Here is a 100,138-nt window from a genome sequence, read left to right as displayed (position 1 = left end):
GCTCCTGTAGCAATGGCTGCTCCTGGAGCAGGTGGAGCTGCTGGTGGGGCTGAAGAGCAGACAGAATTTGATGTTGTATTAACTTCTGCTGGAAGTAGCAAGATTAAAGTAATTAAAGCTGTTAGAGAAGTTACAGACTTAGGACTAAAAGATGCTAAAGCATTAGTTGATGACGCTCCAAATGCAGTTAAGGAAGGTCTAGAGAAAGAAGAAGCAGAGGAAATTAAAGATCAGTTAGAAGAAGCTGGAGCTGAAGTAGAGCTTAAGTAATTTTTTAAATTTTTTAAACTTGAATAAGTTGTCAAAAAAGCACTCTGCTGAATTAAATAAGTAGAGTGTTTTTTTATTTATCTACCTTATGGATCATAAGATGTGTTTGTCAATTAAGAAAAGTATATGAGAATTATCTTATACAATAGAGATGTAATGTGATATTGGAATAGGTGAGCTGGAGAAATAAACTTCATCTTGAGTTAAATTATATAAAAATAATAGGTGCATGATAAGCATTCTCACTATAAAGTGGATTTTATTAATAGTGCGAAGTTATAAAAATTTTATTTTGAATTCAGAATAAAATGAAATCTGATTTAAATTTTTTATATAATAGATAATTTAGTTTTGAAAATTAAAATTTGAATTAAAGAGTTGTTTTTTCAAGTTGGGTATATTATAATAATAGTGAAAATCAAATAAAAAATAGGAGTGTAATGTAATATGAGTAAAAATAATTGGGGAGGAAAAAGGAAAGGGGCAGGTAGAAAACCATTAGATGAGGATAAAAAAAAGAAGAGGGCTCAAATTTATTTGAAACCTGAAACTAAAGAACTTATAGAAAAATACGGAAAAGGGAATAATTTTTCACAAAAGGTTGTTGAATTAATAAAAAGTGAAATAAAATTTAGAATGGAAGAAAACAGCTAAAATTTATTATTGATTATATATTATAGGAGGCAAATTGAAATGAAAGATAAAAAAATAATGGATATAGATAAAATTGCTAGTAAATTTTATAGTTCATATAAAAAAATACATGATAAATTTATAGAATCCATAAATGGGATAAAAGATGATAATGATAAAAATTGGTATACTTCTTTAATGCTAAATAGATTAATGATTACATATTTTGTTCAGAAAAAAGGGTTATTAAATAACGATAGTAATTATTTAAAAAACAAATATAAAAAAATTGAGAAACTTGGTTATGATTTTTATAAAAATTTTTTATTGGTTTTATTTTATAATGGTTTCAATAATAAATTTGAAGATAGAAGTTCTCAAGTAGAAAAAATAATAGGACAAGTTCCTTATTTAAATGGTGGAATGTTTGATGTTCATTATTTAGAAGAAGAATATAATAATATAGAAATTGATAATAGGGTTTTTAAAATTATTCTTGATTTTTTTGATAACTATAATTGGCACTTAAATGAAAAAAATTTGAATTCTAAGAATCAAATAACCCCTAAAATTATTGGATACGTATTTGAAAATTATATCAATCAAAAAGAAAAAGGTGCTTACTACACTAAACGAGATACTACTGATTATATTACTCAATATACACTAATCCCTTTTATATTATATAAGTTAAAAGCAAGATGTCCTCAGGAGTTTGAAAGAGGAGGATTAGTATGGGAAACTATAATTAAGGATATTGATAAATATATTTATTCCACAGTAAAAAAAGGAATAAATGAAAAGTTACCTACAGAAATAGTAGAAGGGCTTAATGATTTTAATAATAGATTAAAATGGGATAAAACTTTAGAAAAGAGTTCAAAAGAATTAAAAGAAGAAGTTGCAGTAAATGATATTATGCTGACTAAAAAGGAGACTTGGCGTGAAGTTATAAATAGAAGAAAAAGATATGAAACTATTCATGATTGGATTGAAGATATTAAAGAAAACAAAAAAGAACTAGATATAAAAGATTTTATAATGTATAATTTGAACTTAAAAAAGTTTATTAAAAATTTAATAAAAAATTCTAATGAGAAATTTATTAAAGAACTTTATTATATTCTTAGTGGAAAAAATACAAAAAAAGATTCTCTTAAAATATTAGATCCAGCGTGTGGGTCAGGTGCCTTTTTATTCTCTGCTTTAGATTTATTAGAAACTATTTATTTAGAGTGCATAAATAAAATAGAAAAACTTATAAACCAAAGTTCAGTAAAACTTAAAAGTTTTGAGGAATTACTTAATCAGATGAATCAATATTCAAGTAAAAATTATTTTATTTGCAAAAAAATTATAACTGATAATTTATATGGTGTAGATATAATGGAAGAAGCAGTAGAAATTACAAAAATGAGATTGATTTTAAGATTAGTGTCCTTTCTAAAAGAAAATGATGAAATAAAAATGTTACCTAATATTGATTCTAATATTGTTTGTGGAAATAGTTTAATGGGTTTTTCAAGGTTAAATAATATAAAGAAGGAGCATAGACAAGAAATAGAGAAAGAATATAATGAACTATTAAGTTCAGAAAAGGATTATAATGATAAGAAAAGCAGTTTGAAATCAAAATTAGATGTTCTTCTTTTTGAGTATTATAAAAAAGGAGCAGAATCCATTAATAATATAGAATGTGATATAAATAAGGAAGAATTTGAAAAGTATAAATTATTTCATTGGTTTTTAGAGTTCCCTAGTATTGTAGATAAAAGTAATGGATTTGATTGTATAATAGGTAATCCACCGTATGTAAGACATTATAAAGTTGAATATGAGAAGACTGCATATAGATGTAGATATAAAACTAAAAAATGTTATGATTTAGCTGCTTTTATTACAGAGAGAAGTTATGAATTATTAAAGAATAAAGGCCATATAGGTATAATCAATCCACTTTCTATGGTATCAACTCCAGCTATGTCAAGTTTGAGAAATTTAATATTAGATAATAGTCAATATGTATACTTTTCTAATTTTGATGATAGACCTGGAACTTTATTTAAAGGAGTTCATAAAAAATTAGCAATATTATTGAGTAGAAAAGGAGTTAAGTTTGGAGGAGGAGAACTATTTACAACTGGTTATTATCATTGGTACTCTGGAAATGATAAAGATGAAAGAAAATTTTTATTTGAAAATCTAGAATATGTTCCTAATAATATTTCTAAAGGTTATATTGAAAAATGTATTTTTAAAGTTGGAGCAAAATTAGGAAAAGGCATTTTAAAAAAAGTTATTACTATTCAGCAAATCAAAAATAATTTGAATAATATACTTGATACTAATAAGGAAAGTTTATATTATGTTTATTTAAATGACAGAATGACTTTTTGGACAAAATGTTTTTTAGGATTAAGAGAAAGAGGGTTGGATAATGGACTAGATCCTAAACAGTTTTCTAATGCTTTCGAGAAGTATTATATTGATACTGATGATTTTAAGGATGCAAAAGTAATAATGGCAGTTCTAAATTCTAATCTTTTCTTTTATTATTGGCAGGTTGTATCTGATTGTTGGCATATAACTAAAGGAAAAGACTTAAAATTATTTGCAATTGATTTAGATAACATGGATGATAAATTAAAAGAAAAATTAGCTCAAAAAGCAGTAGAATTAGAAAAAGATATAAATAAATATAAAAAAGTTGTTAATACAGCTCAAACAAAGATTGAATATAAACATAAAAAATCTAAGAATATAATCGATGAAATTGACAAGCTTTTAGCTGTTTATTATAATCTTACTGACGAAGAATTAGATTACTTGAGGAGTTATAATTTGAAATATAGATTAAGTAATAGTTTGGAAGAGTATATAGATAAAATTTCTAATGCAGATAACAAAGAAAGGTTGGAGGAGGTCTAAAGTGATGAATATAATTGATTTATTTGCAGGAGCAGGAGGTTTTTCAGAGGGGTTTAAAAAAGTTGGATTTAATGTTCTAGCTGCTGTAGAAAAAGATGAACAAATAGCTAAAACTTATAAGTCTAATCATCTAACAACAAAGGTCATAATAGAGGATATGACAAATAGAGCTAAGGTTGTTGATAAATTAAAAGAAGAGATAGGTAATAAAACAGTAGATATTGTAATTGGTGGGCCTCCTTGTCAAGGATTTAGCATGGCTGGAGCAAGGATAAGAGAAGAGAGTTTTTTAGAAGATGAGAGAAATTATTTGTTTAGAGATTATTTTAACATATTAACTGAAATTTCTCCAGATTATTTTGTGATGGAAAATGTTCAAGGACTTCTAAGTTCTAATGATGGAAAAATTATAGATGAAATAATAAGGTTATTTAGTAGAGAGGGTTATAAAGTAGATAAAACAGTTTTAAATGCAGCCGACTTTGGAGTTCCACAGTCTAGAAGAAGACTTTTTATAATAGGTTCAAAATACGAAAAGATAAATTTAGCAGAGGAAACTACTAAAGAATGTGCAAAAAAAGAAGAAGTTGCTCTAAAAGAAGCAATATCAGATTTGAATTATCTTGAAGCGGGAGAAGGAAAGAAAGAATTAGGTTATAAAAATGACTATTTAAATGAAATAGTTGATGAGAATTTAAGTGATTATCAAAGAGAAAGAAGAAAAAATTCTAAAAAACTTTATAATCATAAGGCAACAAGACATAGTAAGTCTACTATAGAAAAAATAAAATTAATTAATCCAGGTGAAAACTGGGAAAAATTAACTGATAAATATAATATTAATTCTAAGCATAGTGGTGCTTATGGCAGATTAGAATGGGACAAACTTGCTATTACAATTACTACTAGATTTGATACTCCATCTGGAGGAAGGTTTATTCATCCAGAAAGGGATAGAACATTAACAGCAAGAGAGGCTGCTAGAATACAATCATTTGATGATAATTATAGGTTTTTAGGAACAAAATCTTCTGTAAGAACACAAATTGGAAATGCTGTTCCACCTTTAATGGCTAAAGTAATTGCAGAGATTATAAAAAAAGATATTAAAAAAAGAAGGTAGAAATACCTTCTCTTTTTAATAAAACATATTAAATATTTCTTCTATATTATGAAGTGTATTTAATCTTTTGGGTTTACAAGGTCCTTCACCAAAAGATCTTGTTCTCATTTGGCCTAGTTCTTCATAGGTACAATAACCATGTATAGTTGTTTCTGTTATAGAATTAGTTAAAATTGCACCATTATTATTTAATTGAGAGTTAAGTTTAAGTCCTACATAATAATCTTTTTTCTGATTATCAAACTGGTCTATAGGATAGTATGAAATGGTTTTGATGCAGATTTTGTATCTACTGTTCTTCCATTATTGGTTTTAAAATCATAATCATCTGCATTTTCTGGACCTTCATGTATTGTAAACATATCACCCTCAGGATAATTTATCCCTCTTCCTCTTAAATAGTGTAAGAAAGCATATTCAGCTAATTTTCCTACAAAAGTTCTTTCTATTCTTGTTTTTATGGTTGCAGGGAGTCGATCATGTTGATTATCTCCCTCAATTATATTAACTGCAAAATTATAACATCTTTCTCGCATTTCAGAAGTGATTTCAACAGTTGGCATTTTATCATCCTCCTAAAGAATTATAGATTTTTTTTCTAATTTCTTTTTTTAGTCTTAAATAATTAACTTTATTCCAAGGATAGATTGGAATATGATGAACTTGATAAAGATTATTTATTTTATCAATGGTAGAATCTAGATTTTTTCCTGGATAAAGTATGCCACCAATATTTTGAAAATAATTATTTAAGTAAGCTTGGAGTTTTTGAACATCTTCTCCTTTTACGTTACCATTTCTAATTTTAAATTTGCTATCTAAAATAATTACATTACCATTAGTATGTTTTAAGATGATATCTGGAGTATCATTCAGAGCCCAACCTTCCATACTAGTAGGCTTACTTTGATAATATAAAGTGATTTTATCATTCTTAAAAGCTTTTCCAGAAATCAAGAAATTTTCTTTAATGAACTTTAATTCTAATATATCAGCTAATAAATAACAACAGAAAGATTCATATATTTTATCAATATTTTTAATGTGTTGAGAGAAATTTTGATTTTTTCCTTCTATAAACTCATAGTAGTCATTTATAAAGTCTTTATATAATTTATATATTTCTCCATACATATGATTAGATATTTGTAATTGACTTATAGGATGTCTTTTAATGTGTTTTAGATCTAGTACAGAAATATTATTTAAAAAAGTGTTATTCTTAAGATATTTTAATCTTTTCATCCATTTATTTTTTAATATTTTTTCTTTACATTGTTCACGAATACTATTATATCTAGAATGTGAAAAAATATCTTTAAAATCATTTAAAAAATTATAAATAGATAATAATAACTCTAAAATTTGTAAATGTTCATTTATTTTTATATTATTAATAATTTTTTCTTCAATAGTAGTTTGAGGGTTAAAAGTTTTATTTCCAACTTTTATAATTCCATTACCAAAGGTATCTTCTATAAGTAATTCCGGATTATTTCTTAAATGATTTATTGTTCTTTTTTTATTATATTTATTAGAATTTGAAAAACTACGTTTATATTTAGTTGTTTTATCTTTATTAGCTTTTTTATTTATCTTTAAAATTAATTCTTCAATATAAGCAAAATGAGTATTGATCCAATTAAAAAGGAATAAGGGATCTATTATTTTATGAGTAATGTTTGTCTTATCATAATAAACAAATTGCTTATCATTCCAGAAATTATTATTTGCTACAAAATCTAACATCCTATAAAAATCTCTTTTAGCTAGTTTAGAAGTTTTACTAAAAAGTTGGAAAGTAAATAAAGAGTTATTTTTATCATCTAAAATTTCATATTTAAAGTAACCTATATTATTAATTAAATCTATAGACAGAGAATAACTAGAATTATTTAATATATCATAATATTCATTGTTAATCTTTAATTTACATTTCTCTTTTATAGGGATATTTGTAAAAAGTAATGAATATCTACCTTCCTTAACTTCCACATTATCTTTTGATTCAATTTTATATTCTGTTTTGTTTTCATTTCTAAGTATACACTTAATATTCATTTTATTCACAACCTAGCATAAAGGAATTATTTGTCCCATATTATTTGTAGCATCTTGTTTCATTTGAGAAAAGATTTTTTTACTTTTTTCAAGTGAATATTCATCTAGGAATGATTCAAAGTCTTCAAGTTTTTTAATAGATCCTGATAATTGTGGTAGTATTTTTTGAGTTATTTGAACATCTAACGTTTCAAGTTCATCAAAGTTTGAAAAAAATATATATTCAATAATATCTTGCAAAACTCCAAAAGTTAATTGATTTTCTTTATTAGTATTTAAGGAAGTTGTTAAGTTAAATAGTGGTTTAGAAAAATTTTCATCATTAAAATTAGACTGCTCAAAGTTTAAATGTCTAAAATGATTAAGAAAATCTTCATTGATATTAAACTTGTTTTTAGATTGAGAAATGATTTTATTAATCCATTTTACGAATTTTTTATATCTTTTATCTTCAGATTCTATTTCAAGAATTTCATTTAAAGGATTCTTAACATTAATTATATTAGCTCTTCGTTTAACACTACCACTAACAGGGTTTCTTGAACTTTCATAGGTGAAAGAATTTATAGTTCCCAAAAAGAATGTATTATCAGGTAATGAAACAACTTGTCCATTGGGTAATTCAATATTCTCGTTATTCTCTATAGAAGCTAGAATTTCACTGAAATAAAAATCAATTTGACTAAGGTTCATTTCATCTAAGATGATAAAATAAATTTTAAAATCATCTTTAGGTTCAGGGATTCCATTTTCATTTAACTCAAATAATTCTCTTGCAAATTTAGATGGATAGTATTTTTCATCAAGTCCTTGATATCCTAATAAATCAGCTCTGTCAAAATCCTTTTTGATAGGGATGAATATTTTTTTTATAGTTTCTGGTTTTAAAAGATTTTCAAATGCTTCTACATAAGATTTACATAATTCTGTCTTTCCCATTCCAGGCTTAGAATTTAAAACAACTAACCTTTGAGTTTTAAGTGAAAAATATAAGTTTTTAATATCGTTTTTAGAAAAAATCATATTTTTAGTATTAGTTATATATTCATATAAGTAATTAATTAAGTCTGTCTCATTGCGTAATCTTTCATAGTAATTATTCATTTTTATCACCTCAATTTAGGAATTAATGATATATTTTTGGTTAGAAAATCTTTATATTTATCTTTATTTATAGTTCCATTGGGAATAGAGCCAATATAATCTTTTTGGATACTTTTGATAAATTCAAACATTAATACTTTGCTTTTAACTTTAGAAAGATAATCACTTTTTAAAGCATAATATTCTGGTCTTCCACTACCTGAACCTAAATCAAATTGCGGTAAGACCTCAATAATTCTATCATATCTTGTATCTATTTTATCTAATTGTTGTAAATTATTATGTTTTCTACTATGTAAAATTGAGTGAACAACATTTTTATAATCGTTATAATTAGTACTTGTGCATATCCAATAGTAAAATTCCTTATCAGATATTTTATACTCACCTGTTAGCTTGCCAATTTCCAATAAAACTTTGTATAAGAAAAATAGTGGATATAGTTGAAATTGATTTTTACCTCTCATTATAGGACCAGAAAAATAAAATTTTTCAATTTGTTGTTCAATTATATGTAAATATAATTCCATGTTATTAAAATCACCGTTAGTTATTTCTTTTATTTTGCAAAATACTGGAGATGGTTTATATCCATTAATACTTTCCATTAATAAGCCATAAATCCTTGCATATACATGTCTGCGTTTATATTCAAATGACTTATTTTTTTCCCATTGTTCATTTACTATGGAGCATAATTTATTAAATTCAAAGATTTGCTTTGTGAGAGACCAAAAGTTATTTTCTTCAATATTTTTAATCGCTTCATTAAGATCTTTTTTAGAGATACTATCACCCCCTTTATAAAAATAATTTAAAATTCAATATTATTAAAAAACAAATAATTGTGATTTCCAAAATACCAATTTTTTCAAATTTAATTTCTTCAATAATTTGGTCTATTTGTTTAATCATACTGTAAAACCTCCTATTGTAAATGTAATAGATATAATTAACTATTATTATACCATAAACAACAGCATTAGGAAAGTAATGGAATTATTTATGGTTTAACTTACTTTCATAGGAGGTGTTTTTAATTATTAGTAGAAATTAATGTTATAGTTAAATACACTATCGTTGCATTGTTAAAAAATATAAATTTACTAACTCAATCAAATCAAATTAGCAATCAAAAATTTATAGCTCAGCAGACTTTTCAAAGCAATAATTACTTTGACAGTAGCTCTTTTTCTATATTAAAAGTAAAATATAGAATATATTTCTAGATAAAAGTCTATCAACCTAGGTTTTAGGTAGTAAAATTTTATCAACTACTGTTAATCCATCTATTCCAATTGAAATCATTTGTTGTAACTGAACAAATGGAATACTTTATCTTTCTAGTGAGCTTAAGTAAACTTCCTTTGAATTCAGATTCTTTTTCAAGTAATTTTAAAGTTAAAAATAAGATTACAGCACTATAAATCTGTGTTAAGACAGCATTTTTATTTTGTCCAAAGAAGCTCTTTATTTTTAAATGCTGCTTGATCCACTTAAAAAACAGCTCTATTTGCCATCGTTTTTTATACAGATAAGCTATTACATGAGCATCCAAATCAAAGCGATTAGTTAAAATATCAATGGTTTTTTCATTGCCATTTCGATCAGTTGTTTTTACTCTAACTAATCTTGTTTCCTGTTTCATTCTAGTTTTTGAAGTATGATCACCTAGCATTATATCAGCATCTAATATAACATTTGCTTCTTTATCTTTAGAATTTAAATCTAAAAATCTAATGATTTCAATTTTAGTATTAGATTTTGCTCTAGTCACAAAATAGATATCATTATCTATAAACTCATCAAACTTTTGATACTTTATATAAGCTCTATCAAAGAGATAAGTATAGCTAGGGTTAAAGATTAGATTATCAAATATTTCTTTGTCATGAATTATAGCATCGCTTATTATTATATTTTCTGGGGCATTAGTATTCAAATCATATAAAGTGTGAAGTTTAATTCCACCTTTAGTGCTTCTAAATTTAGCCCAAGGAAATAATGACAAACATAAACTTATAGTTGAAGAATCTAAGATTTTCACAAATCCAATTTCTTTTAAGGCTTCTTGAAGCCCTTTATTAGCATTAAGCTTATCAAATAAGTGTTGAAAAATTTCAAAGAATATCTCATGAGGTCTACTTTCATTTTTACGAGATAACTGAGATTTGCTTATTTTAGGTAACGTTTTAGTTAGTTGATTATTATTTTCTAAATCACAAATAAAATCTTCTAAGCTTTCTTTTTTAGTAAGATGAAAATAAAGTAGATATAATAGGTGAACTTCTGTTGTTAGGTTTATGAACCTTATAATCTGAATTGTATTTGTCAATTAGGCCTTTCAAAAAGTTTTTATCAATAACATCTAGAAGTTTAGTCAAAAGTATGGTACAATTATTCATGATTTCATCTCCTTTGATTTCATGGATTTTGTACTGGCGGGTACGTATCCATTTAATCAAAGGAGTTTTATTTTTTCAAGAACTTTTTATAAAAAACGATGCAACGCTAGTGAAAAATTTTATAAGTTTAAGAAAATTTATTCAAGTAATTTAATTATTAACGGGCCAACACCAGCATGAAATGGGACGTCGTGAACTACGAGGATATCCGACATTAAAGAGCTAACGTCAGGGATATCCTAAAGTTCACGACATCCAGATCATAGTGCTTAAATGGAAAACTATGGCGTTTAAAAGGAAGATGTAGTTCAGGAGGAGGGCACTCCTGAATCACATCTTCTAATAAAAGCATCATGACCAGTATTTAAAAAGAGAATAATTGATTTAACCAGACTATCATCTTTTATGGTGATAGTTTTCTTATTCCAAGGTTGGTCATCACGCTAAAACAATTAATGTTAAGAGCCTACTGAGCATATATAAACTAATATATTTTTACCATAAACTCACATAAGTTTCCCAAGTGTGTGTTTTAACTTTTTCATTGTCTTACTATCTGGATTCGTAACTTTATCTTGTTCGATTCTGCTAATAGTAGTCGGATCAAGAGCTGCTCTTTGAGCTAACTCCGATTGAGTCCATCCTTTTAATAATCTACATTTTTTAACCTTTTGTCCTAGAGTCTTTTTAGGCAGGGTATCATAATCTGATAGCCAATCTATTTTCACATCTAATGCTTCAGCTAATTTAACATAATTTTTAACACTAGGAGTATATCTTTCCTTTTCATAGTCAATAATAGTATTATCACACATTCCTGCTTTTTTAGCTAACTGCTTCTTATTCAACTCCTTTATTAACCTAGCTTTTTTAATCCGTTGCCCCACAGTATCCTCTGGTAGTTCCTGTGGTGGAGGGGGTTTGGGCAATTCTGTATATAGGATAATTTTATTTGTATTATTGTTGCTTACGGATGTCCCTGTGGCTTTTACGGTGATACTAGTAAAAACTGTAGTTGTAATTCTTATGAAATAAAGAGGTATCTAAATAAAATCTCAGGACCTTTGTTAGATAGAATTGATATTCATTTAGAAGTACCACGTTTACAGGTCGATGAATTGACCACTTATGAGTCAGGAGAGAGTTCTGCCGAAATTAGAGCAAGGGTCAAAAAGGCAAGAAAGATTCAGTTGAAAAGATTTGACAAAGAAAACATAATGTATAATGCTAGAATGAATAATCCCTTGATCAAAAAATATTGTACTATAAATGAGCAGGGGCAGGAATTATTAAAACAAGCTATTTCAAGACTTGATTTAAGTGCCAGAGCATATGATCGAATTTTAAAGTTGGCCCGAACAATTGCTGATCTTGCAGGTGAAGAAGTAATAAATTCTGACCATATAGCAGAAGCAATTCAATATCGTAGCCTTGATCGGAGTTATATATAGTCATTCAATTTTAAAATTAAATTTATTTATATTAAGGTTAAATTTGATAACGGTAACTAGTAATTAGTAAAGCTTAAAAACAAAAAAATTTGAGTTGTTTAGTTATAGATTAAGTAATGACAGAGTAAAACTTTAAAAGATATTTTCTATTCTTATTTTTTCATTAGTTGGAATTTGTCTAGCTAACTCTTTAGCAAGTTTTAGTTCGGTTAAAGCTTTTTCTTTTTTCTCCAACTTTATTAGAGAGGTAATTTTGGAAATAGAGAGTGCTAGTTTATCAATTTCATTATGATCCATAAAAATGCTCCAAGTAAAACTTGCTTTTTCCCAAGTTTGATTTAAGGAGTCAGTATTATTTTCGATAGTGTCCCAGTTGTTATTAGTTAAATCATCTTCTAAAGTATCTAGCTTTAAAATTAGTTGTTCAGCTCTATTATTTGTTATTATATATACGTAGCTGACGAGACTCAAAGTAATAATTAATAAAATAGTAGTATAAATTATAATGTTTTTCATTGTTTGATCAACTCCCCTAAAAAATATTTTACTTATTTTTTTGGCGATAAACTTGATAAAATAGATTGCCAGTTGAATCAAGATTAGCAAAGAAGATATCAGATGTATTATTAATTCCTAGAGAAATTAATTCTTCTTTTAACCATTCTTCAGAAAGCCCTACTTTCTCTAAGTTTTTAGTATGAATTTGACCGTCTATAATTATAGGATGTGGAATTCCTTCATAGTCAGTATCAATATTTAGATCTTCAGGAGTAACTGGTCTTTTTTGAGATTTAGGAATTATGCTAAGAGCTCCATTAGTTTCAATAAAAGCAAATTCTACCTCAGAAATGTCGGGGTAGCCTTTAATTCTAAGTTCTTCTAGTAATTCATTAATATTAATTCTACTTTTATTGAGTTCTCCTTCAACAATTTGGCCATTTTCAATTAAAATTGTAGGTTTTCCACAAATAAGTCTTCTTCCTGTTGTACTTTTAGTAGTGATAGCAGACATATAAATTTGAGTAGAAAAGATTAGAATAATAGGTGTTAAGCTATTAATTAAAGGGATATCAGTATCTTGCATAGGAATAGCGGCTAAGGCAGAGATCATAATTGTAATTGCCAGTTCGTATGGCTGTAATTCGCCAATCTGTCTTTTACCCATAACTCTAAAAGTTAAAAATACAATAGTATATAAAATGATTGTACGAATTATTACGATAAACATCAAGTAACCTCCTTAAATAGATGACTTTTAAATTATTATTGAATAGATTATATATTTTTATGTATCGGAAAAAATATTGTTGAATTAAAATTAGTAAGTTATGTTTGAAAAGAGAAAAATTTATTAAATTAAGGAGGATAATTATATTTATTAAAGAATAAGATATTAGGAAAATAAAATTAGTGGGGGGATTTAAAATGATTAGAAAGCAGGAAATTGGTCAGTTCATGGATGATTTTGCTTCTGATAAGCCAGCACCTGGTGGAGGAAGTGCTGCAGCATTGAGTGGCACTTTAGCTGCTGTTGCTACTTGTATGGTAGGTTCATTGACTGTAGGTAAGGAAGATTATGCTGATGTTCAAGGGGAAATGGAAGAGTTGATTGAGATCACCAATGGTTTAAAAGATGATTATCTTGATTTGGTAAATCAAGATATAGAAGTATTTAATTCTTATATGGATGCTTTAAAGATGCCCAAGAAGACTAGTGAAGAAAAAGAAAAGAGAACTAAGGCTTTAAAGAAAGCTTCTAAAAAAGCAACTGAGGTTCCTTTTACGATGGCTAAAAAGAGTATTGAAGTTTTAGAACAAGCTTTAATTGCTGCTGAGAAAGGAAATACACATGCGGTAAGTGATGCAGGTGTGGGTGCTATTGAGGCTTGGGCTGCATTAGAAGCTGCAGAGTTGAATGTAAATATTAATTTAGCTGCTATAAAGGATGAAGATTATGTAGCCGACAAAAGGGCTGAAATGAAAGAGTTAAAAGAAAAAGCTCAAGAATTAAAAGCAGAAGTTTTAGAAATTACTAATCAAAAGATAGGATAAAGAAAAGAATCGGAATTTTTCCGATTCTTTTCTTTATTTTAGCTTGTCTGTTTCTTTAATTAAAAATTACTAAAATTTAGATTGAATCAATGTGAATTAATTAGTTTTAAGTGAGTTGAAGTATAAAAATTAATAATTCAGGAAAAAATATAATGAGTTTCAAGAAACCATAAAAGGGTGTGAATGAATGTTTCGTTTGTGGAGGGGAGTATTTTTATTATTTATAATTACTATTATTTATTTTAATCTTTTCTTTTTAGGTAATAAGAAGGTGATAATTGCTTATTATCCTTATTTACTGGGGGTTAGTGGTTTATTAGGATTAAGCTTAGTAGGAATGTACTTTACTGATAATCTTAGCTTTATTTTTAAACTTTTATTTATATTGTTTTTTTTATTTGGAATTTTTTCTTTTGTTCAAACCTGGAGAAACAAGGGGTTATTAAATAATTATTATATAGAACGTGAGCAATATTTGAAGCAACTAACTGAAGTTGCTAAAACTGATACTGAAGATTCATTAGCAGATGATAGAGAAGATGGGATTTCAAAGTTAATTGAGAGAACTAGTGGATTAGCTTTAACTACTAACAATAAAGCTAAAGCAATCTTTAAGGAAGAAGATATTTTTGCGGAGATGTTGGCCCAATTAAAAGAAGCAAAAGATCATATTCATATCTGTTTTTATATTATTAGGGATGATCGGATCGGGGAAAAACTCAAAAAGTTATTGATTGAAAAAGCACGGGATGGTGTCGAAGTAAGGGTTATCTATGACAAATTAGGGAGTCTTCAATTAGGTCAAAATTATAAAGAAGAATTAGAAGAAGTAGGGATAGAAATTAAGGCTTATAATAGTTTAGTTACTTCTCTGTTAAGAGGAAAACTTAATCATCGTAATCACCGCAAAAATTTAATTGTAGATGGTAAAGTTGCTTTTATTGGGGATGTTAATTTAGGAGATGAATATGTAACAGGAAATAAAAGAGAAAGTATTCAAGTTAAAATTAAAGGTGAAGCAGTTAGTTGGATGCAGAAAGTTTTTTTGATCGATTGGCATTATATTACTGGCAAGAAAATTTTAAGTGATAGATATTTTTCTCAATATGATGAAAAAGAAGGAGTAGCAATTCAATTAATTACTACTGGATTTGATACCCCTTGGTCTGGAATGAATAAACATTATTTTGCTTTAATTACCGCAGCACAAAAAGAAATTTATTTAGTTACGCCTTATTTGATTTTAAATGATAATATTCTAACTGCTTTACAAACAGCAGCTTTAAAGGGAGTAGATGTTAATGTAGTCGTTTCTAAAGAGACTGACAACTTATTACTTAGCTGGGCCAATATGTCCTTTTTTGAAGAGTTATTGAAAGTAGGTGTAACTATATATCATTATCAAGATGAATTTTTACATTCTAAAATGTTGGTAGTGGATGAGCAGATTTTATCGCTTGGTTCTGCTAATTTTAATATGAGAAGTCTCTATCTTGACTATGAACTGAATGTAGTATTCTTTAATCAAGACTTTTCTAAGAAAATAATGGAAGAAATAGCCTTGAATTTAGAGCAGAGTAAGAGATATGAATTAGAAGATTATCAGCAATTAGAAAATTGGGATAGGGTGAAGTTATTAATTGGAAGGTTATTGGCACCAATTATTTAACAGGAGGGGCATCATGGAAGATAAAGGTTATTGGATCTGGTTAAATAAGATTGATGGTTTTGGAGCGCAGCGAATAAAAAAGTTGCTAGATTATTTTGGTGATGCAGAAGGGATTTGGAAAGCAGATAAAGAATTACTTGTTGATGTAAGTGGGATCGGTCATTCATTGAGTCAAAGAATTATTGATTCTAAGAAGAATTTTGATTTTAAAGCAGAATTAAAAAGATTACATGAATTTGAGATTAAGGTTGTAACTTTATCAGATAAATGTTATCCTAAATTATTAAAGGAGATTTACGATCCGCCCCCTATTTTATATTATAAAGGAAGTATTGCAGAGATTAATAAACCTTGTATTGCTGTAGTTGGTTCTAGAAAATGTACTCACTATGGAAGGAAGATAGCAACTAAATTAAGTCAAAGATTGGCTGAAAAAGGGCTGAATGTTGTCAGTGGTTTGGCCTATGGAATAGATACGGCTGCTCATCAAGGTGCTTTAAAATCTGGTTTGACATATGCTATATTAGGTTCTGGAATAGATGTTATCTATCCTAAAGAGAATGAAGGATTAGCTCAGAAAATAATGAAACAAGGAGCGGTTATTAGTTCTTATCCATTAACTACCAAACCAGAAGGAAAAAACTTTCCTGCTAGAAATAGAATTATTAGCGGGCTTTGTTTAGGGACAATAGTTGTTGAGGCAACTAAGAAAAGTGGGTCGTTAATTACTGCTAATTTAGCTTTAAATCAAGGTAGAGAAGTTTTTGCAATTCCTGGTGATATAACTAAAAAGCAGAGTGTAGGTACCAATCAATTGATTCAAGTTGGAGCTAAATTGGTGCAAGACTTAGACGATGTTTTAGATGAGTTACAACTATCAAATGTTAATAACAATGATATTAAATCGAATTCAGAGGATAAATTTGACACAGAAATATTTGAATCTTTATCCCAATACCAACAGAAAATTTATAGATTACTAACAGTTAATTCTCAGCAGTTTGAACATTTACTTAGTGCTGTTGAATTGAATTCAGCTCAATTAAATTCAATTTTATTAGAATTAGAAGTAAAAGGTCTTGTAAAACAATTACCAGGAAGAAAATTTAAATTAAGAGGTGATGTTAAGTTGTGAAAGGAGGTTCTAAAATTAATAATGATGTATTTAAAATAATTAGTTATTTAGTTAAGACTTTATTATATGATGAAGAGTTAATTGAAGATGAAAAAAAGTTAATTAATTTTTTACAAGATGAAGGTTATGGTTTAAAAGAGATTAATCAAGCTTTTGAATTTATTTTTGCTTCTTCGGAAAGAATAGATGCAACAGATAATTTATTAAATCAAAAATATATCAAGCAAGAAGATGATCATAAATATCGTGTTTTTAGTTTTAGAGAAAGATTTAAATTTAATGTTAAAATTCAAGGAGTTATCTTAAGATTAAGTTATTTAAACTTGATTGCAGATGATGAATTAGAGGACTTGATTAGTGAATTATTTAAGGCACCTAATAATTATATTAATACTGAGTATTTGTGGAAAATACTACAGCAGGTACTTGATGATGAATTGAGGTTAGCTTTTATAGGTCAGCATATTTCTGAATTTGAAGTTATAAATAATGTAACAGCAGAATACATTAACTAATGTAGGGATATGGAGGTGAAAATGTGGCTAAGAAAAAAGATAAATTAGTAATTGTAGAATCTCCTGCTAAAGCTAAAACAATTAGTAAATTTTTAGGTCCAGGTTTTAAAGTACAGGCTTCAATGGGGCATGTAATCGATTTACCCAAGAGTCAATTAGGGGTTGAGCCTGAAGAAAATTTCAAACCTAAATACATAACGATTAGAGGGAAAGGGAAGATACTTCAGAAGTTAAAAAGGGGTGCTAAAAAGAGTGAAGAGGTATTATTAGCAACTGACCCTGATCGAGAAGGTGAAGCAATTTCTTGGCATTTGGCCCGTGCTTTTGATATAGATGAATCAAAAGAATGTAGAATTGAATTTAATGAAATCACTAAAAAAGCAGTACAGAATGCCTTAAAAGAGCCACGTTTGATTGATGAAAATAGAGTTGATGCTCAACAGGCAAGAAGAGTGCTTGATCGATTAGTAGGCTATAAATTAAGCCCATTACTATGGAAAAAAGTAAGAAGAGGATTGAGTGCAGGACGAGTTCAATCGGTGGCTGTTAAGTTGGTTTGCCAAAAGGAAGAAGAAATTAAGGCTTTTGAACCTGAAGAATATTGGACAGTTGATGTTGAAGTTAAGAATGAAAATAAAGATGAGTTTAAAGCAAAATTATATAGAATTGACAACAAAAAATTTAAGTTAAATAATAAAGCAGAGACTGAGCAAGTCGTAGAAGGATTAAAAAATGAAGATTTAAAGATCAATAAAATTAAAGAAAGTAAAAGGAGAAGATATCCTTCGGCCCCTTTTACAACAAGTAGCTTACAACAAAAGGCATCTACTAACCTTTATTTTAGTACTAAAAAGACGATGTATCTAGCTCAACAATTATATGAGGGAGTTGATCTAGGTTCTGAAGGGGCAGTAGGTTTAATTACTTATATGAGAACGGATTCTACTAGAATTTCTAAAGAAGCTCAGAATGAATTAAGAGGATATATAGCTGAGCAAATTGGAGAAAAGTATTTATCCAATAAACCTAAAGAATATAAAGCTAAAAATAAAGCTCAAGATGCTCATGAAGCAATTAGACCAACGTCAGTTTATAGAACCCCTAATAAAATGAGAAAATATTTAAGTAAGGAAGAATATAAGTTATATAAATTGATTTGGGAAAGGTTTGTAGCTAGTCAGATGAGTGCTACTGTCTATAAAACTCTAACTGTTGACATAAAAGGTAGAAAGTATTGGTTAAGGGCCAAGGGTTCTCAAGAGTTATTTCCTGGGTTTTTAAAGGTTGATACTACTAGACAGAGTAAAAAAGATGAGCTTTTACCTGAGTTAGCAGAGAAAGAGAAGGTGGAGTTAAGTGAAGTGATTCCTGATCAACATTTCACTAAACCACCACCTCGTTATACTGAAGCTAAGTTAGTTAAGACCTTAGAAGAAAAGGGAATTGGACGTCCAAGTACTTATGCCCCAGTAGTTAGTACAATTCAAAAAAGAAATTATGTTGAAAAAGAAAATGGGAAATTTAAACCAACTGAACTAGGGGAATTGGTTAATAAATTATTAGTTGAACATTTTCCTAATGTGACCGATGTAGAATTTACAGCTCAGTTAGAAGAGAATTTAGATAAAGTTGAAGGCGGAGAAAGAAAATGGGTTGAAGTGTTAGGAGAATTTTATGAGCCGTTTGCGGAAAGATTAGAATCTGCTTGGGAGAACATGGAGAAAGTTGAACTAGAAGAGGAAGTAACTGATGAAGTATGTGCAAAGTGTGGAAAGAATATGGTCGTTAAGCATGGAAGGTATGGTAAATTTTTAGCTTGCCCAGGCTTTCCTGATTGTAAAAATACAAAGCCTATTTTAGTGAAAATGGGTGTTAAGTGTCCTGAATGTAAGGATGGAGATGTTATCCAACGAAAAAGTAAGAAAGGAAGAGTCTTTTATGGATGTAGCAATTATCCGGATTGTGAATTTATGACATGGCACAAGCCTACTAAAGAAAAATGCCCGGATTGTGAGCAGTTTTTAGTTGAAAAGAAGACTAAAAAAGAAACCAAGCATTACTGTATTGGTTCGGAATGTGATTATGAAAAAATATTATAAATTGTAAACTTAACCAACCTAAATTTTTTATTATAAGGGTTTAACTGAAAAAAGTATATAGGTAGGGGGATAAAATGTTTGAGGCGACAACGGTTATAGCGGTAAAAAGAGAAAAAAATGTTGCTATCGGTGGAGATGGTCAGGTAACGATGAAACATACTGTAATGAAACATGGAGCTAATAAGGTTAGACGAATTAATGATGATGTATTAGCTGGATTTGCAGGAACTGCAGCTGATGCTTTCACATTATTTGAAAAATTTGAAGGGAAGTTAGAAGAATTTCATGGTAATTTGGAAAGAGCAGCAGTAGAATTAGCTAAAGAGTGGAGAACGGATAAGATGTTAAGGAAGTTGGAAGCTTTATTGGTTGTAGCTAATCAAAGTAGTTTGTTAGTTATATCAGGAACGGGAGATGTTATTGAACCGGATGATGGAATAACCGCTATTGGTTCTGGGGGTTCTTATGCGTTAGCTGCAGCTCGTTCTTTGGCTGAATTTACTGATTTAACTGCTGCAGAAATAGCTGAAAAATCTTTAGAAATAGCAGCAGATATTTGTATTTATACAAATGATCAAATTACAGTAGAAGAGATATAGGGGGGAGCAGAATGGAGGAGTTTACTCCACAGCAGGTAGTTGAAAGTTTAGATGAGTATATAGTTGGTCAAAGTGATGCTAAAAAAGCAGTAGCAATAGCCATTAGAAATAGGTATAGAAGAAAAAAGTTACCAGATGAATTGAGAGAAGAAGTTGTTCCCAAAAACATTTTAATGATTGGACCAACTGGTGTAGGAAAAACAGAGATAGCAAGGAGATTGGCTAAATTAACTAAAGCACCGTTTATTAAAATTGAAGTAACTAAATTTACTGAAGTTGGCTATGTAGGGCGTGATGTAGAGTCAATGATTAGGGATTTAGTACAAACGGCAATTAGAATGGTCAAGCAAGAAAGAATGAAAGATGTAGAGGGTAAAGCAGAGGAGTTAGCTAAAGAAAGAATTTTGGATGTTTTATTTCCTCGTCCTAAAAAGAAAAATAATAATCTTTTTAGCAATATGTTTAATAATTTTGCTGAAGAAGAAGAGGCTACAGAAGATACTGAACGGGAAGAGCGTTTTGAGCGGCATAGAGAAAAATTACGTCATCAATTAGAGTTAGGAAAGTTAGAAGATAGAATAATAGAAATAGAGGTTGAGGATAATAATTCACAAATGGTTGAGATTTTTTCTGGAGCTGGAATAGAAGAGATGGGTGTTAATTTTCAAGATGTTTTTGGAAATATGTTTTCTAATCAGAAGAAAAAAAGGAAAGTGACAGTTAAAGAAGCAAGGAAGATATTGAAAGAGGATGAAGCACAAAAGTTAATCGATATAGATGAAGTAAGTCGAGAGGCTATTAAGCGAGTAGAAGAATCAGGCATTATCTTTTTAGATGAGATTGATAAGATAGCTAAAGGTAAATCAAATTCCAATCCTGATGTTTCTAGAGAAGGAGTACAACGTGATATTTTGCCAATTATAGAAGGTTCGACGGTGATGACAAAGTATGGTCCAGTTAAGACAGATCATATATTATTTATTGCTGCTGGAGCATTTCATGTCAGTCAGCCTACTGATTTAATTCCAGAATTACAAGGGAGAATTCCAATTAGAGTAAGGTTAAATAGTCTATCTAAGGATAATTTTAAAGAGATACTAACAGAGCCCCAAAATGCTTTAACTAAACAGTATAAAGCTTTATTAGAAACTGAAGGGTTAGAGGTTGAGTTTGTTGCTGAGGCAATTGATGAATTAGCAGAAATAGCTTTTAGAGTTAATGAACAGACTGAAAATATAGGAGCAAGAAGGCTTCATACTATTTTAGAAAATTTATTAGAGGAAATCTCATTTAAAGCTCCAGAGATTTCAGAATCTAAAATAGTGATTGATAGAGGTTATGTTAAAGATAAATTAGAAAATGTTGTTGCAGATAAGGATTTAAGTAAATATATCTTATAATATTTGAAATAACATAAAAATTAATGTATAATTTAACTGGTCTGATAGATAATTAAGAAATAGTAATAAATCAAGGGGGAAACTTTATGGAAGAATTACTAGAAAAGACTCGGAAAATAAATAGATTGTTGCAGCGTTCTGCAGGACAAGCAGTTGATTTTAATGAAGTATCTAATGTATTGAGCAGAAGTGTAGGGTCTAATATTTATTTAGTTGATGAAGAAGGAAAGATTTTAGGCTATAGTTTAATTAATAGATTTGAGTGTGATCTGATGATGGAGAAGGTTCTTGATAAAGGAGAATTTCCTACAGATTACAATGAATGGCTATTAGAACATTATGATACTCAGTCAAATTATGAACAAGCAAGTGGAATGTGTGTCTTTAAGGATGAAGATTGTATTTTCATGGATAAGTTAACTACAGTTGTACCAATTAATGGTGGTGGAGAACGATTAGGGACTTTGATTTTAGCTCGATTTGGAGAAAAATTTAATAATGACGATTTGATTTTAGCAGAATATGGTGCTACTGCAGTAGGGATGGAAATTTTAAGGTTGCGAAGTGAAAAAATGGAGAAGGAAGCTAGAAAGAGGGCTGCTATCCACATTGCTTTAGATACTCTATCCTATTCTGAATTAGAAGCTATTGAACATATATTTGCTGAATTAGATGGAACTGAAGGATTATTAGTTGCTAGTAAAATTGCTGATAAAGTAGGGATTACTCGTTCAGTAATTGTAAATGCATTACGTAAATTTGAGAGTGCTGGTGTAATTGAATCTAAATCATTAGGAATGAAAGGAACTTATATTAAGATTTTAAATGATCATTTATTAAAAGAGCTAGAAAAAATGAATTAAGGTATAGATTAATAGTTAGAGAAGTTTAAACTAGAATAGATGAGACTAGATCATAAATAGCGTTGAGATTAATCTCAACGCTATTTATGATCTAGAGGAATAATATTTGAAGCTTTTGTAAAACAAAGGAGCTTTTAAGTGTGGTAGATGATTAAATTTGCTATTTTATTAAGATATTATATAATTGTATGTAGGGTTTAAATAGAAGTTCTATAGCTGAGATTTTAAGGTTTGATTGATATAGTGAACCTCTCCACCTAAATAAATATTTATTTAGGTGGAGTTTTCTTTGAATGTTTTCGCTGAAATCATGTGTTTTCTTGCAGGATTTTTGATTAAAAAGCTGAAAATAGTAAATATACGTGTTGTTTCACTGCTTGGTATAATAGAACAAAGGAGGAATAAAATAACAATGTTTAGTGATAAAAGTTTTGGAGTTTTAGAAAAGTCCTTAGATGGCTTGAATAAGAGACATCAAACTATTTCTAATAATATAGCTAATGTTGATACGCCAGGATATAAAAGGCGGGATGTGTTATTTAAAGATGAAATAGCAAAAGCTTTAGCTGGTGAAAGCAAGTTAAATGTAACTAACAAAAGACATATTCCTTTAGGGAGGGCTGATCTTAATTCAGTTAAACCTCAAGTTCATACTATGGAACAAACTAATGTAAGAAATGATGATAATAATGTCAATATAGATGCAGAAATGTCTAAGTTGGCCCAAAATACCTTAGAATATCAAGCTGTGTCACAAAAGATTGCGAGTCAATTTCAAAGGTTAGATTCAGTAATTCAAAAAGGAGGTAGATAAAATTGGGTGTGTTTAATGGAATGAATGTTAGTAGCTCGGGATTGACAGCACAAAGAGTGCGAATGGATTTGATTTCTAATAATATAGCTAATGTTAATACGACTAGAACAGAAGATGGAGGACCATATCGTCGCCAAGTACCTGTGTTTGCAACTAGATTACAAGATGAGTTGGACAAATTTAATAATAACAGTCAAACGGGAGAAGGGGTTAAAATAACAAAAATTGCTGAGAGTGATGAGCCAGCTAGACTGGAGTATAGACCAGAGCATCCTGATGCTAATCAAGATGGTTATGTAGAGAAGCCAAATGTTAATATTGTTTCAGAGATGACAGATATGATTTCTGCTACTAGGGCTTATGAAGCTAATGTTACTGCTTTAGATTCAGCTAAGAGTATGTTTGAAAGTGCTTTACGGATAGGCTAATAGAAGAAGGAGGAGACTAATGGAAGTCAATAATATAGGCAAACAACAATTATTAACTGGATTGAAGCAAGGAGAAAATAATAAAAACAATCAACCTGGTAATTCTTTTGGAGATATTTTAAAGAGTTCATTACATAAAGTTAATAACCTACAACATCAAGCAGATCAAGCAGGAGAAGACTTGGCTTTAGGAAAAGCAGATAATGTTCATCAGGTTATGGCATCTGCTCAAAAAGCTAAGCTTTCTTTAGACTTAGCTTCATCGGTTACCAATAAAGCTGTTGAAGCTTATAAGGAAGTAATGAGGATCCAAGTGTGAGATATTTAAGCAGTAAGATTGGGGTGTGAATATGGTTGAAAATATTTCAGAAATAAAAGAACAGATTCAGCAACTATTAAATAACCTTGATAAAAAAGCTAAGCTCCTAATTATTGCTTCTGCTTTAATTACAATTGTAGGTTTGTTAATTTTAGTCAATTGGGCTAGCAGACCAGAATATACAGTCCTATTTAGTGAGTTAACTACTCAAGATGCAGCAACTATTGTTGATAGCTTAGATGAAAGAGGAATCTCATATCAGTTAGAGGAACAAGGCAGAACTATTTTAGTTTCAGAGGAAGAAGTTCATAGGTTGCGTTTGGATTTGGCTGGAGAAGAATTACCAACCGGTGGAGTTGCTGGGTTTGAATTATTTGATCAAAGCCAATTAGGTAGTACAGATTTTGATCAACAGGTTAATTATATTCGAGCTTTATCAGGAGAATTAAGTAGAACTATTAAGCAGATAAATAATGTAAATTTTGCTAGGGTTCAAATTACTCCTAGTGAAAGTAGTATTTATCGAGCAGAGGAGAAACCAGCTAAGGCTTCTGTATTAGTAGGGGTTGATGCTGGACAGAAGTTATCTTCAGGAAATATTAAGTCAATTGCTAATTTAGTAGCCAGTAGTGTAGAAGACTTAAGTTCTGATAATGTTACTATTGTAGATAATGCAGGTAATTTATTATCCGCACAATTAGAAGAAGAAGGTCAGTTTGAGTCGAATTATAGACAATTTGAAATACAGGATAGTTTAGAGCGTAGGATTGAAAGAGATTTGGATGTAATGTTGACTAAGGTTTTAGGGATGGACAACTTTGTGGTTAGAGTTAATGCTGATTTAGATTTTGATGAGCATGAAATTGAAAGCAAAAGTTATGAGCCGGTTGTTGATGATAGTGGAATTGCTCGTAGTGAACAGGTAAAAGAAGAGCGAGAAAGTGGAAGAAGTGCTGATCCAGAGGGGGTTCCAGGGACAACCTCAAATTTACCAGAGTATGAGGCAACGAGTGAACATGAAAGTGAAAGAGAAAACATAGAGAGAATTACTAATTATGAAATTAATGAAACAATAGAACGACATGTTAGATCACCAGGAGCAGTAGAGAGGATGTCAGTTTCAGTAATTGTAAATCAAGAAATGGATCCTCAATTTGAAGAAAGTATTAGTCAAGCTGTAGCAGCAGCTGTAGGTTATGATACTGATCGAGGAGACCAGATTTCGGTTACAGGTATGGAATTTGATGATAGTTTAGAGCAGATGAGGCAAGAAGAATTAGCTGCAGAAGAATCAAGAAGGCAGAGAATATTATTATATCTACTTATAGGTGTAGGAATTTTAATTATTAGTTTATTAATTATTTTGTATAAGAGAAGAGAGCAACCAGATGATTCTACAACTACAGAAGAAGTAGAAGCAGGACAAGAGATCGATTATTTAATTGATGAAGCACAAGATGAATTTGCTGCTGCAAATTTGAGTGAGGGGGAAAAGGAAAGACAGCGCTTACAGCGAAACATTCGTAATTTAGTTAATGATCAACCAGAAGAAATAGCTGATTTAATTAGAAGTTGGTTAGCTGAAGAATAAAGGAGGTGAAATAGTGCCTGAATTAACTGGAAGTGAAAAAGCAGCTATTTTACTTGTTTCCTTAGGACCAGACACATCTGCTAAGGTTTTTGAACATTTAAAGGATGATGAAATTGAAGATTTGACTTTGGAAATAGCCAATTTAGATAAAGTGCCGACTGAAATTAAAGAAGATGTATTAGATGAATTTCACCAAATGTGTGTAGCTTATGACTATATTAGCCATGGTGGAATGGATTATGCTCAAGAAGTATTAGAGAAAGCTTTAGGAGAATCTAAAGCAAATAGTATTATTGATCGGTTAACTGCTTCATTACAGGTGAGACCTTTTGATGAATTAAGAAAGACCGATCCTAGTCAAATTTTAAATTTTATTCAAAATGAACACCCTCAAACGATTGCTTTAATTTTGGCTTATCTGGATTCTGAACAATCTGCTAGCATTATATCTGCGTTGCCTCCTGCTAAACAGGCTGAAGTAGCTAAAAGAATAGCTAAGATGGAAAGAATTTCACCAGATGTGATTAAAGAGGTTGAACGAGTATTAGAGCAGAAATTGTCTTCTTTAATGACCAATGAGTATTCAACTGCTGGTGGAATAGATTCGATTGTTGATATTTTGAATTTGGCTGATCGTTCTACTGAAAAGACTATTTTGGATGATCTGGATAAAGAAAACCCAGAATTAGCTGAAGATATTAGACAGAAGATGTTTGTATTTGAAGATATCATTTTATTAACTGATCGAGCTATTCAGTTAATATTGAGACAGATAGATACGGATAATGATCTACCATTAGCTTTAAAAACTGCCAGTGAGGAAGTTGCAGATAAGATCTATAATAACTTATCAAAGCGGGCATCCCAAATGTTACGGGAAGATATAGAGCATTTAGGACCAGTTAGAATTAGTGATGTTGAAGAGGCACAGCAAAATATTGTTAATGAAATTAGAAGGCTAGAAGAAGAAGGAGAAATAGTTATTAATCGTGGTGGAAAGGATGAGGTAATTGTCTAATATTATCAAATCTTCTCAGGTTAAGTCTGATAAAAAAAACTAGAGTATTAGATGCTTTTGCTAAGAAAGAAAAAAGAGAGCAAGAGGTTGAAAAAAGAAGAGAAGAAATTAGTGCAGTTGAGGCTGAAGTTATTAAAGAAAAAGATAATATTTTAGAAGGTGCTGAAATGAAGGCTGAACAGATACTACAGCAAGCTCAGCAAGAAGCGAAAAAATTAAAAAAAGAAGCCCAACAAGAAGCTGAAGCAAAGATTGAGCAGAAATTTGAGCAAGCTAAGGAGAAAGGCTATCAGCAAGGTCTTGAATTGGGCAAGCAAGAAGGGATTAAATTAGGACAACAGCAGATAAGTGGAGAGTTGAAAAGTTTAGTAGAGGATTTAGAAAAAGAGGTAGAGTTATATCAGCAAGATTTAGCTAAACGATTACCACAATTAAAAGAGAAACTGTTTAAGTTAGTAATTAAAATTAGTGAAAAGGTGATTGGTAAGCAGTTAGAAGATAGTTCTAAATTAATTGAAAAGTTTGTTGAAACTGGATTGGATTATTTAGATTATGAAGAGCAAATTAAAATTAAGGTTAATCCTCAGGATTTAGAAAGGTTAAATCAGCATCAAAAAGAGTTATTGACGGCTAATAATGGTTTAGAAGAGGTCAAAGTTATTACTGATAAAAGTATTGAAATTGGTGGCTGTATTATTGAAACTGATTTTGGTGGGGTTGATTTGACTGTTTCTTCTCAGGTGAAGGAGATAGAAGCAAAACTATTGGAAGTGAGTAGTAATGAGTAAAGAACTACTTAAGTTAGATTCCTTAGTTAATGCAATAGAGAATTCAACTCCGATTAAGCATTTTGGTAAAGTTAAGCGGGTAATAGGTTTAATTATTGAATCGGAAGGGCCAAATGTAAGGTTAGGAGAGGTCTGTTTGATCCAATCTATTGTTGCTGATAGGGAAGTCAAGGCTGAAGTTGTAGGCTTTAAGGAGAATAATGTCTTGTTGATGCCACTGGGAGATATGAGTGGGATTGGCCCGGACTGTAAAGTATTTGCTACTGGAGAGTCACTGAAGGTTAAAGTAGGTAATTTTTTATTAGGAAAAGTAGTGGACGGTTTAGGTAATCCAATGTCCAATTTTAAATTTCCTGATGCAGCAGCAAAATATTCAATTAATAATACACCGCCTAACCCATTAACTAGAGCCCGAATTACAGAAAGTCTGTCAGTAGGACTGAGAAGTATAGATGGCCTATTGACCTGTGGAAAAGGGCAGAGGATGGGAATTTTTGCAGGAAGTGGTGTGGGAAAGAGTACTTTGCTAGGAATGATTGCTCGTAATACATCAGCTGATATTAATGTGATTGCTTTAATTGGTGAGCGTGGTAGAGAGGTCAGAGACTTTATTGAGCGTGACTTAGGAGAAGAAGGATTGAAGAATTCTGTGGTAGTTGTAGCTACTTCTGACCAGCCAGCTTTGGTGAGGTTAAAAGGGGCATTAGTAGCTACTACAATTGCTGAATACTTTCGGGATCAAGGTCAAGATGTAATGCTGATGATGGATTCTGTAACGAGATTTGCTATGGCACAACGAGAAGTAGGACTAGCAGTAGGAGAACCTCCAGCAACGAAGGGATATACTCCTTCTGTATTTGCTTTATTGCCTAAATTAATGGAGCGGGCTGGGACCAATGATCGAGGAACAATTACTGGTTTATATACTGTTTTGGTTGAAGGTGATGATATGAATGAGCCAATAGCAGATGCGGTAAGAGGAATTTTAGATGGTCATATCGTTTTATCTCGTGATTTGGCAGCCCAAAATCATTATCCAGCAATCGATATTTTAGAGAGTGTGAGTAGGGTTATGAATGAAATTGTTAGTCAGGAGCATAGAGAAGCTGCTCAAAAATTAAGAGAAGTATTGGCCACTTATGAAGAATCAAAGGATTTGGTTAATATTGGTGCTTATCAAGAAGGTAGTGATCCTGAACTTGATTATGCATTGTCTAAATTAAAGCAGGTCAATAATTTTTTACGGCAAGGTATTAAGGAAGATAGTGATTATCACAAGACAGTACAACAGCTAATTGATATCTTTGCTGAGGGGTGATTGATTAGATGAAGAAATTTTCTTTTGGCTTACAATCTGTTTTGAATTTAAAGGAACAAGAAGAAGCTTTAGTTCAAAAGGAGTTGGCCAAGTTACAGCATAAATATAATCAAGTTAAAACTAATTTGGACAGGTATAAAATAAAGAAGCAGAATTGTCAGCAACAATTGGAAAGAAATGAGGTACAAGAAGTTGAGTTATCTTCTGCCCTTAGATCTCGGAATTATATCAAATATTTAACTGAAGAGATTGAAGAGTTATTGTTACAATTAGAATACTGGGAAGAAAAGATTGAGCAGTGTCGGGTCCGGTTGTTAGATAAGGTTAAAGAGAAGAAGACATTAGTTAAATTAAAGGAGCAACAATACGAAGAGCATGCAGAAGAAGTTTTGCAAGAAGAACAGAAGATTAATGATGAATTAGCAATTAATTTATTTAATCATCAGGGGAATAAAGGTTCTATTTATTAGATTAGGAGGAAGAGTTGATGAAGAAAAAGATGCTCCTAGCGTTAGTTATACTGGTTGTTTTAGCAGGGTTTACTGTCTTTTTGTTGGATATGTTTGAAGTTTATACTTTCGATCAAGTCAAAGCTGGAGGAATAGATTTATTGAGTAATCTACCTGTGGTAGGAGGTTATTTGACTGCCGAAGAAGAGATTGAACGATTAGAAGAGGAATTAGCTGTTGCCAATTCACAATTGGCTGAAGTAGAAGAGCAAAATCAACGTTTATACTTTGAGTTAGAAGGAACTGAAGAAAAAGTTGTACAATTAAATGAGATAATTGATGATTTAGAAGAAGAACTAGAAAGAATGGGAGTAGAGCGGGAAGATTATGAAACTAAGTTGAATCGCTTAGCAGAGATTTATAGTCAGATGAATTCGCAGCGAGCTGCTGATCTATTACCGGATTTGGAGGTTAGGTTAGCAACAGATATATTAAGTCAGATGGATGAAGAGATAGTAGCTGAGATTTTGGAGTTTATGCCTAATGAGGAAGCAGCTGAGTTTTCGACACTATTATCACAGTAAAGCAGATAAAATAAATTTACAGTTTACAATTTACAATGTACAGTTAAAAACAAAAACTCAATGAATAGTGAAGAGCCACTAGTAAAAAATTTAAATTTTAAAGTAGTGATTCACCAACGATTCACGAGGAGTTTTTTTGGTTTATAAAACTCAGAGGTAATGAATACTCGAGATTAAGAATTTTAATTAAGATTTTAGATTTTGAATTCAATTGTAAATTATGCATTGTAAATTGTCAATTGCTTTTGAAAGGGGGTGAGAAGAAGATGCCGATGAATTTGCTAGATATAATAAGTAGTGGAAATTATCAGCCTCAAGCTAGGCAACCACAAAACTCCACTGCGAACAGAGATGATTTCTTATCAGCTTTACAGGATAATTCGGATAGATTATCAAATCAGAATGTTGAATCCAACAAACAATCTGAATCTAAAGTTGATGATGATACTAAACTTGCTAAAAATAAATTATCTAATAAACAATCTAAATTTAAAGTTGATGAAGAGAAGAAGCTTGATAGATTGCAAGAGTTATTAGCAGGGGATTTAGAGGAGATTAGTCAAGAAGAGTTAGAAGAAATTTTGGCATTACTCAGTGATCTAACTAACCTTTTTAAAAGTGAGTTGTTAAATAACTTAGAGATTGAAGAGTTAGAAGTTGAAGAGCAACAAATCCAAGAAATACTTAAGCAACTGGAGACAGAGCTGGATAATCAGTCACTACAAGAGCTTGAACAATTGATGGCTGCTGATGATAATCAGAAGCTACTGGATCTAATTAAGCAGTTAGAACTTGTTCAAGAGAAGTTGATTAAGCAACAGCAAGCTGCAAAAGAGGGTAACCTTTTAAAATTATCTCAGCAAGAACAGGAAGAGATGTTAAAATTGAAAGAGTTAGCAGCTCAGATGGATGGAGAAGTTTTAATGACAGAAGAATCAACTACTGATGCTGAACAATCACTCTTTGCTCAGGATATGCTACATAAAGCTGATTTAGCTCAAGCAAGTAAGAGGACTCAAGAAGGAAAGAGGGTTAAAAATGATGGAACTGTGCAACTCAATAATGAAGACCAATTAAATATGGAGTTGCTAGAGCAATTTGCTGGAAATGAAGAAAAATTGGATAAGTTGCTTCAGGATGGATCGTCAGATTTTAACTTTTCTGAACAAGAAATGCAAGAATTTGATTTGGCTGAGCTTAATAATTTATTAGCTAATAATCAGCAGATTGAAGGAAAACAGCAGGTAAATAATGTTGATTTTGGTCAACAGCTTAACTTAGAAAGTATATTAGGGCAGATCAGTGAGGAAATTAAGTTGTTAGGAGCCAATAAGAATCAAAATCAAGTTACTATTCAATTATACCCAGAGTCTTTAGGGAAGTTGAATTTACGGATAGGTCTGAATGATGGGGTTGTTTCTGCAAGGATACTTTCTGAGAATGGTGAGGTAAAGGAGTTATTAGAAAATAACTTATCTAAATTACGTTCTATCTTGGTACAGCGAGATTTAGAGGTAGGGCAGATTGATGTTTTATCTGCTCAAGCAGGAGAGAATTATGCTGGAAGCTTTGCGGAGCAAGAACAGGATGGATTCTTATTTAATCAGCAACAGGAACAAAAGAGCAAGCGAGAGTTTAGTCTAGATCTGGAAGAGTTGACTGCAGAAGAAATACTGGAAGAAATGCAACAACAGACAAATGTTGAGTTAGATGGTGTTGATTATGTAGTTTAAAGGGGGGAGAAGATGAGTTCAGTTGAAGGAGCTTCTGCTAGTGGTAATGTTGATTTGACTGGTAAGACAGAACCTGGGTCACAGGATTTAGGGAAGGATGAATTTTTGGAATTGTTGGTTACTCAGCTTAAGCATCAAGATCCTCTAGATCCAATGGATGATAAAGAATTTATCGCTCAAACGGCTCAATTTAGTGCTTTAGAGCAGATGCAGAATCTGAATAATACAATGTCTAGTTTTGTTGAAAGTCAGAGTAGAAAGCAAGAGTTGACTTATGCTAGTAGTTTTATAGATAAACAGGTTGAGATTGTTCAGACTGTTGAAGGTGAAGATGGAGAGAAAGAAGAGTTGGCCCCGATTACTGGTAAGGTAGAAAAGGTAATCATCAGTCAAGATAGAGCTAGCCAGATTGTTGTTGATGGTAAAGAATATTCAATTGAAGATGTTCAGAAGGTATTAAGCGAAGGTAGTGCTGGAGAAGAAACAGCCTAAATCTGGTTTTATCTTTTGAATTTAATTATCAATTATCAATTACAAATTGTTAATTGATGTAATTAGGGGAGGTGGTTGATCATGACCAGAATCTATTCTAATCAGCCTTTAGTCCCACCTCAAAATAAGAAGTCTATTAAAGTAGATAAAAAGGAAAGTGATTTTAAGCAACTCCTACAGGATAAGCTGAAAAATAGTAAGAAGTTGAAGTTTTCTAAGCATGCAGCTCAAAGATTAAAGTCAAGAGAGATTGACTTTGATGGTCAAGAACTGCAGAAATTAGAAGAGGCAGTTGCTAAAGCCAAAGCAAAAGGGGCTCAAGAATCGCTGGTCTTGACTGATAATAATGCTTATATTGTCAGTGTTAAAAATGAGACGGTGATTACGGCGATGGATGAAGAGAGTAGTGAGGAGAATCTATTTACTGATATTGATAGTGCGATTGTGATGAAGTAGCTGGACCCGCTAAAGAGTAGGAAAATAATAAGTTTAATTGGAATTTATTATTTGGATGCTCTCAGGGAGGCTATTGGCCGCTAACCGACAGAGGTGGCTGGATTTAGTGATAAGTTATGAGTGACGAGTGATTAGTGAGATATGTGTCTGTGTCAGTAGTCTGTGTCTGTGGTAGTAAGAGCTCAAATTCAAAAGCAAGGTTGAATTTAAAGGCAGATTCAGACTAGTAGGCCAATCTGTGTGTTGATTTACCAAGAAAAATGTAAGGGTCGGTCTCTGTGTCGACCCAGGCTGTCAGACTGGTTGATTGATACACGACAGATGATAAAAGTAATTTTACGGTTGATAGTTATACGCGATAAATCAAGTTGAATCTTGATAAATTATAGATGGAATTGTAATTATAGTGTAATTAAGTGTCAGTAAAAAAATTATGTTGAAAGTGTTTAATTATCAATTGTAAATTATCAATTATTAATTAATAAAACGGAGGGGTTTTAGAGATGTTACGATCAATGTTTGCAGGTGTTTCAGGGTTAGGAGCCCATATGGATAAAATGGATGTTATCAGTAATAATATCTCTAATGTGAATACGACCGGCTTTAAGTCGAGTCGGGCAACATTTCAGAGTATGCTAAGCCAGACGATGGAGGGGGCATCTGCACCGCAGGATGGTCGCGGAGGTACTAACCCGCAACAGGTTGGTCTTGGTGTTAGTTTGGGTAGTATCGATAAGAGTATGGAACAGGGTAGTCTTGAGTCAACAGGTCGAAATACTGACCTAGCTATCGAGGGTGATGGATTCTTCGTCGTCAATGATGGGACGTCCGATCTCTATACGAGAGCAGGAAATACTAACTTTGATAGAGACGGCTATCTCGTTAATTCGAGTAATGGCTATCGGATGCAGGGTTGGATGGCTGATGCGGATGAGAATATAGATAGCAATCAGCCGTTAGAAGATATCAGTCTGCGCCAGTCGATGGATGCTAATGCGACTAGTGAGATTGCCTATGATGGAAACTTGAGTGCTGATGTACCTGGAATTAGTGATGAAGATGATTATGAATCTGCACATGGTTTTGATCTTGAGAATAAAACACCAAGAGATGAAATATTAGAATACTTAGTAACAGATGACATTCCAGGTGATGATGATGAAAATTTTGAAGCAGATTTTGCTCAATTTGAAGATTCTACCCGCTATACTTCAATCCAATCTTACGATTCACAAGGTAGAACGTATGATGTGAATTTAGCATTTACGAGAGTAGGAGAAGGCAATGGTGATGGTGGAGAGTGGGAATGGAATATAGTCGATATCAAGGATGAGTTAGGGAATGTTTGGGTTCAAGAGTTAGATGGTGTTGAGGATACTGATATAGCAACTGCTTTAGATATAGATGAAGATAATGTTACTCAGTTAAATATAGGTGATGATGGAGCAGATGAATTTGTTGATGAGAATAGAGTGATTACTTTTGATGAAGATGGTAATTATGAGTCAGGAAATAGTGGGATTCAACTAGATCCTGAGGGAGTAAATCCTTTACCAATTGATTTAAACTTTGAAGATATGAATCAATATGCAGGGGATTTTAGTGCTGATGTCGATACTGTCAATGGTTATCAGGCTGGTGACTTAGATAGTTTCGATATCGATGGTTCAGGGACTATCACTGGTTATTATGATAATGGCCAACGGCAGACCTTGGCTCAAATAGCCACTGCTACCTTCAATAATCCATCTGGTCTTTCTGAAGAGGGAGATACGACCTTTAGAGAGTCTAATAACTCTGGGGTAGCTAATATCGGTGCTCCAGGTGCTGGTGGTCGAGGAACTATCAGTGGTGGAACGATCGAGATGTCAAATGTAGATATGTCCCGCGAGTTTACTGAGATGATTACGACTCAGCGTGGTTTCCAAGGTAATTCAAGAAGTATTACGACTGCTGATGAATTATTACAAGAGATTGTCAATATGAAACGATAATAAGAGTTAAAATATAGTTTGAGTTTAAGGTTTAAGTAGTGGCAGGTCCCCGTGTCTGCCCGTAAAATTAGATTAAACCCAGGGCGACTACGGGGAGTCGCCCCTACAAAAACATACGTTAATTGTCAATAAAAATAAAGTGCAGAAAGATTTAGATATCTGCTAAAGGCTGTTATAGCAAGACTGAATTTTTAGCAAAGGGATTATTACATAAGTAAGGGGTGATAATGATCATAAAATTAAGGAGATTAAATGATTCAGAGATAGTTGTTAATGCCGAATTGATTGAAACAATTGAAGCAACCCCTGATACTGTAATTACATTGACAACTAATCACCGTTTGATTGTTAAAGAGGATGTAGATGATATAATCGAGATGATAATTGATTACAAGAGGAGGATTAGACTTAAACCAGAATGGGAATGAGGTGATAATGTTGGATTTAGCAACGATAGTAGGTTTAGTTTTAGGGATTTCTTTAGTAGCTTTTGGAATGATATTGGAAGGGAATATTGTTATTTATTTAAATCTCGTTTCTGCTTTTATCGTCTTTGGAGGTACACTGGGTGGGGTAATTCTTGCTTACTCTTTTAGACAATTAAAGGATGCAGTTGGGGCATTGAAGATAGCCTTTTCAAGGCAAAATGAGGAACCAGGTGATATAATTTCTGTTTTGGTCAGTTTTGCTGAAAAAGCAAGAAGAGAGGGGTTACTTGCTTTAGAGGATGAGGCTTATCAATTAGATGATGAGTTTTTGAAGAAAGGAATTCAATTGGTAGTAGATGGAACAGATCCTCAATTAGTCAGAAATATACTAGAGACTGAATTAGATTTTTTAGAACAACGCCATGCAATTAATCGAGGAGTTTTTGACAAAGCTGGTGAATTAGCACCTGCCTTTGGGATGATTGGAACATTGATTGGTTTGATTGGTATGTTAAGCCATTTAGATGATCCTGATGCAATTGGCCCGGGGATGGCTACAGCTCTAATTACGACTTTATATGGTGCTTTGCTAGCTAATTTAGTCTTTATTCCGTTGGCTGAAAAGTTAAGAGTTAAGAGTGAAGAAGAGATTTTAGTTAGAGAGGTAATGATTGAAGGGATCTTATCAATTCAGGCAGGGGAAAACCCTCGCATTGTAGAAGAGAAACTAAAGGCCTTTTTAGCCCCTAAATCTCGTAATCAACTTAATGAAGAACCAGAAACTGAAGGAGGGGCGGTGGGAAGAAATGCCGCGACGTAAACGGGATGAAGATAAAAAAGGCGATAGCTGGTTGACCACCTATGGAGATATGATGACTTTGCTATTAGCTTTTTTTGTGTTATTATATTCTTACTCCAGTATTGATACAGAGAGGTTTAAAATGGTAATAGAAGGACTTCAAGGAAGATTAGGGATTATGGATGGTGGTCGGACAATTTCTAGAAATGAGTTAATAGATGCGGGGTTGACTACTGAGGAATTAGGAGTTGATCAGCTTAGTGAATATTATGAAATGCTCTCAGGTTTTGTAGCAGAGGAAGAGTTAGAAGATGATGTTAGATTGGAGATGACAGATAGAGGTTTGACCATTCATTTTACGGGGAAGGTTTTATTTCCTTTAGGAGAAGCAACAATCAGAGAGAGTGCTTATGATATTTTAGACAGGATAGCTGGGTTTATAAAGACAATTCCTAATGATGTGGCTGTAGAAGGTCATACAGATAATCTTCCGATTAGTAATCCTAAATTTCCTTCTAATTGGGAACTATCGACAACGAGAGCAACTAATGTAGTCAGATACTTTATTGAGCAGCAGGAGATAAATCCGGAAAGATTGTTCGCTGCAGGATATTCTAAATATAAACCCATTGAGCCTAATGATACACCAAAAAATAGAGAGTTGAATCGCAGAGTAGATATTATTATTTTGAGGGCTGACGATGGTGAGATTAATGGGGGGATATAAGTAATGAGCGAAGAGAAAAGTGGTTTGAATTATAGTCTGATTGTAGGAATATTGATCGCAGTAGTATTGGCTACTGGAATCTCTTATTTTATGATGGTTAATTTAGCTGGGATTGATCAGAGTGAAGAGAGTGAAGTAAGTACTACAGCTCGAGAATTAGGGCCAATTACTGAGATAGGTGAGTTTTTAGTTAATCTTGCTGGGGGAAGAAGGTTTATTAGGTTAAATATTACTGTTGAGGTTGATGATGCAGATGTTGCCGAAGAAATAGATAGACGGAGACCACAAATTAGAGATACAATTATCTCTATCTTAAGAAGTAAAGAACAAGAAGAAATAAGTTCTGAACAAGGAGCTATGGAATTGAGAAGTGAGATTATGGAAAAAACAAATGAAAAATTGTTAGAAGGAACAGTGACTAATGTCTTCTTTACCGAATTTGTAATTCAATAAAGGAGGGATAAGGATGTCTGATGAGGTTCTATCTCAAGAGGAGATAGACGAGTTGATCAAAGCTAAGACAGAAGAATGATAATGATTTCAACTATAGATTTTAGTGATTGTTAATTCTGTTTTTTAATTAAGTAGGGGGTAGATTCATGTCATCAAATAGAGTTTTATCCCAAAATGAAATTGATTCGTTATTGGACGCTGTATCATCTGGAAAAGTAGAAGCAGATGAATTAAAACAAGAAGCAGAAGAGGTAATAGAGGTTTATGATTTTAAACATCCCAACAAATTGTCTAAAGATCAGCTAAGAACTTTAAGGATGATTTATGAAGGTTTTTGTCGGTTGTTAACTACTTCAATCTCTACGCAATTAAGGACTATGGTTAAGTCTGAATTGACATCGATTGAGCAGTTATCTTATGATGAATTTATTCGTTCTTTACCACAACCTACAATCATGTCGGTTTGTGATTTTTATCCTCTTCATGGAGAGTTTATTATTGAGATGAATCCTAAGATAGCATATACTATTGTTGAGAGGCTCTTTGGGGGAGAAGGTGGTTCTTTAGACAGGAGTAGAGAATTTACTGATATTGAAGAAGTAGTATTAAAGAAGATCAATAAACGGATCTTAAATAATTTTAGTGAAGCATGGGAAAATGTGGTTGATTTGAGACCACGCCTTAAGGAGTTGGAATCTAATCCACAATTTACTCAAATTGTTCCCAGTAATGACATGGTGATTTTAGCTACTATAGAAACAGTAATTGGGGAAGTTGAAGGCTTAATTAATATTTGTATTCCTTACATAGTGTTAGAACCAATTGTCTCTAAGTTGAGTGCTCAATATTGGTTTTCAACATCAAGGAAAGGTTCTACTACTGAAACGCTAGAAAAACTAAAGAAGAGATTAGGAAAAGCTAAATTACCAGTAATAGCTGAACTAGGAAGAGCAAGTATTACTGTTGGTCAGTTGTTGGAATTAAATCAAGGGGATGTTATTAAATTAGATACTAAAGTAGAAGATAATTTGAAGGTGCATGTTAGCAAACGTAGAAAATTTGAAGCTAAGCCAGGTAGAAAGGGTAGTAATTTAGCTGTTGAAATTATTTCGACAATAGATGATCAAGATGAGTGGGAGGAGGAAGATGATGAGTGATGAAATGTTATCTCAAGATGAAATTAGTGCTTTATTAGAAGAAAATAATATAAATGATGTACCAGGAGATCAAATAGATGAAAGCAAAGAGCTATTAAGTCCGTTAGAAAAGGATGCAATTGGGGAAGTTGCTAATATCTCGATGGGGTCTGCTGCTACAGCTTTATATGGACTATTAGATCAAAAAGTAGAAATTACAGCTCCAGAAGTATCATTAAGTACAATTAATCGATTGGTGGAGGGTTATGTTAGACCGTGTATTTTAGTTGATGTCCAATATGTAGAAGGATTGCAAGGAAGTAATCAATTAATCGTTGAAACAGAAGATGCTGCTATTATTGCTGACTTAATGATGGGCGGAGATGGAACGGAGCCTCCAAGTGAATTGAGTGAGTTACATATCAGTGCTGTAGGTGAAGCAATGAATCAGATGATGGGGTCTGCTGCTACATCGATGTCAGACTTTTTTGAGGGTAATAAGATTAATATCTCTCCTCCAAATGCTGAACTATTGGAATTAAGTAGCGATCATGTTGATTTGGAAGGTATTTCAGGGGATGATGATATTGTTCAGGTAGCATTTAATATGCATATTGGAGATTTGATAGATAGTCAAATCATACAGATAATGACTATGGCTTTTGCTAAACAGCTAGTAGAGGGCTTAATGGGTGATAATCAAGAGGAAGAGCCAGAAGTTGAAGAAGTTCAACCACAACAATCCCAACAGCAACAAACTCAGGTTAATTCCCAACAACAGCAACCTCAAACCCAAATGAGAAGTCAGCCCCAACAGGGCCAACCTCAGCAACCTTCAGCAATGAGTCCTCAGCCAGATGTTGAAGTCGAAGGTGTTGAGTTTGAGCAATTAGGAGGACAATTGGCTAGTGATTTAAATAATGATATTAGCTTGATTTATGATGTACCATTGGAATTGACTGTTAGATTAGGTAAGACCAGAATGTCGATTAAAGAAATTCTTGATTTAGGTCCTGGTTCTGTGATTGAGTTAGATAGGTTAGCAGGGGAAGCAGTTGATCTATTGGTTAATGGAAAATTGATTGCTAAAGGTGAGGTAGTTGTGATTGATGAGAACTTTGGGTTCAGGGTTACAGATATTGTCAGTGCTGAAGAGCGATTGAAGAAATTATAAATTAAGGATTGATATTATGTCCTATGGGTTGGAAATTATCAAAGTATTGATTACATTAGGAGCTATTTTAGGATTATTTTATTTAATAATTAAATTTTTACAAGGAAAGCAAGGTCTATTAAATCAGACCGACCAGATTAAGGTGTTAGAGCGTTGTTATCTGAATAGTAATCAGACGTTATACTTAATTAAGGTAGTTGACCAAGTTTGGCTAGTCTCTGGTACTAAAGAGAAATTAGAGTTTATTAAAGAGGTTGATCTAGCTGTTGATTCTTTAGTAATTGAGAAAGAGGTCGGATTATTAAATCTTTTCAAAAAGGGTAAGGATGGATTTAATGAGGAGTAAGTATCTAATAATTATTACATTAGTTTTGCTGGGATTAGTCTTAGTCCAGAGTAGTGCTTTAGCAGTTACCGAATTTAATCTACCGAACTTAGATATTCAGATTGGGGAAGGTACAGAAGAACCACAAGATCTGGCGAATTCATTACAGATTTTAATATTACTAACGGTACTAACTTTAGCACCGGCAATTTTGATCCTGTTGACATCATTTACTAGAATTATTGTAGTTTTATCTTTGTTGCGGAGAGGATTAGCAACACAGACTATGCCTCCCAATCAGGTTTTAATTGGTTTAGCAATCTTTTTGACAATTTATGTGATGTCACCTGTCTGGGGTCAAATTAATCAAGAAGCTGTACAACCTTATTTGGCAGAAGAGATTGAACAGAGCGTAGCTTTAGAGAATACTTTAGATCCATTAAGGGAGTTTATGTTTAGCAATACTCGAGAGAAGGATATTGCTTTATTTATTAATATGTCAGAATTAGAACGACCTAATAATCAAGAGGATGTACCAACTTTTACTTTAATACCAGCATTTATAACCAGTGAATTGAGGACCGCTTTTCAAATCGGATTTATTATTTATATTCCGTTTATAGTAATCGATATGATTGTAGCTAGTGTTTTGATGTCAATGGGGATGATGATGTTGCCACCAGTTATGATTTCTCTCCCCTTTAAAGTACTATTATTTGTATTAGTCGATGGGTGGTATTTAGTAATTAGGTCTTTAGTTGAGACTTTTTAATTAAGGAGCGGAGAGTAGATGAGTCAAACTTTAGTAATTGAAATTGGACGTAAAGCACTGCTGGTAACTATTCAAGTAGCAGCACCGATGTTATTACTAGGAATGTTAGCAGGTTTAATAGTCAGTATTTTTCAAGCAACGACTCAGATTCAGGAGCAGACTTTAAGTTTTATCCCCAAAATTTTGGCTGTTTTAGTGGCTTTGATGGTCTTTGGTCCCTGGATGTTAAATGTTCTATTGGATTTTGTTAGTGAGTTGTTTATTAATATTCCCAGTTATGTCGGATAGTAAGGTGGAGTAAGTATGGAAGAAGTAGAATTGTTGACTCAAGTATATCAGTTTAGTTTAGTATTAGCCCGGATAATAGGATTTTTTGCAGTTGCTCCTATCTTTGGCAGTGAGGTTTTGCCACGCAGGTTACGGGTTGGATTTGCAGTCTTGATCGTCTTTGTCTTATTTCCGACTCTGTCGTGGGAAGGAATTGGAGTCCCGGAACAACTATTAGTGGTCGGATTTCAACTGGTAATTGAGTTATTTATCGGATTACTAGTTGGATTTCTTTTGCAATTAACATTTATTACTGTTCAGTTAGCCGGAATATTTATTGATCGGAAGATGGGATTTATGATGGCCAGTGTTATGGATCCATTACATGGGATTCAAGCTCCTTTGATAGGGCAATTTAAGAATGTATTAGCTACCTTGCTTTTTTTGTCAATTGATGCTCATCATTATCAATTGAGATTATTGTCCGATAGTTTTAAACTGGTTCAAGTGACTAATTTTCAGTCATCACCACAGTTTTTAAGGGCAGTATTAAGAATTATTGGTGATCTATTTCCGCTAGCTTTCCAGATTGCTTTACCAATCATGGCGATTGTGTTTATTGTTGATCTTGCTTTTGGTCTGGTTGCTCGAACTGTTCCGCAGATGAATGTCTTTATGCTGGGTTTACCGACTAAGGTCTTTGTTGGCTTGGTTATTTTGGGTTTTATTTTGCCAAATTATCTTGGGTTTATGCAAAATTTATTTATGGAGCGGTTTGATGAGTTATATCAAATTTTAAATTTAATGATAGAAAGAGGATGAACTGATGCCTGAAGAAGAAAAAACGGAAGATCCCACCCCCAAACGGAGACAAGAAGCTAGAGAAGAAGGTCAAGTAGCAAGTAGTAAGGAGCTAAATAGTGCGTTTACTTTATTATTCAGTTTTATAGTTTTATATTTTTTAATGAGATATTTAATAGAGCAGATTATAGAGTTTACTTATAAATCATTTGCAAGTTATCTTACAATGGAGATAACTGCCAATAACTTTTATAATTTATTATTAGAAATAGGGTTTTTAGGATTTAGATTAATAGCACCAATTTTGCTGATAGTTACTGCAGTAGGGGTAACTATTACCTATTTACAGATCGGTTTTTTGTTTACTCCTAAGGTTTTAGTCCCTAAATTAAATAAATTGAACCCGATTGAAGGGGCCAAGCAGCTCTTTTCTAAGCGGACTTTTGTAGAATTGATTAAATCTTTAGCAAAAGTAGGAATTATTACTTATATATCATACTTAACTATTAGAGATGTCTTAAGCCAGTACCTATTATTAACTACAGTTGGCTTAAATCATGCTTTAGAATTAATCGGTGATACGGCCTTTTCTTTAGCAATGAGAGTCAGTGCTTTTATGATTGTGATAGGGATTATTGATTTGATTTATCAAAAGTGGGAGCATGAGCAACAATTGAAGATGACTAAACAAGAGGTTAAAGAAGAGAGAAAACAGATGGAAGGTAGTCCAGAGGTCAAATCGAAGCGTAAACAGAAACAACAAGAGATGGCTATGAGTAGGATGATGCAAGAGGTACCGGAAGCGGATGTAGTTATTACTAACCCAACTCATATTGCTGTAGCTGTTAAATTTGATTTGGAAACAATGGAAGTTCCAATCTTGATAGCTAAGGGTCAAGGAGAGATTGCACAAAGAATTAAGGAAGTAGCTACAGAGAATGAGATCGAGATTGTAGAGGAGAAGCCTTTAGCAAGAGCATTATATAAGTTGGTCGAGATTGGTGACGAGATACCATATGAATTATATCAAGCTGTAGCAGAAATCTTAGCTTATGTGTATCAATTGGATGAGGAAAGGAGGTCGTAAGAGTGGCGACACCCTTAGAAAGAATTCAACAGAGTAATTTGGCCCAATATAATGATGTTATCTTTGCAGTGGCAGTAATTATGGTAGTAATAATGTTTATTATTCCTTTACCGACAGCTTTATTGGATCTTTTATTAACGCTAAATATCAGTTTAGGGCTAACTATTCTGTTAGTTTCGATGTATTTAGTAAATCCTTTAGAGTTGTCTGTTTTTCCATCATTATTATTAATAGCTACACTGTTTAGATTAGCATTGAATGTCTCTACTACCCGATTGATTTTGGGCCAAGCAGATGCTGGAAATGTAATAGAGGCCTTTGGAGACTTTGTTGTTGGTGGGAATTATGTAGTAGGGTTTGTTATTTTTATTATTTTAGTTGCAATTCAATTTATTGTAATTACTAAAGGGGCTGAAAGGGTAGCAGAAGTTTCAGCCCGTTTTACTTTAGATGCTATGCCTGGTAAGCAGATGAGTATTGATGCTGATCTGAATTCAGGATTGATTACCGAAGCTGAAGCAAGGCAGAAAAGAGAAGAGATTCGCCAGGAAGCAGACTTTTATGGAGCAATGGATGGTGCCAGTAAGTTTGTAAAAGGTGATGCAATAGCAGGGATTATAATTACTTTAATCAATGTTTTAGGTGGATTAGTTATTGGGGTTATTCAGCTAGGAATGCCAATCACAGATGCATTACAGACATATACATTATTGACTGTTGGTGATGGTTTGGTCAGTCAGGTTCCTGCTTTATTGATCTCTACAGCAACCGGTATTGTTGTAACTAGAGCAGCTTCAGAAGGAAATTTAGGTCAAGACTTTACTAAGCAGTTATTGGCCCAGCCTAAAAGTTTAGTATTGGTTGCAGTAGTTTTATTTGTCTTAGGGGCTTTTAGTCCGTTACCGACATTCCCTTTTTTGTTATTGGCTATTTTAGCAGGGGGATTAGGTTACCTTTTACATAATGCTTCTGTTCAAGAGGTACAAGAAGAGGTAGCTGCTGTGGAAGAGGAAGAGGTTGAAGAGTATCGAGAACAAGAGAATATAACTCAATTATTGCAGGTTGATCCAATGGAGGTAGAGGTAGGATATAATCTAATTCCTCTCGTAGTACCTGAACAGGGAGGAGATTTATTAGATCGAGTCTCCATGATCAGAAGGCAGTGTGCTCTAGAGTTAGGAATTGTGATTCCTCCAATTAGAATTAGAGATAATATGCAGTTAGAGCCGACCTATTATCGGGTTAATCTACGTGGGATTGAGATAGCAGAGCATGAAATTTTAGTTGATAAATATTTAGCAATGGACTCTGGAATGGCTACAGAAGAGATTGAAGGGATAGAGACGACAGAGCCAGCATTTGGTCTGCCTGCTTTATGGATTGATGAGGATGAGAAAGAAAAGGCAGAAATGGCAGGTTATACAATAGTTGATCCTCCTTCTGTGGTAGCAACTCATTTGACTGAATTGGTTAAGTCACATGCTTATGAGTTGCTAGGAAGACAAGAGGTTAAAGAGCTAATCGATAATGTTAAAGAGGATCATTCAGCAGTTGTTGAGGAGTTGATTCCTGATTTATTATCGGTAGGGCAGGTACAGAAGGTCTTACAGAATTTATTAAAAGAAAGTATTTCAATTAGAGATTTAGTTTCAATTCTAGAGGTGCTTGCTGATCAGGCAAGAAATACACAAGATACGAAGATCTTAACTGAATATGTTAGACAGGATGCGTTGGCTCGGCATATTTCTAAAGAGTATAAGGATGATAATGGCAATATTTACGTAATTACATTGGCACCACAGCTAGAAGAAAAACTTTCTGAAGCAATGGAGCATACTGAACAAGGTTCTTATTTAGCACTCGAACCTAATACAACCCAGCAGATCTTAAATAATTTGGCCCAGGAAGTAGAAAAAGTAACTAATCAAGGTTATGAGCCAATTGTATTGACTGCTCCGATTATTAGGTATCATTTCAAAGAATTGACGCAACAGATAGCACCTAATTTAGTTGTATTATCGTTTAATGAACTAGAACCTTATCTTAATGTCCAGACAGTAGGGATGGTGAGGTTATAAAATGAAGATCAAAAAATATCGTGGAGAGAATATGCAAGAAATAGTTGCTAAAGTTAAGTCTGACTTAGGTTCTGATGCTGTTATTCTTCATACTCGTAAGTTTAAACAAGGAGGGGTTTTTGGATTATTTGCAAAGGAGATGGTTGAAGTTTTAGCCAGTACTGAAGGAAAAAGAAGTAAACAGAGAGAAGATAATCAATTAGAGCGTGAATTGAAAGAGATGAAGGGTATGATGAATAATTTAATGGGAGAGATGGAGAATAATCGTCAACAAAATTTATCTTTAATGTCTAAGCAAAGTTTTCAAGAATTAATTGAAGCATTATTGGAGATTGGAGTCAGTCATGATACAGCCCATGAATTAGCTGGTAAGATTGTAAGAAGATTAGAAGCTCCTACCTTAGAAGATCAAGAAGGGGTCAAAGAAATCTTACAAGAAGAGCTGACAGGACAACTGGATAATATAGAACCTATTCAACTAGAAGATGGAGAAACAAAAGTAGTAGCATTGGTTGGGTCAACTGGTGTCGGCAAGACTACTACGTTGGCAAAATTAGCTGCTAATTTTGCTTTATTTGAAGATAAAAAGGTAGGTTTGATTACAGCTGATACTTATCGTATTTCAGCAGTTGATCAGTTAAAAACTTATAGTGAAATTATCGATCTACCTTTAGAAGTTGTATTTACCCCTCAAGAGTTAGTAACAGCAATTGAAAACTATCAAGGATATGATCTAATACTAATTGATACTGCTGGGAGAAGTCAAAATAACCAAGTTCATATGTCAGAATTAAAAAGCTTCATCAAAAAGGCTCCAATTGATGAGGTTTATTTAGTATTGAGTGCTACAACTAAGATAACGGATGCAATGGAGGTAATTGATACTTATCAAAAGATTGATTTAGATAAATTGATTATTACTAAAATTGATGAAACTAATTCGTTAGGAATTATTTTTGAGGTGATGACTAAAGCTGAAAAACCCTTATCGTATGTTACATTAGGACAAGATGTACCAGAAGATATAAAGATAGCTGAATCTGATGAATTAGCTGCTGATATTGTTAAGGGGTTTGAGTTATGACAGATCAAGCAGAAAAGTTGAGAAATTTAGTCCAGAGTATGAAAGAGAAGCCTGAAGGGAAAAACAAGGAAAAATTAACAAAAGATAACGGAATAAAAAAAGAGGGTTCAGCTTATGTCTATGCTGTAACAAGTGGTAAGGGTGGCGTAGGTAAATCAAATTTCACTGCTAATTTAGCTTTAGGATTGCAACAAGAAGGAAAAAAAGTGATGGTTATTGATGCTGATCTAGGAATGGCCAATCTAGATGTTATTTTGGGTGTCAGTCCTACCTACAATTTAAGCCATGTTATCGGAGGGGAAAAGGAGTTAGGAGAGATAATTGTAGATGGTCCTGATGGTTTAGCTTTAATTCCGGGGGGATCTGGATTAGAAGAATTAGCTAATCTATCTTCGTATCAGATTAATAATTTAATCAATTGTTGGAATAAAATAGATCAAAAGTTCGATATTATTCTAATCGATACAGGTGCTGGTTTAACAAACAATGTTATTAAATTTGTTTTAGCAGCGGATGAAGTAATTATCATCTCTACTCCAGAACCTACATCGATTACTGATGCCTATGGAGTAATAAAGGTAATTGCTAAACATGATCAAGGAGCCACTATTAGATTAGTAGTTAATCAAGCAGAGAATAGTAAGGAAGGAAATAAGGTGGCAGATAGATTAGTTAAAACTGCTCATGATTTTTTAAAGCTTGAAATAAATTTATTGGGGGTTTTACCTACTGATAAAGCAGTAACTAAAGCAGTTAGAAGGAGAAGACCATTTTTTTTAGAATTTCCTAAAGCCCAAGTAGTAAAAAGCACCAATCAAATAGTTGCTAAATTATTAGATAAAGAGGTGAAAGAAAAAGAGTCTAAAGGGATTAAAGGTTTTTTTAATAAGCTATTAAACTTTTAGTTAAGGAGGGGAATTGTGAGGAATACTCAAAAGATTGATAATTTTCAGCTTAGGAGAAAGCTGAAGATAAATCAGGGGATTGAGATAGAGTTTTTGCATGATAAATATGAGGATAAGTATGCAACTCAGATAGCAGATGTTTTAGCTGATGATACTTTTTTGATTAATAATCCATTTGCTGAAGGGAAATTAATTAAGGTTTCTAATGGAACGAGAGGAACTGTTTTTTTGAAGGAACAAAATGGATTATATACTATACCTGTCAAAGTAATAGGGAAAGAGGTAGATGTTACGCCGTTACTAAAATTAAAGATAGCTGGTCAGATTAAGAGGACTCAAGAGCGGAAATCATTTAGATTAGAAATTTATGAGGAGACAGAGTATGAATTAGTAGGTGCAGAATCCTTTCAAGCAGAAAATATTGCTGGACTTGATGGGGAAGAAAGTGATTATAAAGCACTGATTATTGATCTCAGTGCCGGTGGATTAAAGATGAAGATGCAGACGATGATGGAGTTGGAAGAAGAAGAGATTATTAGAATTAATCTTGACTTTGCTGATCTTTCAGTGACTAAGGTGTTAGGTCAGGTGGTACGAGTGGTAGAAAAGATTGAAAATGATCAAAAAAAGTATGTGGTAGGAATAAAATTTATTAACTTGGCTAAAGAGGATAAAGATAAATTAGTAAAGTGGATCTTTGATAAACAGCGTGAATTAAGAAAAAAGGGATTGATTTAACTGATCTAGAATATATGTATAAGAGGTGATCACTGATGCTTAATAATGATGGTTTGTCTCAGTTAGGGCCATTGCAATTAGATGCTTTAAAAGAGGTAGCTAGTATTGGAGCAGGGAATGCTGCTACTTCATTATCTGATATGCTAAATAGTAAGATTAAAATGACAGTTCCTAATGTTAATTTAATTCCAATCGCAGATCTGCCTGGTATCATTGGCAATGAAGAAGAATTAATAGTAGCAATGTTAGTTAGAACTGAAGGAGATATTAATGGAGGAGTCTTATTTACCTTGCTACCAGATAGTGCTAATTTATTGATTCAGTTGCTTGTTGGTCAAAAAACAGATATTGAAGATGAGCTAGGAGAATTTGAATCCTCTGCTTTAAAAGAGATTTCTAATATCTTAACTGGAGCAAATTTGAATGCTTTTTCTCAGATGTTAGGGATAACAGTTAGTCCCTCAGTTCCTTCTTTAGAATTTGATATGGCAGGAGCTATTTTAGAGGTCTGCTTTATAGAATTAGGTCAAATAGGGGATTATGCTTTGGTAATTGAAACGGAGTTTTTAAGTGATATGGAACAGGAGGTTAAAGGAAACTTTTTTTTAATACCTGAACCAGAATCTTTGCAATTTATACTAGAAAAGTTGGGTGTTGCCAGTGAAGGGTAAAATTAGAGTAAGAATGGCAGATCTTAAAGTTGGGAGTGAAGACGATATTATTATTACTTCTGGCTTAGGTTCCTGTGTAGGGGTAACTTTGTATAATAAAGCAACTAAAATTGGGGGTATGGCACATGTAATGTTGCCTGAGTTTCCTACTAATCGTAACCAAGGAAATTCTGCCAAATATGCAGATACTGCTTTAGATACCTTATTAGATAAATTAAGGAAAAAGAAAGTTAATCTCAATCGGTTAGAAGCTAAAATGGCTGGTGGGGCTCAAATGTTTAATTTTTCTAGTTCAAATGATAAAATGAGGATAGGAGCTAGAAATATAGAGGCTGTTGAGCGAATTTTGCAGGAGAAGAGGATACCTATTTTGGGAGCTGAAGTAGGCGGAAATTATGGAAGAACTATGGAATTACATAATTTAACTGGAAAAGTATTAATTAAGACGGTAAAACATGATGATATAGTTTTATAAAAGGAGAGATTAAAAATTGAGCTGGTTAGCTAAAAAATTAGCTTTGTTATTTTTAGTAATAGCTATTATTGTAGTTTTAGCGGTAGCTTTAATTGCTAATTTAAGCTGGTTAACAGCATTCAAAAGGTCAATGGTTGGAGGAGTGATTTTTAGTTTAATTGGAGCAATTATAGGTCAGTTGATAACTAATAATTTAACTATTATTGAATCACAAGAATTAGCAGGAGCTGAAGCTGAAATAGCAGTAGATAAAGAGAGTGAGCAAGCTGAAGAAAAATCAGAAATGACCCCACTTGAATTTAATGATCTCAGTCAAGATGATCCAAATATAATAAATGAAATAGAAGAAGACTCTCAAAAAGCAGCAGAAATAATTCGAAATATGAAAGAGGATGAGTAAGGGGGTATTTTAAATGGTCAGCAGTAAGACTGATGAAGATGTATTATGGCGAAAATATAAGCAGGAAAAATCGCAACAGGCTAAGGAAAAATTAGTTTTGAAATATCTCCCATTGGTTAAGCATCTTGCTGGTAAGGTTATTGTTAAGTTGCCTGATAATTTTAAGTTTGAAGATTTAGTCAATTATGGTGTGTTGGGATTAATGGATGCACTAGAGAGATTTGATAGTGAGAGGAATATAAAATTTTCAACCTATGCGGTACCAAGAATTAGAGGAGCAATCTATGATGAACTTAGAAAGTTAGATTGGGTACCCCAAAGTATTAGAAGGAAAGCAAAGAACTTGACTAAAGTTTATATTAAGTTAGAGAATGAATTAAATCGTACTCCTACAGAGCAAGAAGTGAGAGTAGAGTTAGATTTAACTAAACAAGAGTTCAAACAATTATTATCTGAAGTTAATATTCCAGAAAACATTTCATTAGAGCGGCTAATTGCACCACAAGATGGTAATAAGTTAAGGCTAAAAGATTTGATTGAAGATCCGGAAGGGATTGGCCCAGATAATGTCTTTGAGTATAATCAAATGAAACAAATTTTAGGGGAAACTATTAATAAATTACCTAAAAAGGAAAAGTTGGTAATCAGCTTGTATTACTATGAAGACTTGACCTTAAAAGAGATAGGAGAAGTTATGGAATTAAGTACAGCTAGAATTTCGCAACTACATACAAAAGCCATCTTTAGATTAAGAGGTCATTTAAGTAGGAAAAAGGAGCTATTAGTAGGGTGAGATATGGAAGAAGGGGGGCAATGATATGTTAATAGTTGAGCGAGTACAAGTAGAAGCAAAGCAAGAAGATGAAGCGTTAGGTCAGGCTTATGATCTGCTTAAAGAGAAAGTAGCGGAGGAATTTAGTAAGGAAGATATATCATTAGAAGTAATTGAAGAAAAGAAGTTTTTAGGTCTGTTTGGTAGTAAGAAGGTTTATCAAGCTGTTTTAGAAGTTGAAGAATCTATTGATGGAAGTTTTGAGGTTAAGGTTAAGCCTGATGGAATTTTTCTAGAAGTAAAACTCCCTCAAGGAAATGGGGCAGAAGTTAAAATTGAAATGATTGAAAGAATATTAGCAGAAAAGGAGATTACAGATATAAATTATGCTGCTATTAGTGAAGCATTAACTATTGGAAATGAAGAGATCAAAATTGCTGATAGAAATCCAGAATTAGATCGTGATGCAAAAGTTAATGTAACTATTAGTTCAGATCAGATGGCAGTTTATTTAGATTATTATCCACCGCTAGGAGGAGAGAAGTATTCTGTTGAGCAAATAATTGAGCAGGTGAAAGAAGCAGGAGTTGTAGCTGGGATTCGAAAAGAAGAATTTGCTGCAGATTTTGCTCCTCAGGAAAAGTATGAGAATTATTTGATAGCAGTAGGTGAAGAACCAGTTTCTGGGGAAGACGCTAAGATAAACTTTGAGTTTGATCTTGAACAAAAAAAGCAGAAGGTTAAGCAGCTGGATGATGGTAATGTTGATTTTTATAATTTGAACCGAATTATTAATGTGGAAGAAGGAGAAATATTGGCTATCAAGACCCCATCTAAGGAAGGTGAAGCTGGAATAACAGTTACAGGAGAAGAGATTCCACCTGAGCCGGTTGAAGATATTGAATTACCTGTAGGTGAAAATGTTGAAGTTAGTGAGGATGGTTTGGCTATTAAAGCAGGAATGGAGGGCCAAGTTGTCTATACTCAAGGAGCTATTAGTGTCTTAGATGTTCATACAGTCAATGGTGATTTAGATTTATCGACTGGAAATATAGATTTTAGTGGTAATGTAATAGTTAAAGGTAATGTTAATGAAGGATTAGAGATTAAGGCTAAAGGCAACGTTCAAGTCAAGGGAAGTGTCTATGGGGGAAAGATTGATTCTCAAGGGCAAGTAACCATAGGGAAAGGGTTTATTGGTTTAAATAAAGGAGAGATCAATGCTACAGGAACTGTTACTGTAAAGTTTATTGAAAATGCCATACTTAAAACAGAAGAAGATTTAATTGTTAAAGATGCAATTATGCATAGTGATATAGATGCGGGTCAACAGATAATTTCAAATCAAAATAAGGGATTGATTGTAGGAGGAAAGGTTAGAGCTGGGAAGGAAATAGATGCTAAGATCATTGGTTCTAGTTTGGCAACTGCTACTGAGGTGTGTGTAGGAATTAGTCCTGAGTTAAGAGATGAATTTGAAACAAAGCAGGCTGAATATCAGCACAAGCAAGAAAAATTAGATGAAACGATTAAGGATCTTAGAGTATTAAAGAAGAAAAAAGAGCAGTCTGATGGGAGATTATCTAATAAAAAACAGAAATTATTGAATCAATTAACTCGTCAGCGGTTTAATATTGCTGGTGAATTAGAAAAGCTAAAGATTGAACGGGATAAATTAGCTCAAAGATTAGAGAAAGGAAAGAAGGGTAGAATTAAAGTTTATGATACTATTTATTCAGGGGTATCACTTACGATTGGAACCTGTAGTAAGAAGATAACAAAGTCTAAAAGTCATCTTCAATACTATGTTGATGATGAGGAGATTAAGACTACATCTTATTCATAAGAAGGTGGTGATTGAAAATGACTGAACCAATTACACCTAAGACAACTCTTCCTCGTTCTTTAAGAATTAATCGAATAGAACAAGAACGGCAAAATAAGCCTGATCTAGATCATCATCAGTTAGCCCAAGACCTAAAGAAAGAAAATCTCAAAAAAGAAAATCGAGTTAATAAATCTGAGGAGACTGAGCATAAACAGATTAATGATCAAGAAGAGACTGAACAACAGAATCAGGAGCAAGAAAGTAAAGAAGAAGAGGAAAAAAATGAACAGGCAAGCAATACAAAACGAGGCTCATATATTGATATTAAGATCTGACAGGAGGTCATAAGGTGAAGTATCTATTTTTTGCTTTAGGAATTATAATAATTTTATGTTCTTTACTATTAACCTATCGAGCTGAAAAAAAAGAAGGAGATTATTACTTAAAATCGGAAGTGCTTACCCAACTTAGCCAATTACAAGAGTTATTAAAGAGTAGACAATCCAGTGAAGAGTTTACTAAAGTATTAAATACTAAATTAGATAACAAAGATTTTAAACAAGAGCTGACTTTAGTCAAAGAGTTAATGAAAGAGATAGGTGAAGATGTTGAGTTATTAAATCAAAAGATTGAAGGAATTAAAAAAAGAATTGATGTTAATTATATTTCAAACTCAAATTTAAGTTCTAGCAAAGTCAAAGTTAGTAATAATAAAAAATTAAAAAGCACGTCTGAGCAGGAAGAATATCATAAAATAAAAAAATTGTTGAAGCAAGGACTAGAATTATCAGAGGTAGCTCAAAGATTAGGTAAAGGAACACGCGAGGTAGAATTGATCTGCAAGTTGAATTTACGGAGGGAAGAATAATGATTCGTCACACTTTATTGGGAATAGGAATAACTCTTGTGGTGTTTTCTTTAGTGTTGCTAGGTACTGATTATCAGTTTCAACAAGAAGAGTTAGTTTTTGAAAAGGAAGAGCAAGTAGAGCAAGAGGATATTATAAGTAAGGCTAGAGAGTTGGGGATGACTTTTTCTGGTGAAAATTATCAAAAATATAATTCTAGTATTAACTTACAACAAGAGGTTGATTTAGAGAAAGTACTAATTGATTTAGCAGAAGAGGAAGAAGTAGATAAAATAGAGCAGGAAAAAGAAGAATCAACTGCAGAGGTGGAAAAATTATTAGAGCAAGAAGAGCTTGAAGTTGAAGAAAAAAATGATGGAGAAGTAATTGAAATTACAATTCCAGAAGGGATGCCCAGTAGGCAGGTTGCTACTTTATTAGTAGAACAAGAACTAATTGAAGATCGACTTGTCTTCATTCAAATTTTAGATAAGCTGGATAGTGAAAGGAAGGTTATGGCAGGAACCTATCAATTTTCTACTGATATTTCTCCTCTGAGATTATTATTAACTTTGCTAGCACAATAAATGAATTTTCTGTTATTTTAGCTTGGATTTAAATTTGAGCTTGAGGTGAGAAAAAATATTTAAAATTGTTGATATTATTTTAGGCATGTGGTATACTACTTAATGGTGTATTAAAGATAAAACTAGCACACACATCTTTGGACTTTGATAAAGGTGCCCTATGGGTCTTATCAAAGAATGAAGAAGATGGAGGATTAAAAACCGAGAGGAGGTGCCGAAGTAATGTCTGTAGTTACTATGAAGCAATTATTAGAATCTGGAGTTCATTTTGGTCATCAAACAAAGAGATGGAATCCTAAAATGAAAGATTATATCTTCACTGAAAGAAATGGAATCTACATAGTAGATTTACAGCAAACTGTTAAGTTTGCAGAAAAAGCTTATGACTTTGTTTGTGAGTTAGCAAGTGAAGATAAGACTATCTTATTTGTAGGTACTAAAAAACAGGCCAAACATACGATTAAAAAAGAAGCTGAACGATGTGGAATGCCTTATGTTAATGAAAGATGGTTAGGTGGTATGTTAACCAACTATCAAACAATTCGTAAGAGAATTGAGAGGCTAGAAGAACTGGAGCAAATGGAAGAAGATGGTATTTTCGAGGTTTTACCTAAAAAAGAGGTAATGGAATTAGAAAAAGAACGAAACAAGTTAAAGCGTTTTTTAGGTGGAATTCGAGATATGAATGGATTGCCTGATGCTCTTTATGTTGCTGATCCACGGAAAGAAGAGATTGCTGTTGCTGAAGCGAATAAATTAGGAATTCCAGTAGTTGCAATTGTTGATACTAACTGTGATCCTGATGTGATTGATTACATGATTACAGGTAATGATGATGCTATTAGAGCCGTTAAGTTATTAACTGGTGTTATAGCTGATGCTGTCTTAGAAGGTAAACAAGGTCAAATTGAGCAAGAAGAGACTACTCAAGAGCAAGAAACTGAAGTAGAAGAAGACTAAAATAATTAACTGTAAAAGGGCGTGGAAATAAGGATGTTTATCGTCCTTATGAAACGCCTTTTTTGAATAAATAGGGGGGTTAGGTAATGGGAGTATCTACAGCAGATATTAAAAAGTTAAGAGAAAAGACTAGTGCAGGAATGTTAGATTGTAAAAAAGCCTTAGAAAAGAAAGATGGTGATTTGGACAAGGCAGTTGAATATTTAAGAGAAGAAGGGATTGCTGCTGCTGAGAAGAAAGCGGGTAGAACTGCTGCTCAAGGATTAGTTCATTCTTACATACATATGGGTGGTAAGATTGGTGTATTATTAGAAGTTAACTGTGAAACAGATTTTGTAGCTAAAAATGATTCATTTGAAGAATTAGTTAATAATGTTGCGATGCAGATTGCTGCTGCTAATCCAAGTTATATTTCTCGTGATGATGTATCAGCTAATGATATCGAACAAGAAAAAGAAGTACTTAGAAAACAAGCCGCTAATGAAGATAAACCAGAACATATTATTGAAAAAATAGTAGAAGGTAGATTAGATAAATTTTATAGTCAGGAGTGTTTATTAGAGCAGGAATATATTAAAGACTCTGATAAAACCGTTCAAGACTTATTAACAGAAAAGATTGCAGAATTAGGTGAGAATATTAATGTTCGCCGCTTTACTCGCTATGAATTAGGAGAAGGAATAGAGATTGAAGAAGAAGATTTTGCAGAGGAAGTTATGAGTGAAGTTAACAAGTAAAAATTGAATTACAAAGAGAACACGGTTTGTGTTCTCTTTTTTTAGAGTTGATTTTTGTTTATAACAAGGAATTAAAGATAGATTCTAGAAATATGAAATAGAACTGGGGGATGTATTAATGACAAAAGCGAAGTATAAAAGAGTAATAATTAAATTAAGTGGCGAAGCATTAGCTGGAGAACAAGAATATGGTATTGACCCACAATTTATTAATTCAATTGCCCAGGAAATAAAGAAGGTCTTAACAACAGGGGTTGAAATAGCCATTGTAGTTGGTGGAGGGAATATTTTTAGGGGAGTTGCAGGTAGTGCTAAGGGGATGGATCGTGGTACTGCTGATTATATGGGAATGTTAGCTACTGTAATGAATTCTTTAGCATTACAGGATGCTTTAGAAAAATTAGAACTTGAAACTCGAGTACAGACTGCTATTGCAATGCGTCAGATTGCAGAACCTTATATTAGACGTCGAGCAATGCGACATTTAGAGAAGGGAAGAGTTGTTATCTTTGCAGCAGGAACAGGAAATCCTTTCTTTTCCACTGATACAACTGCCGCTTTAAGAGCAGCTGAAATTAATGCGGATGCTATCTTGATGGCTAAGAACGTTGATGGAGTTTACGATTCAGATCCAGTAGAGAACCCAGATGCAGTTAAGTTTAAGGAGTTAAGTTATATTGATGTTTTAAATCGAGGGTTAGGTGTGATGGATTCCACGGCTGTTTCTTTATGTATGGATAACCAGATTCCATTAATAGTCTTTGGAATTAAACAGATTGAAAATATAAAGAGGGTTGTATTAGGCGAAGAGATTGGGACTTTTGTTCGTTAAATTTAAAACTAAGGAGGTTGTAATATGATTGTTCAAGTTGCTAGTGAGACTAAACAAGAGATGGAGCAAGTAATTGATAAGACGAAGAGTGAATTTAATAAGGTAAGGACTGGGAGGGCTAGACCTTCTTTGCTTGATGGAATTAAAGCGGATTATTATGGTGCATTGACCCCTTTAAATCAGATGGCAAAGGTATCTGCTCCAGAGCCGCGTCAATTATTAATTAAACCTTTTGATGCTAATGTGATCGATGAAATAGAGAAAGCAATTTTGAAGTCTGATCTAGGATTAACTCCTAATAATGATGGAGAAGTAATCAGAATTAATATTCCGCAATTGACGGAGGAAAGAAGAAAAGAGTTGGCCCAAGTTGCTAATAACAAAGCAGAAGAAGGAAAGATAGCTATTAGAAATATTAGAAGAGAATCTAATAACCAGTTGGAAGAGTTAGAAAAGGAAGGCGAAATTTCTGAAGATAATTATCATCGAGGATTGGATAATATTCAAAAGATAACTGATGAATATATAGAAACAATTGATCAATTGTTAGAAGAGAAGACTTCTGCTATTATGGGTGTTTAGGAAGGATATAAAAGATAGATTTAGAATTTGATCTGAAGCTCTATAAGATAATAGTTTCTTTTGATAGCTTCCCCCTCAAGGAGTGAGGGGGTTATTTTATAAGAGGGAGGTTAGGCTGTGTTAAAGAAATTAATTGATAAACTGGTCACTAATCAAGAAGTAGCTACTACTTCTAAACGAAATTTAGAAGAAATCAAGCAAGGGCCAATTCCTGAACATGTAGCAATTATCATGGATGGAAATGGTCGCTGGGCTAAACAGAGAGGTTTGCCTAGGACTGCAGGTCATCAAGCTGGGGTTGATAGCTTAAAAAAAATTGTTGAATGTGCTGCTAAAATAGGAATAGGTTACATTACAGCTTATACCTTTTCAACGGAAAATTGGAAACGCCCGCAGAGCGAAGTTGATTTTTTAATGAAACTTTTTCAACAAGTATTTGAAAAAGAGCTTGATCGATTTAATCAACAAGGGGTTAAGGTTAAGATTATTGGCTATAAAGATAGACTACCTGACTCTGTGAAACAAGTGGCTGAGCAGGTAATGAAAAAAACAGAGAATAATCAAAAAATAATTATTAATATTGCTTTAGATTATGGTGGTAGAGCAGAAATTATCGAAGTGATTAAAAATATTGCTAGTAGGGTTAAGGACGAGCAATTGAAAATAGAAGAAATAGATGAAGCTGAAATAGCTGCCCAGTTATATACTGCTGACCAGCCTGATCCAGAGCTATTAATTAGACCAGGTGGAGAAGAAAGACTTAGTAATTTTTTATTATGGCAGATAGCTTATGCAGAACTTTATTTTACTCAAACTTATTGGCCAGATTTTACTGCTGAAACTTTCTTGCAGGCAATAGCTGATTTTCAAAACAGAGAAAGAAGATTTGGAGGACTTAAAGAGGGTAGGTGTTAAACTGAAATGTTAAGTAAACGAATTATAAGTGCAATTATAGGTATTCCATTATTGATCTTTATTTTTAATTTAGGTGGCTTAGCGTTTATGATTTTAAATTTAATTGTTTTAATTTTAGCTCTCAATGAATATTATCAATTAGTAGAAGAGAAGGGGATTATAACTAGTAAATTAATCGGCTACTTAATTGGAATAACCTGGGTTTCAACGATTTATATAACTAATGATCTGAATTTAGTCTATCCTTTAGTATCCTTAGCTGTGATTGCTTTATTGCTAAAGCAAATTTTAATTAAAACTGATCAATCTGCAATTTTGACTACAGCAGTTACTTTATTTGGAGCAATTTATATCACAGGCTTATTTAGTCACTTGATCTTATTATATAATCTTGAACTTGGAGGAGAAAGGTGGGGTGGATTGCTTGTTTGGTTACCAATTTTAGCAACCTGGCTAACTGATATAGGAGCTTATTTTGTAGGAATGAACTTTGGTAAACATCCATTAGCTCCTCGAATTAGTCCTAATAAGACAATTGAAGGAGCAGTAGGAGGATTGATTGGTAGCATTATAGTGACGATAATTTTTGGTAGGTATTTTTTAGAGTTTAACTACTTAACAGGATTTATTTTAGGAGGTTTAATAGGAGTGGTTGCTCAGTTAGGAGATTTGGCTGTTTCTATTTTTAAGCGTGATGCTCAAATTAAAGATTCGGGAGAGTTGATACCTGGTCATGGTGGGATATTGGATCGAATCGATAGTTTATTATTTAGTCTACCTGTTGTATATTATTATTTACAATGGGTGATATTGAAGTGACGGTGAGAAATGATGAAGAGTAGCTATAAAGTAGGGCTGATTTTATTAGGTGTTTCAGCTGCTAGTATTATCATTTTAAATTATTTAATTGGTTATGTACTGCCGTTTATTATTGGTATTATTCTGGCCAGTTTAATTGAGCCTGCTGTCCTTTTTTTGGAACGAGAAGCTAAATTTTCGCGGGGGATGGCAGTTGCTATAGTATTAGCAATTATAATAATTTTTATTAGTTTGTTATTGACGATTAGTATTTCTAGATTGTTGATCGAATTGGACACTTTAGTACATGAGCTACCTGACTATAATAAATTAGGGGCTAGATTTGATTGGTTATTAGAGCAAAATGGAAATTTAAGTACTTTATTTGATGAATGGCAAGTGCCAGGGACTGTTAGGGAAACCATTATTGATAACTTAGAAATTCTTTATGCTCAAATTAAGAATATGATCGATCTTTCTTTTACTTATTTATTGGAAGCAGTCAGGAAATTACCACGAGTAATTATAACTATTTTTATCAGTTTGCTTTCTACTTTCTTTATTAGTAAGGATAAAGAAATAATTATAGAAAGTTGTTTGTCTTATATTCCAAGTGGCTGGCGGGAAAAGGTTCGAGTTATGCAATATGATATTATTAGCTCTATAGTAGGTTTTATTAGAGCTCAAATGTTCTTGATTACGAACACAACAATAATTTCTATTATTGGTCTGTTGATTTTAAGGAGTAATTATGCGATTGTAATTGGGTTGGTCTGTGGAGTCTTAGATTTGATTCCAGTTATTGGCCCTAGTTTAATCTTTCTTCCGTGGGCTATCTATAATTTTATAATCGGGAATACAAGTTTAGGACTTGGATTATTAATTAATTATATTATAATTGCAGTAGTTCGCCAGTCAACAGAAGCTAAGATAGTGGGTCAGAATATAGGGATCCATCCCTTAGCTACTTTAATGGCATTATATTTAGGTGTCCAATTTTTTGGAGTGGTTGGATTCTTTATCGGACCAGTATTCTTGATTATCTTAAATTCGATTATTAAATCAGGAGTTATTTCAATTGTTAAGTAGTTACTAGTAATTAGTGACTGGTTACTAGAGATAAAGATTAATTGATATATAGCGTCACCTTTTAAAATTAAGACCTTAAACCAATAAACTTCAAAATCAGTTTCGAGCGGGCTAAAAATCAGCCCTTCCTCGACTAAATTTTTTTGCTGCAAAAAAAATTAGGAAAAAAAGCTAAAAAACCAGAGGAAAATTTAAACTCGCTATTCAAAGCTAAATCTCTGCTTAAAATTAATTTTATTACTTAATATTTAAATATTAAACCCTTTTCCGAAGCTTAAACGCAGAAACTATGCTTAGCTCAAACATAAATTTTCTTAAAACCTAATTAAAACCTTAAAGGTCAAAACCAAGTTAACTTGTAAATATATAGGCTTTTTAGGAGTCTTAAATTTTCAAGGTTTTGACCTTTAATTGTAAATTGTACATTCCGTCAATTGTCAATTGTGAAGCTTTATTGTAATAAAATTTAACTTTAAAGTTTATAGCAAGTAACAAATCACTAATTACTAATTACCAATTACCAATCACAAACTACCAGTAACTAGTCACAAGTAAGTTAGGAGGACTGTTATGAAAAAGATAAGTATTTTAGGTTCAACAGGTTCGATTGGAAAACAAACCTTAGAGGTGATTGATAATTTAACAGGGCAGTTTGAGGTGTTAGCCCTGACAGCCAATCAGAATGTAGAGTTATTAACTACCCAAGTTAAGAAATATAAGCCACAATATGCTGTTTTGATGAATGAAGAAGCAGCAACTGAGTTAAAATATAATTTAAAAGATTTGCAAACAGAGGTTTTAGTAGGAAAAAGTGGTTTAATTAGAGCGGCTACTTTAACTGAGATTGACTTAGTAGTTAATGCAGTAGTGGGTGCTATAGGGGTTAAGCCTACTCTTGAGGCAATTAAAGCTGGAAAAGATATAGGGTTAGCTAATAAAGAAACATTAGTAACTGCAGGAGAAATTGTAATGAGGGAAGCTGCTCAACATGAGGTGTCTATCTTACCAATAGATAGTGAACATAATGCAATTTTTCAAGCTTTGCAAGGAGAAGAGAAGGAACAAGTTAGCAGAATTATTTTAACTGCTTCTGGAGGGCCATTTCGGCAGGCTAGTGCTAAAGATTTAACAGAAGTAACGGTCAAGCAAGCTTTGGATCATCCTAATTGGGATATGGGAGGTAAGATTACAATTGATTCTGCTACTTTGATGAATAAAGGCTTAGAGGTTATTGAAGCTAAGTGGTTATTTGATTTAGATTTTGAGCAGATAGATGTAGTAGTTCATCCCCAAAGTATTGTTCATTCTTTAGTTGAATATCAAGATCATTCGATGTTAGCCGAGTTGGGTCTTCCTGATATGAAAGTGCCGATTCAGTATGTCTTGACCTATCCTGAACGCAAGAAAAACCAGTTGGAGAGTTTGGAGTTGGCCCAGGTTGGAAAATTGACTTTTGAAGAGCCAAGAAGAGACTTATTTCCTTGTTTAGACTTTGCTTATCAAGCTGGAAAGATTGGAGGAACAATGCCTGCTGTATTAAATGCTGCTAATGAGGTGGCTGTTGCTCAATTTTTAAATAATCAACTGAAATTCATTCAAATCCCGCAAATAATTGAGAAAGTTATGGAGGCACATCAAGCAATTATAACTCCAACATTAGATGATATTTTAGCAGCTGATAGTTGGGCTAGAGAGCAGGCAAGAAAAGAAGGTGGTAGAAATTGATTCTAACAATTGTTTCTTTTATAATTGTATTGGGTATTTTGGTCTTTTTTCATGAATTAGGACATTTTTTAGTTGCTAAACATGTAGGAGTTCAAGTCGAAGAATTTGCCCTTGGTATGGGGCCAAAAGTAATAGGGAAACAGGTTGGTGAAACACTCTATTCAATTCGGATGTTACCCTTAGGTGGGTTTTGTAAGATGACTGGAGAAATGCCAATCGATGATGAGAGTGAGCAAGAGGAGATTGAGGCTTATCAAGAAGCCGTCAGAAATAATAAATGTTTATTTCAAAAGTCTGTTTGGGAACGAATTGGAGTTATTAGTATGGGTTCAATAATGAATTTTATCTTAGCGATTTTATTATTTGCCCTAATCTTTACTATTTTTGGTATCCCTGTTGATAGTTCATCTAGTACTGTTATCGGGCAGGTGATTCCTGAACAACCAGCTTATCAGGCAGGATTAAGAGATGGTGATAAAGTATTGGCAGTTAATGATCAACAAGTAGAGAGCTGGGATCAATTATCTGAGGTTATTCATAGCAATCCGGGCCAACAGCTTAGCTTAGAGGTGGAACGGGATGGGCAAGTGTTTGAGACAGAAGTAACTCCAATTATGGAGCAAGAACGGCAAGAAGGTGTAATTGGAATTATACCAGTTTTGACTAGAGAACCTGTTAATATTTTCAGGGCATTATGGCTTGGGCTTAAGCAGACAGGGCTATATATAGTAGCTATAATTGTTGGGTTATGGCAGATGATTACTGGACAGATAGGTGCTGAAGTATCTGGACCGGTTAGAATTGCTCAGATGGTAGGAGATGCAGCCCAAAGTGGAATGCTTAGAGTAATGAATTTAGCAGCAATAATTAGTGTCAATTTAGGAATTATGAATTTATTACCTATTCCTGCTTTAGATGGAGGACGATTGGTCTTTTTAGGTTATGAAATCATTACTGGAAAATCAGTTGATCAAGAAAAAGAAGGCATGGTTCATTTAATAGGTTTTATATTATTGATGTTATTATTTGTAATCATTATGATTCAAGATCTGAGGGCAATTATTTAATTTAGAGGTGATAAAAATGGCAAAACAACAGACTAGACGTGGAGGTAAATGGTTAGATCCTAATAAAGTTAGTGGACGGAGAGTAGAGAGATATTGTGCCATTTGTGGAGCAGAAGCTACGGAAGTTAGAATCTTAAAGCATGAGAATATTTGTGAAGATTGTGTTAAAAGACTAAGGGAAGAAAAAGATGGTAAGTACGCTTGTAAAGCTTGTGGGAAAGTAGTTCCTAAGCAGTTAGAAGAAAATAATGGTTATTGCAAAGAGTGTGTTTGTAAGATCTGTGGTAAGCCTGATCCTGAATTTGCTAGTAAACATGATTTTTGTGAGGCATGTTTTGAGTTGATTGGAACTGACTGTCGCAAATGTGGTAAAGAAGCTCGAGCTCAAGTTAAACGCAATGATGGATTATGTGATGACTGTGCTGAGAAGTAGGAGGTGAATCTGTGTTAGATGACTATGTAACTTTAGAAACATTGCTAACAGATAGTATAGCAAAAAAACATTTGCCTAAAGCAGGTTATTGTCATGCTGTTAATACAGCAGAGAATGCTTTTGAATTAGCTATAGATCGCAAAATTTGTGTTGATTTAGCTACTAAAGCTGGATTATTACATGATATCGGTCATACTAATTGGGAAAAACAAGGCGAATGGGACTATCAATCTTATAATGAATTTGATATTCATACAATCAAAGGGGCAGAACGGGCCCATGAGTTATTAATCTTTAAAGGAGAAAGCTTAGGTAAAGCACGGGATATTGCTTTGGCTATTCTTTTTCATAGTAATTCAAGCCCAGTTAATAAGAATGTAAAATTAACCCCTTTACAACAGGTAGTGTCTGATGCAGATGATATGGATAAGCAAGATGGGGGTTCGCATCATAATGTTAGGATTTCTTTTGCAGAAGCTTTGCAACGAACTAGAAGGCTTGATATGTTAGTTTATCGACAGACAAGAAATTGTAATAATGGTTGTGAAGAATGTGACTTAAAGTAGGTGATAAGATGAAAAGGCAGAAAAGAAAAGCAGTACAAATAGGGGATGTACAGATTGGTGGGAATGCTCCTGTTTCAATACAGTCAATGACCAATACTGATACACGTAATGTAAAAGAAACAGTTGCTCAAATTAAGCAATTAGAGAAGGTAGGATGTGAATTGGTTAGAGTAGCAATTCCTGATCAGGAAGCGGCAAGTAAGGTTGCTCAGATTAAAGAAGAGATTGAGATTCCTTTGATTGCAGATATCCATTTCAATTATAAATTAGCTCTAGAGGTATTAGAGCAAGGGATAGATGGTTTGAGAATCAACCCAGGTAATATAGGAAATGAAGATAAGATAGAGTTGGTTGCTAATAAGGCATTAGAATGTCAGGTTCCAATTAGAGTGGGGGTTAATGCTGGTTCGTTAGAAAAAGAGTTACTACAAAAATACGGTCATCCTACAGCAAAAGCAATGGTAGAAAGTGCTTTAGGGAATATTGAACTATTAGAGAAATTTGGTTTTGAAGAGATTATTATTTCTCTAAAGGCATCTGATGTAATGATGACCTTAAAAGCTTATCAATTAATAGCTCAAGAGGTTGACTATCCGTTACATGTTGGGATTACAGAAGCGGGGACAATTAAATCAGGAACAGTTAAGTCTGCAGCAGGAATTGGAGCTATCTTGGCCCAAGGTTTGGGAGATACAATCAGAGTCTCTTTGACTGGAGATCCAGTAGAAGAGGTTAAAGTTGGCTTTCAAATCTTAAATGCACTGAACTTAAGAGAGCAGGGGGTTAATTTAATTTCTTGTCCGACTTGTGGACGATGTGAAATCGAGTTGGTTGAGATTGCTAATCAGGTTGAAGAAGAGATAGCAGATTTAGATAAATCGATAGAAGTAGCTGTGATGGGTTGTGTTGTCAATGGCCCTGGTGAAGCACGAGAAGCTGATTTAGGTATTGCTGGAGGGAAAGATGTTGGTTTGATCTTTAAAAAAGGTGAAGTTATTAAGAAGGTTCCTGGCAAGGATCTAGTAGATGAACTGTTGATTGAGATTGACAATCTAGAATAGTTTTGTAATTGACAAGTTCAGTTATGGTTGATAAAATTTAAGTGGTCTTATTTGCTTTTAAAAGAGGTGTTTGATAATAGAGGAGGTACAAAATCATGAAAATGTCACAGATGTATATTCCAACTTTAAAAGAGACTCCAGCTGATGCAGAGGTTGTGAGCCATAAACTAATGTTAAGAGCTGGTTTAATGAGAAAGTTAAGTTCAGGTGTCTATACATATTTGCCGCTAGGATATAGAGTAATTAAGAAATTTGAAGATATTGTACGACAAGAAATGGATCGAGCAGGAGCACAGGAATTATTATTACCAGCTTTACAGCCTGCAGAATTGTGGGAAGAATCAGGAAGGCTAAAAAATTATGGACCTGAATTGATGCGATTAGAGAATAGACAAGGCAGAGAATTTTGTTTAGGGCCAACCCATGAAGAAGTAATTACCAATTTGGTGAGGGATGAAGTTAGATCATATAAGGATCTACCATTGAATCTCTACCAGGTCCAAACTAAATATCGTGATGAGATTAGACCACGATTTGGGGTGCTACGTGGTAGAGAGTTTATTATGAAAGATGCTTATAGCTTTGATACTGATCAAGCAGGTTTAGAAGAGAGTTATCAGCAGATGTATGATGCTTATCAAGAGATCTTTACTAAATGTGCGTTAGATTTTAGATCTGTCAAAGCAGATACTGGTACAATTGGCGGAAAAGACTCTCATGAATTTATGGCTTTAGCTGAAGCAGGAGAGGATATAGTTGTTTATTGTGAAGAATGTGGCTATGCTGCTAATTTAGAGTTAGCAACTTCTCAGGTTGAAGTTGAAGAAAATGAAGAAGCGTTAAAGGAGTTGACAGAGGTTGATACACCAGATGCAACTACTATGGAAGAGTTGGTTGCAGAGTTAGAGCTTCCGTTAGATAAGATGATTAAAGCTTTATTTTACCAAGCAGAAGATGAAATAGTACTAGCTTTGGTACGCGGCGATTATGATCTTAATGAGATCAAGTTAGCTAATCTATTAGATGTAGTCAATCTTGAATTGGCTGGAGAGCAAGTTTATGAAGAGTTAGAGACTGTCAAAGGATTCAGTGGACCAGTCGGTCTTGATGGTCAGGTTAAAATAATTGCTGATAAGTTGGTAATGAAACTAACTAATGTTGTAAGTGGAGCGAATAAAGTAGATAAACATTATATCAATGTTAATCCAGAGCGTGACTTTACAGTGACTGAAGTTGCTGATATCCGCAGTGTGAAAGAGGGAGAAAGTTGTGTAGAATGTGGTGCTGGGCTGAGTTTGACTTCTGGAATAGAAGTAGGTCAAGTCTTTAAACTAGGAACCAAGTATAGCCAAGCTTTAGAAGCTAGTTTTTTAGATGAAAATGGGAAGAGTCAGCCGTTAGTAATGGGTTGTTATGGAATTGGAATTACCAGAACAATAGCTGCAGTGATTGAACAAAATTATGATCAATATGGCATTAAATGGCCTAAGGCTTTAGCTCCTTATATGGTTCATTTATTGCCGTTAGGAAATGATGACCAAGTAAGCGATAAAACAACTGAATTATATGATCAATTATCAGCAGCAGGAATTGAAACATTAGTTGATGATCGAAAAGAAAGAGCAGGAGTCAAGTTTAATGATGCTGATTTAATTGGTTGTCCAATTCGAATTACAATTGGTTCTCGCTCTTTGGCAGAGGGTAAATTAGAAGTTAAGATGAGACAGACGGGAGAAGAATTAGAGATTGAAGCTGATCAAGCTTTAACTGCAATCAAAGATTTGATAGCTCAGTTAAAGTAACTAGGAGGTTATTTATTAATGCAGATTGCTGCTGTGATTCCTGCTTATAATGAAGGAGATACGGTTGCTCAAGTAGTAACTCAAGTTAAAAATCATCGTTTGATTGATCAAATTACTGTAGTTAGTGATGGCTCAACTGATAATACGGCTATTGAAGCTACTCAAGCTGGAGCTAACGTTATTGAATTGGAGTCAAATCAGGGTAAAGGGGCTGCGATGCAGGTTGGAATAGAAAATAGTAAGAGTGATATAATTCTCTTTTTAGATGCTGATCTATTGGGGTTGACAGCTGAGCATATTGATCAGTTGTTAATGCCCCTAATTAAGCAACAGACTGAAATGACTATTGGAGTCTTTGCTGATGGCAGGATGGTTACTGATTTGGCCCAAAAAATTGCTCCTTTTTTATCAGGACAGAGAGCAGTAAAGCGGAGTGTATTAGAAGGGGTTTCGGATTTGAATATGACCAAATTTGGTGTAGAGGTAGCTTTAACTCAACATATTAAAGAAAATGATATTGAAATTAAGGAGATCGAACTTCATGATCTATCTCATGTCTTAAAAGAGGAAAAGTTAGGTGTTGTAAAAGGCTTTAAATCTAGACTTAAAATGTATTGGGATATAGCAAGGAATTTTTCGTGGTTTAAAAATAAGATAAAATAGATCAAATGTTGCTTGTAAAAACAAGCAACATTTGATCTTTAGGGGGTGATAATAGTTGGAAGCGCTAGAAATCGTTTCACGTTTATTATTAGCTTGCTTATTAGGGGGGCTGGTAGGTCTAGAAAGGGAGCGAAGTTATAGACCAGCAGGATTTAGAACTTATATCTTGGTAGCAGTAGGTTCAACTTTGATTATGACAGTTTCCTTAAAAGTTCCATTATTATATGAAGGGGTATTGTCTGATCCAGGTGATCCTGGTCGAATTGCTGCTCAAGTTATCAGTGGGATTGGTTTCTTAGGAGCAGGAACTATTATTAGAGAAGGATTTTCGGTTACGGGACTAACAACTGCTGCTGGTTTATGGACAGTTGCTGGAATTGGCTTAGCTGTAGGAGCAGGTTTTTATTTAAATGCGGTAATTGCTACTATCTTAGTAATGATAACGTTAACACTTTTAATGCAAGTTGACTTCAGACTCTATAATAGTCAAAAATTGTATTCATTACGAATTAAAATTTTTGATCAGGTGGGTTCATTAGGTAAGATTGCTTCTGTATTAGGTGAAAATGAAATTCAGATTACTGATACATGTATAGAACATTGTTATAAGGAGGCTAATAATGTTTATATTAATTTAAAGATACAGAAATCCGAGGAAGTTGACCAAAACCAATTGATTGGGGTGTTGACTGAACTGCCAAGTGTTATTAGTGTTCAGATTAAGGATCTAGATTAAGGGAGAGATTAGAATGGCTAAAGTAGTAATTAAACCTAAAGGTGATAGTTGTATGTTTAAAGAACGATTAAAAGAAGAATTTACCAGTCAAGAACTAGTCAATAAAATAAAGGTTCTTAGAGTTGAAGTTGATCTCGATGATAATCAGTGTCAAGTCAAGTTTAAGTTGCCCCAAGGGTTTGAAATTGTTGAACAGTTAGAAAAATTAGGGACTGAAATGATTTCTAAAGGGCAGTTTAAGTATCAAGTTGAATATTATGATCCTGAGTTATCTTTAGAGTTAATTTTGACTGAAGAGTGGGAGGAGATAATTAAGAAGATAAGAGAGCAGTTGCCACAGACTAATGGTTGGCTTTCGTTATCTCGTTGGCGAGTAGAAGATGAATTGTTGATTGTAGAAGTTAAGAATAAAATGGCAATTGAAGCATTAGAGAAGAAGAACTGTCATCAGATTTTAGCTCAAATAATTGAACAAGAGTATAATCAACAAGTTAAAGTTAAGTTTGGCTTAGGAGATTTTGAGGATGAATTGGCAAAGATTAAAGATGAGCAAACTAAGGAAAATGATGCTTATATGAAGAGTTTGGTTAACTCTATTGCTCAACGAGAAGAGGCAGGAACTAAAGCTGATCAACCTCGAGGTGAAAGCTTAAATAAAGTTTGGTTGGGCAATGAGATAAGCGGACAACCGACTGCTATTAAAGAGATAGTAGGAGAAGAACGAAGGATAGTTATTGCTGGCGAAGTATTTGATTTAGAAGTTAGGGAGTTAAAAAGTGGTAGAAATTTAGTTATATTTTATTTAACTGACAGTACTGATTCAATTACAGTCAAAGTCTTTGAGAAGCAAGGAGGGGCTTTAGCTAAGAATATTGCTAAAGGATGTTGGGTTAAAGTACAAGGACCAGTCAAGTATGATAAGTATGATCATGAATTGAGCTTGATGGCTAATGCAGTCATGCCTATTGTACCTGAAGTTAAGGAAGATGATGCAGCAGAAAAGAGAAGTGAATTGCATTTACATACTAAGATGAGTGCAATGGACTCAGTCGTTGATGTAGGAGAGGTAATTAAGAGGGCTGATGAGTGGGGTCATCTAGCAATTGCAATTACTGATCATGGGGTAGTACAGTCTTTCCCACATGCTTACAGTGCTGCTGTAGATAGAGATATTAAAGTAATTTATGGTCTAGAAGCATATTTGGTCGATGATGGAGAGCCGATCGTTTTAAATCCAACTGAGAAGAAATTAACAGAAGAGAGCTTTATAGTCTTTGATTTGGAAACGACAGGTTTTAATCCTCATTCTGATCAAATTATAGAGATAGGAGCAGTTAAATTAGAAGCTGGGGAGGTAATTGATACTTATCAAACTTTTATTAATCCAGAAGCTTCTATTCCAGCTGAGATTACTGAATTGACAGGGATTACTGATCAGATGGTGGAGTTGGCCCCTAAATTAGAAGTAGCACTTGAAGAGTTTGTGGATTTTATTGGAGAAGCTACTGTAGTAGCTCATAATTTGAGTTTTGATTTAGGGTTTATTGAAGATAAGTTACGCAGACTAGAGAGAGAAAAACTAACTAATACCGCTGTAGATACTTTGAATTTATCTCGAGCATTATTACCAGAGTTAAAGAGTTATAAGTTGAATAAATTGGCTAAAAAGTTTAATAAAGATTTAGAAAATCATCATCGAGCTATTGATGATGCGACTGTGACTGCTGAAATATTTGCAGAATTAATAGATTTAACTCTTGAGCAAGATATTTCTGTTTTAGCAGAGGTAAATCAATTGACAAGTAAGATTGATTATAAGCGAGTTAGACCTTATCATACTACTATTTTAGTTAAGAATTTAGTGGGTCTTAAAAATCTTTACAAATTAGTTTCAAAAGCTCATATTGATAATTTTCATCGTGTGCCTAGAATTTTAAAAAGTGAATTATTAGAGAATAGAGAAGGGTTGATTATTGGTTCTGCTTGTGAAGCGGGAAAGTTATATAAAGCAGTATTGAATGGGAAACCTGAACAGGAATTGATGGAGTTAGCTAAATTTTATGATTATCTTGAATTGCAACCGATTGGTAATAATAAATTTTTATTGGCCCAGGGAACAGTTAAATCTTTAGAGGAATTACAAGAGATTAATCAGAAGATTTATCAACTAGGAAAGAAATTAGGAAAGCCTGTAATTGCTGCTGGTGATGTTCACTTTTTAGATCCTGAAGATAGCATCTATCGCCAAATCTTAATGGAAGGACAAGGTTTTGATGATGCAGATCAGCAAGCACCATTATACTTTAGAACAACTGCTGAAATGTTAGAGGAGTTTGATTATTTTGAGCCGGAGGTAGCTAAAAAGCTAGTAATTGATAATCCAAATCAGATAGTAGAAATGATTGAAGAGATCAAGCCAATTCCCGATGGGTTATTTACGCCAACTATTGAAGGGGCAGAAGATAAAATTAGGTCAATGACCTATAATAAAGCGGAAAGACTCTATGGCAGTCCATTACCAGAAATTGTAGAAAAAAGGTTAGAGAAAGAGTTGAGTTCGATTATTGGAAATGGTTATGCAGTAATTTATTTAATTTCAAAAAAATTAGTTAAGAAATCATTAGATGATGGATATTTAGTTGGTTCTCGTGGTTCAGTTGGTTCGTCTCTAGTAGCTACTATGACCGATATTACAGAAGTGAACCCTTTACCACCTCATTATAGATGTTCAGAATGTAAATATAATCAATTCTTTACTGATGGTTCTGTGGGAGTAGGGGTCGATCTGTCAGATCAAGAATGTCCTGAATGTTCTAGCCAGTTGGTTAAGGATGGTTTTGATATTCCGTTTGAAGTCTTTTTAGGATTTGAGGGAGATAAAGTACCAGATATAGATCTTAACTTTTCCGGGGAGTATCAGCCGCAGGTTCATCAGTATACAGAAGAGTTATTTGGAGCAGAATATGTCTATCGAGCAGGAACAATCTCTACAATTGCCGATCGTACTGCTTATGGTTTTGTCAAAGGCTATGCTCAAGATAATGATTTACCGTTACGAAAAGCTGAGATTAATCGTTTAGTTGCTGGTTGTACGGGGGTAAAGAGGACGACCGGTCAACATCCTGGAGGGCAGATAGTTGTACCACAAGACAAGGAGATCTATGAATTCACTCCGATTCAGAAACCAGCTAATGATATGAATACCGATACGCTGACGACTCATTTTGATTTTGATTCAATTCATGATAATCTATTGAAACTCGATATCTTAGGGCATGATGATCCAACAAGTATTCGGATGTTACAGGATCTAACCGGTGTTGATCCCCAAGAGATCTCCTTAGAAGATGAAGAGACTATGGCAATCTTCTCCAGTATTGAACCATTAGGTGTCAGTCAAGATGAGGTAGGAGTTGAATTAGGGACTTTGGGTATTCCAGAGTTTGGAACCAGTTTTGTTAGGGGGATGCTAAAAGAGACTAAACCGACTACCTTTGCTGAACTGGTAAGGATTAGTGGATTGTCGCATGGAGCAGATGTCTGGTTGAATAATGCTCAAGATTTAATTAAGCAAGGAGTAGCAGAGTTAGCAGAAGTAATCTCTGTTCGTGATGACATTATGAATTACCTATTACAGAAGGGAGTAGAACCTTCCACAGCCTTTTGGATTATGGAACATGTCCGTAAAGGAAAGGGATTGACAGCAGAGGAAGAAAAAGCGATGAGAGATAATGATGTGCCTGATTGGTATATTAAATCTTGTAAAACGATAAATTATATGTTTCCTAAAGCTCATGCAGCTGCTTATGTGATGATGGCTTTTCGAATTGCTTACTTTAAGGTTCATTATCCTGAAGCTTTTTATAATACTTACTTTACTATTAAAGCGGATGCTTTTGATTCACAAATTGTGTTACAAGGAAAAGATTTTATCAAGAAAAAGATTAATGAAATTAAAGCTAAGGGTAATGATGCGACAGCTAAAGATAAGAATACATTAAAGGTTTTACAGATAGTAATTGAAGCAATGGCTAGAGGTATTACCTTTAAAACGGTTGATATTTATCAATCTCATGCTAAAGAATTTCAGATTACAGATGAAGGGTTGTTACCCCCTTTAGTCAGCCTACAAGGCTTAGGGGAGAGTGCAGCAGAGAGTTTAGTTCAAGCACGTCAAGGGGATGAATTTACATCAATAGAAGATCTGGTTAATAGAACTGGTTTAAGTAAAACAGTAATTGAAGTCTTAAAGGAGATTGGTGCTGTAGATGATTTACCAGAGACTAATCAATTATCTCTCTTTGGAATATAGTTTGCAAAAGGGTTAATAATATGCTAAAATGTAATATATATTTGTTGATATCTACACTAACGGAGTGGGTAAAGAACCCACTCTTTAATTATGCAATAAAATTAATTAGTCGAATAAGAATAAATGATACTAAAATTTGGGAAAATAAAGTTCAAGGGAGGAGAAAAAGCATGGGAAAAAGTGTAGAGCGTATTGTAATGGAATTAGCAGAACCGATAGTTGCAAATCAAGGATTGGAATTAGTTGATGTAGAATATAATAAAGAAGGACCGAATTGGATTTTAAGGGTCTTCGTTGATAATATAGATGGTGTATCTTTAGATGATTGCCAACAGGTAAGCCAAAATTTAAGTGAACAATTGGACTTAGAAGATCCAATAGAACAATCTTATCTGTTAGAGGTTTCATCACCAGGAATTGATCGACCGTTAAAGAAAAAGCAAGATTTTGAAAGATTTAGTGGAGAGTTGGTTGAGATTTCTACATATGCACCGATAAATGGGGAAAAAGAGTTGATGGGTAAGTTACTTGGTCTTGAGGATGAGAATGTTAAGATTAGTTTAAATGGTAAAGAAGTGAGTATACCATTTGCTAAAATTGCTAAAACTAAGTTGGCAGTTGAATTTTAGGCTAGAAGGAGAGGAGTTAAAAAGATGAATGTTGAGTTAATTCAAGCTTTAAATGATATTGAAAAAGAAAAGGGGATTCCTAAAGCAATGCTACTTGATGCAATTAAAGCAGCATTGAAATCGGCTTATAAACGGGATTTCGGTTCTGCTGGAAGTGTAGAGATAGATATAGAAGAAGATACTGGTGAAGTAAGTGTTTACTCTACTAAGGAGGTTGTTGAGGAAGTAGCTAATCAAGATGAGGAAATTTCATTGACTGAGGCCCAGCAGAAGAATCCTAATTATGAACTGGGAGATCAAGTAGAGATTGAAGTAACCCCTGGTAATTTTGGTCGGATTGCAGCTCAAACAGCTAAACAAGTTGTTATTCAGCGAATCCGTGAAGCAGAACGGGATATTATTTATGAGGAATTTTCCAATCGAGAAGGAGATATAGTAACAGGGATTGTCCAACGCCATAACAAAAAGAATGTGATTATTGATTTGGGAAAGGCGGAAGCAATCTTAATTCCGCCAGAACAAATACCAATTGAAGAGTATGAGCAAGGGGATCGGCTCAAAGTTTATATTGTTGAGGTTAGTGAAACTACCAAAGGGCCAAACATTTTAGTTTCAAGGACACATCCAGGACTATTAAAGAGATTATTTGAGTTAGAAGTTCCTGAGATTCATGATGGAACTGTAGAAATTAAAGCTGTAGCAAGAGAGGCAGGATCACGTTCTAAGATTGCTGTTCACTCTAATGAAGAAGATGTAGATGCTGTGGGTTCTTGTGTTGGCCCTAATGGTTCTCGGGTACGGATTATTGTTGATCAATTAAATGGGGAAAAGGTTGATATTGTGCACTGGGATGAAGATATTGCAACGTTTGTCTCTAATGCTTTAAGTCCTGCTGAAGTTATTGATGTAGAGGTTGATGAGGCAGAAAATGTAGCTAAGGTAATTGTACCTGATTATCAATTGTCTTTAGCGATTGGGAAAGAAGGACAAAATGCTAGATTAGCTGCTAAATTGACAGGGTGGAAGATCGATATTAAGAGTGAATCGCAGTCGGAAGAGAAGGATTCGGGATTATTCTAAAGTTGTTTGTGTAATGAATAAAATTACAAATTAATATTACAAATTAATAGTGAGGTGTTAATTAATGGGGATTAGAATTTATGAGTTGGCTAAGGAACTAGAGTTAGAAAATAAAGAATTAATTGAGATATTACAGGAGTTAGGATTAGATGTTAGTAGTCATATGAGTACAGTAGAGGAAGATACTGCTGAAATGGTGATGGATATGGTATTAGGAACTGATGAAGATGAAGTTGATCAAGAGGCAGATATAATAGAAGTTAAAGGAAAATTAACTGTTAAAGAGCTAGCTGAAGAGATAGAGATTGAACCTAATAGTTTAATGACTGAATTGATTAACCTAGGAATTATGGCTACAATTAATCAAGAGCTTGACCTTGAAACAGTTGAGATGGTAGCAGAAGAGTATGGTTATCAGGTAAAAGATGTTAAAGAAGATGACACTGAAGATGATATTTATGGATTGGTAGCAGATATTGAGGATGCTCCAGCTGATTTGTCAACTAGGCCACCGGTAATTACTGTAATGGGACATGTGGATCACGGAAAGACTACTCTATTGGATGCGATTCGAAAAGCAAATGTAACAGCTGGTGAAGCTGGAGGGATTACGCAACATATTGGAGCTTATCAAGTTGAAGTAGATGATCAGATGATTACTTTTTTAGACACGCCAGGGCATGAAGCATTTACTTCGATGAGGGCTCGTGGTGCTCAAGCAACTGATATTGCTATTTTAGTAGTTGGAGCTGATGATGGAATTATGCCACAAACTGTTGAAGCTATTAATCATGCTAAAGCAGCTGAAGTGCCAATTATAGTAGCTGTTAATAAGATTGATAAACCTAATGCTCAACCAGAGAGGGTTAAGCAGGAATTAACAGAACATGGTTTGGTAGTTGAAGAATGGGGTGGAGATACGATCTGTGTTTCAGTCTCTGCTTTGAAGCAGCAGAATCTGGATGAATTATTGGAAATGATAATTTTGACTGCTGAAATGGAAGAGTTGACAGCCAATCCTGATCGAGCAGCACATGGAGTGATAATTGAAGCTGAATTAGATAGAGGTCGAGGTCCAGTAGCTACTGTTTTAATTAAGAATGGAACTTTAAAAGTAGGAGATCCTATTGTAGCAGGTATGGCTTCGGGAAGAGTAAGAGCGATGATTAATGATCGAGGAGAAAGGATTGAAGAGGCAGGTCCTTCTACTCCAGTTGAAGTATTGGGTTTATCTGAAGCACCAAAAGCTGGAGATTTATTAGAAGTTTTAGAAGATGATCAAGCTACAAGAGAGGTTGCTAATAAACGTGAAGATAAAAGAAGAGCTGATGAATTAAGTCAAAATACAACAGTCAACCTTGATGATCTATTTGCTCAAATTCAAGAAGGAGAAATTAAGAATTTAAATATCGTAGTTAAAGCTGATGTACAAGGATCAGTTGAGGCATTAAAAGAATCATTATTGAATTTGAGTACAGAAGAAGTTCAAGTTAAAGTTGTGCATGATGGAGTAGGAGGAATTACTGAAACTGATGTTATGTTGGCTTCAGCTTCTAATGCAATTATTATTGGATTTAATGTGCGTCCTGGGGCTAATGCACGTAAGGTTGCTGAAAAAGAAACTGTTGAAATTCGTACTTATCGAGTTATTTATAGAGCAATTGAAGAGATTAAGCAAGCAATGGAAGGTTTATTAGATCCTGATTATAAAGAGGTTGTTTTAGGTCAGGTAGAAGTTAGAGAAACTTTTAAAGTACCTAAAGTGGGTACAATTGCTGGGTCTTATGTTAAAAGTGGTAAGGTTAATAGGAATGCTAAAATTAGATTAATTAGAGATGGAAAGATTATAAAAGAGGGAGAAATTAGTTCTCTTAAGCGTTTTCAGGATGATGTGCGTGAGGTAGCTGAAGGATATGAATGTGGGGTTGGAATTGAAGATTATAATGATATTAAAGTAGGAGATATTATGGAAGTTTATGATTATGAAGAGGTTAAAAGAACTCTATAAATTGATAGGAGATGATAGGAATGGCTCGCCATCGTTCACAGAGAGTTGGGGAATTAATCAAACAAGAGGTAAGTGATCTATTACAAAAAGAGATTAAGGATCCACGAATCGGTTTTGTAACTGTAACTGATGTAGAGGTTTCTGGTGATTTGCGCCATGCTAAAGTTTTTGTCAGCATTTTGGATGGTAAGAAAGAGGAAACTATGGAAGGATTACAAGCTACAGAAGGGTTTGTTAGAAGAGAAATTGGTCAAAGAATTAGATTGCGCCATACTCCAGAAATTATTTTTAGGTATGATGATTCAATCGAAAAGGGAACGCGCATCTTTGAAATATTAGAGAAGATAGATGAGGACGGAGAAGATGAATGAGAAGATTTCTGCAGTAATTAATTCAATTAAGGATGCTGAAAATATCTTACTAACCGGTCATATCAGTCCTGATGGAGATAATCTGGGTTCTATGTTGGCTTTAAAATTGATGATGGAGCAATTAGGAAAAAAAACTACTATTATCATAGATGATTCTATTCCTGATTGCTTTACATTTTTACCTAATATTGAAGAAGTACAACAGTATGAAGAGGGTTTAACAGTAGATGTTGACTTAATTGTAGTAGTAGATAGTAGTAACTTGGAGCGAATAGCTAGAGTGCAGGAGTTAGTTACAGAACAAATAGTCATTAACATTGATCATCATGAGGATAACAATTTATTTGGAGATTATAATTTAGTAGCTGAGGTTGCTGCTACAGTAGAATTAATTTATAACATCCAACAAGAAATGAAAGAAGTAGAATTGACTTCTGAGATAGCAACAGTATTAGCAACCGGTTTGATTACTGACACAGGCTCTTTTCGTTATTCTAACACTACCAGTCTGACCCATCAGATTATGGCTGAACTATTGAATTATGGTGTAGATCCATCTTTAATTGCTAAACATGTACTAGAGACTAACTCCTATCAAAATTTAATCTTACGTGGTAAAGTCCTACAGGATTTACAAGTTGATTCAACGGGAAAGATAGCTTGGTTAAAGGTTAGCCGAGAAATGTTAGAAGAAGTTGGTGCTGAGTTAGAAGATACTGAAGGGTTGGTCAATTATCCTCGTACTTTAAAAGGAGCAGAGGTTGGAGTTTTATTTAAAGAAGTTGAGGAGCAAGAGATTAGAGTTGGCTTAAGATCTAATAATTACTTAAAAGTTAATCAAGTAGCAGACTTATTTGGTGGCGGAGGTCATCCGCGAGCGGCTGGCTGTACAATTAATCTTAAATTAGAAGAGGTAGAAAAAGAAGTAATCAGGGCAATAAAAGAGCAGCTAGCTAAAGATAAGTAAAGTCTCCTGAAAGGAGAGGTTAGATTGGAGATAATATATAATAAAGCTCATAATCGTCCTGTAGTAATGACTTTAGGTACTTTTGATGGGATTCATTTAGGTCATCAAAAGATCATTAACCTAACAATCAAAAGGGCTAATCAGTTAGGTTATGATAGTGGCTTATTTACTTTCCATCCTCATCCACTGCGGACTTTGGCCCCAGCTAAAGCTCCTAAGGCATTAGCAAGTTGGCGGCAAAAAAGAAAAATTATTGAATCACTAGAGATTAAGCAGATTATTTTGCAGAAGTTTACTCCTCAGTTTTCTAAAATTTCCTTTGAGAAGTTTTTAATTGATTATTTAATCAAGCGCTTTTCAGTTAAAGAGATCATTGTAGGGGAAGATTTTAGATGTGGCTATCAAAGCAAAGGAACATCTGAACAATTAGCTTCTGTAGGAAAAGAATTTGGTGTTAATGTCCAAGCTATTCCTGCAGTGAAAATTAATGATCAAGAAATAGGTAGTACTTATATTCGTAAGTTAACCCAACAAGGAAGATTAGGTGAGGTCAAGGAACAATTAGGGAGAAATTTAGCCATAGATTGTAGAGTGGTAAAAGGAGAACAGAGAGGAAGGGATTTAGGCTTTCCGACGGCTAATTTACTTCCTGTTGTTGATTATGCATTACCACCTTTTGGGGTTTATGTTTGTAGAGTAAAGGTTAAGAAGCAAGTCTATGATGGGGTAGTCCACTTAGGCTTACGACCTACATTTAATACAGAGCAATTTGCTATTGAAGTTCATATTTTTAATTTTAGTGAAAATATTTATGGACAAAGGGTGGAATTAGAGTTTGTAGAAAGAATTAGAGGAGAAAATAAATTTACTACAGAAGATGAATTAGTAACAAGAATCAAAAAGGATGTTGAACTAGCTAAAAAAGTCTTAAATTAGTTTACATTTTTCTTTTAGTATGCTAAAATATTATATGGAATTGCTTTTATAACCATTAACTAGGTTATTCGTTGCTCCAGCGATTGACTTGGTGATTGGGGATTTTAAAATACAAGGAGGTGACAAAGAATGTTAGAAGCTGAGAGAAAGCAAGAAATTATAAATGAGTATGGACGTCATGATAATGATACAGGTTCTGCGGAAGTACAGATTGCTATCTTAACAGAGCGAATTACAGAGCTGACTGAACATTTAAAGGATCATAAACAAGATCATAATTCTAGACGTGGTCTGTTAAAGATGGTTGGTAGAAGAAGATTACTTAGATATCTTAAAAACAATGATATAGAATCTTATCGAAAATTAATTAGTGATTTAGGCATTAGAGGATAATAATAGATTATAAGAGCGGGGGACCCCCGCTCTTATATTTTAGTATTTAAATTTTGAAATTGGGTATAGCTAAAAATAAGATAATATTGTAGAAAGGGGTTAGATTTTATGGCACAAGAATGGTCAATGGAATTAGGAGGAAGAAAGTTAACGATTGAAACTGGAAAGTTGGCCCAATTAGCTAATGGTTCAGTTTTAGTTCGTTATGGAGAAACAGTGGTTCTAGTAACTGCTACGATGGATGAACCTAGATCAGGGATTGACTTTTTTCCATTAATGGTTAATTATGAAGAAAGACTGTATGCTGCTGGTAAGATTCCTGGTGGATTTATTAAGCGAGAAGGAAGACCAAGCGATGCAGCTACTTTGACATCACGGGTGATTGATCGACCACTTCGACCTTTATTTCCTAAAGGAATGAGACATGATGTTCAAGTAGTAGCTACTGTATTATCGGTTGATTCTGATAATTCACCTGATATTGCGGCGATGATTGGTGCTTCAGCTGCACTTGCTATTTCTGATATCCCATTTGATGGGCCAATTGGTGGAGTTAAAGTTGGACTAGTTGATGGAGAATTTATTATTAACCCAACAATTGAGCAGTATAAAGAGAGTGGACTTGATTTGACAGTGGCAGGAACTGAAGAAGCAGTAATGATGGTTGAAGCAGGTGCTAATGAGGTATCAGAGGAAGAAATGATAGAAGCTATTGATTTTGGTCATCAAGTAGTTAAAAAAGTTGTAAAATTACAAAATGAAATTGTTGCAGAGGTAGGTAAAGAAAAAGCAGATATTGAATTAAAAATTGTTGAAGATGCAGAGATTGAAGAGGAAGTTAGAGATTATGTAGGAGATCAATTAAGTCAAGCTCTACAGACTGCTGATAAATTTGAGCGAGGAGATCAAGTCAATCAGGTAAAGGGAGAAGTTATCGAGCATTTTAAAGATAAATATCAAGAAGATGAAGAAGTGATTAAAGTAGTTAAAAGTACTTTAGATCAGGTTGCAAAAGAATCGATCAGAAATTTAGTTCTAAATGAAGGGGTAAGAATTGATGGTCGTAAATTAGATGAAGTTCGTGAGATCTGGTGTGAGGTTGGTTTATTGCCAAGAGCACATGGGTCAGGAGTATTTACTCGTGGTCAAACGCAAGCAATGACAGTTGCTACATTAGGTGCTGTAGGTGATGAGCAGATTCTAGATGGGTTAGAAGAGAAAGAATCTAAAAGATATATGCATCACTATAACTTCCCACCATATAGTGTAGGTGAAACGAGTCCTTTGCGTGGACCAGGAAGAAGAGAGATTGGTCATGGTACTTTAGGAGAGAGAGCATTAAGACCGATGATTCCTTCAGCAGATGAATTTCCTTATACATTGAGATTGGTTTCTGAAGTCTTAGCTTCAAATGGTTCTACTTCTCAAGCAAGTATCTGTGGAAGTACATTAGCTTTAATGGATGCAGGAGTTCCAATTAAAGCACCAGTAGCAGGAATTGCAATGGGGTTAATGAAAGAAGATGATCAAGTAGCAATCTTAACTGATATTCAAGGGATAGAAGATTTCAATGGAGATATGGACTTTAAAGTAGCAGGAACGAGAGAAGGAATCACAGCTTTACAGATGGATATGAAGGTTAAAGGTGTTGCTAAAGAGATCTTAAAAGAAGCATTAGAGCAGGCAAGAGTGGGTAGATTACATATTTTAGATGAAATGTTAAAGACAATTTCTGAGCCCCGTGAAGAGATGTCAGCTTATGCTCCAAGCATCATGACAATGAAAATAGATCCCGACAAAATTAAAGATGTTATTGGTCGAGGCGGAAAGACAATCAAGAAGATTGTTGACGAAACAGGAGTAAAGATTGATATTGAAGATGATGGAACAGTCTTTATTGCAGCTGAAGATCAAGAAGGCGGCAAAGAAGCTCGTAAGATGATCGAACGGTTAACTAAGGATGTTGAAGTTGGTGAGATGTATTTAGGAAAAGTAAAACGAACAACTAACTTTGGTGCTTTTGTTGAAGTATTGCCAGGTAAAGAAGGATTAGTGCATATTTCTAAATTAGCTGATCACCATGTTAAAAAAGTAGAAGATATTTTAGAAGTAGGGGATGAGGTATTGGTTAAGGTAATAGGGATTGATGACCGAAACCGAATTAATTTATCTCGTAAAGATGCTTTAGCTGACAAGGATGAGCAGAACAAAGATGATAATTAATAATTAGAGATAAATTTTATTCAAGAACATAAACTGGATTTATTCTAGTTTATGTTTTTAATTTTTTCAGTGTTTTGATTTTGATATTTTGAATTTAATTGTGCATTGGACATTGTAAATTGTTAATTGAGATAGGAGTGAGAGATATGAAATTTGGTGTCCATACATCAATTGCTGGAGGAGTTGACCAAGCAGTTATTAGAGCAGCTGAGTTAGGCTGTAATACTTTTCAAATGTTTTCTACTAATCCAAGGGGTTGGAAGGCAAGGGAGTTGAGTGCTGAAGAAGCAAATAAATTTAAAGAGAATTTAAAGCAATACCAAATAGAATCAGCAGTAATTCATACCCCTTATTTAATCAATTTAGCTTCTCCTAAAGATGAGTTATATCAAAAATCCATTGATGCTTTGGTAGCGGGGGTTAAGCGGGCTGATAGATTAGGGATTGAGTATTTAGTTTTACATCCAGGTAGCCATACAGGTTCAGGTGTCGAAGCAGGAATTGTTAGAATAACAGCAGCATTACAACAGGTTTTAGAGAGAACTGATCCTGAAGTCCGTATTTTATTAGAGAATGTCGCTGGAGCAGGAACAGCTTTAGGTTCTAGTCTAGAAGAATTAAAAGAGATGATAAAGCCAATAACTAATATTGATAGAATAGGACTCTGTTATGATACCTGTCATGGTTTTGCAGCAGGTTATGATTTACGTGTCGAGGAAGAATTAGATAAATTAGTGGCACAGATCGATGATTTATTTGGACTAGATAAATTAGGAGTAATTCATGTTAATGATTCTAAAACAGAATTTGCTTCTAATAAGGATCGACACCAGCACATTGGACAAGGTAAAATTGGCTTAGAAGGATTTAGGAGATTAGTTAACCACCCTCAATTGCAGGAGAAACTATTTATTTTAGAGACTCCAATTGATGAGTTTGGTGATGATCTACAAAATTTAGCTACACTTAAGCAGTTAGTAAGATGAAAGGATAGTAATTATGAGTTTGAAGTTAGAATTAGATCAAATCAAAGGCTTTTTTGCTCCTGATGAAAGGTTAGCTTCATTTTTTCCTAAATATGAATATAGATCTGAACAACAAAAAATGGCGATGAAGATTACCGATGTTTTTAAGCAGAAGAAACACTTATTGATAGAGGCGGGGACAGGAACTGGAAAATCATTGGCTTATTTAGTTCCCAGTATTTTTTCTTCATTAGTTGAGGAACAAAAAATTATTATTTCAACTAATACAATCAATCTACAAGAGCAGTTGATTAATAAGGATATTCCGTTATTACAAGAAGTTTTTGAGTTGGATTTTAAGGCTGTATTAGTTAAGGGTAGAAGAAATTATGTCTGTTTAAGAAGGTTAATTCAATATGAAAAGCATGCTCAATTAGCTGCTGGTAAATATGACAAGCTAGCAAAGATTAATCAATGGATCTTAAAGACTGAAACTGGATGTCGTTCTGATTTAGATTTTAAGGTTGGCTTTGAATTATGGGAGCAAATTTCATCTAAAAGTGAATTATGTTTACGGGCCAATTGTCCTTATTATGAGCAATGCCATTTTATTTTTGCTAGAAGGGAAATTGAAGAAGCTGATCTGTTGATTGTAAATCATCATTTGTTATTTGCAGATCTTGCTTTAAGAAAAGAACAGGATTTAGAAGAGCAAACAGCAGTCCTACCTTCTTACAAGAAGGTTGTTTTTGATGAAGCACATAACATAGAAGAAGTGGCTACTAGTTATTTAGGGCTGAAGCTTAGTAAAGAAGGGATTATTAAATTTTTGCAATCATTATATAATTTTGAAGAAGGAATCGGAGTTTTATTACAGCTAAGATTGGTCAGTAGTAAATTAAAGGATAAGTTAAAGCAAAGGTTTCAAAAGCGAATTGATAATGACTTGGTTCCTTTAGTTAGGAAATTAACTGATAGGGTACATAGTTTATTTAATCAGTTAATTAAATTTTCAGAAGATAATTTTAAAGAATATAAGGTCAGATTAACAGAGGAAGTTAGAAACGAAAAATTATGGAAAGAAGTTATTAAGATAGAAGTAGAGAACTTTTTATTGGATTTAAGTAGTTTAAGACAAGGGATGGAAGAAATATTTGAAGAATTAACATTAGCAGAAGATGAATTAGAAAATTTTGAAGTTTTAGCGGTAGAGTTGGCAGCAAAAATAGAGTTCTGTACTAAGATTAATCAAACTATTGGAGAAATAATTAATACCCCTCAGCCAGATTATGTTTATTGGTTGGAGCCAAAAGCTGATAATTGTAGTTTATGCTCTGCTCCTTTGGATATTAGTAAAGAATTAGAGGTTAATTTATTAGAAAAGATGGATTCAATAATCTTTACTTCTGCAACGTTGACTGTTGATAATTCTTTTGATTTTATCAGTAAGAATTTGGGGTTGCAAAATTTCACAGTTGATACATTAAAAGTAGGTAGTCCCTTTGACTATCGTAACCAATTACAGGCAGGAGTAATTAAAGATCTTCCTAATCCTAAGCATGAATCATTTGTAAAAGAAGTTGTTGGAGCAATAAAGAATATTGTTCAAATTAGAGAAGGGAATAGTTTAGTCTTATTTACTTCTTATTGGATGTTAAATCAGGTCTATCAAGAACTATTAGAAGAACTTGAACAATTAAAAATTAACAATCTTTACTGCCAAGGGATGAAGTCTCGCCACCAATTAATTGAAGACTTTAAAGCTAATCAGAGGTCATTGTTATTAGGAACTGCTAGCTTTTGGGAGGGAGTAGATATTCCCGGGAAGCAATTAAGTTGTGTACTCATCGTTAAGTTGCCTTTTTTAGTCCCAACGGATCCCGTTATAGCAGCTAAAATAGAAGATATAGAGAATAATGGCCAAAATGCTTTCTTTAATTATATGTTACCTAAAGCAGTAATTAAATTTCGGCAAGGAATTGGTAGATTGATTCGTTCTAAAGAAGATCAAGGGTGGGTTATAATTTTAGATAACCGTGTAGTTAGTAAAAGTTATGGGAATATATTTTTGAAATCTTTTCCTTCGGATAGCCAAATTGTAATTGATAAATTAAACTTATTAACTGATAAATTAATTAACAGGAATTAGACAAGCTATCTAGAATATTTTAAATGGTATTTAAATCAAAGTAGAAGTTTAAGAAAGGAGTAGGAAGATGATCAAGAAGAATAAAATTATAGTTGGATTAGCTATTTTATTTATACTAGTAGCTGCTGAAGTTAGTTGGGCTACTCCAAGTTTTAGAGTTAAACTGGTCTATACCGTAGGAGAAGGTGAAGCATTAATCAATATTGCTCGGCAATTCGGGGTCAGTGTGCGGGAGATTAGAGAGCTTAATAGTTTGAAAGAAGATGAATTTATTAGAGCGGAAGATAAGTTATTAATTCCTGAACATCATGAAGTAGTTGATGGGATAGCTATTCAAGAAAATATTAATAAATTATATCAACCAGATGATGAATTAAATAATTATCAATTAGATGTCAACCAAGAGTATAAAGTGAAAATTAGAAAAGAGAGTCCTCGCCAAGAAATTGATGTTAGTAATTTAGAGACATTAGATTATCCCATTAGACGAGGTGATAACTTGTATGATTTAGCTAGAGAATTTAATACCAGTATTGATATACTTAAAGAGTTGAATGAACTCGGTGATTCAGGTGTGATCCGATTAGGAGATACAATTCAATTGCCGATCAATAATCTAAGTGATAAGGAAGTTTTATATCATACTGTAACTGATCAAGAGGTTGAATTATTGGCGAGAATAATTCATGGAGAAGCACGAGGTGAACCGTATATGGGACAAGTAGCAGTTGGAGCTGTGGTATTAAATCGTGTAATTGATTCTTTCTTTCCTGATAGTATTAGGGATGTGATCTATCAACCTCGACAGTTTTCACCGGTCTTTGATGGACAGATTGATTTAACACCAAATAGAACAGCTTATCGAGCAGCTGAAGCTGCTTTACGAGGAGAAGATCCAACCCGTGGTGCTGTATACTTTTATAATCCACGCACTGCTAATTATATTTCTTGGTTTGAAACACGAGATGTGGTTGTTGAAATTGGAAATCATGTTTTTGCGAGATAAAAAACCTTTAATCCCCAGCTGGGGATTAAAGGTTTTTTATTACTTAGCAACTCTTTTAATATTTATTTCCAAATATCATAATAACTTCTTTTGATAAGTTAAAATTAATTATATATAATTATCTGCAGATTAAGTATAATTGATTGAACCAAACACATTTGAGTAATTAAAGTCAAAGGAGGAGAGAAATGAAGCAAAAAACTATATTAGTAGTGGCAGTAATGCTCTTAACAGCGATGGTGTTAGTACCTGCAGCAGAGGCAGCTTCATTGGGTAGTAGACCATTATCATTTACCAATGATGGTGATGATGTAAGGGAATTACAGACTAGATTGGCAGGTTTTGGTTACTATTTTGGGCCAATAACTGGCTATTATGGTCAATTGACTGAAAGAGCAGTAGTTAGATATCAACAGAATAATGGTTTAAGAATTGACGGGATTTCTGATTGGCGAACAATTAATGACTTAACTTCACGACAGTATCAAGTTAGACGTGGTGATACCTTGTCTAGTATCGCTAGAAGTTTCAATACAACTGTTCAAGAACTTAGAGCTTGGAACAATTTAAGCTCCGATTTAATTCGTACTGGAAGAATGTTAACTATTCCACATTCTAACGTTACTAAGCAAGCTAGTGCTCGAACAAATGTTCAAACAAACGTGCAAAGAACACCAGCTACTCAAACAACACAAAGCTCTTCAAATCATAGAATGAATATTACAGATGAAGAATTTGAATTATTAGCAAGAGCTGTTCACTCAGAGGCACGTGGTGAACCTTATGAGGGGCAGGTAGCAATAGCAGCAGTTGTCTTAAATCGAGTTGAAGATTCTGAATTCCCTAATACTATTAAAGATGTTGTTTTTGAACCATGGGCTTTTACTGCAGTGCATGATGGACAGTTCTGGTTACAACCAGATCAGGAAGCAAGAGATGCTGTTGAAGATGCTTTAAAAGGTTGGGATCCTAGTAGAGGAGCAATATTCTATTATAATCCTGTTACTGCAACATCACAATGGATGTTTGATAATATGCGAAGTGAGACAATAATCGGGAAACATCATTTCTCAACTTAATTCTTTTTAATATTTGAATTTTTAAGAGACCCCTAATTAGGGGTCTCTTTTAATTTTTGATTAAAGTAATTGATGACCCCCTCTCCAATTCCTCGAGCAATCTTTTGTTGTTCTTCTTGATCTGTTAATCTCTCTCTATCTTCAGGATTACTTATAAAACCAACCTCTACAATTACAGCTGGAATTTTACTCTTACGTAAAATATAATACGGAGCTGATTTGATCTTTCTGTAATTTTCTGGCTGAATTTCTATCAGTTTTTCTTGAATAGCAGAGGCAAGTTTCTTACTTTCTTCTGAATTGGGCTTATAAAAAGTTTGGCCCCCAAATGATGTTGAACTGGGGAAGCTGTTGGTATGGATACTGATCAATAACTCTGCACCACTTTCATTAGCTATTTTGACTCGGTTAATAATATCTTGATTACGATCATCATTATATAATTTGTCTTCTGTACGAGTCATAATTATTTCTAGACTACCTCTATTCAAAAAATTAGCTAAGTTTTTTGCAATAGCTAAATTAATATCCTTTTCCAAAACTCCTTTTCTGTTGGCCCCAGCATCAATTCCTCCATGACCTGCATCAACAATTATCTTTCGTTCCAATTTAGATTGTGGTTGGTTGCTTTGAACAACAAAGTTGATCATGGAACTGAGCAAAAAGAAGATGAAGAAGAATGATGCTAGAGTAGAAGTTGAAAAAGCTTTAAACCAAATTATTTTCATTAGCAGACATCCTTTATATAGGTTAGGTTATAAAATTATATTAGTCAGTTAATTTAATATTCAGAGTAAAATATTCCAGTTGTTATGGAAAGTGATAATTAATGATTAATTTGAATAAATAGATAGCAAGGAGTGATAAGGAGGAGAAAGTGGATGATATTAACGTTAAAGGCTAAAGATGTTTTAATACTCTGTGTAGTATTAGGGTTTAGTTTCTTTTTATTTGGTATAGCAACTAGAGAGTTTGTTACTCAGCAAGAAGTTATGGTTAGTCAAGAGAAGTTGGTTCCAATTTATGGAGTAGATCGTTCAGATAATAAGATAGCTATTACCCTGGATGGAATGTGGGGGGCAGAGAGAACACCTAAGTTATTGGAAATCTTTCAAAAACATGATTTAAATATAACTTTCTTTTTTGGTGGTAATTGGTTAGAAGAGAATCCTCAGTTGGTTAAAGAGATAGTAGCTAATGGTCATGAGGTAGGTAATCATAGTTATACACATCCTCATATGGCTACTTTAAGTAAAGAAAAAATCGAACAGGAGTTGAATCGAACAGGGGAATTAATTAGAAAGTTGACTGGGGAAGAGCCAAACTTATTTCGACCTCCATTTGGAGAATACAGTAATTTATTGATTAAGACTTGTGAGGAGTTAGGCTATTACCCAATTCAATGGAGTATTGACTCTCATGATTGGATGGATGTTAGCGGTGATTATATTGTCGATCGTATTTTAGATAATGTTGGCTCTGGGGATATTATTTTGATGCATAATGATGGAGAGAAAACCCCTGATGCATTGAGCAGCTTAATACCTAAGTTAAAGGAGCAGGGTTATGAAATTGTACCAGTTTCTGAATTGATTTATACTGAAGATTACTATATTGAGCAGCATACAGGTCTTCAAAAGAAAGTAGAAAGGGGGCGTAAAGATGGATAAGAGGAAGGTCAGGTTTTTCTATTTACCAATAAATCGTCAAGTTATTGTTGGCTTGCTTGCTACTGTTATTTTAATCAGCTTTGGAATGATTAAATTTAACACTCCTAATTATGGTGAGCAGCCTGTTTTTGAAGCCCAAAATGGAGCTTATTATCAAGGACCAACTGATCAAGCCAAGATGTCATTGGCGATCAATGTTGCTTGGGGGGAGCAGTATTTACCAGCCATGCTTGATACTTTAGATCAGTATCAGGTTAAAGCGACATTCTTCTTTATTGGAAGGTGGGTTGAAAAGTTTCCAGAGTTGATTACAGAGATTGAACAGCGAGGTCATGAATTAGGAAATCATGGTTTTCGTCATTGGCACCCTAAACAGTTATCAAAAGAGGAGTTAATTGGTTTAATTAAGGATAATGAGGAGTTAATTGTTGCAGAGACTGGTTATAAGACTGATTTATTTGCTCCACCATATGGTGAAGTAGATGAAAGAATTGTTGAGGTTGCTGAGGAACTTGGCTATAAAACGATTATGTGGACGATTGATACTATTGATTGGCAGCGTCCTAGTTCTGACGTAATTTTAAAACGGGTTATTGATCAGGCAGAGAATGGTGGAATTGTCTTGATGCATCCTACTGAACCAACAGCAGCAGCCCTATCAAGGATGATAGCTAACCTACAAGAGCAAGGCTATGAATTAGTAACCGTTTCTGAGTTATTGGAGTGAAAGAAGAGATGAGTGAGCGAGGAGGTATAGTCTATGTAGTCCAGCGAGGAGCAATAATTTTAGTAATTATTATCTTAGTTGTTATTTTGCTTTTGGGTTTATTTGGAGAGTTAGATAAAGTGAGAAGAGTGATTTGGGGAGTAGAAGATGGGGTGAGTTATCATCAGCATGATCTAAGTGGTTATCTGCCCCATGAAGTTGAAGAGTTACTTTTAGATTATTCTCAAGAGTTGATTTTATATCCTGTTGATGCTACAGTAGATCAAGAAAGCGGAGAGATTGTTCCTGAAGTTTTTGGGCAGATTTTAGATATTACAGCTACTAAAAAAGAGATAATGGAAGCTGAAGAGGGTAAATACTTAGAATCGGTTTTAGAAAGGATAGAACCATACATAAAACAGGAGCAACTTGAAAAGATAACTAAAGAGATTGGTGTCTATACTACTCGGATAACGGGAAGTGAGAATAGAAGGGAGAATATTAAACTAGCAACTAAATTAATTAATAATCAATTAGTGCTATCAGATGAGGTATTTTCATTTAATCAGATCGTTGGCCCGCGAACTAAAGAGAAAGGGTTTAAGGAAGCACCAGAGATTGTAAATGGAAGGTTGGTACCAGGGGTTGGAGGAGGGATTTGTCAGGTTTCTAGTACATTATATAATGCCTTAAAGCAGGAGGAGTTGGAGGTTGTAGAACGCCATACCCATTCTAAAGATGTTAGTTATGTTCCAGAAGGAAAAGATGCAACGGTTGCTTGGGATTACTTTGATTTTAAATTTAAGAATAATTTTGAGCAACCAATTATAGTTAAAGCTAGTAGTGGAGGCGGTTATGTGACAGTAAGGATTTTAGGGTATTAGGAATAAAAATCAAGTTTAAGGCTGAGATTAAGGCTAAGTCAAACGTTAAAAGCATAAAGGCATTAGGTTTTACTTGAACTTAGACTTAACCTTAAACTTAACTTGTTTATTTTTGAAGTTAATTGCAGGAAGGAAACTAATAATCTAGAATGGAGAATAATGAATTATTTAAAAAAGAGGAAGGAGCAATTAAATGAAGATTAAGATTAAACGATTAGATAAGTCTCTTCCATTACCTAACTATCAACATCTAGGAGAAGATGCAGGGATGGATCTTTATTCTAGGGAAGCAGGAGTCTTAGAGTCAGGAGAGTATCGATTATTTAAAACAGGAATTGTTATTAGTTTACCACGAGGATATGCAGGTTTTGTCAATCCTCGTAGTGGGCTTGCTTTAAAGCATGGTGTTACTGTTTTAAATGCAGATGGAGTCATTGATTCCGGCTATCGAGGGGAAATAGGCGTTGTGTTAATTAATCATGGACCCGAAGAGTTTAAAGTTGATAAAGGAGATAGAATTGCTCAGTTGATTGTACAGCAGTATCAAGAGGTAGAATGGGAAGAGGTAGAGCAGTTAGATGATTCAAAGCGAGGCAGTGGAGGATATGGGCATACAGGGGTTTAAGTCTGAGTCTAAGTCTGAGTTTGAGTTTAAGGTTGAGTAAAAAATTAATTCTAATTTAGTATTGACCTATGGGTGTATTCTAAAGATTAGGATATGTTTGTAGGTCATTTGCTTTTTTAAGATTTTAGTTTTTTTTACTTAGTCTTAAACTTAGACTAAAATTTAGTCTATTGGTAATTTGATTCATATTATGTTAGTAATGGTGAATAGAATATAAGTATCAGGCTGGTGATTGGTGACTAGTAACTAGTGATTAGTAATTAGTGATTAGAACTTAATTACAATTATGTGTCAGTGTCAGTGTCAGTAATCCGTGTCAGTAAAAAATCAAGTTCAAAATCTTTATGATTTAAAGGAGTTAGTGGGTTTGAATTTCACAGACACAGACACAGACTACTGACACTATATATCAATTAAAGGTATTAACTATTAACTGCTTTACCGAGGGGAGGTTTAATGAAAAAATTATGAAATTAAGTGAATTAGAGGGCAAAGAGGTAATCAATATGCATGATGGAGTAAGATTAGGAATGATCAATCAATCAGAACTTGTTTTTGATGAAATAACAGGAGACTTAGAGTCAATTGTAATTCCTAACCGCGAGAACTTTTTTAATGTTTTTGGGCAAGAAGAATACTTAATAATTCCTTGGGAAGCAATAGTAAAAGTAGGTTCGGAAGTTGTAATTGTTAATTTAAAATCAAAAAATTATAAAGCATACTCTTCATAATTAGCAATTTAGAATATAAATTTTTGACTTGGATAAAATATAATTGAAGCAAATCAATAAATTAATTTAAAAGGAGTTGATTTAATGCCAACAGTCTTAGGAGTTTTTGATTCAGAGGAACCTGCTCAACAAGCAATTAGTCGGATGAAAGAAAATGGTATTAGTGAAGAGCGAATTTCTCTGGTAGCTAAGCGTGATGAAGGACAAGATATGGAAGCTGGCGGAGAAATGAGAGGAGAAGAACAAGACTTAGCTGATGGTACTGTAACAGGAGGGGCACTCGGAGGAATAGGAGGAATCTTAGCTGGAGCTGGATTATTAGCTGTTCCTGGAGTAGGGCCAATCTTAGCTGCTGGGCCATTAGCTGCCGGATTAAGTGGTGTAGCTGCTGGAGGAATTGCAGGTGCTTTAGTTGATTATGGAGTTGATGAAGATACAGGAGAGAGATATGCTCAGGAAGTAGAACAAGGTAGGATTTTAGTAGCAGCTGAGGAGACTGATGAAAATAGAGTTAGCGAAGTCGCTAATATATTAAGAGAGAATGGAGCATATGACGTCGAGCAACATTAAGTTAATTTTTAACTTGATAGCTTGACAAATTAGTTTAAATATTAGACAATATAATAAATGCATATTATAAGATTGAGGTGCAAGAATCATCAGTATTTATAAGGAATTGGCCATATGCCTTATAAAGAAAGGGGTTATTGCCGAAATCTGGCTATGAGTGGTCTTCTAACCAGATTGGATCTGTATTTAATAAATCCAGATCTGCCACTAGTTATTCTAGTGGAGTGCTATCTAATCCTGAGTTGAACAAAAGGCGATTGGTAGTGCTACCAATCGCTTTCTTTATTATGAGAGAACATAAGTAGTGTGAGTGTCGGTGTGAGTAAAAGAGCATAATTACAATTATGTGGCACTTTTGTGCCACTGGAATCAAGAATTTGGAATAAGGAATCAGTAAAAAAATTTTGTAGGGGCAGGTCCCTGTGCCTGCCCGTGAAATAAAGGGCGACCCTACGAGTCCTCTCGCCTACGGGTCTAAAAATCAAGACCCTTCGTGAAATTCACACAGACCGTATCCATAGAGACCATATCCACAGGGAGTCGCCCCTACACAGAACATTGGTTTTCATGTAGGGGTGAACCTCGTGTTCACCCTAAGTAAGGGTTTCTCTAAAACAAGGGCAATCCTACAGGGCTTATCAGCCCTTTCGTGAAAATCACAAAAACCGTATCCATAAAAACCATATCCACGAGGGTTGCCCCTACAAAAACACATTATTTCACGAACGAAAAGTGACACATTATATCAATTAAATTTCATAAATTATAAAGGGAGTGAGACGATGAATAAAAAAATAGTAGTAGCAGGGGCCAATGGAAAGATGGGCCAAGAGGTAGTACGAATGATTGCTAGAGTGGACGATTTTGAGTTAGTAGGAGCAGTTGATATAATTGATGTTGGAGAAGATATTAATCAACTTCTAGGATTAGAAGGGCCAATAGTTGAGATTGAGGAGGATTTAGCACAGGTAATAGCGGATACAGAACCTGATGTGCTCGTTGATTTTACCAATCCGCAGGTTGTAATGGGTGATATTAAACAGGCTATTGAACAAAAAGTCGATATAGTAGTAGGAGCTACAGGGATTATTGAAGCAGATTTAACTCGGATTGAAGAGTGGAATCAAGGATTAGATACTAAAGTGGTTATTGCTCCTAATTTTGCTATTGGTGCTATTTTAATGATGCAATTTAGTAAACAAGCAGCTAAATTTATGGATGATGTAGAAATTATAGAATTACATCATGATCAGAAAATAGATGCTCCATCAGGTACTGCAATTAAGACTGCAGAGCTGATTAAAGAAAATCTAACTGTTGAGCAAGAAGAGCAAGTAGAGGAGATTGAAAAATTACCAGGAGCTCGAGGAGGAGAACAAGATGGAATTAATATACATAGTCTCCGGTTGCCTGGTTTGGTTGCTCACCAAGAAGTTATTTTTGGAGGGTTAGGTCAGACCTTGACTATTAGGCATGATTCAATCAATCGTAAATCTTTTATGCCAGGAGTTGAATTAGCAATTAGAAAGTTAGATGAAATTAATGGAGTTGTTTATGGATTGGATAACTTAATCGACTTTAATTAAGATTAATTAACTTTAGACAAGCACTATCTCTTTTAGCTGTACATATAATGTTATTGATAATAATTAAGTTAATGGTAGAAGGGAGGGATAATTAGATGGCGTATAACTTAACAGGATTAGAAATTGCTGTTTTAGGGGGCGATGCACGGGAGCTAGAGTTGATATCTCAATTGTTAACTTTGGGAGCTGACTTACAAATAGTGGGGGAGCCTCGTGGGTTGAATGAAAAGAATATAGAAGTAGTTGAATCATTAGAAGAATTGAAGCCTGATAATTTAACAGCATTAATAGCACCGATGACAGGAACTGATACTGATTTAAAAGTTAAAAAGACCTTCGATGATGTAGAACTTCAGTTGACAGAAGATTTTTTTGCTAGCTTGCTAGCTGGTACTATCTTCTTTATAGGATTTGCTAAACCTAAGATTAAAGATTGGTGTCAGAAGTATCAACTTCAATTGGTAGAGTTGGCTGCTTTGGATGAAGTGGCTATTTTAAATGCAATTCCTACAGCTGAAGGAGCTATTGAAATTGCTATTAGAGAAACACCGATTACCTTGCATAATAATAACTCTTTTGTATTAGGATTAGGGCGAGTTGGGTTAACCCTAGCGAGGATGTTGCATGATTTAGGTAGTAATACTTATGGTGTTGCACGTAAACCTAAGGATTTAGCGCGAGCGGTTGAACTAGGGTTCAATCCAGTTGATTTTGCAAATTTAGCTGAGCAGATAGCTGAAGCAGATTTTATTTTTAATACAGTTCCAACATTGATCTTAGATCGAGAGCTTTTAGAAGAGGTAAGTTCAGAAGCGATTATTATCGATTTAGCTTCTGCTCCTGGAGGAACAGATTTTGAAGTAGCCCAAGAATTAGGAATCAAGGCTGAATTAGCATTAGGATTACCTGGTAAAGTTGCCCCTAAGAGTGCTGGAAAGATTTTAAGTGAGATTATCCCTCGAGTTATAGTAAAAGAGCAATGAGTTATTAATTATAAAAGTTCGTTATGTAAAGTTAATAAGATAACTTACAGCGAGTATTCTCAGCTAAAAGAAAATATTAGAAAGCCAAAGAAGTAGTCAGTTTTTAGCCCCTAGATATTGACTTTTTAGTGTTTTGATTGTGTGGTTTTGAATTTAATTGTCAATTGTATATTGTAAATTGTACACTAAGACGGGGGTGCAGAGAAATTTAGTTATCCGCGAAGCATTGTAATAACAGGCTTTAATTTAGTTGAGAGCACTATACAGCTTATAGGGAGGTGCTTGTTGGTGGATTTTGCTGGGAAAAAGATTGGTTTTGCTTTAACTGGTTCGCATTGTACTTTAGAACAAGTCTTACCTGAAATGAAGAGGTTGGTCAACTTAGGTGCTGAAGTTCAACCTATCTTATCAGAAACAGTTCAAACTTATGGGACTAGATTTGGAAAACCGCAAAAGTGGCGAGAAAGAGTGATTGCAATTACAGGGAATAAACCATGGACATCTATTCCAGAAGTTGAGCCGGTTGGCCCTAAGAAGTTATTGGATGTCTTGATTGTTGCTCCTTGTACAGGAAATACTATAGCTAAAATAGTTAATGGAATTACTGATACAACTGTAGTCATGGCAGTTAAGGCTCATTTGCGGAATAGTCGAGCAACAGTTTTAGCTGTAGCGACCAATGATGCTTTAGGTAATAATGCTGCCAATATAGGTAAAGCTTTGAATATACCTAATTTATATCTTGTTCCTTTAGGTCAAGATAATCCGACGGAAAAACCTAATTCTTTAGTTGCTAGGATGGATTTGATTGTTGAAACAACTCAGTATGCGTTAGAGAGTAAGCAGTTACAACCTGTGATTATTGAATACAAAGGAATCTGAATTAATCTAATTGACAATTAACAATTAACAATTTATAATTAAAATTACTTAAAGTTTATGGTTTTGAGGCTTGTTTTTTAATTATTGGTTTTTTAGTCTTTTGACTTTGATATTTTGAATTTAATTGTCAATTGTACATTTTAAACGGGAGTGCATAAAAATTCAAACATCTGTTAAGCAGTGTGATAATAAACTTGGATTTAGTTGAGAACATTAAAATTATTTGAGGAGGGTTAAATATGGAAAATTTAAATGTAGCGGTAGTAGGTGCAACAGGAGCAGTAGGGCGTGAAATGGTAAGTATTTTAGAGGAAAGAGATTTTCCGTTTGTTGATTTGAAATTGCTGGCGACAGAACGTTCTGCTGGTACAATAATGACTTGTAAAGGTGAAGAGTATGTTGTTGAGGTGACAACTCCTGACTCTTTTGAAGGTGTTGATATTGCCTTATTTAGTGCAGGGGGAACTGCTAGTAAGAAGTTGGCCCCTGAAGCAGTAAAAAGAGGTGCGATTGTAATAGATAATAGTAGTGCCTTTAGAATGGACGATGAGGTACCATTGGTAGTACCTGAAGTTAATCCAGACGATATAGCTAAGCATAATGGAATTATAGCTAATCCAAACTGTTCTACGATTCAGATGGTAGCAGCTTTAAAACCAATTTATGATCAAGTTGGAATCAAAAGAATAGTAGTTTCTACTTATCAGGCTGTATCAGGAACTGGTAAAGATGCGATGGATGAATTACAAGAACAGACAAGAGCAATTTTAGCTGGAGATGAAGTGGAGGCAGAAGTTTATCCTAAACAGATTGCTTTTAATGCCTTACCACACATTGATGTTTTCTTAAATGATGGCTATACTAAAGAAGAACTTAAAATGGTCAATGAAACTAAGAAGATTATGGGGGATGGAGAGATAAAAGTAACGGCTACTGCTGTTAGAATTCCAGTTTTAATTGGTCATGCTGAAGCTATTAATATAGAAACTAATTTTGGTTTGACAGTAGAAGAGACTAAAAAGTTACTAGATGAATTTTCTGGGATAAAAGTGGTTGATAATCCAGCTGAATTGGCTTATCCTTTACAACTAGATACAGAAGGAACTGATGATGTCTTAGTGGGAAGGATTAGAAAAGATAATACTGTTGAACATGGTTTGAATCTCTGGGTTGTAGCTAATAATTTGAGGAAGGGGGCTGCCTTGAATACAATTCAAATTGCTGAAAAGTTGATTTAAATGTAAAGTGAGGTGACTGAATGTATAAGATAGTAATTCAAAAGTTTGGTGGTTCGTCAGTTAGTACGTCTAAACGACGAGAACAGGTCATTGATAAAGTAATCAATTGTATTAATCAAGGTTATAAACCTGTCATTGTTGTTTCAGCAATTGGTAGAGAAGGAGCACCTTATGCTACAGATACATTAATTAATTTTGCACAAGAAGTATATGATACTATAAAGCCACGAGCTAAAGACTTATTAATGTCCTGTGGTGAAGTAATTTCAAGTGTAGTTATTACTCAGGCTTTAAAAGCGAGGGGGTATGAGGCTAAACCATTGACTGGGGCTCAAGCTGGCATTCTAACTGATGACAACTTTGGTGATACCCGAATTAAAGAGGTTAAATCTGGTAATATATTAGAGGTTCTAGATGAAGATGAAATTCCGGTTATAGCTGGATTTCAAGGGGTTTCAGAAGATGGAGAAATTACGACTTTAGGTCGAGGTGGTTCTGATACAACAGCTTGTGCTTTAGGAGCTGCCTTACATGCAGAAATGGTAGAGATTTATACAGATGTTGAAGGGGTAATGACAGCGGATCCTAAAATAGTTCCTAATGCTAAAACTTTAAAGCATGTTACTTATAATGAAGCATGTGAATTAGCTTATCAAGGGGCAAGAGTTATCCACCCTCGTGCAGCAGAAATATCTAAAAGGGAAAGAGTTCCAATAATAATTCGTTCTACCTTTAGTGATGCTCAAGGAACTGTAATTTCCAATGTTTTTGAGCAAGATGAGATAGAGATTAAAGGGGACAAAATAGTGACAGGAATTACCAGTAGAACTAATTTAGATTTAATTAAGATTTTTCCAAGAGCAAAACAGGAAGATGCTACTGCATTAGGATGTTTTAGAACATTAGCTGAAGAAGGAATAAGTGTGGATTTTATTAATGTTAGACCTGATCTGATTACTTTTATGATTAATAATGAGAGTGTAGAATTAGCTTCTGAATTATTAGAAGAAGAGAGTTATCACTATGAATTATTACAAAACTTTGTTAAGATTTCAATTGTAGGGGCTGGAATGGTAGGGGTACCTGGAGTAATGGCTCGAGTAGTTGAAGCTTTAACTGAGCAAGAAGTCTCAATTTATCAAACGACAGATTCACATACTACAATTTCTTGTTTAATTAAGAAAGAAGATGAAGAAAAAAGTATATGTGCATTACATGATTATTTTAGTTTAGGCGATTAAAATTTGGAGGTGTTTGTAAATATGGGTTTTGGTGAAGTGTTAACAGCAATGATAACTCCTTTTAGTGATGATTTAACTGTGGATTATGAAGGAGCTGTTGAATTAGCAGAGTATTTAATTAATAATGGTTCAGATGGTTTAGTTGTATTAGGAACAACAGGAGAAGTACCTACCTTAAAGGTAGAAGAAAAGATAGAATTATTAGAAGTTATTATTAACGCTGTAGGTGATCAAACTACTATAATAGCAGGAACAGGTTCTTATTCAACACAGGACAGTATTGAGCTTACTAAAAAAGCAGAGCAGATAGGTGTAGATGGTGTTATGTTAGTAACACCATATTATAATAAACCTCCTCAAGATGGGCTCTATGAACATTTTAAGTCGATTGCTGCTGTAACTAGTTTACCTGTGATGCTTTATAACGTACCAGGAAGAACAGGGAGAAATATTGAACCTGAAACAGTAGCTAAATTATCTGAGATTGATAATATAGTTGCAATTAAAGAAGCAAGTGGTGATGTAGATCAGGCAATTATGATTCGTAGAATGACTGCTGATGATTTTGAAATATATAGTGGAGAAGATATCTTGACATTACCTTTACTGTCAATTGGTGGGTCTGGTGTGGTTAGTGTAGCAGCTCATTTAGTGGGTGATCAGATTAAAGAGATGGTTACAGCTTTTAAAGCTGGTAAAATAGAAGAGGCTGCTCAAAAAAATGAAGAACTTAATAAATTATTTAAGACTATGTTTACTACAACCAATCCAATTCCTGTGAAAACTGCTTTGGCTTTAATAGGTCAACCAGCAGGTAGATTGAGACCACCGTTAAATGAGTTGAGTAATCAATTAGAAGTTGAGTTAAAAGAAGTTTTAACAGAATATAATTTGATTTAAATTTATAAAAATGATAAATTAAGTAAGGTCACCCTTAAGGGTGACCTTACTTAATTAGTCCTTACTTAGATGCTAGTTCTTCGAAATTTTATAAATTAGGACAATCTTACTTGTATTTACTCGGGAAATCATTTATAATATGAATTAGAGTATTATACTGTGGAGTTTCGGTTAGATTTTAATCAAGACGGTTATTAATTAAGATTACGTTAAATTATAAATTTTTTAATGTTAGATAAAAAATAACTTATTAATTTGGAGGTGTGTGTTAATTAGATGTCAAACAATAAAATAGAGTCAGTTACAGTCGTTCCTCTAGGAGGAATAGGAGAAATAGGAAAAAACATGATGGCAGTCGAAGCAAATGATGAGATACTAATTATAGACTCTGGGGTGAAGTTTCCTGAAGATGATCTATATGGGATAGATTTAGTTATTCCAGATATGTCTTATTTATTTGAGAATCGGGAGAAGATAAAGGGAGTTGTTTTAACTCACGGTCATGAGGATCATATAGGATCAATTCCTTATTTATTAAAAAAGGTTAATGTTCCAATTTATGGAACCAAATTAACTTTAGGGTTATTGAGAGGGAAGCTTGAATCACATAATTTACTTTCAAACTCTTATTTAAAGCATGTTTATCCAGGGCATTCAGCCCAAGTTGGTTCTTTTAAGGTTGAATTCATTCGGGTTAATCATAGTATTCAGGATGCTTGTGCATTAGCTGTTCACACTCCAGCTGGAGCACTTGTATATGCTAGTGATTTTAAGTTTGATCAGACACCAATTGATGGTAAAATGGCTGATCTACATAAGCTAGCTGAGCTAGGGAATGAAGGAGTTTTAGCTTTGTTTTCTGATAGTACTAATGTGGAACGTGAAGGTTTTACGATGTCAGAAAGGGAGGTTAAAAAGACGATAGATGAAATTTATGATGAAGCAGAGCACAAGATTATTGTAGCTAGTTTTGCTTCTAATATTAATCGAATTCAACAGGTTTTTGATGCAGCGGTGAAGTATAACCGTAAGGTTGCTCTAAGTGGTCGGAGTATGTTAAATAATGTTCAAATTGCTAAGGATTTAGGTTATTTGGATATTCCTGAAGGGATGTTAATTGACTTACATGAAGTAAGAAAATTATCTGATCATAAAGTAGTATTATTAACAACAGGAAGTCAAGGTGAACCACGTGCTGCATTGACACGGATAGCTAGAGGTGATCATCGTCAAATTAGTATTAACAAAGGAGATACGGTTATTGTTTCTGCGACTGCTATTCCTGGAAACGTTAAAGCAGTTGGTCGAACAATCAATCAGTTATTTAAACAAGGAGCAAATGTAATTTATGAAGCTGTTTCTGGAGTTCACGTTTCTGGACATGCAAGTCAAGAAGAACTTAAGTTAATGCTAAATTTAACTAAACCTAAATACTTCTTTCCAGTACATGGAGAGTACAGACATTTACATTTACATGCAAAACTAGCTGAAACTGTAGGGGTTCCTATGGAAAACATTTTTATTCCTGATCTAGGGGATAAGATTGAGTTGACGCCTGAAGAAGGGCGAATAACCGGTAGTGTTAAAGCTGGAAGAGTATTGATCGATGGTTTAGGAGTTGGAGATGTAGGTAATATTGTTCTGCGGGATAGAAGGGTTTTATCTGAAAATGGTATTTTGATGGTTGTTGTTACTATCAATAGCCAAGGTAAAGTTTTATCTGGTCCTGACATTATTTCACGTGGTTTTGTTTATATTAGGGAATCTGAAAAATTAATTGAGGATGCTACTAGAAAAGTAGAAAAAGCCCTTAAAGAATGTGAAGAAAATAATATTACTGAGTGGTCTGTTTTAAAATCTGAAATTAAGAATGCGTTAAATAGTTATTTATACAATAAAATCAGAAGAAAACCAATGATTTTACCGATTATTATGGAAGTTTAAACAGTATAATATTTTTAGAATTTGAACGATTTATAAACATCGCAGAAGTAACTTCTGCGATGTTTATTTTATTATTAAGGAAATTATACTTTACAGATTTTATGAATAACTTTTTTTATTGGTTTTACTTAAACTTAATCTTAGGCTTAAGCTGAGTTGCCGCAGGCAACTTTTTATTTTGTTTAAAAATGAATATTAAATACTTATTTTATCATACTAACTAGTAAGAATAAAAAGGAGTGAGATAAAGAATGGATCAAGAAATCAAAGAACAAGATATTTCTCCTAATCCAGCAACTACTCAACCTAACCAGCCTACTCAGGGTCAAGATGAAGATCAACAGAAGAAAATGCAAGAGCAGTTACAAATATTAAAACAATTAGGTCAGACAAATATTCCACAACAAATTAATACTGATATACATGCGTTGACAATTGTAGGTCAAATTGAAGGGCATCGTGTTTTATCTCCTAAAAATAAGACTACTAAGTATGAACACTTAATTCCTCAGTTGACTGCAATTGAGCAGAATCCTAATATAAAGGGAGTAATAGTTAACCTCAATACAGTTGGAGGAGATATAGAAGCAGGCTTAGCTATTTCAGAAATGCTTGCTAGTTTGTCAAAGCCAACAGTTTCCTTAGTATTAGGTGGGGGGCATAGTATTGGGGTACCAATTGCTGCCTCAACCGATTATTCCTTTATAGCTGAAACAGCAACAATGATCGTTCATCCAATCCGACTGACAGGAAAAGTAATTGGAGTACCACAGACTTATGATTATCTAGATAAGATGCAAGAAAGAATTATTAAGTTTGTTTCTAAAAACTCTGATATTACAGAGGAAAGATTTAAGGAGTTAATGTTTGAGACTGGAGAATTGGTCAGAGATGTAGGAACAGTCTTAATTGGTGATGATGCTGTTAATGAAGGAATTATCAATGAAGTGGGAGGATTATCACAAGCAATTAATAAATTAAAATCCTTAATGCCTGATGAGCAACAGAGTAATCAGCAAACTAACCAACAACAGATGCAAAATAATAATCAACAACAGCAACAAATGGGAATCAAGCCCCGGCAAGGTGTAATTGAAGCTTTAGGGGAGGAAGAATAATGAATTATTCTGTTATAGATCCTGAGTTTTTAGCGGAGGAAGAGATAAAAAAAGATCAATTATTAGAAGTCGAAATTGATGGAGTTACAGTAGAAGTTAAGATGAACTCAATGCAATCAGGGGAAGTTGTCAGAGTTATTAGTTCAAATCCGAATGACTATTTGTTAAGTAGTTATCAACCAGGTAATAATATTAAATTAAAACCAGTTATTGAATAGAGTTAAACACCGCCTGTTACTGGCGGTGTTTTTTGATGTGTGCCTTGTAGATGCAATAAACAATAGGTGGAAATCCTATCCATGCTGTTTTAGCCAGTACGGTGTGTGAAACC

Annotated in this window: 101 protein-coding genes and 1 riboswitch; of the genes, 92 read left to right on the top strand and 9 right to left on the bottom strand. The window is 33.6% G+C overall.

The window, feature by feature from the left end; translation table 11 throughout:
* The 4 genes from rplL to MWH25_RS01075 all read left to right on the top strand — a co-directional run.
* Positions 1–270 (top strand): 50S ribosomal protein L7/L12 (gene rplL / locus MWH25_RS01090; RefSeq protein ID WP_248624900.1); only part of this gene is annotated, 270 nt, incomplete at its 5' end.
* Positions 271–717: 447 nt separating this feature from the next.
* Positions 718–924 carry a hypothetical protein gene (locus tag MWH25_RS01085; RefSeq protein ID WP_248624898.1) on the top strand — a complete coding sequence of 69 codons (207 nt, stop codon included), beginning with the start codon at positions 718–720 and terminating at the stop codon, positions 922–924.
* A 39-nt stretch (positions 925–963) separates the two neighbouring features.
* Positions 964–3,831, top strand: coding sequence for an Eco57I restriction-modification methylase domain-containing protein (locus MWH25_RS01080; RefSeq protein WP_248624896.1), 2,868 nt, complete (start codon positions 964–966; stop codon positions 3,829–3,831).
* 4 nt (positions 3,832–3,835) lie between these two features.
* On the top strand, positions 3,836–4,954 hold the full coding sequence (locus MWH25_RS01075; protein WP_248624894.1) for a DNA cytosine methyltransferase: 1,119 nt from the start codon (positions 3,836–3,838) through the stop codon (positions 4,952–4,954).
* A 248-nt stretch (positions 4,955–5,202) separates the two neighbouring features.
* Here MWH25_RS01075 and MWH25_RS01070 read toward each other — a convergent pair whose 3' ends face one another.
* The 6 genes from MWH25_RS01070 to MWH25_RS01045 all read right to left on the bottom strand — a co-directional run bounded on the left by MWH25_RS01070 (position 5,203) and on the right by MWH25_RS01045 (position 11,453).
* Positions 5,203–5,517 carry a hypothetical protein gene (locus MWH25_RS01070; RefSeq protein WP_248624892.1) on the bottom strand — a complete coding sequence of 105 codons (315 nt, stop codon included), beginning with the start codon at positions 5,515–5,517 and terminating at the stop codon, positions 5,203–5,205.
* 4 nt (positions 5,518–5,521) lie between these two features.
* The gene (locus tag MWH25_RS01065) at positions 5,522–7,015 is read right to left on the bottom strand and encodes an McrC family protein (protein ID WP_248624890.1); all 1,494 of its coding nucleotides are present in this window, start codon (positions 7,013–7,015) and stop codon (positions 5,522–5,524) included.
* A 12-nt stretch (positions 7,016–7,027) separates the two neighbouring features.
* Positions 7,028–8,119, bottom strand: coding sequence for a hypothetical protein (locus MWH25_RS01060; protein WP_248624888.1), 1,092 nt, complete (start codon positions 8,117–8,119; stop codon positions 7,028–7,030).
* A 5-nt stretch (positions 8,120–8,124) separates the two neighbouring features.
* Positions 8,125–8,727: an AlwI family type II restriction endonuclease gene (locus tag MWH25_RS01055; protein WP_248624886.1), complete on the bottom strand. Its 603-nt coding sequence runs from the start codon at positions 8,725–8,727 to the stop codon at positions 8,125–8,127.
* Positions 8,728–9,389: 662 nt separating this feature from the next.
* Complete coding sequence (locus MWH25_RS01050) at positions 9,390–10,454, bottom strand: IS4 family transposase (RefSeq protein WP_248624884.1); 1,065 nt, start codon at positions 10,452–10,454, stop codon at positions 9,390–9,392.
* A 576-nt stretch (positions 10,455–11,030) separates the two neighbouring features.
* A complete protein-coding gene (locus MWH25_RS01045) occupies positions 11,031–11,453 on the bottom strand; it encodes a helix-turn-helix domain-containing protein (RefSeq protein ID WP_248624882.1) in 423 nt (140 codons plus the stop codon).
* A gap of 21 nt (positions 11,454–11,474) precedes the next feature.
* On the opposite strand from MWH25_RS01045, the gene MWH25_RS01035 reads away from it, so the two are divergent.
* Positions 11,475–11,975 carry a magnesium chelatase subunit ChlI family protein gene (locus tag MWH25_RS01035; protein WP_345947210.1) on the top strand — a complete coding sequence of 167 codons (501 nt, stop codon included), beginning with the start codon at positions 11,475–11,477 and terminating at the stop codon, positions 11,973–11,975.
* Between the two features lie 132 nt (positions 11,976–12,107).
* On the opposite strand, the gene MWH25_RS01030 is transcribed toward MWH25_RS01035, so the two are convergent.
* Positions 12,108–12,491: a DUF4363 family protein gene (locus MWH25_RS01030; RefSeq protein ID WP_248624878.1), complete on the bottom strand. Its 384-nt coding sequence runs from the start codon at positions 12,489–12,491 to the stop codon at positions 12,108–12,110.
* Positions 12,492–12,519: 28 nt separating this feature from the next.
* The gene (locus MWH25_RS01025; RefSeq protein WP_248624876.1) at positions 12,520–13,203 is read right to left on the bottom strand and encodes a YetF domain-containing protein; all 684 of its coding nucleotides are present in this window, start codon (positions 13,201–13,203) and stop codon (positions 12,520–12,522) included.
* Between the two features lie 197 nt (positions 13,204–13,400).
* Here MWH25_RS01025 and MWH25_RS01020 point away from each other — a divergent pair, with 197 nt between their 5' ends.
* The 72 genes from MWH25_RS01020 (at position 13,401) to MWH25_RS00665 (ending at position 84,729) form a co-directional block, all read left to right on the top strand.
* The gene (locus MWH25_RS01020) at positions 13,401–14,027 is read left to right on the top strand and encodes a cyclodeaminase/cyclohydrolase family protein (protein WP_248624875.1); all 627 of its coding nucleotides are present in this window, start codon (positions 13,401–13,403) and stop codon (positions 14,025–14,027) included.
* A gap of 187 nt (positions 14,028–14,214) precedes the next feature.
* On the top strand, positions 14,215–15,696 hold the full coding sequence (cls, locus tag MWH25_RS01015; protein ID WP_248624873.1) for a cardiolipin synthase: 1,482 nt from the start codon (positions 14,215–14,217) through the stop codon (positions 15,694–15,696).
* A 13-nt stretch (positions 15,697–15,709) separates the two neighbouring features.
* Positions 15,710–16,831 (top strand): DNA-processing protein DprA, encoded by a 1,122-nt coding sequence (gene dprA / locus MWH25_RS01010; protein WP_248624871.1) that lies wholly within the window; start codon positions 15,710–15,712, stop codon positions 16,829–16,831.
* A complete protein-coding gene (locus MWH25_RS01005; protein WP_248624869.1) occupies positions 16,828–17,346 on the top strand; it encodes a DUF494 family protein in 519 nt (172 codons plus the stop codon). Before dprA ends, MWH25_RS01005 begins: the two co-directional genes overlap by 4 nt.
* A gap of 23 nt (positions 17,347–17,369) precedes the next feature.
* Positions 17,370–19,445 carry a type I DNA topoisomerase gene (gene topA, locus MWH25_RS01000; protein ID WP_248624867.1) on the top strand — a complete coding sequence of 692 codons (2,076 nt, stop codon included), beginning with the start codon at positions 17,370–17,372 and terminating at the stop codon, positions 19,443–19,445.
* A 74-nt stretch (positions 19,446–19,519) separates the two neighbouring features.
* Complete coding sequence (gene hslV / locus MWH25_RS00995; RefSeq protein WP_248624865.1) at positions 19,520–20,044, top strand: ATP-dependent protease subunit HslV; 525 nt, start codon at positions 19,520–19,522, stop codon at positions 20,042–20,044.
* A gap of 11 nt (positions 20,045–20,055) precedes the next feature.
* The gene (gene hslU, locus MWH25_RS00990) at positions 20,056–21,444 is read left to right on the top strand and encodes an ATP-dependent protease ATPase subunit HslU (RefSeq protein WP_248624863.1); all 1,389 of its coding nucleotides are present in this window, start codon (positions 20,056–20,058) and stop codon (positions 21,442–21,444) included.
* Positions 21,445–21,530: 86 nt separating this feature from the next.
* Positions 21,531–22,307, top strand: a complete 777-nt coding sequence (codY, locus tag MWH25_RS00985; RefSeq protein ID WP_248624861.1) for a GTP-sensing pleiotropic transcriptional regulator CodY — start codon at positions 21,531–21,533, stop codon at positions 22,305–22,307.
* A 412-nt stretch (positions 22,308–22,719) separates the two neighbouring features.
* A complete protein-coding gene (gene flgB, locus MWH25_RS00980; RefSeq protein WP_248624859.1) occupies positions 22,720–23,121 on the top strand; it encodes a flagellar basal body rod protein FlgB in 402 nt (133 codons plus the stop codon).
* A 2-nt stretch (positions 23,122–23,123) separates the two neighbouring features.
* A complete protein-coding gene (gene flgC, locus MWH25_RS00975; RefSeq protein WP_248624856.1) occupies positions 23,124–23,549 on the top strand; it encodes a flagellar basal body rod protein FlgC in 426 nt (141 codons plus the stop codon).
* A 19-nt stretch (positions 23,550–23,568) separates the two neighbouring features.
* Complete coding sequence (fliE, locus tag MWH25_RS00970) at positions 23,569–23,868, top strand: flagellar hook-basal body complex protein FliE (protein WP_248624854.1); 300 nt, start codon at positions 23,569–23,571, stop codon at positions 23,866–23,868.
* A gap of 31 nt (positions 23,869–23,899) precedes the next feature.
* Positions 23,900–25,459: a flagellar basal-body MS-ring/collar protein FliF gene (gene fliF / locus MWH25_RS00965; protein WP_248624852.1), complete on the top strand. Its 1,560-nt coding sequence runs from the start codon at positions 23,900–23,902 to the stop codon at positions 25,457–25,459.
* Positions 25,460–25,472: 13 nt separating this feature from the next.
* Positions 25,473–26,477, top strand: a complete 1,005-nt coding sequence (gene fliG / locus MWH25_RS00960; protein WP_428832785.1) for a flagellar motor switch protein FliG — start codon at positions 25,473–25,475, stop codon at positions 26,475–26,477.
* Positions 26,478–26,644: 167 nt separating this feature from the next.
* Complete coding sequence (locus tag MWH25_RS00955) at positions 26,645–27,265, top strand: FliH/SctL family protein (protein WP_248624850.1); 621 nt, start codon at positions 26,645–26,647, stop codon at positions 27,263–27,265.
* The gene (gene fliI, locus MWH25_RS00950; protein WP_248624848.1) at positions 27,258–28,583 is read left to right on the top strand and encodes a flagellar protein export ATPase FliI; all 1,326 of its coding nucleotides are present in this window, start codon (positions 27,258–27,260) and stop codon (positions 28,581–28,583) included. The genes MWH25_RS00955 and fliI overlap by 8 nt, the downstream gene beginning before the upstream one ends.
* An 8-nt stretch (positions 28,584–28,591) precedes the next feature.
* Complete coding sequence (fliJ, locus tag MWH25_RS00945) at positions 28,592–29,053, top strand: flagellar export protein FliJ (protein ID WP_248624846.1); 462 nt, start codon at positions 28,592–28,594, stop codon at positions 29,051–29,053.
* 17 nt (positions 29,054–29,070) lie between these two features.
* Positions 29,071–29,616 carry a MotE family protein gene (locus tag MWH25_RS00940; protein WP_248624844.1) on the top strand — a complete coding sequence of 182 codons (546 nt, stop codon included), beginning with the start codon at positions 29,071–29,073 and terminating at the stop codon, positions 29,614–29,616.
* A 266-nt stretch (positions 29,617–29,882) separates the two neighbouring features.
* Complete coding sequence (locus MWH25_RS00935) at positions 29,883–31,349, top strand: flagellar hook-length control protein FliK (protein ID WP_248624842.1); 1,467 nt, start codon at positions 29,883–29,885, stop codon at positions 31,347–31,349.
* A gap of 12 nt (positions 31,350–31,361) precedes the next feature.
* Positions 31,362–31,841: a flagellar hook assembly protein FlgD gene (gene flgD / locus MWH25_RS00930; RefSeq protein ID WP_248624840.1), complete on the top strand. Its 480-nt coding sequence runs from the start codon at positions 31,362–31,364 to the stop codon at positions 31,839–31,841.
* A gap of 81 nt (positions 31,842–31,922) precedes the next feature.
* Entirely contained in the window at positions 31,923–32,297 is a 375-nt protein-coding gene (locus MWH25_RS00925; RefSeq protein WP_248624838.1) for a TIGR02530 family flagellar biosynthesis protein, read from the top strand.
* Between the two features lie 503 nt (positions 32,298–32,800).
* Positions 32,801–34,291: a flagellar basal-body rod protein FlgF gene (flgF, locus tag MWH25_RS00920; protein ID WP_248624836.1), complete on the top strand. Its 1,491-nt coding sequence runs from the start codon at positions 32,801–32,803 to the stop codon at positions 34,289–34,291.
* 230 nt (positions 34,292–34,521) lie between these two features.
* On the top strand, positions 34,522–34,719 hold the full coding sequence (locus MWH25_RS00915) for a flagellar FlbD family protein (protein WP_345947209.1): 198 nt from the start codon (positions 34,522–34,524) through the stop codon (positions 34,717–34,719).
* Positions 34,720–34,729: 10 nt separating this feature from the next.
* The gene (locus MWH25_RS00910) at positions 34,730–35,539 is read left to right on the top strand and encodes a motility protein A (RefSeq protein ID WP_248624902.1); all 810 of its coding nucleotides are present in this window, start codon (positions 34,730–34,732) and stop codon (positions 35,537–35,539) included.
* On the top strand, positions 35,526–36,245 hold the full coding sequence (locus MWH25_RS00905) for a flagellar motor protein MotB (protein WP_248624832.1): 720 nt from the start codon (positions 35,526–35,528) through the stop codon (positions 36,243–36,245). Before MWH25_RS00910 ends, MWH25_RS00905 begins: the two co-directional genes overlap by 14 nt.
* Positions 36,246–36,248: 3 nt before the next feature.
* Positions 36,249–36,698, top strand: coding sequence for a flagellar basal body-associated FliL family protein (locus MWH25_RS00900; RefSeq protein WP_248624830.1), 450 nt, complete (start codon positions 36,249–36,251; stop codon positions 36,696–36,698).
* Between the two features lie 146 nt (positions 36,699–36,844).
* The gene (gene fliM / locus MWH25_RS00895; RefSeq protein ID WP_248624828.1) at positions 36,845–37,855 is read left to right on the top strand and encodes a flagellar motor switch protein FliM; all 1,011 of its coding nucleotides are present in this window, start codon (positions 36,845–36,847) and stop codon (positions 37,853–37,855) included.
* Positions 37,848–39,008 (top strand): flagellar motor switch phosphatase FliY, encoded by a 1,161-nt coding sequence (fliY, locus tag MWH25_RS00890; RefSeq protein ID WP_248624826.1) that lies wholly within the window; start codon positions 37,848–37,850, stop codon positions 39,006–39,008. The genes fliM and fliY overlap by 8 nt, the downstream gene beginning before the upstream one ends.
* A gap of 16 nt (positions 39,009–39,024) precedes the next feature.
* Positions 39,025–39,354, top strand: a complete 330-nt coding sequence (locus MWH25_RS00885) for a flagellar biosynthetic protein FliO (protein WP_248624824.1) — start codon at positions 39,025–39,027, stop codon at positions 39,352–39,354.
* Positions 39,344–40,105 carry a flagellar type III secretion system pore protein FliP gene (gene fliP / locus MWH25_RS00880; protein WP_248624822.1) on the top strand — a complete coding sequence of 254 codons (762 nt, stop codon included), beginning with the start codon at positions 39,344–39,346 and terminating at the stop codon, positions 40,103–40,105. The genes MWH25_RS00885 and fliP overlap by 11 nt, the downstream gene beginning before the upstream one ends.
* Positions 40,106–40,123: 18 nt before the next feature.
* A complete protein-coding gene (gene fliQ, locus MWH25_RS00875) occupies positions 40,124–40,393 on the top strand; it encodes a flagellar biosynthesis protein FliQ (RefSeq protein ID WP_248624820.1) in 270 nt (89 codons plus the stop codon).
* A 15-nt stretch (positions 40,394–40,408) separates the two neighbouring features.
* The gene (gene fliR / locus MWH25_RS00870; RefSeq protein WP_248624819.1) at positions 40,409–41,194 is read left to right on the top strand and encodes a flagellar biosynthetic protein FliR; all 786 of its coding nucleotides are present in this window, start codon (positions 40,409–40,411) and stop codon (positions 41,192–41,194) included.
* Between the two features lie 4 nt (positions 41,195–41,198).
* Positions 41,199–42,260, top strand: a complete 1,062-nt coding sequence (gene flhB, locus MWH25_RS00865; RefSeq protein WP_248624816.1) for a flagellar biosynthesis protein FlhB — start codon at positions 41,199–41,201, stop codon at positions 42,258–42,260.
* Between the two features lie 2 nt (positions 42,261–42,262).
* Positions 42,263–44,338: a flagellar biosynthesis protein FlhA gene (gene flhA / locus MWH25_RS00860; RefSeq protein WP_248624814.1), complete on the top strand. Its 2,076-nt coding sequence runs from the start codon at positions 42,263–42,265 to the stop codon at positions 44,336–44,338.
* Position 44,339: 1 nt separating this feature from the next.
* The gene (locus MWH25_RS00855) at positions 44,340–45,422 is read left to right on the top strand and encodes a flagellar biosynthesis protein FlhF (protein WP_248624811.1); all 1,083 of its coding nucleotides are present in this window, start codon (positions 44,340–44,342) and stop codon (positions 45,420–45,422) included.
* On the top strand, positions 45,419–46,327 hold the full coding sequence (locus tag MWH25_RS00850; RefSeq protein WP_248624809.1) for a MinD/ParA family protein: 909 nt from the start codon (positions 45,419–45,421) through the stop codon (positions 46,325–46,327). Before MWH25_RS00855 ends, MWH25_RS00850 begins: the two co-directional genes overlap by 4 nt.
* A 15-nt stretch (positions 46,328–46,342) precedes the next feature.
* Entirely contained in the window at positions 46,343–47,065 is a 723-nt protein-coding gene (locus MWH25_RS00845; protein ID WP_248624807.1) for a flagellar brake protein, read from the top strand.
* A 35-nt stretch (positions 47,066–47,100) separates the two neighbouring features.
* Positions 47,101–47,736: a chemotaxis protein CheC gene (locus MWH25_RS00840; RefSeq protein ID WP_248624805.1), complete on the top strand. Its 636-nt coding sequence runs from the start codon at positions 47,101–47,103 to the stop codon at positions 47,734–47,736.
* Positions 47,737–47,749: 13 nt separating this feature from the next.
* Positions 47,750–48,211 carry a chemotaxis protein CheD gene (locus tag MWH25_RS00835; RefSeq protein ID WP_248624803.1) on the top strand — a complete coding sequence of 154 codons (462 nt, stop codon included), beginning with the start codon at positions 47,750–47,752 and terminating at the stop codon, positions 48,209–48,211.
* A gap of 16 nt (positions 48,212–48,227) precedes the next feature.
* Positions 48,228–48,611 carry a hypothetical protein gene (locus MWH25_RS00830; protein WP_248624800.1) on the top strand — a complete coding sequence of 128 codons (384 nt, stop codon included), beginning with the start codon at positions 48,228–48,230 and terminating at the stop codon, positions 48,609–48,611.
* A gap of 13 nt (positions 48,612–48,624) precedes the next feature.
* The gene (locus MWH25_RS00825) at positions 48,625–49,404 is read left to right on the top strand and encodes a FliA/WhiG family RNA polymerase sigma factor (protein WP_248624798.1); all 780 of its coding nucleotides are present in this window, start codon (positions 48,625–48,627) and stop codon (positions 49,402–49,404) included.
* 25 nt (positions 49,405–49,429) lie between these two features.
* Entirely contained in the window at positions 49,430–51,229 is a 1,800-nt protein-coding gene (locus MWH25_RS00820) for a FapA family protein (RefSeq protein WP_248624796.1), read from the top strand.
* A 17-nt stretch (positions 51,230–51,246) separates the two neighbouring features.
* Positions 51,247–51,546: a hypothetical protein gene (locus tag MWH25_RS00815; RefSeq protein WP_248624794.1), complete on the top strand. Its 300-nt coding sequence runs from the start codon at positions 51,247–51,249 to the stop codon at positions 51,544–51,546.
* Positions 51,547–51,560: 14 nt separating this feature from the next.
* The gene (locus tag MWH25_RS00810; protein ID WP_248624792.1) at positions 51,561–52,079 is read left to right on the top strand and encodes a hypothetical protein; all 519 of its coding nucleotides are present in this window, start codon (positions 51,561–51,563) and stop codon (positions 52,077–52,079) included.
* Positions 52,079–52,645, top strand: a complete 567-nt coding sequence (locus MWH25_RS00805) for an endolytic transglycosylase MltG (protein ID WP_248624790.1) — start codon at positions 52,079–52,081, stop codon at positions 52,643–52,645. Before MWH25_RS00810 ends, MWH25_RS00805 begins: the two co-directional genes overlap by 1 nt.
* A gap of 222 nt (positions 52,646–52,867) precedes the next feature.
* A complete protein-coding gene (gene rpsB / locus MWH25_RS00800) occupies positions 52,868–53,605 on the top strand; it encodes a 30S ribosomal protein S2 (protein ID WP_248624788.1) in 738 nt (245 codons plus the stop codon).
* An 86-nt stretch (positions 53,606–53,691) separates the two neighbouring features.
* Positions 53,692–54,342 carry a translation elongation factor Ts gene (gene tsf / locus MWH25_RS00795; RefSeq protein WP_248624786.1) on the top strand — a complete coding sequence of 217 codons (651 nt, stop codon included), beginning with the start codon at positions 53,692–53,694 and terminating at the stop codon, positions 54,340–54,342.
* Between the two features lie 118 nt (positions 54,343–54,460).
* On the top strand, positions 54,461–55,174 hold the full coding sequence (gene pyrH / locus MWH25_RS00790; RefSeq protein ID WP_248624784.1) for a UMP kinase: 714 nt from the start codon (positions 54,461–54,463) through the stop codon (positions 55,172–55,174).
* Positions 55,175–55,198: 24 nt separating this feature from the next.
* Positions 55,199–55,756, top strand: a complete 558-nt coding sequence (frr, locus tag MWH25_RS00785) for a ribosome recycling factor (RefSeq protein WP_248624782.1) — start codon at positions 55,199–55,201, stop codon at positions 55,754–55,756.
* A gap of 117 nt (positions 55,757–55,873) precedes the next feature.
* Positions 55,874–56,671: an undecaprenyl pyrophosphate synthase gene (gene uppS, locus MWH25_RS00780; RefSeq protein WP_248624780.1), complete on the top strand. Its 798-nt coding sequence runs from the start codon at positions 55,874–55,876 to the stop codon at positions 56,669–56,671.
* Positions 56,672–56,677: 6 nt separating this feature from the next.
* Positions 56,678–57,490, top strand: coding sequence for a phosphatidate cytidylyltransferase (locus tag MWH25_RS00775; RefSeq protein ID WP_248624778.1), 813 nt, complete (start codon positions 56,678–56,680; stop codon positions 57,488–57,490).
* Positions 57,491–57,502: 12 nt separating this feature from the next.
* Positions 57,503–58,558, top strand: a complete 1,056-nt coding sequence (gene ytvI / locus MWH25_RS00770) for a sporulation integral membrane protein YtvI (protein ID WP_248624776.1) — start codon at positions 57,503–57,505, stop codon at positions 58,556–58,558.
* 570 nt (positions 58,559–59,128) lie between these two features.
* On the top strand, positions 59,129–60,283 hold the full coding sequence (locus MWH25_RS00765; RefSeq protein ID WP_248624774.1) for a 1-deoxy-D-xylulose-5-phosphate reductoisomerase: 1,155 nt from the start codon (positions 59,129–59,131) through the stop codon (positions 60,281–60,283).
* On the top strand, positions 60,280–61,350 hold the full coding sequence (gene rseP, locus MWH25_RS00760) for an RIP metalloprotease RseP (RefSeq protein ID WP_248624771.1): 1,071 nt from the start codon (positions 60,280–60,282) through the stop codon (positions 61,348–61,350). The genes MWH25_RS00765 and rseP overlap by 4 nt, the downstream gene beginning before the upstream one ends.
* A 16-nt stretch (positions 61,351–61,366) precedes the next feature.
* Entirely contained in the window at positions 61,367–61,783 is a 417-nt protein-coding gene (locus tag MWH25_RS00755) for a hypothetical protein (protein WP_248624769.1), read from the top strand.
* Between the two features lie 11 nt (positions 61,784–61,794).
* Positions 61,795–62,349, top strand: a complete 555-nt coding sequence (locus tag MWH25_RS00750) for an HD domain-containing protein (protein ID WP_248624767.1) — start codon at positions 61,795–61,797, stop codon at positions 62,347–62,349.
* Positions 62,350–62,357: 8 nt separating this feature from the next.
* Positions 62,358–63,410 carry a flavodoxin-dependent (E)-4-hydroxy-3-methylbut-2-enyl-diphosphate synthase gene (gene ispG / locus MWH25_RS00745; protein WP_248624765.1) on the top strand — a complete coding sequence of 351 codons (1,053 nt, stop codon included), beginning with the start codon at positions 62,358–62,360 and terminating at the stop codon, positions 63,408–63,410.
* Between the two features lie 95 nt (positions 63,411–63,505).
* Positions 63,506–65,212 (top strand): proline--tRNA ligase, encoded by a 1,707-nt coding sequence (locus MWH25_RS00740; RefSeq protein WP_248624763.1) that lies wholly within the window; start codon positions 63,506–63,508, stop codon positions 65,210–65,212.
* Between the two features lie 18 nt (positions 65,213–65,230).
* Positions 65,231–65,875, top strand: a complete 645-nt coding sequence (locus MWH25_RS00735) for a glycosyltransferase family 2 protein (RefSeq protein ID WP_248624761.1) — start codon at positions 65,231–65,233, stop codon at positions 65,873–65,875.
* 55 nt (positions 65,876–65,930) lie between these two features.
* Entirely contained in the window at positions 65,931–66,611 is a 681-nt protein-coding gene (locus MWH25_RS00730; RefSeq protein ID WP_248624758.1) for an MgtC/SapB family protein, read from the top strand.
* Between the two features lie 13 nt (positions 66,612–66,624).
* Positions 66,625–70,923, top strand: a complete 4,299-nt coding sequence (locus tag MWH25_RS00725) for a PolC-type DNA polymerase III (protein ID WP_248624756.1) — start codon at positions 66,625–66,627, stop codon at positions 70,921–70,923.
* A gap of 170 nt (positions 70,924–71,093) precedes the next feature.
* Positions 71,094–71,552 (top strand): ribosome maturation factor RimP, encoded by a 459-nt coding sequence (gene rimP / locus MWH25_RS00720; RefSeq protein ID WP_248624754.1) that lies wholly within the window; start codon positions 71,094–71,096, stop codon positions 71,550–71,552.
* Positions 71,553–71,576: 24 nt separating this feature from the next.
* Entirely contained in the window at positions 71,577–72,632 is a 1,056-nt protein-coding gene (gene nusA / locus MWH25_RS00715) for a transcription termination factor NusA (RefSeq protein ID WP_248624752.1), read from the top strand.
* A 64-nt stretch (positions 72,633–72,696) separates the two neighbouring features.
* Entirely contained in the window at positions 72,697–74,640 is a 1,944-nt protein-coding gene (gene infB, locus MWH25_RS00710) for a translation initiation factor IF-2 (protein ID WP_248624750.1), read from the top strand.
* Positions 74,641–74,660: 20 nt separating this feature from the next.
* Positions 74,661–75,011, top strand: a complete 351-nt coding sequence (gene rbfA, locus MWH25_RS00705) for a 30S ribosome-binding factor RbfA (RefSeq protein WP_248624748.1) — start codon at positions 74,661–74,663, stop codon at positions 75,009–75,011.
* Positions 75,004–75,978, top strand: a complete 975-nt coding sequence (locus MWH25_RS00700) for a DHH family phosphoesterase (protein WP_248624746.1) — start codon at positions 75,004–75,006, stop codon at positions 75,976–75,978. Before rbfA ends, MWH25_RS00700 begins: the two co-directional genes overlap by 8 nt.
* Positions 75,979–76,002: 24 nt before the next feature.
* Positions 76,003–76,914: a bifunctional riboflavin kinase/FAD synthetase gene (locus MWH25_RS00695; RefSeq protein ID WP_248624744.1), complete on the top strand. Its 912-nt coding sequence runs from the start codon at positions 76,003–76,005 to the stop codon at positions 76,912–76,914.
* A gap of 129 nt (positions 76,915–77,043) precedes the next feature.
* Positions 77,044–77,307 (top strand): 30S ribosomal protein S15, encoded by a 264-nt coding sequence (gene rpsO / locus MWH25_RS00690; protein WP_248624741.1) that lies wholly within the window; start codon positions 77,044–77,046, stop codon positions 77,305–77,307.
* Between the two features lie 108 nt (positions 77,308–77,415).
* The gene (locus MWH25_RS00685) at positions 77,416–79,530 is read left to right on the top strand and encodes a polyribonucleotide nucleotidyltransferase (protein WP_248624739.1); all 2,115 of its coding nucleotides are present in this window, start codon (positions 77,416–77,418) and stop codon (positions 79,528–79,530) included.
* 146 nt (positions 79,531–79,676) lie between these two features.
* The gene (locus MWH25_RS00680) at positions 79,677–80,516 is read left to right on the top strand and encodes a deoxyribonuclease IV (RefSeq protein ID WP_248624737.1); all 840 of its coding nucleotides are present in this window, start codon (positions 79,677–79,679) and stop codon (positions 80,514–80,516) included.
* 13 nt (positions 80,517–80,529) lie between these two features.
* Positions 80,530–82,644, top strand: coding sequence for an ATP-dependent DNA helicase (locus MWH25_RS00675; protein WP_248624735.1), 2,115 nt, complete (start codon positions 80,530–80,532; stop codon positions 82,642–82,644).
* Between the two features lie 67 nt (positions 82,645–82,711).
* A complete protein-coding gene (locus MWH25_RS00670) occupies positions 82,712–83,650 on the top strand; it encodes a cell wall hydrolase (protein ID WP_248624733.1) in 939 nt (312 codons plus the stop codon).
* Between the two features lie 188 nt (positions 83,651–83,838).
* Positions 83,839–84,729 (top strand): cell wall hydrolase, encoded by an 891-nt coding sequence (locus MWH25_RS00665; protein ID WP_248624732.1) that lies wholly within the window; start codon positions 83,839–83,841, stop codon positions 84,727–84,729.
* 32 nt (positions 84,730–84,761) lie between these two features.
* Here MWH25_RS00665 and MWH25_RS00660 read toward each other — a convergent pair whose 3' ends face one another.
* The gene (locus MWH25_RS00660; RefSeq protein WP_248624730.1) at positions 84,762–85,457 is read right to left on the bottom strand and encodes an N-acetylmuramoyl-L-alanine amidase family protein; all 696 of its coding nucleotides are present in this window, start codon (positions 85,455–85,457) and stop codon (positions 84,762–84,764) included.
* Between the two features lie 153 nt (positions 85,458–85,610).
* Between MWH25_RS00660 and MWH25_RS00655 the strand changes: the two genes are divergently transcribed.
* From MWH25_RS00655 to MWH25_RS00585, 15 genes are all read left to right on the top strand, one after another.
* Complete coding sequence (locus tag MWH25_RS00655; protein WP_248624728.1) at positions 85,611–86,399, top strand: polysaccharide deacetylase family protein; 789 nt, start codon at positions 85,611–85,613, stop codon at positions 86,397–86,399.
* Entirely contained in the window at positions 86,392–87,126 is a 735-nt protein-coding gene (locus MWH25_RS00650) for a polysaccharide deacetylase family protein (RefSeq protein ID WP_248624726.1), read from the top strand. The genes MWH25_RS00655 and MWH25_RS00650 overlap by 8 nt, the downstream gene beginning before the upstream one ends.
* Before the next feature lie 8 nt (positions 87,127–87,134).
* The gene (locus MWH25_RS00645) at positions 87,135–87,989 is read left to right on the top strand and encodes a VanW family protein (protein WP_248624724.1); all 855 of its coding nucleotides are present in this window, start codon (positions 87,135–87,137) and stop codon (positions 87,987–87,989) included.
* A 193-nt stretch (positions 87,990–88,182) separates the two neighbouring features.
* Positions 88,183–88,614 (top strand): dUTP diphosphatase, encoded by a 432-nt coding sequence (dut, locus tag MWH25_RS00640; protein ID WP_248624722.1) that lies wholly within the window; start codon positions 88,183–88,185, stop codon positions 88,612–88,614.
* A gap of 467 nt (positions 88,615–89,081) precedes the next feature.
* Positions 89,082–89,345 carry a YlmC/YmxH family sporulation protein gene (locus MWH25_RS00635; RefSeq protein WP_248624720.1) on the top strand — a complete coding sequence of 88 codons (264 nt, stop codon included), beginning with the start codon at positions 89,082–89,084 and terminating at the stop codon, positions 89,343–89,345.
* 84 nt (positions 89,346–89,429) lie between these two features.
* Positions 89,430–89,915, top strand: a complete 486-nt coding sequence (locus MWH25_RS00630; RefSeq protein WP_248624718.1) for a general stress protein — start codon at positions 89,430–89,432, stop codon at positions 89,913–89,915.
* 64 nt (positions 89,916–89,979) lie between these two features.
* Positions 89,980–90,153, top strand: a riboswitch (Lysine riboswitch).
* 544 nt (positions 90,154–90,697) lie between these two features.
* Complete coding sequence (gene dapB, locus MWH25_RS00625) at positions 90,698–91,501, top strand: 4-hydroxy-tetrahydrodipicolinate reductase (protein ID WP_248624715.1); 804 nt, start codon at positions 90,698–90,700, stop codon at positions 91,499–91,501.
* Positions 91,502–91,596: 95 nt separating this feature from the next.
* Positions 91,597–92,484, top strand: a complete 888-nt coding sequence (gene dpsA, locus MWH25_RS00620; protein WP_248624713.1) for a dipicolinate synthase subunit DpsA — start codon at positions 91,597–91,599, stop codon at positions 92,482–92,484.
* Between the two features lie 288 nt (positions 92,485–92,772).
* On the top strand, positions 92,773–93,366 hold the full coding sequence (locus MWH25_RS00615) for a dipicolinate synthase subunit B (protein WP_248624711.1): 594 nt from the start codon (positions 92,773–92,775) through the stop codon (positions 93,364–93,366).
* A 239-nt stretch (positions 93,367–93,605) separates the two neighbouring features.
* Positions 93,606–94,604, top strand: coding sequence for an aspartate-semialdehyde dehydrogenase (locus MWH25_RS00610; protein ID WP_248624709.1), 999 nt, complete (start codon positions 93,606–93,608; stop codon positions 94,602–94,604).
* 20 nt (positions 94,605–94,624) lie between these two features.
* Positions 94,625–95,845, top strand: a complete 1,221-nt coding sequence (dapG, locus tag MWH25_RS00605; RefSeq protein ID WP_248624706.1) for an aspartate kinase — start codon at positions 94,625–94,627, stop codon at positions 95,843–95,845.
* Positions 95,846–95,866: 21 nt separating this feature from the next.
* Positions 95,867–96,745 carry a 4-hydroxy-tetrahydrodipicolinate synthase gene (gene dapA / locus MWH25_RS00600; RefSeq protein WP_248624704.1) on the top strand — a complete coding sequence of 293 codons (879 nt, stop codon included), beginning with the start codon at positions 95,867–95,869 and terminating at the stop codon, positions 96,743–96,745.
* 276 nt (positions 96,746–97,021) lie between these two features.
* Positions 97,022–98,689 (top strand): ribonuclease J, encoded by a 1,668-nt coding sequence (locus MWH25_RS00595; RefSeq protein ID WP_248624702.1) that lies wholly within the window; start codon positions 97,022–97,024, stop codon positions 98,687–98,689.
* A 350-nt stretch (positions 98,690–99,039) separates the two neighbouring features.
* Positions 99,040–99,807 carry a ClpP family protease gene (locus tag MWH25_RS00590; protein WP_345947208.1) on the top strand — a complete coding sequence of 256 codons (768 nt, stop codon included), beginning with the start codon at positions 99,040–99,042 and terminating at the stop codon, positions 99,805–99,807.
* The gene (locus MWH25_RS00585) at positions 99,807–100,025 is read left to right on the top strand and encodes a YlzJ-like family protein (protein WP_248624700.1); all 219 of its coding nucleotides are present in this window, start codon (positions 99,807–99,809) and stop codon (positions 100,023–100,025) included. Before MWH25_RS00590 ends, MWH25_RS00585 begins: the two co-directional genes overlap by 1 nt.
* Positions 100,026–100,138 lie beyond the last annotated feature (113 nt).

The organism is Natroniella acetigena (assembly GCF_023227745.1).
GTDB lineage: Bacteria > Bacillota > Halanaerobiia > Halobacteroidales > Halobacteroidaceae > Natroniella > Natroniella acetigena.
The sequence above is the reverse complement of the archived record's forward strand: the minus strand, read 5'-3'. Positions and strand labels throughout refer to the sequence as shown.

Coding starts and splice junctions, on each gene's coding strand:
- MWH25_RS01085 (WP_248624898.1), top strand. CDS start 718: ATGAGTAAAAATAATTGGGGAGGAAAAAGGAAAGGGGCAGGTAGAAAA.
- MWH25_RS01080 (WP_248624896.1), top strand. CDS start 964: ATGAAAGATAAAAAAATAATGGATATAGATAAAATTGCTAGTAAATTT.
- MWH25_RS01075 (WP_248624894.1), top strand. CDS start 3,836: ATGAATATAATTGATTTATTTGCAGGAGCAGGAGGTTTTTCAGAGGGG.
- MWH25_RS01070 (WP_248624892.1), bottom strand. CDS start 5,517: ATGCCAACTGTTGAAATCACTTCTGAAATGCGAGAAAGATGTTATAAT.
- MWH25_RS01065 (WP_248624890.1), bottom strand. CDS start 7,015: ATGAATATTAAGTGTATACTTAGAAATGAAAACAAAACAGAATATAAA.
- MWH25_RS01060 (WP_248624888.1), bottom strand. CDS start 8,119: ATGAATAATTACTATGAAAGATTACGCAATGAGACAGACTTAATTAAT.
- MWH25_RS01055 (WP_248624886.1), bottom strand. CDS start 8,727: ATGGAAAGTATTAATGGATATAAACCATCTCCAGTATTTTGCAAAATA.
- MWH25_RS01030 (WP_248624878.1), bottom strand. CDS start 12,491: ATGAAAAACATTATAATTTATACTACTATTTTATTAATTATTACTTTG.
- MWH25_RS01025 (WP_248624876.1), bottom strand. CDS start 13,203: ATGTTTATCGTAATAATTCGTACAATCATTTTATATACTATTGTATTT.
- MWH25_RS01020 (WP_248624875.1), top strand. CDS start 13,401: ATGATTAGAAAGCAGGAAATTGGTCAGTTCATGGATGATTTTGCTTCT.
- cls (WP_248624873.1), top strand. CDS start 14,215: ATGTTTCGTTTGTGGAGGGGAGTATTTTTATTATTTATAATTACTATT.
- dprA (WP_248624871.1), top strand. CDS start 15,710: ATGGAAGATAAAGGTTATTGGATCTGGTTAAATAAGATTGATGGTTTT.
- hslV (WP_248624865.1), top strand. CDS start 19,520: ATGTTTGAGGCGACAACGGTTATAGCGGTAAAAAGAGAAAAAAATGTT.
- hslU (WP_248624863.1), top strand. CDS start 20,056: ATGGAGGAGTTTACTCCACAGCAGGTAGTTGAAAGTTTAGATGAGTAT.
- codY (WP_248624861.1), top strand. CDS start 21,531: ATGGAAGAATTACTAGAAAAGACTCGGAAAATAAATAGATTGTTGCAG.
- flgB (WP_248624859.1), top strand. CDS start 22,720: ATGTTTAGTGATAAAAGTTTTGGAGTTTTAGAAAAGTCCTTAGATGGC.
- fliE (WP_248624854.1), top strand. CDS start 23,569: ATGGAAGTCAATAATATAGGCAAACAACAATTATTAACTGGATTGAAG.
- fliF (WP_248624852.1), top strand. CDS start 23,900: ATGGTTGAAAATATTTCAGAAATAAAAGAACAGATTCAGCAACTATTA.
- MWH25_RS00955 (WP_248624850.1), top strand. CDS start 26,645: ATGAAGGCTGAACAGATACTACAGCAAGCTCAGCAAGAAGCGAAAAAA.
- fliI (WP_248624848.1), top strand. CDS start 27,258: ATGAGTAAAGAACTACTTAAGTTAGATTCCTTAGTTAATGCAATAGAG.
- fliJ (WP_248624846.1), top strand. CDS start 28,592: ATGAAGAAATTTTCTTTTGGCTTACAATCTGTTTTGAATTTAAAGGAA.
- MWH25_RS00940 (WP_248624844.1), top strand. CDS start 29,071: ATGAAGAAAAAGATGCTCCTAGCGTTAGTTATACTGGTTGTTTTAGCA.
- MWH25_RS00935 (WP_248624842.1), top strand. CDS start 29,883: ATGCCGATGAATTTGCTAGATATAATAAGTAGTGGAAATTATCAGCCT.
- flgD (WP_248624840.1), top strand. CDS start 31,362: ATGAGTTCAGTTGAAGGAGCTTCTGCTAGTGGTAATGTTGATTTGACT.
- MWH25_RS00925 (WP_248624838.1), top strand. CDS start 31,923: ATGACCAGAATCTATTCTAATCAGCCTTTAGTCCCACCTCAAAATAAG.
- flgF (WP_248624836.1), top strand. CDS start 32,801: ATGTTACGATCAATGTTTGCAGGTGTTTCAGGGTTAGGAGCCCATATG.
- MWH25_RS00905 (WP_248624832.1), top strand. CDS start 35,526: ATGCCGCGACGTAAACGGGATGAAGATAAAAAAGGCGATAGCTGGTTG.
- MWH25_RS00900 (WP_248624830.1), top strand. CDS start 36,249: ATGAGCGAAGAGAAAAGTGGTTTGAATTATAGTCTGATTGTAGGAATA.
- fliM (WP_248624828.1), top strand. CDS start 36,845: ATGTCATCAAATAGAGTTTTATCCCAAAATGAAATTGATTCGTTATTG.
- fliY (WP_248624826.1), top strand. CDS start 37,848: ATGAGTGATGAAATGTTATCTCAAGATGAAATTAGTGCTTTATTAGAA.
- MWH25_RS00885 (WP_248624824.1), top strand. CDS start 39,025: ATGTCCTATGGGTTGGAAATTATCAAAGTATTGATTACATTAGGAGCT.
- fliP (WP_248624822.1), top strand. CDS start 39,344: ATGAGGAGTAAGTATCTAATAATTATTACATTAGTTTTGCTGGGATTA.
- fliQ (WP_248624820.1), top strand. CDS start 40,124: ATGAGTCAAACTTTAGTAATTGAAATTGGACGTAAAGCACTGCTGGTA.
- fliR (WP_248624819.1), top strand. CDS start 40,409: ATGGAAGAAGTAGAATTGTTGACTCAAGTATATCAGTTTAGTTTAGTA.
- flhB (WP_248624816.1), top strand. CDS start 41,199: ATGCCTGAAGAAGAAAAAACGGAAGATCCCACCCCCAAACGGAGACAA.
- MWH25_RS00855 (WP_248624811.1), top strand. CDS start 44,340: ATGAAGATCAAAAAATATCGTGGAGAGAATATGCAAGAAATAGTTGCT.
- MWH25_RS00850 (WP_248624809.1), top strand. CDS start 45,419: ATGACAGATCAAGCAGAAAAGTTGAGAAATTTAGTCCAGAGTATGAAA.
- MWH25_RS00840 (WP_248624805.1), top strand. CDS start 47,101: ATGCTTAATAATGATGGTTTGTCTCAGTTAGGGCCATTGCAATTAGAT.
- MWH25_RS00835 (WP_248624803.1), top strand. CDS start 47,750: ATGGCAGATCTTAAAGTTGGGAGTGAAGACGATATTATTATTACTTCT.
- MWH25_RS00825 (WP_248624798.1), top strand. CDS start 48,625: ATGGTCAGCAGTAAGACTGATGAAGATGTATTATGGCGAAAATATAAG.
- MWH25_RS00820 (WP_248624796.1), top strand. CDS start 49,430: ATGTTAATAGTTGAGCGAGTACAAGTAGAAGCAAAGCAAGAAGATGAA.
- MWH25_RS00815 (WP_248624794.1), top strand. CDS start 51,247: ATGACTGAACCAATTACACCTAAGACAACTCTTCCTCGTTCTTTAAGA.
- MWH25_RS00805 (WP_248624790.1), top strand. CDS start 52,079: ATGATTCGTCACACTTTATTGGGAATAGGAATAACTCTTGTGGTGTTT.
- rpsB (WP_248624788.1), top strand. CDS start 52,868: ATGTCTGTAGTTACTATGAAGCAATTATTAGAATCTGGAGTTCATTTT.
- tsf (WP_248624786.1), top strand. CDS start 53,692: ATGGGAGTATCTACAGCAGATATTAAAAAGTTAAGAGAAAAGACTAGT.
- pyrH (WP_248624784.1), top strand. CDS start 54,461: ATGACAAAAGCGAAGTATAAAAGAGTAATAATTAAATTAAGTGGCGAA.
- frr (WP_248624782.1), top strand. CDS start 55,199: ATGATTGTTCAAGTTGCTAGTGAGACTAAACAAGAGATGGAGCAAGTA.
- MWH25_RS00775 (WP_248624778.1), top strand. CDS start 56,678: ATGTTAAGTAAACGAATTATAAGTGCAATTATAGGTATTCCATTATTG.
- ytvI (WP_248624776.1), top strand. CDS start 57,503: ATGAAGAGTAGCTATAAAGTAGGGCTGATTTTATTAGGTGTTTCAGCT.
- MWH25_RS00765 (WP_248624774.1), top strand. CDS start 59,129: ATGAAAAAGATAAGTATTTTAGGTTCAACAGGTTCGATTGGAAAACAA.
- MWH25_RS00755 (WP_248624769.1), top strand. CDS start 61,367: ATGGCAAAACAACAGACTAGACGTGGAGGTAAATGGTTAGATCCTAAT.
- ispG (WP_248624765.1), top strand. CDS start 62,358: ATGAAAAGGCAGAAAAGAAAAGCAGTACAAATAGGGGATGTACAGATT.
- MWH25_RS00740 (WP_248624763.1), top strand. CDS start 63,506: ATGAAAATGTCACAGATGTATATTCCAACTTTAAAAGAGACTCCAGCT.
- MWH25_RS00735 (WP_248624761.1), top strand. CDS start 65,231: ATGCAGATTGCTGCTGTGATTCCTGCTTATAATGAAGGAGATACGGTT.
- MWH25_RS00725 (WP_248624756.1), top strand. CDS start 66,625: ATGGCTAAAGTAGTAATTAAACCTAAAGGTGATAGTTGTATGTTTAAA.
- rimP (WP_248624754.1), top strand. CDS start 71,094: ATGGGAAAAAGTGTAGAGCGTATTGTAATGGAATTAGCAGAACCGATA.
- nusA (WP_248624752.1), top strand. CDS start 71,577: ATGAATGTTGAGTTAATTCAAGCTTTAAATGATATTGAAAAAGAAAAG.
- infB (WP_248624750.1), top strand. CDS start 72,697: ATGGGGATTAGAATTTATGAGTTGGCTAAGGAACTAGAGTTAGAAAAT.
- rbfA (WP_248624748.1), top strand. CDS start 74,661: ATGGCTCGCCATCGTTCACAGAGAGTTGGGGAATTAATCAAACAAGAG.
- MWH25_RS00700 (WP_248624746.1), top strand. CDS start 75,004: ATGAATGAGAAGATTTCTGCAGTAATTAATTCAATTAAGGATGCTGAA.
- rpsO (WP_248624741.1), top strand. CDS start 77,044: ATGTTAGAAGCTGAGAGAAAGCAAGAAATTATAAATGAGTATGGACGT.
- MWH25_RS00685 (WP_248624739.1), top strand. CDS start 77,416: ATGGCACAAGAATGGTCAATGGAATTAGGAGGAAGAAAGTTAACGATT.
- MWH25_RS00680 (WP_248624737.1), top strand. CDS start 79,677: ATGAAATTTGGTGTCCATACATCAATTGCTGGAGGAGTTGACCAAGCA.
- MWH25_RS00675 (WP_248624735.1), top strand. CDS start 80,530: ATGAGTTTGAAGTTAGAATTAGATCAAATCAAAGGCTTTTTTGCTCCT.
- MWH25_RS00670 (WP_248624733.1), top strand. CDS start 82,712: ATGATCAAGAAGAATAAAATTATAGTTGGATTAGCTATTTTATTTATA.
- MWH25_RS00665 (WP_248624732.1), top strand. CDS start 83,839: ATGAAGCAAAAAACTATATTAGTAGTGGCAGTAATGCTCTTAACAGCG.
- MWH25_RS00660 (WP_248624730.1), bottom strand. CDS start 85,457: ATGAAAATAATTTGGTTTAAAGCTTTTTCAACTTCTACTCTAGCATCA.
- MWH25_RS00655 (WP_248624728.1), top strand. CDS start 85,611: ATGATATTAACGTTAAAGGCTAAAGATGTTTTAATACTCTGTGTAGTA.
- MWH25_RS00650 (WP_248624726.1), top strand. CDS start 86,392: ATGGATAAGAGGAAGGTCAGGTTTTTCTATTTACCAATAAATCGTCAA.
- MWH25_RS00645 (WP_248624724.1), top strand. CDS start 87,135: ATGAGTGAGCGAGGAGGTATAGTCTATGTAGTCCAGCGAGGAGCAATA.
- dut (WP_248624722.1), top strand. CDS start 88,183: ATGAAGATTAAGATTAAACGATTAGATAAGTCTCTTCCATTACCTAAC.
- MWH25_RS00635 (WP_248624720.1), top strand. CDS start 89,082: ATGAAATTAAGTGAATTAGAGGGCAAAGAGGTAATCAATATGCATGAT.
- MWH25_RS00630 (WP_248624718.1), top strand. CDS start 89,430: ATGCCAACAGTCTTAGGAGTTTTTGATTCAGAGGAACCTGCTCAACAA.
- dapB (WP_248624715.1), top strand. CDS start 90,698: ATGAATAAAAAAATAGTAGTAGCAGGGGCCAATGGAAAGATGGGCCAA.
- dpsA (WP_248624713.1), top strand. CDS start 91,597: ATGGCGTATAACTTAACAGGATTAGAAATTGCTGTTTTAGGGGGCGAT.
- MWH25_RS00610 (WP_248624709.1), top strand. CDS start 93,606: ATGGAAAATTTAAATGTAGCGGTAGTAGGTGCAACAGGAGCAGTAGGG.
- dapG (WP_248624706.1), top strand. CDS start 94,625: ATGTATAAGATAGTAATTCAAAAGTTTGGTGGTTCGTCAGTTAGTACG.
- dapA (WP_248624704.1), top strand. CDS start 95,867: ATGGGTTTTGGTGAAGTGTTAACAGCAATGATAACTCCTTTTAGTGAT.
- MWH25_RS00595 (WP_248624702.1), top strand. CDS start 97,022: ATGTCAAACAATAAAATAGAGTCAGTTACAGTCGTTCCTCTAGGAGGA.
- MWH25_RS00590 (WP_345947208.1), top strand. CDS start 99,040: ATGCAAGAGCAGTTACAAATATTAAAACAATTAGGTCAGACAAATATT.
- MWH25_RS00585 (WP_248624700.1), top strand. CDS start 99,807: ATGAATTATTCTGTTATAGATCCTGAGTTTTTAGCGGAGGAAGAGATA.